Genomic DNA, 112462 nt, shown 5'->3' with positions numbered 1-112462 from the left:
TGGCGTTCGTGTTCATCGCGCACGACCTGGCCGTGATCCGGCACTTCTGCCAGCGGGTCGCGGTGATGTACCTGGGTCGGATCGTGGAGATCGGCGACCGCGCCGACATCTACGAACGCCCGCAGCACCCGTACACCAGGGCGTTGCTCTCGGCGATCCCGGACGTCACCCAGCTCGGCCCGGCGGGCCGGATCCGGCTGAGCGGCGACGTGCCGACGCCGCTCGACCCGCCGTCGGGCTGCCGGTTCCGGACCCGGTGCTGGAAGGCGCAGGACATCTGCGCCACCGAGGAGCCCGCGTTGGTGCCGCGCGACGGCGGTCGGCAGGCCACCGCGTGTCACTTCCCCGAAGGGGGAGCGGTCAGCACGAGCCCCGAAGGGGAAGCGGTCAGCACGAGCCCCGAAGGGGAAGCGGTCGGCACGAGCCCGGAAGGGGAAGCGGTCGGCACGAGCCCGGAGTCGGCGGGTGCCGGCCCGGTGACGGATGCGGCCGTGCTCGGGGCCGAGCCGGCCGGCCGCGGGGCCGAAGCGAACGTCGAGGAGGTGCCGTCATGAGCCTGTCCCCGGTGGAGGGTGTGGCGCTTGCCGAGATCGAGTCCGGCCCGGACGTGGGCGGGCCGGCGACGAAGGGTGTCGTCGGGCGCTCGCCCGGTCAGCTCGCCTGGCTGCGGCTGCGCCGTGACCGCACGGCCGTGGCCAGCGGCGTGGTCCTGGTTTTCCTCATGGTGTTGGGGCTGGCGGCCCCGCTTGTCGAGATGGCCTACGGCGTCGGTCCGCGGGAGCAGTTCCAGCAACTGCTGGACGGCTTCGGCATGCCGCTGGGTTACGCCGGTGGCGTCAGCGGGGACCACTGGTTCGGCCTGGAGCCGAACCTGGGTCGGGACGTCTTCATCCGGCTGATCTACGGGTTGCGCACGTCGTTGTTCGTCGCCCTCGCCGCCGCGCTGATCACCGCGACGATCGGCGTCGTGCTCGGCACGCTCGCCGGCTACCTCGGCGGCTGGCTCGACGCGGTGCTCAACTGGATCACCGACCTGACCCTGGCCATGCCCTTCCTGATCATCGCGCTGGCGCTCACCCCCGCCATCACGCTGCGCTTCTACGGCGAGCGGGGGCAGGTGTCGTCCGCCTTCGGCGTGGGCGTACTGATCGCCGTGTTCGCCATCTTCGGCTGGACCAGCACCGCCCGCCTGGTGCGGGGGCAGGTGATCGCGCTGCGCGAGCGGGAGTTCGTGGAGGCGGCAAGGGCCAGCGGCGCCGGGTTGGGGCACATGCTCTTCCGGCAACTGCTGCCGAACATCTGGGCGCCGATCCTGGTCTCGTTCTCCCTGGCGGTGCCGCAGTTCATCACGAGCGAGGCCGCGCTGTCGTTCATCGGTGTCGGCCTCAGCGACGAGACGCCGAGTTTCGGCCGGATGATCTACGACAGTCTGGACTTCCTCCAGACCGACCCGGCGTACGTGTTCTTCCCGGGCATCACGATCTTCGCGCTGGTGTTCGCCTTCAACCTCTTCGGCGACGCGTTGCGGGACGCGCTCGACCCGAAGTCGTCCCGGTAGGGGTGGACTCATGTCACGGTTTCTGATCAAGCGGCTGTTCTCCGCCACGCTCACCCTGTTCGCGGTGAGCGTGCTGACCTTCCTGATGTTCTTCGCCCTGCCGCGTGACCCGGTCACCAGCATCTGCTCGAAGAACTGCAACCCGGAGCGGTTGGAGCGGGTCCGCGACGACCTGGGTCTGAACGACCCGCTGGTCAGCCAGTACGCCGGTTACATGAAGGGCATCGTGACCGGTCGCGACCTGGGCAGCGCCCAGGGTGGCCGGTGCGACGCGCCCTGCCTGGGCTGGTCGTACGTCACCAACGAGGCCGTCTCGGACACCCTCGCCCGGGTGCTGCCGGTGACGCTGAGCATCGTGATCCCGGCAGCCATCCTCTGGTTGCTGCTGGGGGTGGGGCTGGGCATGGTCTCCGCGTTGCGGCGCGGCACCTGGCTGGACCGGGCCGCCATCGGTTTCTCACTCACCGGCGCCTCGTTGCAGCTCTACTTCGTGGGCGCGGTGCTGCTGATGGTGTTCGTCTACAACCTGCGGCTGCTGCCGGTGCCCAGCTACACGTCACTGTTCGACAACCCGGCGAAGTGGGCCAGCGGGCTGGTGCTCGCCTGGGTGGCGCTGGCCTTCCTCTTCTCGGCGATCTACGCCCGGTTGTCCCGGGCACAGATGTTGGAGACGCTCTCGGAGGACTTCGTCCGGACCGCGCGGGCCAAGGGCCTGGCCAAACCCACTGTGTACGGGCGGCACGCGCTGCGCGCGGCGATCACCCCGGTGGTGACGATCGCCGGGCTGGACGTGGGTGGGGCGCTGGGCGGCACGGTGATCACCGAGACGACGTTCGGCATCCAGGGGCTGGGGCGTACCGCGGTGGACGCGGTGCGCTCGGGTGACCTGCCCACCATCATGGCCACCGTGCTGATCGCGGCCGTCTTCGTGGTGCTGGCGAACGTGCTTGTGGACCTGCTCTACGCGGCCATCGACCCGCGGGTCCGGCTGCGCTGACGTGTTTGATGGTCACCGCACGGCTGGTGGCGAAATTTATCGACAACTGTTACACAACTCGTAGGTTTTCTTCCTTACGATCCTCGGGACGTCGGCGGTTCTCGCCCCGGCGAAACCGCACGGCACATGGGTGAAGGGGGTACTTCATGAGACCACGCGTGGTGGCTGCCGCAGGCGGCGCGATCGCTCTGGTGGTGGCATTGGGTGCGTGCTCGAAGAACACGGGCGAGGGCACCACCGTGAACACCGAGCGGCAGCAGACCGGGGTCATCGCTACCGATCCCAAGGACTCGCAGGGCCCGGCCGCCGAGGTGAGTGGGGCGCAGAAGGGCGGCACCTTCACCGTCATCCGGGAGTCGCCGATCTCCCACCTCGACCCGCAGCGGACGTACTCGTTCGCCGGTCTGATGGCCAACCCCCTCTGGTCCCGCTACCTGACCACCTGGAAGGACGACGGCAAGGGCGGACTGGTCCTCGTCGGCGACCTGGCCGAAACGCCGGGCAAGAACGTCAACAACGACTGCAAGGTCTGGGAATTCACAGTCAAGGACGGCGTGAAGTTCGAGGACGGCCGGCCGATCACCTCGAAGGAGATCGCGTACGGCATCGCGCGGTCCTTCGACCCCGACCTCTCCGGCGGCCCCACCTACATCCAGGAGTGGCTGGCCGACACCGCGCAGTTCGACACCAAGTGGGACTTCAAGAAGAACAAGACGTCGCTCCCGCCCGGCCTCTCCACGCCGGACGCGAAGACGCTGCGCTTCGAGTTCGCCAAGCCCCGCTGTGACCTGCCGTTCGCGGTCTCGCTGCCGACCACCGCGCCGCTGCCGGCGGACAAGGACACCGGCATCGACGTGGACAAGCAGCCGTTCTCGTCCGGCCCGTACAAGGTCGCCAAGAACCAGGTAGGCGTGTCGCTCACCCTGGACCGCAACCCCAACTGGGACCCGAGCACCGACCCGGTCCGGCACCAGTACCCGGACCAGTTCGTCTGGACCTTCGGCCCGACCGCGGACGCCGCCAACAACCGGGTGATCGCCGACAACGGCGCCGACCAGAGCGCGCTCGCCTTCAACGCCGTGCCCGCCTCGCTTGTCGCCAAGGTCGCCGGGGACGCCACGCTCAAGTCGCGGACGCTCCTCTCCCCGACCCCGAGTGCCAACCAGCTCGTCATCAACAACCAGCGGGTCACCGACCTGAAGGTCCGCCAGGCGCTCAACTACGCAATCGACCGCGAGGGCATGATCAAGGCGCTCGGCGGCCAAACCGTCGCCGCGCCGCTGACCACGCTGATGCCGCCGGCAACCATCGGCTACAAGGCGTACGAGGCGTACCCGGCCGGGCCCAACGGCAACGTCGACAAGGCCAAGGAGCTGCTCGGCGGCAAGACGCCGGAACTGGTTCTCGGTGTCGCCGACAACTCCACCGAGCAGCAGCAGGGTGCGCAGCTCAAGGCCAACCTGGAGCGGGCCGGCTTCAAGATCACCGTCCGGAACATCTCGGACGACGCGAAGCTCGACGAGATCAAGAAGAAGAACAACCCCTGGGACCTGTACATCGGTAACTGGGCTGCGGACTGGCCCAGCGGGGCGTCGATCCTGCCGGTGCTCTACGACGGCCGCACCATCAAGGCCGAGGGCAACAGCGACCAGTCCTACTTCAACGACCCGGCGATCAACGCCGAGATGGACCGCATCCTGGCACTGGCCCCGGCCGACCAGGGCCCCGAGTGGGCCAAGCTCGACGAGCGGATCATGAAGGAGTTCGCACCTGTGGTGCCGCTCTACGTGGACGTGGCCTACAACGTGCACGGGTCCAAGGCTGGCGGGGTCTTCATCTCCAGCGTCTTCGGCTATCCGTCATTCGTGAACGCGCACGTGAAGCCGTAAGTCACACCGCAGACCAGCAGGGTCCTCTCCCGACAACGCCGTCGGGCGGGGACCCTGCTGTTTTCGTTGACGGGTGGAGGTCGACGGCCCGGTCGATCCGGACGGCTGGAGTTCCGACGCCGGAGCGCCCGGCTGGAAGGAACGCTGGGGGATGCTCAGGCCGAGATGCCGGCAGATTAGGATCGGCTGATGTCCAACTTGATCAGGCTCGGCGTGACGACGGTCAATGCGCCGGACGCGCTCGCGCTCGCGCGGTTCTACGCTGAGATCACCGGCGGGGTCGCGAAGGGTGACGAGAGCTGGGCGGTCGTAGAAGGACCGAACGGTGACCTCGGGTTCCAGGGGGTCGACGACCACCGGCCGCCCACCTGGCCGGATGGAGAGGTGGGGATGCAGATGCACCTGGATTTCCTCGTCGACGATCTGGAGGCGACCGGAGCGCGTGTGCTGGCGGCCGGCGCTACCCGATTCGAGCATCAGCCCAACGCGGACCACTGCGTCGTGTACGCCGACCCGGCCGGGCATCCGTTCTGCCTGTCCCTGTGGGGAGCCCCGAGAGTCGGCGACTGACTCAGCTGCGGATACCGCAGAGTCATCTCGCTGCCTCCGCGCCCACCGTGGCGGATCGGTGCGACGGGCCGACAGTTCCACGAGGATGGGCACATGGCGGAGATCTACCCAGATGGCGGCGACGGGGAAGCCCGCACCGAGGCCGTGCCCGGTCTGCGCCCCGAGAGTGAGGACGCCGCCGATGCCACGGCGCGCACGCTCGACGTCGATGGAGAGACGTTCGCTCTCCGTCGAAACGAGTGCGATGGCACCGACTACACGTGGCTCAGCGGGCCGAACCCCGGCTATGGCTTCGGGATGAGCCCGACCGCCGGCCTGTCGCTCGACGAGCACCGGGAGAACATCCGCGGTTTCCTGGCCATGGTTGACCCCACGACCGGACGCATCGAAGACGACTGAACACCACAGCGGCGTCGGCGGCTGGCAGGTCGGGTTCGGCTCGCGCTGCGTCCGAGCGCCATGTGGATCGCCGAGGCGCTCTCCCAACGAAAGCGGGTGATGATGACGCCAACGCTGTTTCTGACAGTGGGCTTGCCGTGCACCGGGAAGACCACTGCTGCTCGCCGTCTGGAGATCGAGCGCAACGCCCTCCGGCTGACGAAGGACGAGTGGGTGAAGGCGCTCTACGGGCCCGAGAATCCGGCGGCGGCCCAGGACGTGATCGAGGGACGGCTCATCGCGATCGGGCTGCGCGCCCTCGAACTCGGCACCAACGTCGTGATCGACTACGGCCTGTGGAGCCGGGACGAGCGCTCCGCCCTCCGGCAGGCGGCAGCGGACCTCGGCGCGGCAGTGGAGCTGCGCTACTTCGAAGTCACCCCTGCTGAGCAGCGCAAACGAGTTGATCAGCGGCAGGCCGAAGCGCCACACACGACGTGGCCGATGTCCGACGAGGAACTTGCCGAGTGGGCCGCCGGCTTCGACATCCCGACCCCTGGCGAACTCGACGGCACCGAACCCATCGACGAGCCACCGGCCGGATTCGCGACGTGGCGCGAGTGGCGTACGCACCGCTGGCCGCCGTCGATCTCCTGACACCTGCGCCGTACCGGCAGTCGCGGACGCTCACCGGCCTGTTTGACGTCCACGCCCCGCCGAAACCGCCGGCATGGGTGCCAGCAGCTCGCGGCCACGCCGTCTGGCTCGCCGGCGGGAGGGCCGGCGAGCCAGACGCTGATCAGTTGAGGATCCGGACGGGACCGACCGCCAGCTGGCCTGACTGACCGCGCTCACCGCCGCGGATCAGGGGACGATCACCACGCCGCCGCGCACGCCACCTCGGGCCAGCCGATCATGGGCGGCCGCCACGTCGGCGAAGGGGTACACGTCGGCGACCCGGAGCGGGATGTCGCCGCTGGTGACGAGCTTTACCAGCTCGCCCAGCCGGGCTCCGTCCGGTAGCACCTCCAGCGCGAAGGTCCGGATTCCCCGCACCGGCTCCGGACGAAGAGGGGGTGACGCGGCCACGTAGCCGCCGCCGTCGCGGATGACGTCCAGCAGCGGGGGGCCGATCACCGCCAGGTCGATGACCGCGTCGAACGGCCCCGTCGGATCGTCGGCGCGCGACAGGAACGCCGCACCGAGCGACTCGACGAACTCGCGGTCGCCGGCCCCGGCGAGGCCCGTGGCGTGCAGACCGGACACCCGGGCCAGCGCCAGAACGAACCCACCGACCTGCCCGGCGGCACCGGTGACGAGCACCGTCGAACCCGCCGGGAGCGCGAGCAGGTCGAGGGCCTGCGCGGCGGCGAGGCCATTGGCCGGCAGGGTCGCCGCCTCGGTGGCGGGGACGCCGGTGGGCGCGGAGGTCAGCCAGGCGGCGTCGAGGACCACGTACTCCGCGTGGGTGCCGACAGTGGTTTGTAGCCACGGCGAGAAGCCGATGACCTCGTCGCCGATCGTGAGCTCCTCGACCGACGGGCCGACCGCGTCGACGCTGCCGGCAACGTCCCAGCCGGGCGTGTAGGGCAGGCCGGTCGGCAACGGGGCCGGGAACCGACCGGAGCGGACCACCAGATCAACCGGATGGACAACTGACGCCGCGACCCGCACCCGCACCTGCCCGGGCCCGGGCTCGGGCACCGGCACGTCGGCCACCTGCAGGACCTCCGGCTCTCCGAACCTTGCATAACTGACTGCGCGCATCGTCGTCTCCTTCACGGCATCTCGTGACCACCAGAACCGTATGAATGATCGGCACTGTGAGAAAGTAGGTACCGTAAAGTGCCTAGGGCACCAAAGGAGGGAAAGATGGCGACGACTACCGCCGCGCAACGCCGTGAAAAGGCCAAACGCGACTACGACGCGTTCCTGGAACAGTGCCCGACCCGCGAGCTGCTGAGCAGGCTCACCGACAAGTGGGTTGCCCTGGTGATCCCCGCACTCGTCGACGGCCCGCAGCGGCACGGCGAGCTCGCCCACCGCATCGCCGGCGTCAGTCAGAAGATGCTCACCCAGACCCTGCGGACGCTGGAGCGCGACGGCCTGGTCACCCGCACGGTCACCGCCTCGGTACCGGTCCGCGTCGACTACGAGCTCACCCCACTCGGCCATGAACTGTTCCCGGTCATGATCGCGATCAAGAACTGGGCGGAGACGCACATGGATCGCGTCTTCGAAGCCCGTACCCAATACGACGCCCGCCCCTGAAGGCATCCGCCGCCGACCGCACAGACCGCGCGACGTATCGCTCATCAGCTAGGTCCAGCTTGGTGAAGACGGCCGTCACGTGCTTCTCCACGCTGCCTGCGGCGAGACGCAGCGACTCGCAGATGGCCGCCTTGGACCGGCCCTCGGCCACCCGGCGTGCCGGAATCACCTATCGAGGATTGGCCCTACAGCAGATGGGTACGGAGGAAGTCGAGTTCCAGCGGAAGCAGTCGCTCGGCGGTGCCGTTCGCTGCCATGTGGGTGGCCCCGGTCAGCGGCAGCACGGCGTGCGGGCGGCCGGTGCTCAGCAGGGCCGCCGAGAGCCGGAGCGTGTGCGCGGCCACCACGTTGTCGTCGGCCATGCCGTGCACAAGCAGCAACGGGCGGGCCTGGTCCGGGCCGGTGACCGGCTCGGCGGCCAACTCGATGAGCGAGTGGTGCGCGTACACGTCCATGCCGTCCTCCGGCAGGCCGAGATAACGCTCGGTGTACGCGGTGTCGTACAGCGTCCAGTCGGTCACCGGCGCACCCGCGATCCCGCACTTGAACAGCTCCGGGTGGCGCAGCACCGCCAACCCGGCCAGCCACCCGCCGAACGACCAGCCCCGCACCCCCACCCGCGCCATGTCCAGGTCGGGATGTTTCCCGGCGAGCGCGGTCAGGGCGTCGATCTGGTCGGTCAGGGCCACGTCGGCCATCCGTCGGTGGACGGCCTTCTCGAACGAGGGGGCCACGCCCGGCGTACCCCGGTTGTCGATGGCGACCACCGCGAACCCGGCGTCGGCCCACCACTGCCGCTCCAACCACGCGGCCCGCGCCGCCACGACCTCCTGGTGCCCCGGCCCGCCGTAGATGTCGAGCAGCACCGGCAGTCGGCGGCCGGTCACGTGGTTGTCCGGGTAGAGCACCGCCGCCGGCAACCGCCGGTCGGTCACCCGTTCCAGCAACGGCAGCGGAGAATATGGCGGGACGGCGGCAAACGACCGCAGCTCGGCGAGCTCCTGGTCGCCGCGCCGGACCGTCCACCGCACCCCGGCATGATCAAGTGACGCGACCCCGACGGCCAGCACGTCACCGCCCACGGCGGCGGTGTGCCAACCCGAGTCGGTGGTGATCCGGCGCGCGTCCACCCCACCGCCGATGGTGGTCCGGACCCGGAACAGGTGCCGCTCGCTCGGCTCGCCGTCGCTCGCCTCGACGAGCAGGTCGGCCGGACCGGAACTGGCCGGCAGTCGACCCACGACCCGCCGCACGTACAGCGACGGCGGGGTGAGCAGGGTGCCGTCCGCGAACAGGCACCGCGCGTCGTACCCGTCGTGGGCCAACTCCCCGCCGACCAACACCCGACCGTCCGCCAGGTGTGCCGGGGTGCCGGCGATCGGCTCGACCCAACGCGGATCCGCCAGCTCCGCGTGCACCTGCGTCTCACCCGTCCGGGGGTCCACAGCGAGCACCAGCCCATGCTGCTGCGAACGGCGCAACACGGTGATCAACGGGCTGCCCTCGCCCCAGCTCACCGCCGTCAGGTACGGGTAGGTCTCCCGGTCCCAGTGCACGTCCACCCAGCCGTCGTCGAGGTCCAGCAGGTGTAGGCTGACCTCCGCGTTCGGCCCCCCGGCCCGGGGGTACGCCACGGCGGTCGGCGGGCTGGCTGGCTGGGCCGGGTCGTGCAGGTGCCACCGCTCCAGGCGGGACTCGTCCACCCTCGCTGCGAGCACCATCCGGCCGTCCGGTGCCCACCAGTAGCCCCGGTACCTGCCGAACTCCTCCGCCGCGATGTGCTCGGCCAACCCCCAGCTCACCCCGGCGTCCTCGCCGGCCAGCAGGGTGTCGGTGCCGTCCGACTCGATCACCCGCAACTCGCCCCGGCGCACCCCCGGCCCGGCGTCGGTCACGTACGCCACCCGCTGCCCGGTCGGGTCCGGACGTGGGTCGAGCACCGGACCGTCGGTGGCCACCTCCACCACGTCACCGTGCACCAGATCGGCCCGGAACAGCCGTCCGGCCAGCGCGAACACCGCGATCCGGCCGGCCGCGTCAAGCGCGTACGAGCCGATGCCGGCGGCGCTGAGCCGTAACCGCTCACGCAGTGCGCGTTCGCCGGGGGAGAGCGACCGGACGTCCCCGCCCTCGCCCAGCAGGGTCGTCGGGTCGGCGACCAGGCGCTCCTCGGCGGTAGCCACGTCCAGCAGCCAGAGCGCGTCCGCCGGGTCCTCCGGCCCCGCCGAGCGCAGGAAGATCACCCGGGAGCCGTCATCAGCTACGGAGACAGCGCGCGGCGCACCGTGGCTGAACCGGCGGGTGCGGGCGGCCAGCTCCGGAAAGTCCACAGACCGAATCGTAGAGCGGTACCGCAGGTGATGTGGCCGACCTGGGCGGACGCGTCAGCGCCGGCGGGCCCTGACCGCCGGTTAGAGTGACAGCCGTGACGATGCTGCCCGACCGCCGCCTGCTGCTGGTCCATGCGCACCCCGACGACGAGTCGATCGGCACCGGCTCGACGATGGCCCACTACGCCGCCGACGGCGCCCACGTCACGCTTGTGACCTGCACCCTCGGTGAGGAGGGCGAGATCCACGTGCCGGCGCTGGCCCAGCTCGCCGCCGCCGAGGCCGACCAGCTCGGCGGGTACCGGATCGCCGAGCTGGCCGCCGCGTGCGCCGCGCTCGGTGTCAGCGACCACCGCTTCCTGGGCGGGGCCGGGCGCTACCGCGACTCGGGAATGATGGGGCTCGCCACCAACGAACACCCCCGCGCCTTCTGGCAGGCGGACCTGGACGAGGCCGCCGGGCACCTGGTGGAGATCATGCGGGAGGTCCGCCCGCAGGTGCTGGTCACGTACGACCCGAACGGCTTCTACGGCCACCCGGACCACATCCAGGCGCACCGGGTCGCGATGCGCGCTGTCGAGCTGGCCGCCGCCGAGGGCTGCGCCCCGCTGAAGGTCTACTGGACCGCCATGCCGCTCAGCGTCCTGGAGGCCGGCCTGGCGCACTTCGCCGAGTCCTCCGACAACCCGTTCGCCGGCATCGAGGACATTGCGGAGCTGCCCTTCGGCACGCCGGACGCCCGGATCGCCGCCCGGATCGACGGCACCGACCAGCACCTGGCCAAGGAAAACGCGATGCGGGCGCACGCCACCCAGATCCCGGCCACCTCCTGGCTCTACTCGATCGCCGGCAACTTCGGCGGCGAGTTCATGGGCGTGGAGTTCTTCACCCTGGCGGTCGGCGAGAAGGGTCCGGGCTCCGGGCCGTACGGCTGGGAGGACGACCTCTTCGCCGGGCTCCCCGCGGAGACCGCCGCGGACCGGTCTCCGGTCACGGCGGCTGGTCTCCGGTGACCCTGCCCGCGCCGATGACGGTTCTGGACGAGCAGGATGCCCCGCCCCCGGTGGGGCCACCGCCGCGACTGCTCGACCTGGGCCTGCGGGTGGCCGGCGCGATCGTCGTGGTGGTCGCCGGGGTGCTGAGCGGGGTGCTGGAGTTGCTGCTCGCCACGGTCCGCGTCGGCGGGCAGTTGATCGGTGTGTCGGCAGTCCTGGCCGTCGGTGCCAACATCGTGCTGAGCTGGTTCGCCTACGCGGCGGTCGGCCGCAGGTGGGCGGTGGCGCTGCCGGCGGTGCCCTGGTTCGCGCTGATGGCGGTGGCCGCCATCCGGACCAGCGAGGGTGACCTGTTGCTGGCCGGCGACAACTGGGTCGGCCTGGCCATGATCGTGGCCGGCGCGATGACCTTCGCGGTGATGGGCTTCCGGCAGATCCTCGCTCCGCCAACGACGCTCGGGCTGGTGACGCCACCCAGGTAGGGATGGTAGATATTCCAGCCAGGGATGTGAGCCCGCGACGGGGCGTACGGCAGGAGGTCCGGCGATGGACAGACGGTGGCGTGACATCACGGTGCTCGTGGCGGCACTGTTCGCGGTCAACGTGGTCGCCCGGCTGGTCATCCGGTTCGGCTTCGAGGAGGACGACACGGCCGCTGACCGGGTGTCGTTGGCGATGTTCGCGGTGATCGGGCTGACCCTGGCCGTTGTCGCCTTCCGCTGGGGCCGTCGTCGGCCGCTTGCCGACTGGGCGGCCGACATGGCCGTCGTGGTGCCGGCGGCGATGGTGTTGACAGTCCTGGTCGGGCCGCTGCTGATCGGCCACAACCCGTTCGCCGGTGGTCCGGAGACGTTCTTCGCCCAGCTCTGGCTGTACCTGCTCGCCGCCGGCGCCGGGGTGCTGATCGGCTACCTGGTGCTCACCGCACTGGGGCGTGACTACCGCTCGTGGCAGCTCAAGCGGTACGCCGAGGTCAAGGCCGCCAAGCCCCGCCGCGTCGTCCGCCGCTGACCCGGGTGCCGGGCGCTGCGCGCCTTGATCAACTCGGCTTCCAGAAAGTCGCGGTGTCCGGGCGGTGTGGATGCCGCGACTTCCTGAAAGTCGAGTGGATCAGCGCGAGGTCGAGCCGATCAGCGCGACCGGGCCGTGCCGGTAGGCGTCGCGTCGAGCCGACGAGTGGCCGGGTCAGTGCGGGGCCACCCGGGTCAGGTAGGTGTGGTGGGTGGTGAAGCCGAGCCGCCGGTAGAGCGTGACCGCCGCCGTGTTGTGCTGCTCGACCTGGAGAAACGTGTGTGTCGCACCGACCGTCACGCCCCAGGTGGCCAGCTCGTGGATCACCCGACGGGCCAGCCCTTGGCGGCGGGCCGCCGGCACCACCTCGATCAGGCTCAGGCCCAACCAGCGCCCCTGGCCGGTCACCGTGCCCCGGCCGACAGCGACCAGCGCGTCGTCGACGTACACGTGGGCGAAGCGGACCTGGTCCACGGCGGTGAGCACGTGGCGGGCGGCCTCCGGTAGGCCGCCCTTGCGGCCGGCGGCGATCGCCAGCCACGGCTCGCTCGGGGCGGTGGCCAGCTCGACGACCACACCGCGCCGCCGGCCACCGGTGCCGGCGCCCACCTCGCCGGGGACCGTGTCCACCTCGCCGGGGACCGTGTCCACCTGGCGCGGGGCGGACCGATCCTCGGGCGGCAGGGGGAGCGGCGCGGTCTGCACCAGGACCGGCGGGCGGGCGGCCCAGCCACGGGCGTCCAGCTCGGCACCGACCGGCGCGGCGAGCGGCAGCGGCGTGTTGATGATCGGGGTCTGTCCCTGGTCGGCGTACCAGCGTTCGACAGCGTCTACGGCGGCGGGCAGCGGCCGGTCGGGATCGCCGAGCGGCAGCGCCGAGTTGGCCCGCCCGGTCCAACCGTCCGCCGCACGCAGCAGCCAGTCGCCGAGCTGGCCCCGCGTCGGTGCCGGCCAGGCCTCGTCGGCGGCCCGCTCCAGCGCCACCACCGCCGCGGCGGTGGGCCGGCGGGTCGGGGGCACCCGCTTGGCGCGGTGCACCTGCGTCACCGGGACGCGAAGCTGGCCCTGTGCCGTGGCGAGGGTGAGATGAGTCTCGCTCAGCTCGACCAGCTCGCCGAGGGCGTCCGAGAAGAGCGGTCGGCCTTCGCGAATCCCCACAATCCGGCGGACTACGATTCGGTGTCCCACATCCTGCTGTCGGAGCACGATCGACCCCCTCCCCGGCGAGATACTAGGCTCTTACCGTCGCGGGTGATCGCGGCGTGTCTTGCGGAGGAGAAGACCGGTGACCTACATCATCGCCGAGCCGTGCGTGGATGTGCTCGACAAGGCATGCATCGAGGAGTGCCCGGTCGACTGCATTTACGAGGGCAACCGGATGCTCTACATCCACCCCGACGAGTGCGTCGACTGTGGTGCCTGTGAGCCCGTCTGCCCGGTGGAGGCGATCTTCTACGAAGACGACGTCCCCGAGCAGTGGAAGGACTACACCGGCGCCAACTACGAGTTCTTCGAGGACCTGGGCTCGCCCGGTGGTGCCTCGAAGATCGGCAAGGTGGAGAAGGACGCCACCTTCGTCGCCGCGCAGCCGCCGCGCGGCGAGGGCCACTGAACCGGCCCGCGCCGGTCTCGTCGCGGCTGCCCGAGTTCACCTGGGACACCCTGGACGCCGCGGCCACCCTGGCCGCGGCGCATCCGGATGGCCTGATCAACCTCTCCATGGGTACGCCGGTCGACCCGGTGCCCGAGGTGATCCGCCGGGCGTTGGCTGACGCGTCCGATGCTCCCGGTTACCCGCTGACCGCCGGCACCCCGGCGTTGCGGGCCGCGATCGCGGCGTGGGTGTCCCGGGCCTGTGGCGCCGGGGTCGACGGGCTCGGCGTGCTGCCGACCATCGGCTCGAAGGAGCTTGTCGCCTGGCTGCCGACCCTGCTCGGCATCGGCCCGGGTGACGTGGTGGTGGTGCCGTCGATCGCGTACCCCACGTACGAGGACGGTGCCCGCCTGGCCGGCGCCACGGTTGTCCGCACCGACTCGCTCACCTCGGTCGGGCCGACCCCGCGCGTCCGGCTGGTCTGGGTCAACTCGCCCGGCAACCCGACCGGCCGGGTGCTGCCCGCGGCGCACCTGCGCAAGGTGGTCGACTGGGCTCGGGAGCGCGGCGCGGTGGTCGCCAGCGACGAGTGCTATCTGCCGCTGGGCTGGTCGGCCGAGCCGGTTTCGGTGCTGTCCCCGCAGGTAAGCGGTGGCAGCTATGCCGGGATCCTCGCCGTGCACTCGCTGTCCAAGCGATCAAATCTCGCCGGCTACCGGGCCGGGTTCGTCGCCGGTGACCCGGCGCTCGTCGCCGAGCTGCTCAAGGTGCGCAAGCACGCGGGCATGATCGTGCCCGCGCCGGTGCAGGCGGCCATGGTGTCCGCACTCGAGGACGAGCGGCACGCCGAGGAACAGCGGGAGCGCTACCGCGCCCGGCGGGAGGTGCTGGCCGCCGCGTTCACCGGTGCCGGGTTCACCGTCGAGCACTCCGAGGCGGGTCTCTACCTCTGGCTCACCCGGGGTGAAGACTGCTGGCAGACGGTCGACTGGCTGGCGCGGCGGGGCATCCTGGTCGCGGCCGGCGTCTTCTACGGTCCCGGCGGCCAGCAGCACGTACGGGCGGCGCTCACCGAGTCCGACGAGCACATCGCCGCAGTCGCGGCCCGCCTCGCCCAGGTCTGAGCGCGGGTTCGGGCGGTCGGGCCGGTGGCCCGACCGCCCGAACGGCGTCAGTCGCTGATCTGGCCGAACACCCGCAGCAGCGTGTTCCGGCTCTGCTTCTCCAGCAGTTCGCTGGAGTAAAGCTCCTGCATGGCGATGACCCGCCCGTCGTGCACTGTCACCTCCGCCTTCAGCGGCACCTCCCGCTTGACGTCCACGGACACGATCTCCTCGTACGGCAGGAACGTGTGCCTGGCCGACAGTTCCGCCATCGACACCGAGCCGACCAGCGTGCGCAGCCGATCCTCGCCCTGGCTGGCCTTACCCGGGTTGGCGATCAGGACCAGCCCTCGGTCGAGGACGAGCACGTCGTGCTCCGTACCGTCGATCTTGATGTTGGCCAGCGCGCCGATCAGGTCGGCGTTGCGCGCGGAGGCCCGCTCCTGCACCACAGTCGCGCCGGACGGGTCGATGCCCAGCTCGGCCAGGCGGGCCAGCGCCACGTCCAGGGTCTGCGCTACGACGGCCAACTTGGCGATCTCGGCGAGGTCCAACGGCTGCCCCTGCGGGCCGACGAGCTGCGCCGGGCCGGACCAGGAGAGCTGCCAGTGGGCCTGACCGGAGCGGACGGCCGCGTTGTCGAGCAGGGTCTCCATCGGTCCGGCGAATCGGGCCGCGGCCTCCTTGCGGGTGGCGTCGTCGAAGAACTGCTCGGCGAACTCGCCGAGCCGGCCGGAGCGCACCAGGTCCAACACTGTGGTGAGGCCGGGCTGGGAGGTGCCGGTGAACCGTCCGGCGGCCCGGTAGATGCTGTCCGCCTGCTCTTGCACGCCGGCCGCGACCGCCGCGGCGATGAACTGCGCCCAGGGCAGCGCGGTGCGCTGGCCGTGGTCGACCACGATCCGCTGCAACTGCCGCCCGGCCGCGTCGATGTCGGCGAGCAGCAGCGCGGCAGGCCGTTCGTCAGGTGTGACGGTCCCGGCCGGCAGGGCCGCCATCGCGGCGACCCGGACGCCGATCGGCGGGTGGGTGTCCCACGGCGAGGGATCCCGGTCGGGGGCGTTCTCCCGTAGCGCGGCGAGCTCGTCCCGTCGGGCGTGCAGGAGCTGGCCGAAGCCACCGAAGAGGTCGTCCGGCGCCAGCCCGGCCGACCAGCCCGACTCGACGTAGCGACGCATGAAGAACCCCCAGGCCGCGTCGAGCGCCGGCAGGGTGCGCAGCGCGGAGGCTGCGGCGTCGTGCCCGGCCAGCAGCACCGAGGAGCGGTCGGCCTCCAACTCCTGCCGCCGGGACGCGGCGTTGTCGACAATCAGGTAGAGCCTCGAGTAGCCCTTGAAGACCCAACCGACCGGGTTACGCGGGCTGATCCGGTCAAGCGTCTCCGCGATGGCGAGCCGACCCCGGTACGCCACCCCGCCGAGTCGGGTGTGCTTGCCGGAGTAGTGGCCCAGCTCGTGCGCGAGGACCGAGCGCAGCTGGTCGGTCCGCATCGCCTGGAGCAGCGGCAGTCCGACGTACAGGGTGCGCCGCCCGCCGACCAGGCCGAGCAGTTTGCTCTGCTCGGCGACCGCCGCGTTCACCTCGGGCACCAGCCGGATCTCGTCCGGGGCGCGGGTGCCCACCGCGCTGGCCAGCTCGCGCACGGTGGCCCACAGGCCCGGTGCCTCGTGGTCGGTGAGCACCAGGCCGGGTTCCGGCTCGTTCTTCGTACGGATCGCGCGCCACAGCCCGACGGCCACCGCGCCCAGCGCGATGACCAGGGGCAGCAGCAGCTTCCCGGTGACGACCCCGTTTGTGTGATCGAACAGCCAGACCCCGAGTGCGACGACGGCGGCGAGCTGGAGGAGCGCGACGACGTAGAAGCCGATCAACATGACCACCGAGGCGAGCGCCCGGTATGTCGCGGACATTGGGTTTCCTTCCCGCTGTAGCCCGCATCGACGTGGCGGGCGGCGCAGCGGACCGTACGACGCTGATCTGACGCGGACAACCCCCTTCCGGGCGGCCTCGCCAAGACTTACGATCTTGCGGATTCGTCACGGGGTGAGAGGCAGCGCGTCATGTGGCCGTTCCGGCGTAGCAACAGGCAGGTGGCGGTGCCCACGTTGACCGTGGACCCGACCGAGGGCGACCCGACCGCGCGGGCGTTGCGGGAGGCCGCCGCACGGCGGGACTGGGCCGCCATCCGCGATCTACTCGCCCCGGTGACCGACCCCGACGACCACGCCTTCTACGTCACGGCCGTCGCCGATACCGACGGCGTGCAGGACTGGATCGGTGCGTGGATCGAGGCCGAACCCGGCTCGACGCTGCCGGTGCTGGTGCGCGGGGCGCACGCCGTCTACTGGGCCTGGGAGGCCCGCAGCAGCGCACGGGCCTCGCAGGTGAGCCAGGATCAGTTCAAGGAGTTCTGGCGGCGACTGCGGCTGGCCGAGAACTGCCTCGACGAGGTGGTCGACCGCGATCCGGACGACACCACGGCGCGTACCTTCCTGGTGACCTCGGCCCGGGGCCGGCAGGTGGACCGGGACGAGGCGAACCGGCGGTTCGGCGAGGTGGTCGCCCGGCACCCGTGGCACCGGATCGCGCACGAGCAGATGCTGCAGTACCGCTGCCGCAAGTGGTACGGCAGCCACGAGGAGATGTTCGCGTTCGCCCGCGAGGCGGTGGCAAAGTCGCCGGCCGGCTCGCCGCTCGGGCACCTCGTCGTCGTCGCGCACCTGGAACAGTGGTTGGACCTGCCCGTCGGCGAGGACGACGAGTACCTGGACGACGACGCGATCCGCGCCGAACTCGCCGCCGCCGCCGACCACTCGGTGCGGCACCCCGACTACCGGCGCCGACCGGGCTGGGCGAGCGTGCACAACACCTTCGCAATGGGCTTTTCGAAGGTGGGGGACCTGCGCTCCGCCGCCGGCCAGTTCGAGGTGATCGGCGACCAGGTGACCTCCTGGCCCTGGCAGTACATCAACAACGACCCGGTGATCCCGTTCGTCGCCTGGCGCGACGACGCGATGGCCGTCGAGGACTGACCGGCGTCCGGACCGGCCCCGGACGATATCCTCGGCCCGACCCGGTCGGGGCCGTGTCGGCCCCACACCCCAGCAGGATCGTCGAGGTGTGCGGATGGTGGACAGGCCCGGTGTGCGGGCGGCGGTGGTCGGCACCGGCCTGATCGGTGGTTCGGTATTGCTCCGGCTGCACGCCGCAGGCGTCGACGTGACCGGGTGGGATCCGGACGAGGACACCCGGCGGGAGGCCCGCCGGGTGGGCGTACCCACTCCGGACCGGCTGGCCGACGCGGTGGCCGACCGGGACGTGGTCTTCCTCTGCGGGCCGCTGCCCACCCTGCCGGCGACGCTTGTCGAGGTGGCCGCGATGACCGGTGAGCGTTGTGTGCTCACCGACGTGGGCAGCACCAAGGCGGAGGTGGCGGCGTTCGCCGCCGCGCACGGGCTGACGCACCGGTTCGTGCCCGGCCACCCGATGGCCGGCACCGACCGGGCGGGCTTGACGGCGGCGGGGCCGGAGCTGCTCGCCGACGCCGCCTGGGTGCTCTGTCCCGCGGCCGGGCCGGCCACCGCCGCGTTCCGTTGGCTGGCCGCGCTGCTGACGGACCTGTTCGGGGCGCGGGTGGTGCCGATGTCCGCGGCGGAGCACGACTCGGCCGTCGCGCTCGCCTCACACGTGCCGCACCTGCTGGCCGGCGCGCTCGCCGGTGCGGTGCAGCGCGCCCCGCTGCGCGACGCGATTCTCGCGCTCGCCGCCGGCAGCTTCTCCGACGGCACCCGGGTCGCCGGCACCCCCGCCGGTCGGACCGCGAACATGCTGCTCGGCAACCGGGACCGGGTGCTACGCGAGCTGGCCGAGGTCACCGCGTTCCTGGACGACCTGACCGCCGCGCTGCGCGACGGCGACGCACCGGCGCTCACCGCCCGGTACGACGAGGCCCGGACCGCCCGCGCGGCGCTGCGGGAACGCCGGTTCGACGCGGAGCACCGGCAGTTCCCACTCGACGGTGACCACGCCGCGGAGGTGTCCTGGCTGCGTGGGTTGGGGGTGGCCGGCGGTCACCTGACGGGTCTGCGCGTCGGCGTCGACACTGTCTCCTACGCGGCGCGGCGGCCCGCGGCTGACTAGGCTGAGGGGCATGGCGGCGGACAGTCCGGTGGTGCAGGTACGCGGCGAGGCGTACCGGGAGGTGCCGCCGGAGCTGGCCCGGTTCGCGGTCACCGCGACCGCGCGGGACCGCGATCGGGAGACCACCCTGACCCGGCTGGCCGAGCGTGCCGCGGCCGTCCGGGTGCTGCTTGACGGTTCCGGGCCGGCGGTGGCGCGGCGGGAGACCGGCGATCTGCGGGTGCGACCGGAGACCCGTCGCTCGGGCGAGCGGGTGGTCGCCTGGCACGGCAGCGTGACCACCACTGTCACGGTCACCGACTTCACCGCCCTCGGCGAGCTGATGCTCCGGTTGGCCGACCAGGATCAGGTCGAGGTGGCCGGGCCCTGGTGGGAGCTTCGCCCGGACAGCCCCGCGCACCGCGAGGCCCGACACGCCGCGATCCGTGACGCGCTGGTCCGGGCCCGGGAGTACGCCGAGGCGCTCGGCGCCCAGGTCACCTCGCTGCTCGAGCTGGCCGATGCCGGGCCGGCCGACCGGCCGATGTTCGCCCGCGCGGCGTTCGCCGGGAGTGGCGGCGCGGGTGGCGGGCCGCCGGAGCTTGAGCTGGACCCGCAGCCGCAAACCGTCCAGGCGGCCGTGCAGGCGCGGTTCACGATCAGCGCGCCGGTCCTCGACTGATGCCACCGCCGCGGGTGCTGTCGGTCGACGAGTTGGTGCGGCGGGCGTCGGCGCTTGCCGAGGCCGGTCCGCGGCAGCTGCTGGGCATCGCCGGCGCCCCGGGCGCGGGCAAGTCCACGCTTGCCGAGCAGGTAGTGGCCGCCGTCGGGTCGGCCGCCCGGTTGGTGCCGATGGACGGCTTCCACCTGGCGCAGTCCCAGTTGGTCCGGTTGGGCCGCGCGGACCGCAAGGGCGCGGTGGACACCTTCGACGCCAACGGGTTCGTGTCGTTGCTGCGCCGGCTGCGTCGGCTGGAGCCCACCTCGGTGTACGCGCCGGAGTTCCGCCGGGAGCTGGAGGAGCCGGTGGCCGGGGCGATCGAGGTGCCGCCGTCGGTCCGGCTGGTGGTGACCGAGGGCAACTACCTGCTGCTGCCGGATTTTCCGTGGCAGGAGGTGCGTGCGCTGCTGCACGAGACGTGGTTCCTCGATCTGGACGCCGATCTGCGCCAGCGTCGGTTGACCGCCCGGCACGAGGCGTTCGGGCGGTCGCCGGAGCAGGCCCGCGCGTGGGCGTTGGGCACTGACGAGGCGAACGCGGCCCTGATCACTCCGACCGCCGACCGAGCCGACCTGGTGGTCCGGCTGCTCGAACCCCCGGCGGCCTGACCGGCCGGGCCCGGCCTGGCGGTCTTCAGTCCAGGTCGCGGATCGGCCGGGCGGGGTTGCCGACGGCGACCACGTTGGCGGGCAGGTCCCGGGTCACCACAGCGCCCGCGCCGACGACGGTGTTCGCGCCAATCGACACTCCGGCCAGCACTATCGCACCGCCGCCGAGCCAGACGTTGTCGCCGATGGTGATCGGTTTGGCGGCCTCCCACTTGTCCCGGCGTGGACCGGGTTCCACCGGGTGGGTCGGCGTGAGCAGTTGCACGTTCGGTCCGATCTGGACGTCGGCGCCGATGGTGATCGGGGCGACGTCGAGGAAGACCGTTTGGTAGTTGACGAAGCTGCGTGGCCCGATCCGGATCTGCCAGCCGTAGTCGCAGTAGAACGGTGGGCGGATCCAGGCGTCCTCGCCCAGGTCGCCGAGCAGTTCGCGCAGCGCCGCCAGCCGCCCCTGCAGGTCCGCCGCGGCGCTGGTGTTGAAGCGTTCCATCAGCCGGGCGGCCCGGTCCAGGTCGGCGATGAGCTCTGGGTCGTCGGCGAGGTAGGGCTCGCCGGCCAGCATCCGGTCCTTCATGGAGGTCACCCGGTCGATGATGCCCGCCAGCAGCGGTGCCGGTTGGCGGGTTTCGTCATATTTCCCGGGGACACCACAGGCAGCACTGTCACCGAGCGGATCATCCAGGCGTACCCCCGTGGGGTCCGTGGCCGAGCGCCGCGGACCCGGCGGGTGCGTCAGTCGTTGGCGTGCAGGGCGGCGTTCAGCTCGATGCCCCGGCCGGTGCGTGGCCGGGCCTCCAGCGCGCCGGTCACCGAGTTACGCCAGAACAGCAGGCCGTTGACGCCGGACAGCTCCCGAGCCTTGACCACCCGGCCGTCCGGCAGGGTGACCTTCGAACCGGCCGTGACGTAGCAGCCGGCCTCGACCACGCAGTCGTCGCCGAGGGAGATGCCGATGCCGGCGTTCGCGCCGACCAGGCTCCGCTCGCCGATGCGGACCTTGTCGGTGCCGCCGCCGGAGAGGGTGCCCATGATCGACGCCCCGGCGCCCACGTCGGAACCGTCGCCGACCACCACACCCTGCACGATCCGCCCCTCGACCATCGAGGTGCCGAGCGTGCCGGCGTTGAAGTTGCAGAAGCCCTCGTGCATCACAGTGGTGCCGGCGGCCAGGTGCGCGCCGAGGCGGACCCGGTCGGCGTCGGCGATGCGCACCCCGGCGGGGACGACGTAGTCGGTCATCCGGGGGAACTTGTCCACCCCGTACACCGCCAGGTGGCGGCCGGCCGCCCGCTCGATCACCCGCAGCTCGTCCACCCGCTCCGGTGGGCACGGCCCGGCCGACGTCCAGGCCACGTTCGCCAGCTTGCCGAAGATGCCGTCGAGGTTGAGCTGGTTGGGTCGGACCAGGCGGTGCGAGAGCAGGTGCAGCCGCAGGTACGCGTCCGGGGCGTCCTTGATCGGGTCGTCGAGCGAGCCGATCACGGTGACCACCTGGACGGTACGCAGACCGGGCAGGGACCGGTCACCGAGCGCCGCCGGCGGCAGGTCGAGCACGTCCGACTTGTCCTCCCCGGCGACAAGCGGCAGCTCACCCAGGCCCAGCTTGCCGGTCGGGTACCAGGTGTCGAGCACCTGCTCGTCGGCCGTGACAGTGGCCAGGCCAATGCCCCAGGCGGATTCTGCGGACGTCACTGATACACCTCTCCGTCGCGGCCGGGCCGACCTCAGCTCACTCCTCGCGCTGACAGACCTGACGGTACCGTGCGAACCATGGAGAACCCGCTGACCCCCGAGGTCCTCGCCGATCCGGTGCAGCTGACCCGCGCTCTGGTCGACATAGAGTCCGTGTCCCTCAACGAGAAGGCGATCGCCGACTGTGTCGAAGAGGTGCTGCGGGGCGTACCGCACCTGACCACCCACCGGCACGGCAACACGGTGATGGCGCGTACCGACCTCGGTCGGGCGCAGCGCGTCGTGTTGGCCGGGCACCTCGACACGGTGCCGCTCAACAACAACTTCCCGTCGACCATGCGCGGCGATCTGATGTACGGCTGCGGCACCTCGGACATGAAGTCCGGCACCGCGTACGCGCTGCACCTGGCGGTGACGCTGCCCGAGCCGCGCTACGACGTGACGTACTTCTTCTACGAGGCGGAGGAGATCGAGTCGCGGTACAACGGGCTCAACCTGGTCGCCCAGGCGTACCCGGAGTGGCTGGAGGCGGACTTCGCGGTGCTGCTGGAGCCGACGTACGGCATCGTCGAGGCGGGCTGCCAGGGCACCATGCGGGCCCTCGTGACGACGACTGGTGAGCGGGCGCACGCGGCGCGCTCCTGGCACGGGGTGAACGCCATCCACGCGGCCACCGAGGTGCTGCGGCGTCTGCAGACGTACGAGGCCCGGCGGGTCACCATCGAGGGGTGCGACTACCGCGAGGGCATGAACGCGGTACGGATCATCGGTGGGGTCGCCGGCAACGTGATCCCGGATCGCTGCGAGATCGAGGTCAACTACCGGTACGCGCCGGATCGCGACCCGGCGGCTGCCGAGGCACACCTACGGGAGGTGTTCGCCGGCTTCGAGGTGGTGGTGACGGACGCGGCGGCCGGTGCGGCTCCCGGCCTGCAGGCGGCCCCGGCGCAGGAGTTCCTGGCGGCGGTGGGCGCGGCACCGATCGGCAAGCTGGGCTGGACGGACGTGGCCCGGTTCGCGGCCATGGGTATTCCCGCGCTGAACTTCGGGCCGGGTGACCCCAACCTCGCCCACCACCGGGACGAGCACGTCGAGATCAGCAAGATCCGCGACGGCGCGGCGACCCTGCACCGCTGGCTGGCTCCGGCCTGACCGATCGCCCGGTGATCAAGAGGTTTGCGTCACCCTGGCCCGTTGTCGGCGACGCAAACCTCTTGATCGGCTCCTGCGGGCGTGGCGGCGGTGGGGGAGATGAGGGTCGGGTCCTGCAGTCGCGTGCGGCGGCGTTCGGCCACCACGTCTTGGATCCGTCGCTGCATCTGGCGACGGATCCGGATCATCTCGCTGTTACTGATCACGCTGTCTCCTCCCCCGAAGGCGCGCGCCCGGGCATACCGGGTATGTGAATAGTAAGACGTACGGGGGAGCGAATTAGTTGCCCATGATCCCGAACTATTTCCCGGCGACCGCGCCCCGCGCCCCGGCGAGGTGCCGCTCCACTACGGTTGCTCCATGAGCCAGAGCAACGGGCGGGAGGCCGGTCGCGGTCCAGGGCAGGAGCGGCACCGGGGTGCGGTCACACTACGCAGAGGGGCGATCCCGAGCAGCACCGCCGACCAGCGGCTGCTGGATTCGCGCGGACGGGGTGACTGGAAGACCAAGGACGCCTGGCGCGCCCTGCGCATCCTCTCCGAGTTCGTCGAAGGGTTCGACACCCTCGCCGACCTGCCGCCGGCGGTGAGCGTGTTCGGCTCCGCGCGCAGCGGACCGGACAGCGCCGAGTGCCGGCTGGCCGAGCAGCTGGGTGGCGCCCTGGCCCGAGCCGGCTACGCGGTGATCACCGGAGGGGGGCCGGGGGTGATGGAGGCCGCCAACCGCGGTGCCAGCGAGGCCGGTGGGCTTTCCGTCGGGCTCGGCATCGAGCTGCCGTTCGAGCAGGGGCTCAACGAGTGGGTCGACCTGGCGATCGACTTCCGTTACTTCTTCGCCCGCAAGACGATGTTCGTCAAGTACGCCCAGGCGTTCGTCGTGCTGCCCGGCGGGTTCGGCACCATGGACGAGCTGTTCGAGGCGCTCACCCTGGTGCAGACCGGCAAGGTCACCCGCTTCCCGGTGGTGCTGATGGGGCTCTCCTACTGGCAGGGCCTGCTCGACTGGCTGCGCGACACCATGGCCGCCGACGGCAAGGTCGGTCCGGTCGACCTCGACCTGATCTGCCTCACCGACGACGTGAACGCGGCGGTCCGGCACATCGTCGAGGCGGAGGCCGCGCTCTCCGCGGAGCAGGAGGCGGTCCGGGACGAGGCCGTCGCGCGTACCGGCGCGGACCAGCAGGCCGCCGCCGCGCAGGCCGCCGAGCAGCCGCGGGACAAGTGATGGCCGCGATCTGCGTCTTCTGCGCCTCCTCCCGCACGCTCGACCAGCGCTGGTTGGACCTGGCCACCGAGGCCGGCGAGCAGTTGGCCCGGCGCGGTCACACGCTGGTGAGCGGCGGTGGCTGCGTCGGGATGATGGGTGCGGTGGCCGACGGCGCCCGATCCGCCGGCGGGCGCACCCTGGGGGTGATTCCGCAGTCGCTCGTCGACCTGGAGGTCGCCGACCTGGCCTCGGACGAGCTGCTGGTGACCGACTCGATGGCCGGTCGCAAGACCCTGATGATCGACAAGTCGGACGCGTTCCTCACCCTGCCCGGCGGACTGGGCACCCTGGACGAGTTGTTCGAGGTCTGGACGACGGCGACTCTCGCCCTGCACGCCAAGCCGATGGTGCTCATCGACACCGACGGGTTCTACCGCCCACTGCTGGACTGGCTGGACGGCCTGGCCGACAATCGCTTCCTGAAGCCCGCCGGTCGCGCCCTCCTGACGGTGGCCACCTCGGTCCCCGAAGCCCTGGACGCCCTGGAGTCCCAGCTCACCTAACCCCACCCCACCCCACCCCACCCCACCCCACCCACCCCGGCCCACCCCACCCACCCGGCCCACCCCGGCCCCGCGCGCTCCGGCCGCGTTGATCATGAAGTTATTGCCCTCGATGTCGGCGTGTCTTGGCTATAACTTCATGATCAACCACGTGAATGGGGGGTTCGGTGGGGTGGTGGGGTTCGGAGGGGTTTGGTGGGGGTGTCGTACTGGTCTGATGGGATGAGCTGATGCAGGCGTACCGGTTGGTGCGGCCCTCCGTTGGGCCGGCGCGGGAGGACGCGGCGGCGCCGACCGACGCTTCCGCGCCCGCCGCCGGCGGTTGGCGGGCCGATCCGGTGCAGGCCGAGGTGATCGGGCACACCGCCGGGCCGATGCTCGTGCTCGGCGGCCCCGGCACCGGAAAGACCAGCACGCTTGTCGAGGCGGTCGCCGCCCGGGTGCGCGAGGGGGTCGACCCCGAACGGATCCTGGTGCTGACCTTCGGTCGTCGCGGGGCCACCGCCCTGCGGCAGCGCATCGAGGCCCGGGTCGCGCAGGACGGCCACCGGGTGCTGCGTGAGCCCCTGGTGCGCACCTTCGCGGCGTACGCCTTCGGGCTGCTGCGCCGCGCCGCCGCCGAACGAGGCGAGCCGTCGCCCCGGCTGCTCACCGGCCCGGAGCAGGATCTGATCATCCGTGAGCTGCTCGACGTGGTGGGCGAGGAGCCCGAGGACGACCCGGTCGGCTGGCCGGACGACCTGCGCCCCGCCCTGCGTACCCGGGCCTTCGCCGGTCAGCTGCGCGACTTGCTCATGCGCGCCGCCGAGCGGGGCGTCGGCCCGGTCGACCTGGCCCGGCTGGGCGAGAAGCTCGGCCGCGCCGACTGGCCGGCCGCCGCACGCTTCCTGCGGGAGTACGTCTCCGTGCTCGCGCTGCGCGACGTCAGCAACCGGGGCTCCATCGCGTACGACCCGGCGGAGCTGGTCCGGGCGGCCACCGGGTTGCTGCGTGACGACGAGGAGTTGCTGGCCGCCGAGCGCCGCCGGATCGCCCACGTGTATCTCGACGAGTTGGCCGACACCGACCCCGCCCAACTGGAGCTGCTCTCGGTGATCGCGGGCGGCGGCACCCCGCTTGTCGCGTTCGCCGATCCGGATTCCTCCACGTACGCGTTCCGCGGCGCCGACCCGGCCGGCGTGAGCACGTTCACGCACCGCTTCCGGACCGCCTCCGGAGCGCCCGCCGCGCAGGTGCTGCTGACCACGTCGTACCGGGCCGGGCCGGGTCTGCTCGCCGCCGTGGCCCGGCTGGGCCGCCGGCTGCGCGGCCCGGCCGCGCACCGCCGACTACACCCACTGCCCGACGCGCCAGCCGGGACGGTCGAGGTGCACACGTTCCGGTCGGCGACCGGTGAGGCCGCCTGGCTGGCCCACGCGCTGCGCTCGGCCCACCTGCTCGACGGCGTGCCCTGGTCGCGGATGGCGGTGCTGGTGCGGTCCACCGCGTTGCAGCTGCCCACGCTGCGCCGGGCGCTGCACGCCGCCGGCGTCCCCACCGTGGTGCACGGCGAGGACCTGCCCCTGCATCTGCAACCGGCTGTCGCGCCGCTGCTGCTCCTGCTGCGCTGTGCGCTGGAGCCGGATCGACTGGACGAGGAAGCGGCGGTCGCGCTGCTGCACTCGCCACTGGGCGGGGCCGACCCGCTGGCCGAGCGGCGACTGCGCCAGGGCCTGCGTGCCCTCGCGCTGGCCGGCGGTGACCGCCGCCCGTCCGGGGAGCTGATCGTCGAGGCCCTGCGCGACCCGGCCGAGCTGGCCGGCATCGACCGACGCTGGGCGGAGCCGGCGCAGGCGGTGGCGGGCCTGCTGGCCACCGCTCGCGACGCCGCCGCCGGGCCGGGCTCGACCGCCGAGGACGTGCTCTGGGCGGTGTGGAGTGCCAGCGGTCTCGCCGAGCGCTGGGCGGGGGCGATCAACCAGGGGCGGCCAGCCGCCGGGGAGGGGGACCTGGCCCGGCGGCGGCGGGCCGAGGCGGCCGACCGCGACCTGGATGCGGTGCTCGTGCTCTTCGACGCGGCGGCCCGGTTCACCGACCGGCTGCCCGGCGCCCGCACCGAGGTCTTCCTCGACCACGTGCTCGCACAGGACCTGCCGGCCGACACCATCGCGCCGACCGCCGACCGGGGCGCGGCGGTACGCCTGCTCACCGCGCACGCCGCCAAGGGCCTGGAATGGGACCTGGTGGCGGTGGCCGGCGTGCAGGAGGGCATCTGGCCGGATCTGCGCCTGCGGGGCAGCCTGCTCGGGTCCGAGCGGCTTGTCGATGTGCTGACCGGCCGGTCGGTCGACGGCGCCACAGCGGCGAACGTGGTGGGTCAGACCTCGGCGTTGCTCGACGAGGAGCGCCGGCTCTTCCACGTCGCGATCAGCCGGGCCCGGCACCGGCTACTGGTAAGTGCCGTGGCCTCGGCCGCCGTCGGTGGCGACGACCACCAGGAGCAGCCGAGCCGGTTCCTGCACGAGCTGGGCCCGACTGTGCCACCCACCCCGCCGAGCGCCGGACCGCCCACGCCGCCCACGCCACCGGGCCCGCGCACCGGCCCCCAGGCCGGGTCGCCAGCCTCCAGCCCACCAGAGGCCACGCCCGCCGCCGACCGGTCCGCCGGCGACCCGGCCACCGCCGGGACGTCCGGCGTCGGCCCGAGCGGCGTCGGCCCGAGCGGCGTCGGCCCGAGCGGCGTCGGCCCGAGCGGCGTCGGCCCGAGCGGCGTCGGCCCGAGCGGCGGCGACCCGTCCGCCGCCGACCCGAACAGCGTCGGCCCGAGCGGCGGCGACCCGACCGCCGCCGACCCGAACGGCGGCGGGACGAACGGCAGGACGAGCGGCGCGACCGAAGCCGGGACGACCGGCGCGGCCGGCGATGACGGCGAGCCGGACCTTCCGGGGGCGCTGCCGGTGACCCGGCCACCTCGGGCGCTCACCCTGCCGGCGCTGGTGGCCGAACTGCGTACCGCCATCACCGACCCGGCCGCCCCGGCGGGCCGGCGGCGCGCGGCGGCGGCCGAGTTGGCCCGGCTGGCCGCCGCCGGGGTTCCCGGTGCGCACCCCGACGACTGGTGGGGATTGCGCGCGCTCTCCGACGATCGCCCGCTCGTCGACGACGGGGACCCGGTGCGGGTCACCCCGTCGGCGATGGAGAGCGCCCTGCGGTGCAGCCTGCGGTGGCTGCTGGAACGGCACGGTGGCAGTGGCCCGACAAGCACCGCACAGGGGGTGGGCAATCTGGTGCACGCCGCCGCGATGCTCGCCGAGGACGCCAGCGCCGACCGGGGCGCGCTACTCGACTACGTGGCCGCCCGGTTCGACGCGATCGAGCTGGCCGCCCGGTGGATGGCCGGGCCGGAGCGGGAACGCGCCGAGGCGATGGTCGACAAGCTGCTGCGCTGGCTGGCCACCAACCCGCGGCGGTTGCTCGCCATCGAGCACGAGTTCGCGGTCCGGCTGGACGACCCGCACCGGCCGATCGACCTGACCGGCCGGGTCGACCGGCTTGAGGTCGATGAGTCCGGGCGGCTCGTGGTGATCGACCTGAAGACCGGCAAATCCACAGCTGTCACGGGCACCGACCTGGCCGAGCATCCGCAGCTCGGCGCGTACCAGGCGGCGGTGGAGGCGGGGGCGTTCGCCGAGTTCGGTGACGAGTCCGGCGGCGCGGCCCTGGTGCAACTCGGCACCTCCGCGAAGGATGCCCGGGAGCAGAACCAGCCGGCGGCCGGCGAGGGACCGGCGGCCGGTTGGGCGACCGCGCTGGTCCGGCGGACCGCCGATACGATGGCAGCCGCCACGTTCGCCGCGGTGGCCAACTCGAAGTGCCGGGTCTGCCCGGTCCGCACCAGCTGCCCGGTCTCCGGGCAGGGGCGTCAGGTCGTCGAACCGCCGACCGTGCGACGCAACCGTGAGGGCGAGGAGTGAGCGGGTGTCGCAGCCTGAGACAGCACCGTGAGCCAACCCACCCTGTTCGGTGCGGGCCCCACGCCGGCGCCCCGGCTGGCGGACTCCGGCCCCCGCTACACGCCCGTGGAGCTGGCCAAGCTGCTGCGGCTGCCGGCACCCACCCGGGAGCAGGCCGCGATCATCGCCGCCCCGGTGGAACCGCTGCTTGTGGTCGCGGGAGCCGGGTCGGGCAAGACCGAGACGATGGCCGCGCGGGTGGTCTGGCTGGTGGCCAACTCGTACGTACGCCCGGAGCAGATCCTCGGGCTGACCTTCACCCGGAAGGCGGCCGGTGAGCTGGCCCACCGGGTCCGCACCCGGCTCGACCAGCTGATCCGCAGACTCGGCAGGCAGGGCCGCGACCCGCTTGACGACCCGCTCGCCGGGGAACCCACCATCTCCACCTACCACTCCTACGCGGGGCGGATCGTCACCGAGCACGGGCTGCGGTCCGGCTACGAGCCGACGACCCGGCTGCTCACCGAGGCGTCCCGCTGGCAGTTGGTCGACCTGCTGGTGCGCAACTACGACGGCGACATGTCCGAGGTGGACCGGATGCCGAGCACCATCACCGACGCGGTGCTGGCGCTGGCCGGAGAGTTGGACGAGCACCTGGTCGGGCCGGACCAACTGGCGGCCTGGACCGGTCGGTTCTTCGCCGAGGTGCAGTCCCGGCCGGGTCGGGTGTACGCCGACGTTCGCAAGGCCCTCACCCTGCAACAGACCAGGCTGCGTCTGCTGCCCCTGGTGCGGGCGTACGCCCGGCGCAAGCTGGACTTCGAGGCGATGGACTTCGCCGACCAGCTCGCCCGGGCGGCCCGGGTCGCCCGGGACCACCCGGGGGTCGGCGAGATCGAGCGGGGCCGCTTCCGGGTGGTGCTGCTCGACGAATACCAGGACACCAGCCACGCGCAGGTGGTGCTGCTCAACGCGCTGTTCGGTGGCGGGCATCCGGTGACCGCGGTCGGCGACCCCTGCCAGTCCATCTACGGCTGGCGGGGGGCCAGCGCCGGCACCCTGGACCGGTTCCCGACCGAGTTCGCCCGCGCTGACGGCCGGCCCGCCCCGGCGCTCGGGCTCACCACGAGCTGGCGTAACCGCCCGGAGATCCTGCGGGTGGCGAACGCGCTGTCGGCTCCGCTGCGGGCTGCGGGTGCCCGGGTGCCGGAGCTGCGCTCCGCGCTCACCGTCCTGGACCCGATCCCGCACCGCAGTCCCGGCGGTGCGGCCGGCGGCACTGTGCACTGCGCGCTGCTGCCCACGTACGCCGACGAGGCGGACTGGATCGCCGACAGTGTGCTGGCCGCCTGGCGGGGGGCCGCGCGGATGCCGGGCGCGGCTCCCGAGCACATCCCGGTGGCGCAGCGTCCGAGCACCGCAGTGCTGGTTCGGGTACGCAGCCAGATCCCGGCGATCGAGTCGGCGTTGCGTGAGCGTGGCCTCCCGGTCGAGGTGGTGGGGCTCGGCGGCCTGCTGGACACCCCCGAGGTACGCGACGTGGTCTGCACGTTGCGGGTGCTTGCCGACCCGACCGACGGGGCCGCGCTGCTGCGGTTGCTCACCGGCGCCCGCTGGCGGATCGGGCCGCGGGACCTGGTGGCGTTGCACCGGCGGGCCCGCGCCATCGCCAACGCCCGGCGCCAACTGGCCGCCGACGACGCCGCGGAGATCAGCCCCGATCTGCTCGACGAGGCGACCCTGGTGGAGGCGCTCGCCGATCTCGGCCCGGCGCAGGCGTACTCGGCGGAGGGTTTCGCGCGGCTGCGCGCGTACGGCATGGAGTTGGCGTTGTTGCGCTACCGGTTGGATCAGGCGTTGCCGGATCTGATCGCGGACATCGAGCGGACCATCGGCCTGGACGTGGAGGTCGCGGTGCGGGCCGGTCGGGACGGTGCCGGCGACGCCGGCCTGGCCCGGGGTCATCTGGACGCCCTGGGTGACGTGGCGGCCCGCTTCAGCGGGGAGACGCCGGGCGCGACGCTGTCCGGGTTCCTGTCCTACCTGGCCGCCGCCGAGGACGAGGAGCGTGGTCTGGCGCCGGGCGAGGTGGAGGTGGTGGAGGGCGCGGTGCAGGTGGTCACCGCGCACGCCGCCAAGGGTCTGGAATGGGACGTGGTGGCGGTGGCCGGCCTGTGCCGTGGGTCGTGGCCGGGGCCGGTGCGTAACTCCGATCACTGGTTGGGCGGGCTGGGGGTGCTGCCGTTCCCGCTGCGCGGCGACGCCGACGGGTTGCCCGAGCTGGCGCTCGACGAGGCGGCCGACCAGCGGGCGGTGGCGCGGGCGGTTACCGACTTCACCGACGCCTGGCGGGCGCACGACGAGCGGGAGGAGCGCCGCCTGACCTACGTGGCGGTCACCCGGCCACGCCGGCTGCTGTTGTGTTCCGGCTACTGGTGGGGGGAGGGCACGAAGCGTCCGCGAGGTCCGTCGGTCTTCCTGCGCGAGATGTACGACGCCTGCCTCGACGGTGGGCCGGGGCACCTGATCGACACCTGGGCACCGGAGCCGACCCCGGACGCGACGAACCCCACCGCCGAGGTGGTGCTCCGCGCGGAGTGGCCGGCTGACCCGCTCGGTGGTCGTCGACCGGAGTTGGCCGAGGCGGCCGGGTTGGTACGCCGCCTGATGACCGACGGGCCGACGTCGGGGGCTGTCGGTCCGGTGGGACCGGTGGTCGCCGGGCCGCTGGTGTCGGTCGAGCCGGCGGTGGACCCGGAGGTGGCGCGTTGGCAGCGCGAGGCGGATCTGCTGCTGGCCGAGCGGGCCGAGCTGACCCGGCTCTCCGGTGCGGTGGAGGTGGCCCTGCCGGGGCAGTTGAGCGTCACCCAGCTGGTGGCGTTGCGACGCGACCCGGCGGCGCTGGCCCGTACGCTGCGCCGCCCGGTGCCGGCCGAGCCCAACCCGTACGCCCGCCGAGGCACCGCCTTCCACGCCTGGTTGGAGCAGCGCTTCGGTGCTGACCGTCTGCTGGACCTGGACGAGTTGCCCGGCGCGGCCGACGCGGATGCCGCGCCCGACGAGGCGCTTGTGGAGCTTCAGGAGCGGTTCCTGGCCAGCGAGTGGGCCGACCGGTCACCGATGGAGGTGGAGGTCCCGTTCGCCACGGTGATCGGTGGCGTCGTGGTGCGGGGGCGGATGGACGCGGTCTTCGCCCGGCCGGGTGGGCGGTTCGACGTGGTCGACTGGAAGACCGGCGCGCAGCCCGCCGGGCCGGCGGCGGAGGTGGCCGCGGTGCAGCTGGCCGTGTACCGGTTGGCCTGGGCGGAGCTGGCCGGTGTGCCGGTGGACCGGGTGGGCGCTGCGTTCCACTACGTCCGGCACGGGGTGACGGTTCGGCCCGCTGACCTGCTGGATGTGACAGGGCTCACCGCCATGATCACCCAGTTACCCGAAGATTCCGCCCGACATTGACCGCTCGCGGGAAAACCATGATAGGTTGACCGGGTTGCAGTTTTGGTTACCAGAGACTCTGTGTGCGCCTGGCGGGATTGTGGCCCCAGGCGCTCTTTGTTGTGTCCGGAGTTCTCCGGGCGGGGCGACCAGAAGCGACAGGCGATTCGCGCATCCCCGCGCGGAGCGCTCCTCTTCGGGCCCGCAACAAGTGCGGGTCCGACGTTCCGTCAAGGAGACGAAACACATGGCTATTGGCACCGTGAAGTGGTTCAACGCTGACAAGGGCTTCGGCTTCATCACCCCCGACGGCGGCGGCGCTGACGTCTTCGCCCACTTCTCGGCGATCCAGTCCTCCGGCTACCGGAGCCTGGACGAGAACCAGCGGGTCGAGTTCGAGGTGACCCAGGGCCAGAAGGGCCCGCAGGCGGAGAACATCCGCCCGCTCTGATCTTCGGATCGGTCAGCATTACCTGTCGCGCCCTCCGGGTGTGACGGTGACGGGACCGGCCCGCCTCGCCATCTCCTGCACCCGCAGGCGGTGGCCCGGCGGCGGGCCGGCCCGTACTCCAATCGGTTCGTGCTTGTGAGTCCTGGCTGCCGTGCGCAGCCGGTTGACAGCGCCGACTTCGGCGCCCTCCCTCGACACGTGCCGCGTCGAGGAAGGCTTCCGCATGACCACAGTTATTCCTTCTTTCGCTCATACCGGTCTGGCGCCGGCGCTGCTCACCGCGCTTACCGCGCAGGGCATCACGGAGCCGTTCCCGATCCAGTCGGCGACGCTGCCCGACTCGCTCGCCGGCCGGGACGTGCTGGGCCGGGGTCGTACCGGCTCCGGTAAGACCCTCGCCTTCGGGCTCCCGCTGCTGTCCCGCACCGCCGGCCGCAAGGCCCGGCCGGGCCGCCCACTGGCCCTGGTGCTCGTGCCGACCCGTGAGCTGGCCCAGCAGGTCACCACGGCGTTGGCCCCGTACGCCCGCGCCGTCGGGCTGCGCTGCGCCACCGTCGTCGGCGGGCTGTCGTTGCAGCGGCAGGCGGACGCCCTGCGTGCCGGTGCCGAGGTGGTCGTCGCCACCCCCGGCCGGCTGCACGACCTGATCAACCGCGGCGACGCCCGGCTGGACCAGGTCGAGATCACCGTGCTGGACGAGGCCGACCAGATGGCCGACATGGGCTTCCTGCCGCAGGTCACCAAGCTGCTTGAGCAGGTCGCCCCGCAGGGGCAGCGGATGCTCTTCTCGGCCACCCTGGACGGTGGCGTGGACCGGCTGGTCCGCCGCTTCCTGAGCAACCCGGTCACCCACTCGGTCGACCCGGGCACCGCCACGGTGACCGCGATGACCCACCACGTGCTGCACGTCGACGCTCTGGACAAGCCCGACACGCTGACCCGGATCGCCGCCCGCGAGGGCCGCACCATCCTGTTCATGGGCACCAAGCACCGCGCCGACCGGCTGGCCCGCCAGTTGCTCGCCAAGGGCGTACGCGCGGCCGCGCTGCACGGCGGCAAGTCCCAGCCGCAGCGCACCCGCATCCTTGAGCAGTTCCGCAACGGCCAGGTGACCGCTCTGGTGGCCACCGACGTGGCGGCCCGGGGCATCCACGTGGACGGCCTGGACATGGTGGTCAACGTGGACCCGCCGGCCGAGGCGAAGGACTACCTGCACCGGGGCGGCCGCACGGCGCGGGCCGGCGAGTCCGGTTCCGTGGTCACCCTGGTCCTGCCCGAGCAGCGCCGGGACGTGTCGCGGCTGATGGCGGTGGCCGGCATCCGACCCGAGTCGGTGCAGGTGCGCCCGGGTGACGCTGCGTTGGCCCGGGTGACCGGTGCCCGCGAGCCGTCCGGCGTGCCGGTGACCATCGTCGCCCCGCCGGCGCCCGCCGTCCGGGGACGCGGTGCCGGTGGCACGGCTACCGACGGTGCCGCCCGTCCGGCGCACCGCGCGTCTGGTCGGTCGCGTCGCCCGCGCCGCCCGCGTACCGTCTGATCTGCTGCGCTTCCATCGACCCGCACCGCTTCGGCGGTGCGGGTCGATTGTTTCTCCAGGTGCTCCGGGCGGTCGGCTGTCCGTGTGGCCCGCCCGGCGCACCGACCGGTCGGTCCGCCCCGCCGCACGGCCCGCCCCGCCCGGTCGGTAATCAGCCTCGGGTGGGTCGGCTGGCCGACTGCGCGCCCGCCGACCGTGGTCGAAGCTAGCCGACGGGGGGACGTCGGGCGGGGGGCTCGACGCGGGAGGGGTGACCATGGCGGGCGAGGTCGGCTCGGGCGCGGTGCGCGAACTGATCCTGGTGGTCGCGCTCGCGCTCGCCGGTCTGTTGCTCGCCATGGTTGCGGCCTTCGTGCCCTGGCACGCCACCCCGACGGGTAACGCTCCCGCCGGGCTGGTGGAGCTGCGCGGCCCCGACGACCCGGGACCTGGCCCGGCGGTCGCACACGTGGGCTGAGCAGTCGCCGGTGTGGTTGGGTCGGCGGGGCGCCGATCCGACCACACCGCCTCCGCCGCTTCAGGTGGTGGGGGCGCGGTCGGTCGGGTGGTGGGTGAGCAGGTTGGCCAGTGTGGTGCTGTCGACCACGGTGGCGATCGCCCCGTGCACCGCCAGCCAGACGTCGGTAAGCCCGGCGGCCACTCCGTGGTAGCCGGCACGCTCGGCCGGTAGGCCACGCACAGTGGTGAGTGAACCGCCGACCGCGCGCAACACGTCGCCGACGGTGATCTCGTCGGCGGGGCGGGTCAGGGCGTACCCGCCGTCCGCGCCGCGATGACTGTCCAGCAGGCCGGCCCGGCGCAGGTCGAGCAGGATGCCCTGGAGGAAGCTGAGCGGGATGTCCTGCACCTCGGCCAGGCTGGCCGCCTTCACCAACTCGCCGCCGCCACCAGCGGCGGCGACGGCGAGCATCGCCCGGAGCGCGTAGTCACTGCGCGCGGAGACGTACACCGCTCAGTTGCCCGCCTGGTCGAGCACGCCCCAGCGGCGCCGGATCGCCTTGTCCGCAGCGCCGAAGGCGGCGTCCACGCCGAGACCGAGCACCAGAATGACGATCATGGTGGAGAGCAGCCAGGGTGCGTCGGACAGCTCCCGCGAGTAGGTAAGTTGGGCGCCGAGCGACGTCTGCGAGATACCGACCACGATCAGTTCACCGGCCATCAGGCTGCGCCAGGAGAACGCCCAGCCCTGCTTGAGGCCGGCGACGATCGCCGGCAGGGCGGCCGGTGCGATGACGTACCGGTAGAGGTTGAACCCACGGGCGCCCAGGTTGCGGCCGGCGCGCAGCAGCAGCGGCGGCACGTAGTCCACACCGGAGATCACCCCGTTGGCGATGGACGGCGCGGCACCGAGCACGACCACGAAGAAGATCGCCTTCTCGCTCAGCTCGAACAGCAGGATCGCAAGCGGGAACCAGGCGATCGACGGCATTGTCTGCAACGCGGTGATCATCGAGCCGATGGCCGCGCGCAGCACCTTCGACCGGGCCACCGCCAGGCCCAGCAGCAGGCCGACAGCGACCGAGAAGACGTACCCGACGGCGGCCCGGCGCAACGTGGTGGCCAGACCTTCCCAGAGCTGTGGGGCCTGGACCTGGCTGGTCAGCTCGCGGCCGACCTCCATAGGCCCCGGTAACGAGTACGGCGGCTTCCACCCCGACCAGACCACCAGCTGCCAGACCGCGATGGCGATGGCCAGCGCCGCCAGCTTGGGCCAGGTGGCCGCCCAGAACCGGGCACCCCGGGAGACCTCCTTGTCCCGGCCGGCGATGTCCAGGGCGTCCAGGCCGGAGATCTGCGCGTCGGTACGCGCCGCGCTGGTCAGCGTGTCATTGGCCATGGCGGCCCACCTCCGTACGGAGCCGCTCGGTGACCTCGGCGGCGATGGCGGCGACCTCGGGGGAGTCGATCCGGCGGGGGCGCGGGATGTCCACAGCGGTGGAGTAGATGATCCGGCCGGGGCGGCTGGAGAGCAGGATGATCCGGTCGGCCAGCCGGGCGGCCTCGCGGACGTTGTGCGTCACGAAGAGCACCGACAGGTTGCGCTCGGACCAGATCCGTTCCAGCTCGTCGTGCAGGATGTCGCGGGTCATCGCGTCCAGCGCGCCGAAGGGTTCGTCCATCAGCAGCACCGGGGTGTCCAGGGCGAGCGTGCGGGCCAGGGCGACCCGCTGCCGCATGCCCCCGGAGAGTTCGTGTGGGCGCTTGCGGCCGAAGTCGGCAAGGTGCACAGTGCGCAGCAACTCGGCCACCCGCTCGCGGCGTTCCGCCCGGGGGAGCCGGCGCAACTTGAGCGGCACCTCCACGTTGCCCTCGACGGTCAGCCAGGGAAACAGCGCCGGTTCCTGGAACATCAACCCCGGGTTGGCGTCGCCGGCCAGCCCGATCTGGCCGCCGCTGGGCCGGTCCAGTCCGGCGACCAGGTTGAGCAGGGTGCTCTTGCCGCAGCCGGAGGCGCCGACCAGGCAGACGAACTCGCCGGGTGCGACGTCGAGTGACACGCCGTCGAGGGCCAGCACGGCGCTCGGCCCGCGGCCGTACACCTTTGTCACGCCGGAGAGCGCGACGGCTGTCGTCGCGCTCTGCGGCGTCGTCGTTGTCGACGTCATGGCTGGACGACCTCGGGCTTGCCCTGCGCCTTGAGGGACTTGTTGAGGTACGTCAGGTCGTACAGGCCCTTGAGGTCGACCGGGTCGGTCAGCTTGACCTCGACAGCGTGGTCGAGACCGGCCTTGAGCGAGGTCGCGATCGGGTCGTTGGTGAACTCCAACGTCGGCCACGCCTGCTTGATGAGCTTCAGGTCCAGCGGCTTTCCGGTGATCTTGCCGATCGCGTCGGAGATGGCCTGCTGGGCCTCCTCGGGCCTGCTGTTGACGAACTCGTTGGCGGCCACCTGGCCGTCGACCAGCTTCTGCACCACGTCCGGGTGCGCCTTGAGGAACTTCGTGCTGACCAGCAGGTTGGTGATGACGAACTTCTTGTCCGGCCACAGGTCACGCTCGTCGACGAGCACCTTGCCGCCGGCGTTGATGAGCTGGGAGACGAATGGTTCAGGGACCCAAGCGCCGTCGATCGCGCCGCTTCGGAAGGTTTCCAGGGTCTGTGCGTTCTGCTGCGGGACGATCTTGACGTCGCCGCCACCCTCCTTGGTGGTGGTGAGGCCCTGCTGCTTGAGCCAGTACCGGATCGCCACGTCCTGGGTGTTGCCCAGCTGCGGGGTGGCGACCTTCTTGCCCTTCAGGTCCTGCACGCCGCTGATCGCGGGCTTGACCACCAGGGCCACGCCGCCGGAGGCCGCGCCGGAGACGACCCGGACGGCCTCCCCCTTGGACTTGGAGAAGGCGTTCACCGTCGGGTTCGGCCCGATGTAGGTGGCGTCCAGCGCGCCGGAGAAGACCGCCTCGATGGCCTCCGGGCCGGCGTTGAAGGTCTTCGGGTCGAGCTTGACGTCGGCGCCGAGCTTCTCGGCGAAGATGCCCTTCTCCACGCCGACTACCGCCGGCGCGTGGGTGATGTTGGGAAAGTAGCCGAGGCGCAGCGTCACCGGGCCGCCGGAGCCGCCACCCGAGCCGTCGCTGTCGTCGCCGCACCCGGCGGTGCTGCCCACAGTCGCCGCCCCGAGGGCGGCAAGGGTGGCCAGGGTGACCAACCGACGCAGGGGGAGCCGTCTCATCGTCCATCCAATCCGCAGTATTCCTACTTAGTTGGTAGGAAGAGTGGGTCAGGGCCTGGCCAGCGTCAAGACCCATCCACATGTCGGGATGGCGTGTCTCGCTTATGTCGGTATTTCCTATCAACTTGATAGGCCGGTCGACGGCCGCGAGGCGACCACGCGATGCCTGCCGAACTCGTTGCTGTCCCGCCGCACCGCCCCGGTTTCGGCGGCTCCGCTGAGGTCGCGGGTGGTGGGGGTGCCGACGCGCTAGGGTCGACTCCGTGCCTGCGCGGAGATCCAGAATTCCAGCGACGAAGTATCCGATCGAGCGGTTCACCCTCGACAACGGCCTGCGGGTGGTGCTCACCCCCGATCGCAGCGCCCCGGTAATCGGGGTTGCGGTGGTCTACGACGTCGGCATCCGCTCCGAGCCGGAAGGACGCTCTGGCTTCGCGCACCTCTTCGAACACCTGATGTTCCAGGGCTCGGAGAACCTGGAGAAGCTTGCCCACTTCCGGCACGTACAGGGGGCGGGTGGCACGTTCAACGGCTCCACCCACCTGGACTACACCGACTACTTCGAGACGCTGCCGAGCAACGCGCTCGAACGTGCGCTGTTCCTGGAGGCGGACCGGATGCGCGGCCCCCGGCTCACCGAGGAGAACCTGCGCAACCAGGTCGACGTGGTCAAGGAGGAGATCCGGGTCAACGTGCTCAACCGGCCGTACGGCGGTTTCCCCTGGTTGACCCTGCCGCCGGTCATGTTCGACACCTTCCCGAACGCGCACGACGGCTACGGTTCCTTCGACGACCTGGAGTCGGCGACCGTCGCCGATGCCGCTGACTTCTTCCGCCGCTACTACGCCAGCGGCAACGCGGTCCTCGCCGTCAGCGGTGACATCGACGTGGCCGAGGCGACCGAGTTGGTGAACCGCCACTTCGGCGACGTGCCGGCCCGGCCGGCACCGGTGCGGCCCGACTTCACCGAGCCCGACCTGACCGCCGAGCGGCGCACCTCGTACACCGATGCCCTGGCGCCGCTGCCGGCGGTCGCCGGTGCCTGGCGGGTGCCCGACCCGGTCAGCGATTTCGCCGGCTACCTGCCCTACGTCGTGCTGGCCGAGGTGCTCACCGACGGTGACGCGTCGCGGCTCGTCGAGCGGATGGTGCAACGGGACCACACTGTGACAAGCCTCGGCGGTTACCTCGGCTTCATGGGTGACCCCTTCGACGTCCGCGACCCCACCGCGCTGCTGTTGCAGGCGCACCTGCCACCCGGCGGCGACGTGGACAAGGTGCTGCGCACCATCGACGAGGAGTTGGACCGGCTGGCCACCGACGGGCTGACCGACGGTGAGCTGGCCCGCACCCAGGCCCGGATGGCGACCCACCTGCTGCGCGACACCGACGCGGTGCTCGGCCGGGCGCTGCGGATGGCAGTGCTGGAGCAGCAGCGCGGCGAACCGGGCCTGCTCAACGAGCTGCCCCGGCTGGTCGGCGAGGTCACCGAGGAGCAGGTCCGGGCCGCCGCGGCCACCCTGCGGCCGGAACGCCGTGCCGCGATCGAGGTCATCGCCGGAGGTGCCCGATGAGCACGACCACCGCTCCCGCCGGGCCGCGTACGCTGCCCCCGCTCGGCCCGACCCGCAAGCTCAAGGTGCCGAAGCAGGCCGAGCGCACACTGCGCAACGGGCTCACCGTGATCGCCGTACGCCGGCCCGCCGTGCCGCTTGTCGAGCTGCGGCTCTGGGTGCCGTTCGGCCGGGTCCACCTGGCCCGCGGCGCGATGCTCTCGCAGACCATGCTGTCCGGCACCGAGTCGATGACAAGTGTGCAGCTCGCCGCCGAGTTGCAGAAGGTCGGCGGCGGGCTCTCCGCGGGCGTCGACCCGGACCGGCTGATGCTCTCCGGCGCTGGCCTGGTCACCGGCCTGGACCGGATGCTGGAGCTGCTGGCCGAGGTGCTGACCAGCGCCAGTTACCCGAGCGACGAGGTGGCCACCGAGCGGGACCGGCTCGTCGACCGGATCCAGGTGGCGCAGAGCCAGCCGGCCCACCTGGCCCGGGAGGCGCTGCTGAAGCGGATCTACGGCCGGCACCCGTACGCGACGCAGACCCCGGAGCCTGGCCAGATCCGCGCCGTTCGACCGGCGGCGCTGCGCACCCTGCACGCGGCGCGGGTGCACCCGGCCGGCGCGCAGCTGGTGCTGGTCGGCGACGTGCAGCCGGAGAAGGCACTGGACGCGGCCGAGCGGGCGCTCGGCGGCTGGGCCGGTGCCGGGCGCGTCGCGGAGCTGCCGGCGACGCCGCCGCTGGAGCCGGGGCCGCTGCTGCTTGTCGACAGGCCCGGATCGGTGCAGTCGTCGCTGCGGATCGCGCTCCCGGCGGTGTCCCGCACCGACCCGGACCATGCTCCACTGCAACTCGCCAATCTGATCTTCGGCGGCTACTTCTCCTCTCGTTGGGTGGAGAACATCCGCGAGGACAAGGGCTACACGTACGGCCCGCACTCGGGGATCGAACACTCCGTGGCCGGGTCGGTGCTTGTCGCCTCCGCCGAGGTGGCCACCGAGGTCACCGGTCCGGCGTTGCTGGAGACGACGTACGAGCTGGGTCGGCTGGCGTCGTTGCCGCCGAAGCCGGAGGAGTTGGAGCAGGCCCGCCAGTACGCCCTGGGCACCCTCCAGCTCGGCATGTCCACCCAGGCCGGGCTGGCCGCGTTGACGAGCGCGTACGCGGGCAACGGGCTGCGGCTGGACTTCCTCGCCGAGTACGCCGCGAGGTTGGCGAAGGCGAGCACCGACGACGTCGCGCGGGTGGCGGCCCGGTATCTGGCACCGGCTCGGGCGGCGATCGTGGTGCTCGGCGACGCCGAACGGGTCACGCCAGGGCTGGCCGCGCTCACCGAGATCCGTACCGAGCCGCTGTCATGAGCGAGCGCAGCGGGCGGGCCGTCCGGCGCAGCCGCGAGGCGCGGGCGTGAGCGGGGAGGCCGCGCCGCCGTTGGCCCGGTCCACCCTGGATCGCTCGGCCCACCTGCGGGGCGACTCGCAGTGGTTGACCGAGGCGTGGCTGCGGGCCCGGGTGTTGGTGCTCGACTCGTCCGACGAGGGCCGGACGCTGGCCCGCGCCGACGCGTCACCGCCGGCGCTGGTGCTGCTCACCGCTGCCGATGTGCCGGCCGGGTCGGCGTCGACGGCGATGTTCCTCGGTGTCGAGCCGGACGGGGTGCCGGTCTTCGCTGTCGACGCACCGCTGCCGGACCTGCCGGGGACCCGGGCGGTCAACCTGCGCGAGGTGGGTCATCTGCTCGCCGACCGGGAGGCCGGCATCTTCACCACCGCGTTGGCCCTTGTCAACTGGCACACCCGGCACGGCTACTCGTCGGGCACCGGGGCGCCGACCGCCATGGACGAGGCCGGCTGGTCCCGGGTGGACCGCAACGGTGGGCGGATCTGGCCGCGTACCGACCCGGCGATGATCGTGCTGGTGCACGACGGTGTGGACGGTCCGGACGGGCGCTGTCTGCTCGGCAACAACGCCAGCTGGGCGGGCACCCCGGACGGCCGGCGCTACTCGTGCCTGGCGGGCTATGTCGAGCCCGGGGAGTCGGCGGAGGCCGCCGTGCTGCGCGAGGTCCGCGAGGAGGTGGGCATCGGGATCGAGCGCATCAGGTACGTGAGCAGCCAGGCCTGGCCGTTCCCCGGCTCGCTGATGTTGGGTTTCCTGGCCACCGCGGACCCGACCGATCCGGTGCGGGTCGACCCGTCCGAGATCGCGGACGCCCGGTGGTTCGCGCGCCACGAGATCGGGGCGGCGCTGGCCGGGCGGACTGTCGATGTGGGTGGCGGCGCTCGGCTGATCCTGCCCCCACCGTCGTCGATCGCGTTGTTTCTCATCCACCGCTGGCTCGACGGTTGGGTGGACGCCGACCGGTGAGCACGGTCCCGGCCCGTGGCCGCCGTTGCCGCGACGGTCACAGGCCGGGAACACGGGCCGTCGTGGTCGGCGGGTGCGCGAACGCGGCGGGGGAGCCGGTCCGACCACGACGGACGTCTGGTGTGGTCAGGTGCTTGTGCGATTGGTTCTGCTCCGGAAGGCCGGCCGGGGCTCGTTCAGCGGCAGGACCTTGACCCGTTGTCGGCCGGCCCGGACCGCGCCGACCGCGGCCAGGGCGCGGGCCAGCAGCAGTGCGGCGTCCCGGTCCTCGGCGTGCACGATCTGCCGTCGCGGCTCGGGCGCGGTCGTCTCGTCGCGTAGTCGGTGGCCGTCCGCCCAGGCGGCGGCGATGTCCCCGTCGGCGACGGCGCGGATGTCGGTGCGAACGATCAGGAACCGCATGAGGGTCTCCGGATGAACCGCGACGGATGAGCCAGTGTGGAAGTTCCACGTTTCGACGGTCATGTTACGCCGCGTGAACATCGCAGCAACGCAAACGCGCCTATCGGTTCTGAGCCTCGTCCGATCATCCGATGCCTGCTCAGCGGGCTTGCGCCCGGGACGAGACGGGGCCGCCGGCAGGATGCCGACGGCCCCGTTCCGCTCACCGGGTCAGTTCAGATCGAACTGGCCGCCCTTCGCTCCGGCGATGAAGCCGAGCCAGCCGGCCCGATTGAACAGCAGCACCGGGCCGCCTCGGTCCTTGCTGTCGCGCAGCGCGACAGCGGACGGGCCGGCGGCCAAGGGGGCGACCTCGACGCAGTTGGAGGTCTGGCTGCGTGTGCTGGTACGCCACGGGGCGTCCGCCAACGAGTGGGCGGAGTCGGACGGCGTGTTGCGGATGTCGTTCATGGTTCTGCTCCTGGTGTGAACCGATCCGATGGGACGAGTGGCGTCGCACGTCCGGACGGATGGGCCCCCGTGGATCACCGTTCCGTCAGTCGCCCCGCATCCCGGCGGCGTTGGGTCGGCGCCGTTGCCGGCCCGAACGCCACTGTGGATGGGGGCACCGCCTCGGTCAGCCGTCCCGTCGACTCGATCAGCCAGGAGAGGGTTTCCGACTCGGTAAGTGCCGCCGTGCATAGCCACTCGAACACCACTTTATAGCTATTTAGTGGGATTACCTCGGTCGACATGACGTCGGTGAACCCCCCTTCGATGGCCAATGTCTCCGGGTCGAGCGGATCGGCGAACCGGTAGACGGAGAACGCGGTCGGCGGAAGGTACCAATTACCGACCGGGGTGTCCCGCAACAGCACGTGCAGCGTCACGTTGGGCAGCAGGGCCAGCTCGCACAGCTGCACCAACTGCTCGTGCAGCACCTCGGGCGGTCCGGCCCGATTGCCGAGGGCCGCCTCCTCCAGGACCGCCGTGTAGCGCGGCGCGTGCGGCTCCCGGGTCAGCAGCGACTGGCGGGCCATCCGGGCCTGCACCTCGGTGTCGAGATCGTCGCCGGGTTCGGGTTCACCGGCACCCGCGCCCACCTCGCGGGCCGAGAGCAGCCGGACCTTGGCGTACCCGGGGGTCTGCAACAGGCCCGGTACCAGCACCGGGTTGTACTCGGAGATCTCCGCGCAGCCCGCCTCCAGCTCGGCCCAACTACGCTGCTGTTGCGTCATCACTGGGAAGTTCTTCAACCAGCCCCGCATGTCGCCGGCGTCGCCGGCGATCCCGAGCAGCTCCGTGTGCAGTGCCTCGTCGGCCCCGTAGAGGGCCAGCAGAACGCCGACGTCCTGCGGGTCGGGTCGGCTGCGGCCGTTCTCCAGGCGGGACAGTTTGGACGCAGACGCCCAACCGATCCTCTCGATTACCTGATCGCCCGTGAGGCCCGCGGCCTCGCGCAGGCGGCGCAGTTCTAAGCCCAACCGTCGGCGACGCATGATCGGGCTGGGTGCGGCAGGAGGCACAGTGTCCTCTTTCCCGTCGACCGCCGCAGACGCGACGGTAACTGTATGAAATTCGCCCCCCACGGCCAGTATGGACGGCGCGACCGGCGTCGGAGCTTCCGACGGGGGCGTGTCTTACAAAAATGGACCACAGGACTGCCCGATGACGACGGACCTGCGGTCGCAGCCCCGTCGACCACGCCCACCCGGGCGCGCCATCCCCGCCGGAGGGACACATGCGCACCGTCCTGCGCCGACCCGACTTCCGCCTGCTCTTCGGCGGTCTGCTGGCCAGCATGACCGCCGAGTCGATTCTGCTGCTCGCACTCGCCATCTGGGTCAAGGATCTGACCGGTTCCAACGGGCTCGCCGGCGGCACCATCTTCGCCGTCGTCGCGCCGATGACGCTGGCACCGGTAATCGGCTGGTTCGTCGACCGCTATCCCCGCCGGCCGTTCTTCGTCGCCGCCAACGTGGTCACCGCGGCACTGCTCACCCCCCTGTTCACCGTCGCGGACGCGGGTGACGTCTGGGTCGTCTACCTGGTGGCGGCCCTGTACGGGCTGTCGTCGATCACGCTCGGGGCGGCGCTCAGCGGGCTCATCCGGGAGTTGGTGCCTGTCGAGTTGCTCGCGGAGGCGAACGGCGTGCTGCAAACCGTACGCCAGGGGATGCGGCTGGTGGGCCCACTGGCCGGCGCGGCGCTCTACGCGGCGCTCGGCGGGTGGGCGCTGGCCGCGATCGGCATGGTCGGATTTCTGACCGCGGCGGCGGTGGTGACCGCGCTGCCCACGCCGCAACAGCCGCCCTCGACCACCCGACTGGGCTGGCCGGCCGAGTTGGGTGCCGGCCTGCGGCACCTGGCCGGTGAGCCGGCCCTGCGTCGGGCCCTGCTCGGCTACGGGCTCGGCTCACTGGTGATGGGCTTCAGCGAGTCGCTCATCTTCGCCTACGTCGACCAGGGGCTCGACCGTGACGCCGCGTTCGTCGGTGTGCTGGTCACCGTGCAGGGCGTCGGCGGGCTGCTCGGCGGGCTCTGCTCACCGGCCCTGGTCCGCCGGCTCGGAGAACTCGGCACACTGGCCGCCGGGGTCGCCTTCTTCTCCCCAGCCGCGCTCGTGCTCGCGTACCCGGACCTCCGGCTCGCCTTCGCCGCGGTGCTGCTGGCCGGCGTCTCGCTCCCGCTGACGATGGTCGGGCTGCACACGCTGATCCAGCGCCGGACCCCGCCGACGCTCGTCGGCCGGGTCGCCGCGGCCACCCAGGCGGTGGTCAGCGGGCCGCAGGCGCTCTCCATCGGGACGGGCGCGTTGCTTGTCGGTTTCCTGGACTACCGGATGCTGTTCGCGCTGGTCGGGATGGCCACCCTGGCGGCCGGCGGTTACCTCTGGCGGGGGCGGCACCTGAGCGCCCCGCCCGGCGCCCGCCCGCCCACGCCGCCGACCCGGCCGACCGGCCCGAGGATCCCGGCCCCCCGACGCCCGGTCGAGGACGCCGAGCGGCAGGTGTCGACCGGCACCCACCGACGACCGCCCGGGTGACGGCTGCCGAAACACGACGAGCGGCCGCCCCGGGTGGGGCGACCGCTCGTGCGCAGGGGCACCGGCCGATCAGGCGCTGAGGGTCTCCAGGTGTTGCTTGACCTGGGTGATCGAGGGGTTCGTCAGGGCGCTGCCGTCGGCGAAGCGCAGCGTCGGCACCGTCTGGTTGCCGCCGTTGACGCTCATCACGAAGTCCGCGGCGTTCGGGTCCTGCTCGATGTCGACCACCTCGTACCCGATGCCCTCCCGGTCGAGCTGCGACTTCAGGCGGTGGCAGTAGCCGCACCAGGGGGTGGAATACATCGTCAGCATCCTCGGATCCTCCAACTCCTCCGGCCGCGGCTTGCGGATCAAGCCGAGGCTGTTCGCTGCAACGCTGGGAGGAGCTGAGATGATTCCTGGTTGTGGCGGTTCACTCAGCGTCGGAACAGGTGCTCGCCGGGCTGGACCCGGAGCAGCGCTCCGCGGTGACCGCACCCGCCGGCCCGGTCTGCATCCTGGCCGGCGCCGGCACCGGCAAGACCCGGGCGATCACCTCGCGGATCGCCCATCGGGTGCTCTCCGGTGAGATCTCCCCCCGGCATGTGCTCGCCGTCACCTTCACCGCCCGCGCCGCCGCCGAGATGCGACACCGTCTCACTCTGCTCGGGTCGCAGGGTGTGCAGGCGCGCACGTTCCATGCCGCCGCTTTGCGCCAGGTGCGGTACTTCGCACCCCGGCTGCTGGCCGGACGGGCCATGCCCGAACTGCTGGACAGCAAGGTGCGGCTGGTCACCCTCGCCGCCGCCCGGGTCGGCCTGCGCACCGACCGGGCCGCCGCCCGCGACCTGGCCGGTGAGATCGAGTGGGCCAAGTCGTCGCTCGTCGAGCCGGGGGACTACGTGGTGTCCGCGGCGCGGGCGCTGCGCGACACACCGCACGAGCCGGCGAAGGTCGCCGACGTGTTCACCGCGTACGAGCAGCTCAAGCGCTCGAACGGCGTGATCGACTTCGAGGACATGCTGCGGGCCGCGGTGTGGGGCATCGAGGAGCACCCGGACGTCGGCGAGCAGGTCCGCGGCCAGTACCGGCACTTCGTGGTCGACGAGTACCAGGACGTCAACCCGCTCCAGCAGCGGTTGCTCGACGCCTGGCTGGGTGGCCGCAACGACCTCACAGTGGTCGGCGACGCCAGCCAGACGATCTACTCGTTCACCGGGGCGACCTCGGCGTACCTTGTCGACTTCCCCCGCCGCCACCGGGGTGCCACGGTGGTCCGGCTGGTCCGCGACTACCGGTCCACCCCGCAGGTGGTCGGGCTGGCCAACGCGGTGATCGCCCAGGCCCGGGGCACCGAGGCGCGGCTGCGCCTGGAGTTGAGCGGGCAACGCCCACCGGGACCGGAACCCGACCTGCGGATCTTCACCGACGAGCCGGCCGAGGCGAACGCGGTGGCCGCGCGCTGCCGGTCACTCATCGACACGGGTACGCCGGCGAAGGAGATCGCCGTGCTGTTCCGGGTCAACGCGCAGTCCGAGGCGTACGAGAAGGCGCTCACCGAGGCCGGCGTGCCGTACGTCGTGCAGGGCGCGGAGCGGTTCTTCGAGCGGACCGAGGTGCGCCAGGCGATGGTCGCGCTGCGCGCCGCCACCCGGTCGATCCCCGGGGAGACACCGCTGCCGGCCGCCGTCGTCGAGGCGCTCACCGCGGTCGGTTGGGCTCCGGACGCGCCCCCGGCCGGCGGCGCCGCCCGGGAGCGCTGGGAGGCGCTGTCCGCGCTGGTCCAGCTCGCCGAGGAGTACGCGGCCACCCCCGAGGTGGTGCCGATCGGCGAGGCCGCGTCGGTGGAACGCCCCGTCACCCTCGCCGACTTCACCGAGGAACTGGCCCGCCGGGCCGCCCAGCAGCACGTACCGACAGTGGACGGGGTGACCCTCGCCTCGCTGCACTCCGCCAAGGGGTTGGAGTGGGACGCGGTCTTCCTGGTCGGTCTCGCCGAGGGCACCCTGCCGACCACGTACGCCAAGACCGTCGAGCAGGTCGAGGAGGAACGCCGACTGCTCTACGTCGGCATCACCCGGGCGAGGCAGTGGCTCTGGTTGTCGTACGCCGCCGCGCGCTCGCCGGGCGGGCGAGCCCGGCGACCGTCGCGGTTCCTGCCCCAACTGGACCGCTCCGGCGGCACCGAACGGGCAACCGGCACCGGTCCGGCGGCCAAACGCCCCGAGCGACGGCGTACCCAGATCGTCTCCTGCCGGATCTGCGGCGCGACCCTGCTCGCCGGCCCGGACCGCAAGCTCGGTCGGTGCCCCACCTGCCCGTCCGACATCGACGATGAGCTGCACGAACGGCTGCGTGAGTGGCGGCAGCGGGTGGCCGGGGCGCAGAAGGTCCCGGCGTACGTGGTCTTCACCGACGCGACGCTTGTCGCGTTGGCCGAGCGGCGGCCCGGCCGGCCCGAGGAGTTGATCGCCATCGCCGGTATCGGCCCCCGCAAGCTGGGCCTCTACGGGGAGTCGGTGCTGGCACTCGTGGACGGCGCGGGGGTGGACGACGTCTGCCCTGAGAAAACTTTCGAAATCCAGTCGTAAATTCGTTTGCCCTCGCCCCAGCGCGAGGAATAGCCTCAGGACACACCACGCGAGCGGCGCCATTCCGGCTGCTCACGAGGGTTGGTCCAGTCGATTCTGAGGAACGTGAGGGAGGTGGCACCCGTGAAGATCTTCACCTATGAGCGTCTGGCGGCGATGCCGTCTGTCGACGCTCCGATGTCGGCTGTCCGGGTGGCCCTTACGGCCGCACGACCGTCGGTTCCGCAGGTGCACCAGGTTCAGGCCGAGCTGACCCTGACCGTCGCACCAGTCGGAGTCGAGGGGACCAGTGGATCCATGGGCAATGGCATCCAGGTCGCCAAGAAGCGCACGGATGTCCGCGGCGTTCCACCTCGAGGTAAACCGGTCTGATCCATCAGACACCGGCTCACCTCGAGGCCGCGGAACCCGCTTACCGGGATCCGCGGCCTCAGTTTTTTGCCCGTCGTCAGTACGTCGGAATGCGATCCATGAGATCGAAGTGAGAGAGAGGTGACCGGGAGATGAGTCTGGCGTTGGCCCCCATCGACGTGAGCGTCGAGCTGGAGGCGAACCTGCCCTGCCGGAAGTTCGACCCCGACCTGTGGTTCTCCGACTCGCCCGCCGAGCTCGAGCTGGCCAAGTCGCTCTGCGGGGACTGCCCGCTGCGCGTCGAGTGCCTGGCCGGGGCGGTGGAGCGGGCGGAGCCGTGGGGCGTCTGGGGCGGCGAGATCTTCGAGCGTGGCGCGGTCGTTCCGCGTAAGCGGCCCCGTGGCCGTCCGCGCAAGGAGGACGTCGCCCGCGACGCCGAGCTTCGGGTCGAGGCCGAGGCGCGCCTGGCGGCCAGTGGGCTGTCCGAGGCGCGTGGCGCGGTCCGGCTGGCAGCCTGACATGTTCCCGACCCGTACCAACTACGCCGGTGGCACACCGGCAGTGAGCGAGAAGACGATGTTCAACTTTCCGACTGGAGCCTTCGAGATGCAACTACTCCACGAAGCGTTGTCCCGGGCTCGAATGCGTCGGCCTCAGGCCGGTCGTACCACCACGAGCACTGAGGCAACCCGTTCCGCCCGTACCGTCGCTATGAACAGCCGCCACCAGGCGGCTCGTGACCTGGGCGTCCTCTAATACCACCCCGATCTGGAAGGGCGGGTGCCGACCGGCACCCGCCCTTTCGTACGTATTCAGGCGACCGGCGCGAAACCGGGCAGCCAGCGTTCCAGGATGCTGCGGTACGGGGCCTTCGCCTCCAGTTGGCAGAGCACCCCGATCGACCCGAGCGTCACCCGGTGGATCAGCAGGTACGACGGCGGCAGATTGAGCTGCCGACTCAGCTGGTAGGTGGGGGAGCGAGGGCTGGCCAGCCGCCCCGCCTCGCCCCGCAGCCAGGCCCGGGTGAACCGGAACCCGTCTGCCGCGATGGGCTCCAGCATCGGACGGATGAAGTCGAGCACCCCCTCGGCGTCGATCTCATCGGTGGACCCGATGAAGCCCTCGGACCGCAGCCCGGCCACCACCTCGTCGGCATCGCCGCGCAGGGCCATCGCGGCGATGCGACCGATCGGCTCCGGAGTGCCCTCCGGCATCCGGGCCACCGCACCGAAGTCGATCACACCGAGTCGGCCGTCGGGCAGCAGCCGGAAGTTTCCCGGATGCGGGTCGGCGTGCAGCAGCCCGGCGCGCTGCGGGGCGGAGAGGTGCAGCGTGGCCATCAACCGGCCCGCCTCGTCCCGCTCCTCCTCGGTGCCCTCGCGGATGATGTCGGCAAGCGGAGTGCCGTTCACCCACTCGGTGACGAGCACCCGGGGCGCCGCATTTATCACCTTCGGAATGTAGATCTCCGGGTCGTCGGCGTACGCCTCCGCGAAGGCGCGCTGCGACTCGGCCTCCAACTCGTAGTCCAGCTCCTCGGTGATCCGCTCCCGCAACTCGACGAGGAGGGGCTTGACGTCCAGGCCGGGCTGGATGGCCCGGAACATCCCGCCCAGGCGGGAGAGCTGCTTCAGGTCGGTGAGCAGCGCCTCTCCGGCGCCGGGGTACTGGATTTTGACAGCCACGTCCCGGCCGTTCGGCGCACCCGACTCGTCCAACCCCGGCTCACGCCACCGGGCCCGGTGCACCTGGCCGATGCTTGCCGCAGCCGCCGGGACGTCGTCGAACTCGACGAATCGGTCCCGCCAGTCCGGGCCGAGCTGCTCGGCCAGCACCTTGTGCACGCTGGCGACCGGCAGCGGGGGCGCCGCCTCCTGGAGCTTGGTGAGCGCCTGGCGGTAGGGCGCGGCGATCTCCTCCGGCAACGCGGCCTCGAAGACCGACAACGCCTGGCCGAACTTCATCGCCCCGCCCTTGAGCTGGCCCAACACGCTGAACAACTGCTCGGCGGTGCGCTGTTGGATCTCCGCGGAGATCACGTCGGAGGCGAGCCCGGTGACGCGCTTTCCCATGCCGAGGACGGTCCGACCGGCGAAGCCGAGCGGCAGGGCGGCGAGCTTGGCGGTGCGGGACACGGCGCGGCGCGGGATGTCGGTCACCCGGTCATTGTTACCGACCGGAGGGCCCCGCTGCTGCTCTGCGGCCGGGCTGGTGCGGTGACTCGCCCCCGCGAGCACTCACAGGCCGGGTGCGGCGGCCAGCCTCGACGGCGGAAACGGCCCGCGCCGGTGATCTCCACAGCCGCGCCGAGCGTCTCCGGCTGCCCGCCGTCGAGCTGGGTCAGCGCCTCGGCCAGCGCGTACCCGATGGCTGCGAGCAGCGTCCCGGTCGCCCCGGCGGCCACCGGGTCGGCGGCGACGAGTTGGGCGGCGAGCCGCGGCCAGTCCGGGTCGCGGTCGGCCCGGTGCAGCTCGACGCAGTGCAGGCAGGGGCCGGCGGGTGGGCAGACCAACGGCCCGATGACCGGTACGCCCTCGCGCAGGATGACCAGCAGGTGTGGCTGCCGGCGCTGAGCGAAAGCGGCGGCGAGCAACGCGGGCGGCCGGTCCGCCCCGAGTTGGATCACCAGGTCCACCCGGCCGGCCCGCACCGGCTGGGTGTTGGTACCCGGTGCGCCACTGTCGACCGCGGCCCGCACCGCCGGCGCCAGCGGATGGCCCAGCTCGCTGGCGGGGATGCCGGTGCCGACCAGGTCGACGGGGCGTACCGGGCCGGTGAGCAGGGGGACCACCTGCCCGACCCCGGCCTGCGCCAACCCGACAGTCAGCGGCCCGCCGAGCGCGCCGCTCCCGGTGAGCACGACCCGGCCGGCCCGCCGGCGACGCAGGACCTGGGCAGGGGTGCCGGGCAGCCGGGCGGCGGCCAGGGCCAGCGCGCCGGCTTCCGCGGTGAGCCGGACGCGGGCGGGGCCGGCCAGGTCTCGGGGGAGCAGACTGTGCGCGGGCACCAGCAGGCCGGCCGCACGCAGGGCGTCGAGCAGGCTACGCGCATCGTCACCGGTGACCTGGTCGGCGGCGGCCCGAGCCAGCACCGCGCGCTCGCTGTGCCTGCCGTCGAGCAGGTCGAGCAGGTGGGCGGCCCGCGGGTTGGCCAGCTCCAGCAGCACCGCCGGCCCGGGGCTGACGCCGAGCTGGAGGGTGTGCCGGTCTCGCCAGAGCCGGTTGAGGCCGGGCAGCAACGTGGGGCGGGGTACGACGGTGCGGCTCATGGTCACCAATCGTGACCGTGTCCTCGCGTTCGGTCGATCGTTATCCACAGGCGCTCGGGCCGCTGTCCAGCGTTGTCCACAGGGTTTGCTGACTTATCCACAGCCCGCCGACGAGGCTGTCGGTCACCCGACAGGGCGTCGCCGACCGGTCGCCCTTCGCCTTCCGCCCTCGGCCTTCGACCCCTCGGTCCCTCGCTGGAGATGGCGCGGGGGCGGGGTGGCCGCTGGCCGCCCCGCCCCCGTCACTCGTACAGGTCAGACCTTGGCCTTACCCAGGATGCGGTTCACTGTTGTTCCGCATACCGGACACTTGCCCTTGGCCATGTTCATCCCGGTCTTCGAGACCTCAACGTGCCCCTCGAAGTCCCGCTTCTCCTTGCACTTCACGCAGTAACCGTTGTAGGTCGTCTGGGCCTGGTCGGCCACGGTGCCCTCCTCGTCTCGTCCGCCGGTCGATGCCGTCCCGGCGGGGGTGCCCGGCGGCGGGCCACGCGGGGCGCCGGCGCTGGGTCTCACTCCACGGTCACCTTCGTAACCGCTGGTCCGCGGACCCTACCCAGGTCTGGGCGGTTCCATGTCAGCTGTGCATCGACACTGTGAGCTAGTCGACGTCGAGAGTGTGCATGGCGAAATAGGTCGGATAAGTCAGTTTGGCGGGGACACGCCGACCAAACCCCCACAGACACCCGTGCGAGTGCCCCTGCGGCGGCGTCCGGCGCCGTGATCACCTACGGTGGGGAGGTGCCGCGTGCCGGTGCCATCGGTGTTCACGAAGGGTGACGAGATGGTGCGGCGGTGTGGCGGTCAAGAAATTTTCAGGACGCCAGGCGACCAATCACCACTTTCCGGGCGCGTGTCGAGTGGTTGACTCTTGCGGACCCCTGGTCAGTACGCATTAGCTTTCCTTCGTGACACGTAGCCGAGGCTGCGCGGGCCAGTGATGGCGGGGACGCGTAAGCCGGTCGTCGAGGTGCGGCGCAGTCAGCGCCGGCGACGTACGGTGTCCGCGTACCGTGACGGTGAGCGAGTCGTCGTTCTCATCCCGGACCAGTTCTCCCGGGCCGAGGAGAGCGAGTGGGTCGACCGGATGCTCGCCCGGCTCGCCGCCCGGGAGGGGCGCCTGGCCCGCTCCGACGCGGAGCTGCTGGCCCGCGCCACCCGGCTCATCGACCTCTACCTCTCCGGGTACGCCACGAAGGCGGTGCCGGCCAGCGTCCGATGGGTCACCAACCAGAACGGCCGATGGGGCTCGTGCACACCTGCGGACCGCAGCATCCGGATCTCGCACCGCGTTCAGGAAATGCCCGAGTGGGTGATCGACTACGTGCTGCTGCACGAGCTGGCGCACCTGATCGTGCCCAGCCACAACACCCGGTTCTGGGCGTTGGTCGGCCGCTACCCCAAAGCCGAACGCGCCCGGGGCTACCTCGAAGGTGTCGCCGCCGCCTCCGGCGCACCTCTCCCGACCTGATCCAGCTCCCCCAGCCCAACGCCCCGCGCCCCCCGCGCCACGCAGTGCCCCGCGCCCCCGGGCGCCACGCAGTGCCCCGCGCCCCCGGGCGCCACGCAGTGCCCCGCGCCCCCGGGCGCCACGCAGTGCCCCGCGCTCCCGCGCGCACGCAGCGCCCGCGCGCCACGCAGCGCCCCGCACCCCATCCAGCGCGCGTCCGGCCAAGATCGACTCGTCTTTCTGGAAGCCGTGCTGTCGACGGCCCTTCGACACCGCAGTTTCGCGGAAGCCGAGTCGATCGTGGTGGCTGGGTCGGGCGGGGCGGCCGTGCGAGGTGTCCGGGCCCACACGGCGGCGCGGGGGGCGGCGGGACGGAGACGAGTAGGCCGGACGGAGACGAGTAGGTCGGGCGGGGCGGGTAGGTCGGGCGGGGCGACCAGGCCGGGCGGGCGCTAGGCTCGGGGGATGGCGCGACGGGTGGTGGTGGCGTTGCTCGGGCCGGTGCAGTGGTCGCCGCCCGGTGTCGACCGGGCCGAGTGGCGAGCGGCTCTCGCGGAAGACGTCATCGACCTGCTCGCCACGCTCAACGAGGTGGAGGTCGCGGTCGCGGTGACCCCCGCCGATCGGCCCCTGGCGGACGCGTTGGTGTGGCCCGGCACGACCGTGTACGAGGTGGCCGAGCCGACCCCGAACGCCGTGTTCGCCGCTCTGGAAGGTTACGACCAGGCGGCGGTGCTGGTCAGTGACGTACCCGATCTGCCTGCGCTCACCGTCGGCAAGCTGCTGCGCCCACTCACCACCCGGCCGGTCGCGGTGGCCCCGGTCGAGGGCGGCGGCCCGGGTCTGCTCGGGGTGGCGGTGCGATTGCCCGCGCCGGACTGGCTACCGATGATCGACCTGGACACGGCGACGCCTGCGGACGCGCGCTGCGGCGCTCCGCGACCAGGTGACGTGGCGGTCACGGCCGGCTGGCGCCGGCTGCGCGGCCCGGCTGACCTGGCCACCCTGGACCCGGCCTTCGAGGGCTGGGAAACGACCCGCGCCCTTCTCTCGGGCGCGCGCCGCGTCTGACCAGCCGGCCTCCCGGGCGCGCGGCGCCCCGTCTGACCAGCCAGCCAGTCCTTCCCGCCTGCCGTACCCGTCGGTCAGCAGACCAAGCCCGCCCGCCTGCCGGACGCCCACCAGCAGGCCCAGTCGGCGCGCGGCCAGCCGCAGCCAGCCCGGCTGACCTGCTATCCGGTGCGCACAGACCGTGGGTGCCCGCCGTCGATCAGGCGGGCACCCGTGGCTCAAGCCGTCGAGGTGCGGACGTCAGGGCTTGCCGTCGCCCTCACCCTCGGTCTCGTCGGGCTGGCCCGGGGCCTTCTCCTCGGCCCCACCAGGAGCGGTGAAGTCGAAGGTGTCCAGCTCGCTCAGCTCCATGTCGTTCATCGCGAAGGCGACCGGGTCGGCGAAGTCGTCGTCCGAGGGCAGCAGGTCCGGGTGGCCCCAGACGGCGTCGCGACCTTCGATGCCGCGGTGCTCGGTGAGCGCGGCCCAGAGCGCCGCGGCCTCGCGGAGGCGGCGCGGGCGCAGCTCCAGGCCGACGAGTGCGGCGAAGGTCTGCTCGGCGGGCCCGCCGGCGGCCCGGCGGCGGCGGAACGCCTCACCCAACCGGACGACGTTGGGCAGCCGGTCGCTGGCGGCGCTGTCCACGACGTGGCAGACCCAGCCCTCGACCAGGGCGAGTGCGGTCTCCAGCCGGGCCAGGGAGGCCTTCTGCGCCGGGGTGTCCTCCGGCGTGAAGATGCCCTCCAGGGCGATCGCCTGCATCGACTCCGGGTCGGTCGGGTCGACCCGGCCCATCGCCTCCTCGATCGCGTCCCGGTTGACCCGGATGCCCGAGGCGTACATCTCGACCGCGCTGAGCACGTGCCCGCGCAGCCACGGCACGTGCTGGAACAGCCGCTGGTGGGCGGCCTCGCGCAGCGCCACGTAGAGGCGGACCTCGTCCTCGGGAAGTTCCAGGCCCTCGCCGTACGCCCGGATGTTGGCCGGGATCAGGGCGGCCGTGCCGGCCGGGCCGAGTGGCAGCCCGATGTCGCCGGCGGAGAGCACCTCCGCGGCGAGCGAGCCGAGCGCCTGCCCGAGCTGGCCGCCGAAGAGCGCGCCGCCGAGGGTGGCCACCATCGACTGCATCGGCCCGAGCTGGGCGCGTGCCTCCGGTGGCACCAGGTCGCCCATCGCGCCGACCATCCGGCTGGCGACCGGGTCGCAGAGCTTGCGCCACACGTCGAGCGTCTTGAAGATCCACTCGTTGCGGTTCCAGGCAACCGGTGACTGGATGCCCGACGGCCACGCCGAGGCCGGCTCCAACCACAGGTCGGCCAGGCGCAGCGCCTCCTCGACGGCGTTGCGCTCGAACGGTGACACCGCCGGGTCGCCGGCGGCTGCGAGTTGGCTGGCCGCTACCTGCCGGGCCAGGTCCCAGTTGACCGGCCCGCTGCCCGGCGCGGAGAGCAGGTGCTGCAACTGTGACATGAACTGCTGCATCTGCGCGGGATCGTTGGGGTCTGGTGGTTGCCCACCCGGGAGCGCGAAACCGAACGGAATATCAGGCACGACGTCTACGGTACGCGGACCGCGCCCCAGGTAGCCGCCGCTGGCGTTGCGCTGAGGGCGAAGTCGCGTGGCGCATCCGGCAGGTGGCGTCCGGTCGGTCGGTACGCTCTGCGGCATGAGACGTCGTGGCCTGACGGTCCTGCTCGGTGCCCTGTTCACCGCCCTGCTGAGCATCGGGGTGCTGCGGGTGCCGATCCCGTACGTGGTGCTCGGCCCCGGCCCGACGGTCAACACCCTCGGCACGGCCGACGGTAAGGAGGTCATCCAGGTCTCCGGGCGGGAAACCTCGACCTCGGCCGGCCAGCTGCGGCTGACCACTGTGGGAGTGCAGCCCACGGTGCGGTTGCGGGGCGCGATCGCGGGTTGGTTCTCCGACGACGAGGCGGTGGTGCCGCGCGAGCTTGTCTACCCGCCGGGGGAGTCGACCGAGCAGGTCGAGCAGCGCAACGCGGAGGACTTCAAGGCGTCGCAGACCAGCGCGGAGACCGCCGCGCTGCGGGAGCTGGGTTTTCCGGTGCAGGTGGTGATCAAGACGGTGGCCGGGGACGGCCCGGCGGCCGGGGCGCTGAAGGCCGGCGACGTGATCACTTCCGTCGACGGTCAGCCGGTGCCGGTGGCCGCGAAGGTCACCGAACTGATCCGGGCCAAGCCGGCGGGCACGGCGTTGACGATCGCCTACACCCGCGATGGCGCGCCGGCCACCGCGACGGTCACCAGTCGTGAGCAGGATGGCCGGCCGCGGATCGGTGTGGAGATCGATCAGCAGCAGCCGCACCCGTTCACCCTCGGCATCGACCTGGGGGACATCGGCGGGCCGAGCGCCGGTCTGATGTTCGCCCTGGGGATCGTCGACAAGCTGACTCCGGCCGATCTCACCGGCGGCCAGATCATCGCCGGCACCGGCACCATCGACGACGAGGGCACCGTCGGCCCGATCGGCGGGATCGCCCAGAAGCTGGTCGGCGCGAAGCGCGCCGGTGCCAAGGTGTTTCTGGTGCCGGCGGACAACTGCGCCGAGGCGGTCCGCAATCCGCAGCCCGATCTGCCGCTGTTGCGGGTGGGCTCTCTGGACGACGCGATGACCGCTCTGGAGACGTTGCGCGCAGGGGGTCAGCCGACCCGTTGTTGACCGGTGTGACCGTGCCCCGACACGCTCAGGAACACCCCGTACTCTGGGTGCCTGGTCGGAGCCGATCACATCGAGCGTGCGGAGCCAACAGTGGTCATGCGTAGTAGCAGCCCCCTGCCGAGGATGAGCCGGCGCGGGCGCGTCACCATCGCTGTCCTGGTCGGGGTGTTCGTGCTCTTCACCCTGCTCGGCTGGGGTGTCCAGGCGTGGACGGACTGGCTCTGGTTCGACGAGGTCCGTTACACCGAGGTCTTCACCGGTGTCCTGCTCACCCGGCTGGTGCTCTTCCTGGCTGTCGGTCTCGGCATGGCGCTGATCGTCGGTGGCAACCTGTGGCTGGCCTACCGGCTGCGCCCGCGGCTGCGTCCGCACTCGGTGGAGCAGGCGACCCTGGAGCGCTACCGGATGGTGCTCAGCCCGCGGCTGGGCACCTGGATCGCGCTGACCGCCGCGGTGGTCGGCCTCTTCGCCGGCCTCTCCGCGCAGAACCGGTGGAGCCAGTGGCTGCTCTTCCGCAACGGCGGTGACTTCGGGGTCAAGGACCCGGAGTTCGGCGTGGACATCGGCTTCTACGTCTTTCAACTGCCCTTCTGGCGTTACCTGCTCGGGGTCGCCTTCACCGCTGTGGTGCTGGCTGTGATCGGCGCGCTGGCGGTGCACTACCTCTTCGGCGGGGTCCGTCTGCAGGGCGTCGGGGACCGGATGAGCAACGCGGCCCGCGCGCACCTGAGCAGCCTGGTCGCGGTCTTCGTGCTGTTGAAGGCCGTCGCGTACGTGCTGGACCGGCGGGCGATGTTGCTTGAGTACAACGAGGGCGCCAAGTTGTACGGCGCCGGCTACGCCGACGTCAACGCGCTGCTGCCGGCGAAGGAGATCCTGGCGTACATCTCGATCGTGGTGGCGATCGCGATCATCGTGTTCTCCAACGCCTGGATGCGGAACCTGGTCTGGCCGGGGATCTCGCTGGCACTGCTCGGTGTGTCCGCGGTGGCCATCGGCGGCATCTACCCCTGGGCGGTGCAGACCTTCGAGGTCAAGCCGAGCGCCAAGGACAAGGAAGCGCCGTACATCCAACGCAGCATCGACGCGACACGGGCGGCGTTCGGGCTGGCAGCCACCGAGACGACCCCGTATGCGGCGAACAACCTCACCCCACCGGCGAACCTGGCCACCGACACCTCTGTGGTGTCGAACGTGCGGCTGCTCGACCCACAGTTGGTAAGTGAGACGTACACCCAGCTCCAGCAGGTGCGTGGCTTCTACGACTTCGGCCCCAAGCTGGACATCGACAGGTACGGGGTGAACGGCAAGACCTCCGACTACGTCGTCGGCGTCCGGGAGATCAACTACGGTGAGCTGACCGACCAGCAGAACACCTGGATCAACCGGCACACCGTCTACACGCACGGGTACGGCCTGGTGGCCGCCCCGGCGAACCAGGTGGTGTGCGGCGGGCAGCCGTTCTTCGTCTCCGGCTTCCTCGGGGAGAAGACCCAGGAGGCGTGCTCCTCGCAGACCGAGCAGATCCCGGCCACGCAGCCGCGCATCTACTACGGCGAGCGGATGGCGGCCGACGACTACGCGATCGTCGGCCAGTCCGACCCGAACAAGAAGGCCGAGTTCGACAGGCCGGTCGGTGAGGGTGGCGGCGAGTCCTACACCTACACCGGCGAGGGTGGCGTCAAGATCGGCTCGTTCACCCGGCGGCTGCTGTACGCGATCAAGGAGCAGGAGTCGAACTTCCTGCTCTCCGAGGCGGTGAACAAGGACTCCCGGCTGCTGTACGTGCGTAACCCGCGGGACCGGGTGGAGAAGGTCGCGCCGTTCCTCACCCTCGACGGTGACCCGTACCCGGCGGTTGTCGGCGGTCGGGTGCAGTGGATCGTCGACGGCTACACCACGGCGGCGACCTACCCGTACGCCGAGCGGGTCAACCTGCAGACCGAGACCACCGACGAGTTGACCAACCGGGGCACCTTCCAGCTGGCCCGGGAGAACGTCAACTACATGCGGAACTCGGTGAAGGCCACCGTCGACGCGTACGACGGGACCGTGACGCTCTACGAGTACGACGACAGCGACCCGGTGCTCAAGGCCTGGAACAAGGCGTTCGGCGGCGACCTGATCAAGCCGAAGACGGACATCCCGGTCGAGCTGACCGAGCACCTGCGCTACCCGGCGGACATGTTCAAGGTGCAGCGCAACCTGCTCACCAAGTTCCACGTGACGAACCCGGGTGACTTCTACTCCGCACAGGACTTCTGGCAGGTGCCCAACGTGCCGGACGCGCCGGACAGCGGCCAGAAGCAGCCCCCGTACTACCTGTTCACGCAGTTCCCGGGCCAGGAGGGCCCGCGGTTCCAGCTCACCTCCGCGGTCACCCCGAACGGCCGGCAGAACCTCGCCGCGCTGATCTCCGGGTCGTACGTCGACGGGAAGCCTCGGCTGGAGGTGCTGGAGTTGCCGGACCAGACCCGGATCTCGGGCCCGGTGCAGGTGCACCAGCAGATGACGAACAACGCGAACATCCGTCAGCAGCTCAACCTGCTCTCCAGCAACCAGGCGCAGGTGCAGTACGGCAACCTGCTGTCGTTGCCCTTCGCCGACGGCATGCTCTACGTCGAGCCGGTCTACGTGAAGAGCAACCAGCAGGACGCGTACCCGCTGTTGCAGAAGGTGCTGCTCTCCTACGGTGACGGTGGCTCCTTCGTGGCGCTGGCCGACAACATCAACGACGGCATCAAGCAGTTGGTCGAGCAGGGGAAGAAGGCCGGGCAGGGCACGTCGCCGCCGCCGAGCACCGGGGGCAACCCGACGACGCCGACCCCCAGCGGGAGCCCCACGCCGACGCCGAGCGGGAGCGCCACCCCGACGCCACCGCCGCCGAGCGGAGACCTGGCCGATGCCGCCGACCGGGTGCAGACCGCGATCACCGAGGTCCGGGCCGCGCAGACCTCTGGTGACTTCGAGCGGTACGGCCGTGCGCTCAAGGCGCTCGACGAGGCACTCACCGCGTTCCAGCAGGCACAGCAGGCCGCCGGAACGCCAAGCGGCAGCGCCGCACCGTCGGCGAGTGGCAGCCCGAGCGCGGGTGGCTGACCGCACTCGCCTGGCGTACCTCACGCAGCCCCCGTCGTCGGACCGTCCCGGTTCCGGCGGCGGGGGCTCTGGCGTGACGGGTCCGTGCGGCACCGCGAGCTGGCGGATTCGGATGTCGTTTTGCGGGGCCCGGGGGTCGTGCGCTACGGTTATCGAGCCGACGCGGGGTGGAGCAGCTCGGTAGCTCGCTGGGCTCATAACCCAGAGGTCGCAGGTTCAAATCCTGTCCCCGCTACGAGAAACATCGAAAGCCCGTTTCCGGTTCGCCGGAGGCGGGCTTTCGACTTTCCCCAGGGTGGCCGTTGCTCGGAAGCTTTCCCGATGTCGGTCGCTGTTCGGAGGGTCGACGGTTTGTCTGCTCGTTGGCGTCGGCACCGACCCCACTGATCATCGCCAAACGGGATGGGTTAAGGTTAACCAGTCGACGCGGGGTGGAGCAGCTCGGTAGCTCGCTGGGCTCATAACCCAGAGGTCGCAGGTTCAAATCCTGTCCCCGCTACTACACAGGCAAAGGCCCGTCCCAGAGTCTTCTGGAGACGGGCCTTTCCCGTTAGCTGGTGGGCCCCGGCCCGTGGTTCGGCGCGACCGACGTGCCGAGGTTGCGTCCTTCGGCGAGGATGGGCACATGTCTTCCTTCGGTAAGTGGTGGGGCCGGCTCAGCGCGGTCCTCGGTGCGGCCGTACTGGCGGTCTTCGTGCCTGTCGCGGCCTGGGCGTCCACGGGCACCGGCGAGGTGGTGGTGGAGGCCGCGCGGCGGCGACGTGGCGGCGGCGGCTTCGGCGTCCTCAGCCTGCTCTGCTGCCTGGTGGTGGTGGCCGTCATCGTGTTCCTGGTGCTGCGCCTGACCCGCAACCGGCGCGGCGGCCCGCCGCGCTGACCCGGTGGCCCGCGCCGGTCGGTTGGCCGACGGCGGCGGGGCGTTGGCCCGGCCGCCGGTCGGTCAGGCCGCCAGTGCGGCGTTGGCCTGGGAGAGGAAACGCGTGGTGGCCGCCCGGGTGCCGGCCCGCTTGACGCGGACGCTCTCCGCGGCGGCGACAAGCAGCGTACGCACCTTGACGTTCCCCTTCGGCGGTGGTGCCGGCGCCGGTCCGAGTTGGTCGGCGAGGGTGGCATCGAGCGCGGCGGCGCGCTTCTCGGTCGGGTCGGTGATGCTGCCCTCGGTGTAGCGGCGGACGGCGAGGCTGGCGTTCAGGCCACGTTCGTGGCCGAGGACGGTGCCGGCCTCGCCGTTCGTGGTCAAGAAGTTGATCAGGTCGGTGACGATGTCCGGGTGGCGGGTGCCCCGGAACGCGGCCCAGGACATCGAGGCGCGTGCCCACTGCGCGGCGGGCGGCCCCGGAAAGCCGACCACGCCCAACTCGGCCCGGGTCAGCCGTTGCAACTCCGGTAGCTGGTGCGACAAGGCGAAGGAGGCGGCGGTCAATCCGGTCACCACAGGTTGCCGGGTCAGCTCCCGGCCGTCGGTCTGCTCGACGAGCGCGGCACCCGGGGTGGCCCGCGCCTTGCGGGCGCGCTGCCACAGCTCGAACCAGGCGACCAACTCGTCCGCGCCGAAACCGAGCTGGTTGCCCCGGTAGAACTCGCCACCCTGCGACCGCAGCCACAGCCACAGCGCCCGCTGGTCACCTGACGCGTCCATGGTGCCGGCCACCTGACCGTCGCCGGCCGCGGTTACCTGTTCCGCCCAGGAGATGTAGTCGGCCCAGGTCATGCCGCCCCGCGGCTCGGGCACTCGCAGCTCGCGCAGCAGCTCCCGGTTGAAGACCACTGCGGCGTGGGTCTGCCCGCTGGCCACCGCCATCGTCCGCCCCTCCACCGTGCCGGAGCGGATCAGACCCTCCGGCAGGCCCCGCAGATCGAGGCGGTTGTCGCTGACCCGGTCGGTGAGGTCGAGGATGATCTGGCGTTGCGTGTACTCGGTGAGCATCGTGTCGTCGATCTGGATCAGGTCCGGTACGTTCCCACCGGCCGCCTGGGTGGCCAGTCGGTCGTAGTAGCCGTCGGTGCCCTGCCAGGTGACCCGGAAGGTCACCCGGGGGTTGCGCTCCGAGTAGAGCCGCAGCACCTTCTCGGTGCGCTCGGCACGCCTGGTGTTCCCCCACCAGAAGACCGACAGCTCGACCGGGCCGTCCTGGGTGGACGTGGCGGCGCCGTCGCTGCATCCGGCCAGCCCGCCGGACACGAGCAGGGGTGCGCCGAGCAGCGCGGTGAGCAGTCGGCGCCGGCCCGGGTCGGCGCTGAGGCGGTCGATCGGGGGTGGAGCAACGGGCACGGGGGTCTCCTGGACCTGCGGGGGCGCGGTGCGATCATTCACGCAGCAAGCACACGAAGGTGTCAACGTCCGTCCGGTCACCCCCCGGGCGCGGGTGGTCGAATCAGGCCTTCCGACGTCGCGTGGTGTACTAGGGCGCGTGGAACTTCTGCACTCGGGCAAGGTTCGGGACGTGTACGCCGACGGCGACGACCTCATCCTGGTCGCCTCGGACCGGATCTCGATCTACGACGTGGCGCTGCCGACGCCGATCCCGGACAAGGGTCGCCTGCTCACCGCACTCTCGTTGTGGTGGTTCGAGCAGCTCGCCGACCTGGTGCCGAACCATGTCATCTCGGCCACCGACGTGCCCGCCGAGTTCGCCGGGCGGGCGATCCGCTGCCAGCGCCTGGAGATGCTCCCGGTCGAGTGCGTCGCCCGCGGCTACCTCACCGGCGGCGGCCTGCGAGAGTACGAGCGGACCGGGGCAGTCTCCGGCGTGCCGCTGCCCCGAGGGCTCGGCGAGGCGTCGATCCTGCCCGAGCCGATCTTCACGCCGTCGAGCAAGGCGCCGGCGGGTGAGCACGACGAGCCGATCACGTACGCCGACGTGGTGGACAAGGTGGGCGCGGAGACCGCGGAGCGGCTGCGGCAGATCACCATCGACGTCTACCGGCGCGGCGCGGAGTTGGCCGCCGACCGGGGCATCCTGATCGCCGACACCAAGATCGAGTTGGGCTGGGCGCCGGACGGCACCCTGATCCTCGCCGACGAGCTGCTCACCTCCGACTCGTCGCGGTTCTGGCCGGCCGAGTCGTACCAGCCGGGTCGGGTGCAGTTCTCCTACGACAAGCAGTACGTGCGGGACTGGGCCACCGGTGCCGGCTGGAACAAGCTGCCTCCCGCGCCGGACGTGCCGGCCGAGGTCGTCGAGGCGACCCGCGCCCGCTACGTCGAGGTCTACGAGAAGCTCACCGGCAACCGCTGGACGTGACCCGTCGCCCAGCGGATCACGGGGCAATCGGTTTGCTCACCAACTGTTAGCCTGCGACCCATGGCAACCAGGCGGACCATCTCGCCGCCACCCGAGGACTACGTCACCCGGATGGCCCGCCGGCCGCGCTGGCAACGGATTCTGATCCCGATCCTCATGCTCCTGGCGGTCCTGGTGATGCCGGTCGACATCGGCAGGAATCTGATCGGTGCCGAGCGGGTGAGCATCCAGGTCGAGTCCTGCGACCGCGGCGGGCCCAAGGGGACCCAACGCTGCCGGGGCACCTGGACCACGCCCGACGGGCGTGTGGTCACCGGCGGGGTGGGCGGCGGCTCGCTGCGGGTCGGCGAGCGGGTCGACGGCTGGGCCAACGGGAAGCAGGCCACGGTCAGCCTGATGGCCTGGCTCATCGCCCCGCTGATGGTGGGCTCGGCCCTGTTGGCGGCGATGGTGGCGCTCGCCGTCGTCTTCGCGCGGATCGGCGTGCAGCGGCTGCGCGGCGTCCGCTGACCCGTGGCAGGCCAGCTCCCGTCAGCACGATGGGTGACAGGCCACTGTGGAAGAACGGTTCAGGTCAGCCGCTCAACGGCCACGATGCCAGTGACCAGCACGACGACGCTGACGATCAGCAACGAGACGAACGGGACGAGCACCGAGGACCTACCCTTGATAATCGGTGACTCGACGAGGATCCGGCGCGGGCGGTCGGGTTCGTACACGACGGTGACCGGCCCGGGGGCAGCCGACAGGGGAGTCTGCCGCCAGCGCCCCGGTGTGGTGGTCACCGTGGCACCGTCGGCCGTTCGGTACCGCACGATGGGGTAGTAGGTGCGGGCACCGTTGCCCCTGTTGATCGGACGTAGTTCCACCACCTCGCCCGGCGTGCGTACGCCCCGGCGCAGCAGGCCGAGGTCGCGCCAGAACCGGACGACCGCGTACGCCATCCCGGCCAGGCCGAGGCCCGCCGTGATCGTCAGGACCAACTCCGGCACGGCTCACTCCATCCAGTCGAGGGTGCGTTGCACGGCCTTGCGCCACTGACGCAGCTCCCGCTCGCGCACCTGCGGGGCCATCGCCGGCTCCCACTGCGCGTCGGAGCGCCACTGCGCCCGCAGGGTGGCCAGGTCCGGCCAGAAGCCGACCGCCAGACCGGCCGCGTACGCGGCACCCAGGCAGGTGGTCTCGGTGATCCGGGAACGCACCACCGGCACGTCGAGGACGTCCGCGAGGAACTGCATGAGCAGCCCGTTGGCGGTCATCCCACCGTCCACCCGGAGTCGGCGCAGCGCCACGTCGGAGTCGGCGTCCATCGCGTCGACCACCTCGCGGGTCTGCCACGCCGACGCCTCCAGCACCGCCCGGGCCAGGTGCCCCTTGGTGATGTAGCCGGTCAGGCCGGCGATGACGCCCCGCGCATCGCTGCGCCAGTGCGGGGCGAACAGCCCGGAGAACGCCGGCACCACGTAACAGCCGCCGTTGTCGTCAACGGTGCGCGCCAGGTCCTCCACCTCGGCGGCCGTGGAGATCAACCCGAGGTTGTCCCGCAGCCACTGCACCAGCGAGCCGGTGACCGCTATCGCGCCCTCCAGGGCGTACGCCGGAGGTTGGCCCTTGATCCGGTACGCGACGGTGGTGAGCAGGCCGTGCGTCGACGGGACAGCTGTGGCGCCGGTGTTGAGCAGCAGGAAACTGCCGGTGCCGTAGGTGCACTTCGCCTCGCCCGGCTGGAAGCAGGTCTGCCCGAACAGGGCGGCCTGCTGGTCGCCGAGCGCACTGGCCACCGGCACCCCGGCGAGCACCCCACCGGCCGTGCCGTACACCTCGGCGGAGCAGCGGATCTCCGGCAGCATCGCCGCCGGGACGCCCAGCGCGTCCAGTAGCTCCGGGGCCCAGTCCAGGGTGGTGAGGTCCATCAGCATGGTCCGGCTGGCGTTTGTCACGTCGGTGACGTGCTCGCCGGTCAGCTTCCAGATCAGCCAGCTGTCCATGGTCCCGAAGAGCACCTCGCCGCGCTCCGCGCGCTCGCGCAGGCCGTCGACCTCGTCGAGCAGCCAGCGCAGCTTCGGGCCGGCGAAGTAGGTGGCCAGCGGCAGGCCGGTGCGGGCCCGGAACCGCTCCTCGCCGTACGCCGAGGCCAGCTCGCGCAGCAGCGGCCCGGTGCGGGTGTCCTGCCAGACGATGGCGTTGGCCACCGGGCGGCCGGTCGCCCGGTCCCAGACGACAGTGGTCTCCCGCTGGTTGGTGATCCCGACGGCGGCCAGCCCGGTCGCGTCGGTGCCGGCGGCCCGCAGTGCCTCGACGACGACCTGCTGGACGTTGTCCCAGATCTCCTCGGCGTCGTGTTCCACCCAGCCGGGTCGGGGGAAGTTCTGCCGGTGCTCGCGCTGGGCCACGGCGACGATGTCCCCGGCGGAGTCGAAGACGATGCACCGCGAGGAGGTGGTGCCCTGGTCGATGGCGGCGACGTACTGGGGGGTCACCGCAGCACCGTACCCAAAGCGGCAGCGTGGTGCGACAGGCGTCACGTCGGCCGGGGCTTCGCCTACGATGTGCGAACGTGCGCGACATCGCCGTTTTCAGTGGAACCGCCCATCCCGACCTGGCCGCCGAGATCTGTGCCCACCTGGGGGTGCCGCTGCATCCGGTGCGGGTCTCCCGGTTCGCCAACGACTGCCTGGAAGTGCAGTTGCAGGCGAACTGCCGGGAGCGGGACGTCTTCCTGATCCAGCCGCTGGTCCCCCCGGTGCAGGAGAACCTCGTCGAGCTGCTGCTGATGATCGACGCGGCGCGGGGCGCGTCGGCCGGCCGGATCACAGTGGTGCTGCCGCACTACGCGTACGCCCGCTCGGACAAGAAGGACGCGCCACGGATCTCGATCGGCGCCCGGCTCGTCGCCGACCTGCTCACCTCGGCCGGGGCGGACCGGGTGCTCGCGATGACCCTGCACTCGCCGCAGGTGCACGGCTTCTTCAGCGTTCCCGTGGATCACCTGCACGCGTTGCGGGAGCTGGCCACCCACTTCCGGCGCTACGACCTGAGTGACGCAGTGGTGGTCTCACCCGACCTGGGTAACGCCAAGGAGGCGGCGGCCTTCGCCCGGCTGCTCGGTACGCCGGTCGCGGCCGGGGCGAAGCAGCGGTTCAGCGACGACCTGGTCAAGATCAGCGCGGTGATCGGCGAGGTGACCGACCGGGACGTCATTGTGCTGGACGACGAGATCGCCAAGGGCAGCACGGTGATCGAGTTGATGGAGCACCTACGCGGCCTGAAGGTCCGCTCGATCCGGCTCGCCTGCACGCACGGGCTCTTCTCCGGCGACGCGTTGCAGCGGCTCAGCGGCCAGGACGGCGTCCTGGAGATCGTCTGCACGAACACGGTGCCCATCCCGGCCGCGAAGCGCGTTCCCGCCCTACAGGTGCTGTCGGTGGCCCCGGCCCTGGCCGAGGCCATGCGCCGAATCCACAACGGCGAATCCGTCTCCGCCCTCTTCGCCTGACCCCGCCGAAGCCCCGGCTCGACCCCCGTCGATCATGGAGTTGTGGTGCCGTACACAAGGGGCAGATGTGGAGCTGTCGCCCACCACGACTCCATGATCCCCCGCAGGGGCGGGGCGGGGAGGGGGGTCAGCGCTTGGTGCGGTCGTGGTTGAGGCTTGCGGTGATGCGGACCAGGGTGCCGCCGGAGCTGGTGACGACCTCCATGGCGTCGGTCAGCTCGCGGGCCAGCCAGAGGCCCCAGCCGCCGGCGGTGTCCGGGGCTGGCCGACTGCGGTCGCCCAACCGCTGCGGACTGATTCCGGTGCCGTGATCGGCGACCTCGCAGACAAGCAGGTCCGACTCGCACCAGAGCCGCAGCCAGCCGCGTCCGCCGCCGTGCCGCACCGCGTTGGTGATCAACTCGTTGATCGCGAGCACGAAATCGTCAAGGCGTTGGCCGCCGAGCCCGCAGGCGTGCGCGCAGGAGGTGACCGAGTGGCGGATGTCGGTCACCTGGGCCTGGTCAAAGGCCTCGGCGATCAGGACGGCGGGTTCGATGGGCACCACCGTACGCGGTGCGTGCGGCTCGGCGTTCGTCATGGGCCCGTCCAAGCGGCGGATCTCGGAGTGGTTCGCGGCTTTTCCACCGTACGTCAGGGTTTCCTGAACCGCACTCGCTGCTCGCCGTGCTACCTGCGGCATATGGCATCGTGACGGCCATGCCGTCGCCGCCAGGTGGATTCGAGGTGCCGCTGTGGCGTGCGCTGGCGGTGTTCAGGCTGGCATCCCTGGCGTACGTCTGCCTGCTCGCGGTGCGCGACGCCGACCGGTACGCCCACCCGTACGCCGTCGGCGCCCTGGTCCTGGTGATGGCGGCCTGGACCGGGGCGACCGCCATCGGCTACGCCCGGCCGGCCTGGCGGCGCTGGCCGCTGCTGCTTGCCGATCTCGGAGTGGTGCTGGCCGTGGTGCTGGCCACCCCGTGGGTGGTCGGTCGGGCGGCGCTCGCCAGCGGCGTACCCACAATGGGGGTCGCCTGGATGGCCGGCCCGGTGCTGGCCTGGGCCGTCTCCGGCGGCCGGCGGCGGGGCATGATCGCCGCGCTGCTGGTCTCCGGCGCGGACCTGACCACCCGGGAGCGGATCGGCCAGTCCTCGTTCACCGGGGTGATCCTCATGCTGCTCGCCGGGGTGGTGGTCGGGCACGTGGCCCGTCTCGCGGCGGGCGCCGAGGAGCGGCTGCAACGTGCTGTGGAGTTGGAGGCGGCCACCCGGGAGCGGGAACGACTGGCCCGGGGCATCCACGACTCGGTGCTCCAGGTACTGGCGTTGGTGCAGCGGCGTGGCGCACACCTGCCCGGTGAGGCCGGCGAGCTGGCCCGGCTGGCGGGCGAGCAGGAGGCCGCGTTGCGGGCGCTGATCGCCGGCGCCGGCCCGGCCGCCGACGTGGCGTTGGACGGGCCCGACGCCAGCGCGGTTGACCTGCGGACCCTCCTCGGCCGGTACGCCTCACCGGCGGTGGAGCTCGCCGCGCCGGCCACCCCGGTGCCGCTGCCCCGCCGGGTGGCCGCAGAGTTGGCAGCGGCGACCGGCGCGGCCCTGGACAACGTGGGGCGGCACGCCGGTGGACGGGCCTGGGTGTTGATCGAGGACGAGGGGGAGACGGTGACGGTGTCGATCCGCGACGAGGGGCCGGGCATCCCGGACGGCCGGCTGGCCGAGGCCGCGGCCCAGGGCCGGCTCGGGGTGACCCAGTCGATCAGGGGTCGGGTGGTCGAGCTGGGCGGGACCGTGCGGATCGCGTCCGCCCCCGACGCGGGCACCGAGATCGAGCTGACAGTGCCGAGGGCGCGGCGATGAACCCGACCCGGGTGATGGTGGTTGACGACCATCCGATGTGGCGCGAGGGCGTGGCCCGCGACCTGACCGAGGCCGGATTCCTGGTGGTGGCGACAAGCGGCGAGGGGCGACAGGCCATCCGGGTGGCCGCCGCCGCCCGGCCCGACGTCGTCGTACTCGACCTGCAACTGCCGGACATCTCCGGCGTCGAGGTGATCCTGGGGCTGCGCGCGGCACTGCCCGACGTGCGGGTGCTGATGCTCAGCGCCAGCGGCGAACAGCAGAGCGTGCTGGACGCGGTAAAGGCGGGAGCGACCGGCTACCTGGTGAAGTCGACAGCGCCCGCGGAGTTCCTCGACGCGGTCCGCCGGACCGCGGCCGGCAACGCGGTCTTCACCCCCGGCCTCGCCGGGCTCGTCCTCGGCGAGTTCCGCCGGCTGGCCGCCGGGTCGGGGCCGGGCCCCGACCCGGCCGGCGGCGCGGAACCGGCGACGCCCCGGCTCACCGACCGGGAGACCGAGGTGTTGCGGCTGGTGGCGAAGGGGATGTCGTACAAGCAGATCGCGCAGCGACTCGGACTGTCGCACCGCACGGTGCAGAACCACGTCCAGAACACCCTGGGCAAACTGCAACTGCACAACCGCGTCGAGCTGACCCGGTACGCCATCGAACGCGGCCTGGACGACTGAGGCGGGTCAGACCGAGCGCGGCGGCTCCGTCTCGTGGATGGCCAACTCCTCGGCGGTCGCCCCGCCGCCGGCCGAACCCGCGTCGTACGCCACCGAGTCGGTCTCCTGGTCGGTGTGCGCCCCCTCGTCCGGCTCGACCAGCCGACCCACTGTGGCGTCGGCGACAGTGCCGAGCTGACCGTGGTCGTAGAGGGAGACCGGCGAGTTCGGATCCGAGGTGGGCCCGGGATCCATCACGTCGGCGTCCAGCTGTGCCTCCGCCGCGGCTTCCAGGTTGTCCGCCTCGAAGGCGATCTTCGGGTCGATCGTGCCGGCCAACGGGTCGTCCGCCGGGCGCTCGTAGACCTCGCGGTCGAGCTTGTAGTCGAGCGACTCGCCGTCCAGCTGCTCCTCGGCGGTCGTGCCGAACCGGTCCACCGCCACCGGCGTCCGGTCGCCGGGGAGTTGGGCCGGGTCCGGGCCGTCCGCCTCGCGCCCGGTGAGCACGTCGTCGTTGGCGGTCGAGTCGTCATCTGCGGTGTCGGGCAGACCTTGCGCCTCGGTGTCGGACACGGGGGTCGGGTACTCGTTGTCGCGCATGTCTGATCACTACCCGCTGCCCTCCCGCCGTAACCGGAGCAGCGCAGGCTGTGCGGTGGTCGAAAGCGGCAGCGGAGGCGAAACGCCGCATCAGCTGAGGTGCGCGACCTCGTCGTCCGGGGACAGCACGCACCACACGACCTTGCCGTCCGGTAGGGCACTGCTGCCCCACCGGCGGGCCACCGTGTCGATCAACAGCAGGCCCCGGCCGCCGACCCGGTTCGGCGGGGACAGCCCGGCGAACGTGGGGTGGCGCGCGGAGTAGTCGCGAACCGCCAGGTGCAGGGTGTCGTCCCGGGCGGCCAGCCGGACCGTCATCGGGGTCCGCGCGTGCGCCACCACGTTGTTCACCATTTCGGTGATCGCGATGGTGGCCGGGTCGACAAGCGTCGGCATGCCCCACCGTCGGCAGCCGATGGTGACCAGCTCACGGGCCTGCCGGGCGGCTCCCACCGCCGGGGCCAGTTCGGCGCTGAGCACCGCCCCCGGCGGCGTCACCGCGACCGAAGCCAACGCGTCGTCCACCGTCGGCCAGGCCGGTACGCCTGCCACCAGGACCGGACGGGTCGGTGCCCCGACGTCCACCCCCTCGGGCCGGTCGACGGTCGGGTCACAGAGCAGCAGATCCACAGCGGGCCAGTCGGCGACCTCGCGACGGACCTCGGCGAAGACGGCCCGCCCGGCCGGGTCCACCATCCGCAGTCCGGTCACGTCCGCCACCACCGGACCCGGTCGGTCCCAGAGACAGGCAAGCAGCGCGTCGCGGACCGCCTCGACTCCGGCGGCGTCGAGCGTCCCGGTCAGCCGGACCACCGCCGACGAATCGTCGACCTCCACCAGACAGCTCGGCATGATCGCCCCATTGTGCGCGCCGGCGACGGTTCGCGCATTCGGGCGCTCGACGCCGGTCATCAAGGCGCCAACCGGGATCGGCGGTTGATCGCCGCCAGGGTGCCGACGGCGGTGCCGGCGGCGGCGAGACCGAACGCGGCGGTCATCCGCACCAACTGGCGCCGCCGACCGTGCCAGCCGCCGTCCCGGTGGGCCTGGCCGTCGGCGTCGAAGACGTTGCCGCTGCTGTCCGCCCGCGCTCCCGGACCGAACTGTGCGCGGTGGGCGTACCAGCCGAGGGTGCGCTCCACGAGTGCGGGCGCCAGCCGCCACTGCAGGCCGATCAGGCGGGCCGCGCCGCCGGCGTACGCCTCGCGGCGGGGCCGGCGCAGCACCCGCACGATGGTCTCGGCGACCACCTCCGGCGGGTATATCGGGGGCGGTGGCATCAGTTCCCGCCCGCTGTGGTTGGCCGCGTGCCGGAAGAACGGGGTGTCGATGGTGGCCGGCAGCACTGTGCAGACGGAGATCTGGCCGCGACCGGTGACCCGAAGCTCCTGCCGGACCGTGTCGGCCAACCCACGGATGCCGTGCTTCGTGGCGTTGTACGCCGACTGGTACGGCATGGCCACCTCGGCCAGCACCGAGGCGTTGTTGACGAGCACGCCGCCACCGGCCGCGCTGAGGTGCGGCAGAGCGGCCTTGATGCCGTACACCGCGCCGAGCAGGTTGACCTCGAGCACCCGACGGAACTCGGCGACCGGAATCTCGTCGAACAGACCCACAGCGCTCACTCCGGCGTTGTTCACCCAGGCGTCGATCCGGCCGAACTCGGCGGCGGCCCGATCGGCGAGCCGTCGCACCGACTCCGGATCGGTCACGTCGGTCGGCACGACGAGCGCCCGGCCGCCCAGCTCCAGGCAGCGCAGCGCGACCTGGCGGAGGGCCGCCTCGCTGCGGGCGGCCAGCACGACGGCAGTGCCACGGCGGGCCAGCGCGTACGCGGTGGCAGTACCGATCCCGCTGGACGCACCAGTGATCACCACGGTCGAATCGTCGAGGCTGCGGGTCAGTGGCATTTCTGAGCGGTACCCCCGCCCAGGCCAGGTCATGCCAGACACCGATTGTCGATCTTTAGAAGGGGCGGTCCGGGTGGTCGATGTGGTTGCCGTGGCGCAAGCATCGGTGGCACTCGCGGGCACTGTTCCCGATCTGCCAGGTTTCGACTCCCGCTCCCGAGGTTAATGGGACGCTCTGAACGGGAGGACCACCGCCGAGGAAAGATCGCAGGGAGGTGACCCATGCGCGTTGGCCTCGTCTGCGCGCACGCCAGCTCGTACCGCCACGCCGACGGTCCACCCGTTGGCACCCGGCAGCACATCGCCCGGGTCGCCGCCGAGTTGGCGGAGCGAGGCCACGACGTACGGCTCTACGAGCGCCGGGACGACCCCGGCCTGCTGGCGACGGTCGACGTCGACGGCTACCAGGTGTACCAGGTGCCAGCCGGCCCACCCACCCCGCTGTCCACCGCAGAGCTCATCCCGTACGTGACGGAGTTCGGCCGCTGGCTGGCCGACGCGTGGTCCGGCGCCTGGCGGCCCGAGGTGGTGCACGGGCACTACTGGGTCGGTGGCCTGGCCGCCGCGCACGCCGTGCGGGAGACCGACATCCCGGTGGTGCAGACGTTCCACTCGCTCGGCGTCGAGCAGGCACGCCACCTGGGCGGCCACTACGCCGGGCCGGGGGAGCGGATCACCCTGGAACGCGCCCTGACCCGGGCGGTCGACATCGCCGTCGCCCAGTCGAACGACGAGGTGGACGAGCTGACCCGGATGGGCCTGCAACGCAGCTCGGTGGCGCTGGTGCCGGCCGGGGTGGACATCGAGCAGTTCCAACCCGACGGCGAGGCGGCGCCGCGCGAACAGCGGGCCCGCATCCTCTCGGTCGGCTCGCTGGACCCCGGGCACGGCCAGGAGGACCTGATCCGGGCGATGCGACTCGTCGGCGACGCCGAGCTGGTCATCGCCGGTGGGCCGCCGGCCGACCAGTTGGCCAACCACACCGAGGCGCGACGACTGCGCGAGCTGGCTGAGCAGGTCGGCGTCGTCGACCAGGTACGGCTCGTCGGAGCGGTGCCGCACGATCAGATGGCCACCTGGTACCGCTCGGCGGACGTGGTCGCCTGCACGCCGCACTACTCCTCCGCCGGCCGGGTCTCGCTGGAGGCGATGGCCTGCGGGGTGCCGGTGATCGGTTACGCGATGGGCGGCCTGGCGGACGCGGTTGTCGACGAGGTCACCGGACGCCTGGTGCCGCCCGGCGACGTGCGGGCGCTCGGCGTCTCGCTGCGGCGGCTGCTCGCCGACAACGCCGGCCGGTTCGCCTACGGGCACGCCGCGGTGGACCGGGTGCGCAGCAGCTACACCTGGGAGCGCACCGCCGGCGCACTGGAGCGGCTCTACGAGCGGGTGGTGAGCCGCCGCAAGCCGGTCGAGGCCTGACCCGGCCACGGGTGCGCGACGGCGGAAGGCAGTCGCCGGGCACGGCGACGGCCCCACCACCATGCCCCGTGGGTCACCGTGCGGTTCGTCAGCCGGGCCGGCCGACGACGACCATCGCCTGGTCGCGCCGGCGGGCCAGCGCGCGTTGCTGCTGCGGCTCGGCGTACCGGGTCAGCCCGATCACCGCGGCCAGGGTGACCAGGAAACCGGCCGCGGCCAGCCACTCCCGGCCCGGCCAGATCTTGTCGTTCAGCAGCAGCAGGCCGACGACCGCGGCCGGCACCGCGCCGGCGGCGTCCATCGCGGCGACCGCGGCGGTCGTCGAACCGCGCTGCATGGCCAACCCCAGCAGCAGTTGACCGACGATCGAGTGGGCGATCAGCAGGTAGAACAGCGGGTGGGAGAGGAACGCCTCGGCGGACCCGACGGACGCCAGGGGCCGGGCGGCGACCGCCGCCGAGCTGAACGCCAACCCGGCCAGCGAGCCGAGAGCCACCGAGCCGGGTGCCCCGCGCAGTCGGACGGCGAAGACACCGAGCACCGCGATGACGCCGAGCGCCACCAGCAGGGCGATCGAGCCGGCGGTGCCGAGCTGCTTCGACGGGGCCGGCCGGGCGGACAGCACCAGCCCGGTGATCCCGGCGAAGAGCAGGGCCAGCAGCACCACCTCCGCCACCGGCAGCCGCCACTTCAGCACCAGCACGCCGAGGATGGCGGTCACCCCGAGCCCGGCCGCGACGCTCGCCTGCACCAGGAACAGCGGCAGGTCCCGGCGGGCCAGGAAGGCGAGCACGAATCCGCCGATCTGGCAGCCCAGGCCGACCAGGTACGTCCGGTGCCCGGCGAGCCGCAACAGCAGCCCCGGGTCGAAGGTGTGGTGGACCGTGGTGCGGGCCGCGGCCACCGACTGCAGGAGGTTGGCGAAGCCGTACGCGACGATCATCGCCGCGAGAAAACACCAACCGGAGGAGACCACCTGGCGAGGATAGAGGTTGGCGGGGGTCAGCGCTCGGCTGGTCGATCGAGCCGGCGGAGGATGTCGGCGTGCAGCGCACCGTTGGTGGCCACCACGCTGCTGTCGGTGCCCGGCGCGCCGGCCGGAGCCGGTCGACCCCACAGATCCGTGACAGTGCCACCCGCCTCGGTGATGATCGGCACCAGCGCCGCCACGTCCCACAGGGACAGCTCCGGTTCGACCATCACCTCGAGTGCGCCCTCGGCCAGCAGCATGTAGCCGTAGAAGTCGCCGTACGCGCGACTGCGCCAGGTGGCCCGCATCAGGTCGAGCATCGCGTCCAGCCGCCCGGCACGCTCCCACCCGTCGAGCGACGAGTAGCAGAAGCTGGCAGCCGCGACCTCGTGCACCGCGGACACCCCGATCCGCTCGCCGTCGGCGGGTCCGGGGCCGGCGTACGCCCCTGCGCCCGCGCTGGCCCACCAGCGTCGGCCCAGCGCCGGTGCGGACACCACGCCGACCGCCGGCCGGTCACCGTCGTAGAGCGCGATCAGGCTGGCCCAGACCGGCACCCCCCGGACGAAGTTCTTGGTGCCGTCGATCGGGTCGACGATCCACCGACGGCCGTGCGGGGCGTTGGCCGCCTGTGCGCCGTACTCCTCGCCGAGCAGCCCGTCGGTCGGCCGGTGCTCGGCCAGCAGGGCGCGGATCTCCCGCTCCACAGCGGTGTCCGCGTCCGAGACCGGGGTCAGGTCGGGCTTCGCCTCCACCCGCAGGTCGAGCGCGCGGAACCGGGCCATGGCGATGGTGTCGGCTCGGTCGGCGAGCAGGTGGGCGAGGGCGAGGTCGTCGGCGTACCCGGTCATGCCGGCAACCTAGCCGACGCCCGTCGGCTCACTCGTCGGGGCCGCGCCGGTCGCCCTCGCCGGGCCCGCGGTTGTCGCTCTCGCCGCGCGGGTCGCCGTCGCCGGCCCGGGAGGCGAGCAACCGGCGGTACGAGGCCAGCCGGCGCGGGTCGGCCTTGCCGGCGGCCACCCAGGCGTCCAGCCCGCAGGCGGCCTCGTCGGCCGTGTGCTGGCAGTTGGGCGGGCAGTCGACGGTGCCCTCGACCAGGTCCGGGAAGCCGTGCAGCAGGCTGTCGGCCGAGACGTGCGCCAGCCCGAAGCTGCGGATGCCGGGGGTGTCGATGATCCAGCCGGGATCGGTGTCGACGCCGGGCACCGGCGGCAACCGCAGCGCCACCGCGCTGGTGGAGGTGTGCCGGCCACGACCGATCGCGCTGACCACGCCGACAGCGCGCAGCGCGTCCGGGACGAGGCGGTTGACGAGTGTCGACTTGCCCACCCCGGAGTGCCCGACCAGCACCGACACCTTGCCGCTGAGCAGCGCGCGCAGCGCGCCCAGGTCGGCGTCGGGACGGTTGAGCACGTACGGCAGCTCCAGCTCGGTGTAGTAACCGAGCACCTCCTCCGGGCCGGCCAGGTCGGCTTTGGTGAGGCAGAGCAGCGGCTCGACGTCCGCGTCGTACGCGGCCACCAGGCAGCGATCGATGAACCCGGTGCGCGGCGGCGGGTCGGCAAGCGCGCTGACGATCACCAACTGGTCGGCGTTGGCCACCACCACCCGTTCCAGCCGGCCCTCGGCGGTGGTCTCGTCGTCGTCGGCGGTGCGGCGCAGCACCGAGCGACGCTCGGCGATCCGGACGATCCGGGCGAGCGCGCCCTCCGCCCCGGACGTGTCCCCGACCAGGCTGACCCGGTCGCCCACCACCACCGACTTGCGGCCCAGCTCGCGGGCGCGCATCGCGGTCACCGTGGGCAGTTCGGCCCCCACCACGCCGCGCTCGGCCCCGGCCAGCACGCACTGGTAGCGCCCCCGGTCGACGGCGATGACGAAACCGTCCACCGCGTCGTTGTGCTGGGGCCGGGTGCGGGTACGCGGGCGCGACGACTTTCCGGGCCGGACCCGTACGTCGTCCTCGTCGTACTCCCGCCGCTTGGTCGCCAGGGCCTGTCCTCTTCTCAGCTCTTTCCGGTCACCATTGCTGACCATAGTGCCGGGAACTCGGGCATGGTCTTGGAGGTGCACCCCACGTCGTCCACCTCGATGCCGGGGACGGCGAGGCCGGCCACCGCGGCGGCGTGCGCCATCCGGTGGTCGTGGTAGGTGCGGAAGATCCCGCCGCGCACCGGGCGGGGCCGGATCTCCAGCCCGTCCGGCAACTCGGTGATGTCCGCCCCGAGCGCGGTGAACTCCCGCGCGAGCGCGGCGAGCCGGTCGGTCTCGTGGCCCCGGATGTGCCCGACGCCGGTGAACACCGACGGCGAGTCGGCAAGCATGGCCAGCGCGGTCAGCGCCGGGGTCAGCTCGCTGACGTCGGAGAGGTCGGCGGTCAGGCCGTGCACCACGCCGGTGCCCCGCACGGTCAGCCCGGCGGTGGTGAGCGTGACCTCACCGCCCATCCGTTGCAGCAACGAGCGGAGTTGTTCGACAGGTTGGGCGCTTCTGTGCGGCCAGCCCTGCAGGGTGACCTCACCACCGGTGACCAGGGCGGCGGCGAAGAACGGCACGGCTCCGGAGAGGTCCGGTTCGATCTCCCAGCCGCGCCCGGTGAGCGGGCCGGGCTCGACGGTCCACACGTCGGGGGTGCTGTCGTCGACGGCCGCGCCGGCGGCCCGCAACATCCGTACCGTCATCCGCAGGTGCGGCGCGGAGGGCACCGGCGGGCCGACGTGACGCACCACGACGCCCCTGTCGAAGCGCGGGGCGGCCAGCAACAACGCGGAGACGAACTGGCTGGACACGGACGCGTCGAGCACCACCTCGCCGCCGGTGACCCGGCCGGAGCCGAACACGGTGAGCGGCAGGCTGCCGGTGCCGGTGACGTCGATCCGGACGCCGAGCGAGCGCAGTGCGCCGACCAGCGGGCCGAGCGGCCGGGTGCGGACGTACGGGTCGCCGTCGAAGGTGACCGGCCCGTCGGCCAGCCCGGCCACCGGCGGCACGAACCGCATCACGGTGCCGGCCAGGCCCACGTCGACGTGGGCGGGGCCGACCAGCGGGTGCGGCCGGACCAGCCAGCGCTCGTCGTCGCTTATCGAGACGTGTGCGCCCATCGCCCGCAGGCCGGCGGCCATCAACTCGGTGTCGCGGGCCCGCAGCGGCTCGGCCAGCGTTGACGGCCCGGCGGCCAGCGCACTGAGCACCAGGGCGCGCGCGGTCATCGATTTGGACCCGGGCAGGCGCAACGTCGCCGTCACCGGGTTGGACGCGGTCGGTGCGCTCCACGGCTGCGGCGGCCGGGTCGCGGTCAGATTCCCCACGGTTACATTCTGCCGCGTTGGCCGGCCGGCGACGGGCAGCGGTAGTCGTACTCCCGGTTGGCGGGACAGCCGACGGGGCCGCGACGCGTTAGCGTGTCGTCCATGTGCGGCAGGTACGCGACGACCCGGAGCGCCGGTGAGCTGAGCGCGCTGTTCGAGTCGTCCGACGACACCGGCGGCCTGCTCCGACCGGATCACAACGTCGCGCCCACCGACCCGGTGCCGCTGGTCCGGGTCAGCCCCGAGGGGCACCGCAGCCTCTGTGTCGGTCGCTGGGGTCTGCTGCCGCACTGGTCCCGGTCGCCCGCCGGGGCGGCCCGCATGATCAACGCGCGGGCGGAGACGGTGGCCACCAGCCGGGCGTACGCCGGGTCGTTCGCCCGTCGCCGCTGCCTGGTGCCGGCGGACGGTTGGTACGAGTGGGCCCGGCGGCCCGACGGTGGGCGACAGGCCTACTACCTGACGCCGAGCGACGGTTCGGTGCTCGCCCTGGCCGGCATCTGGTCGGTCTGGCAGTCCGAGGCCGAGACCCGGCTCACCTTCAGCGTGCTGACCACCGCGGCGCTCGGCGAGTTGGCCGAGGTGCACGACCGGATGCCGGTGCTGCTGTCGCCCGAGCACTGGTCGTCGTGGCTGGCACCGACCGACGAGCCGGAGCGGCTGCTCGTCCCGGCGTCGGCGGAGCGGCTCGCCGGGTTGGAAATCCGGCCGGTCGGGGCGGCGGTGGGCGACGTCCGTAATGACGGGCCGCAATTGACCGCCCGGGTTTCGGTGGAGCCAACGGTGCGGCCACAGGAGCTGACCCTGTTCTGATACCAACCGGTCCACATCGTCAGGCGCCGATTTGCCAGGGTTGCGCGTGATTCGTCGCCTGGCCGTTCAGTCATGTTCCCGGCAGACCCTTGTCCCGGTGTTGTGAAGTGCGATAGAACACAGCGCCGGTAGTGGCTGTCGATTCGCACGGGGCGGACGACGTCCACCGATCTTGCCGGTCCCACGGGGGAGGTGGGTGGATGACACGGGCGCGTATGCCTCGCCCGCACGAGGTGGCTGCGGCGCGGCGAGATCCGCGACTGCTGCGGGCAGTGCGGGAACGGCGACAGGACGACGCGTGGCGCACCAGAGGCACATGCCAGAGCGTTGATCCGGAGACATTCTTTCCGGCACCAAACGAACCGGCGGACGCCGCCGTCGCGCTGTGCCGCAGTTGCGACGTGCAGGGGTCCTGCCTGGCCTGGGCCCTCGACGTCGGTGACTGCCACGGCGTGTGGGGGGCCACCACACCCCGCGAACGGCGGGCGATGCTTGTCGCCTGGCGTGGCGAGGTCGATCCGGATCCGGACGCCGTCGACGACGCCGGCCCTCCGGTGCGGGATCGTCTGCTCACCCTGGTCCCGTTGAGCTGACCGGCGCACCCGACCCGCACCCGCCGCCGGTCAGGCGGCGCAGAATGGGTCGGTGCTGACCAGCGACGAGATCGACACCCCGCGTGGTTCGGCGCGGATCGACACCGACCTGCCGTCCCGCCCGGCCACCGCTCTGCTCGTGCTCGGGCACGGCGCGGGCGGCAGCGTGGACGCCCCGGACCTGCTCGCGGTCCGGGACGCGGCGGTCGCGGCCGGCCTGGTCGTGGTGCGGGTGACCCAGCCCTACCGGGTCGCGGGTCGACGTGCGCCGGCACCGGCAGGCCATCTCGACGAGGCCTGGACGGCGGTGCTCGCCGTGCTGCGGGAGCGGCACGGCGACGCGTCGACCGTGCTTGTCGGCGGCCGTTCCAGTGGCGCTCGGGTGGCCTGCCGCACGGCCCGTGCGGTGGGTGCGGCCGGGGTGCTCACGTTGGCCTTTCCGCTGCACCCACCCGGGCGGCCGGAGCGTTCCCGCGCCGCCGAGTTGGACACCGGGCTGCCGACGCTCGTCGTCAACGGTGACCGGGACCCGTTCGGGACACCGGAGCCGGGGCCGACCGTGCAGGTGGTGACCCGTCCCGGGGAGACGCACGACCTGCGCCGGGATCCGGTCGGCACCGCTGCCGTCGTCGTGGCCTGGTTGCGCGCCCAGGGCTGGGCACCCGCCTGATCCGGTCGGGCCCCGGCGCGCCCGGGCGACCGTTTCCGGTGCCGGGCGCGGGTCGTTGCATCCGATGGTGCCGCCGGCCCGGTTCGGACCGGCGACACCAGTCCTCCCAGGCCCTTCCTGGTCCCAGCGCCGGCCGCCGTCGGGGCCGGGACCAGGAACGGGGGAGGGGCAGCCGGAATGTCCCAGTGGTCATCTCGCGTTACTAACCCCGGACGACTTTTCTGCGAGGGGGGCGACCGGTGCCGACCGAGACACGAAGCCTGAAACGGGACGAGCGTGACGTCCGGCAGCTGAAGCGGCTGCTGGATGGTCCGGAGTGGCCCGCGACGGCGGGGCCGGGCGGGGCGGGTGCGGTGAGCACTGGCACACCGGCCGGAAGTGAATCTGCGGGCAGGTCCGTGCGCGTATCCTCGGCGGGAAAGCATCCGACGCGAGGGGATGTGCGGTTGACCACCGAGAAGACGGACGAGCGCAGGGCCCGGTTCGAGCGGGACGCGATGCCATTCGTCGATCAGCTCTACGCTGCTGGGCTGCGGATGACCCGCAACCCGGCGGATGCCGAGGACCTGGTTCAGGAGACGTACCTGAAGGCGTACGCGGCCTTCCACCAGTTCGAGCAGGGCACGAACCTGAAGGCCTGGCTCTACCGGATCCTGACCAACACCTACATCAATTCCTACCGCAAGCGGCAGCGCCAGCCGATTCAGGCGCCCACCGAGGAGATCACCGACTGGCAGTTGGCCGAGGCCGAGTCGCACACCTCCAGTGGGCTGCGCTCGGCCGAGACCGAGGCGCTGGACCGGCTGCCGGACAGCGACGTCAAGGAGGCCCTCCAGCAGTTGCCGGAGGAGTTCCGCCTGGCCGTCTACCTCACCGATGTCGAGGGCTTCTCCTACAAGGAGGTCGCGGACATCATGGGCACGCCGATCGGCACGGTGATGTCGCGTCTGCACCGGGGTCGTCGTAATCTGCGCAAGTTGCTAGAGCGCTATGCCGGTGAGCGGGGCTTCAGTGCGGCCCGCTCGGCCAAGGGCTCGACCGCTGCCGCCGGCCGGGAGGTGTGACGTGAGCTGTGGACAGCCGCACGAGACGGACTGCCGTGAAGTGCTCGCGGAGGTTTACCTCTACCTGGATCTGGAGTGCGCCGACGAGCGGCGCTCACTGATCCGGCACCACCTGGACGAGTGCGGGCCCTGCCTGCGTGAGTACGGGCTCGAGCAGGAGGTGCGGGCGTTGGTGGCTCGGTGCTGCGGCAACGAGACCGCGCCGGACGAGCTGCGCGAGCGACTGCGGGTCAAGCTCACCGAGCTGGTGGTCTTCGAGACAAGTGATTCCCGCGAGCTGGCCGACTGAGCGTCGGCGCCGCTGACGGAGCAAAACCGGTGGCCCGGGTCGTTGTCGACCCGGGCCACCGGTGCACCCGGCGTCGGCCGGGTCGAGCTGATCGGTGACGGGCCGCCGGCCCGTCGATCCGTTCAGGAGTTGGGACGCTTGCCGTGGTTCGCGGCGCTCTTCTTACGAGCCTTCTTCTTCCGGGACTTCTTCGCCATGCTGACCTCCTCGTGATTGGGGCGGATCCGTGCTGCCCACGACCTCGGCGTCGGTGCTCCACCGGCGGCCCGGCAGCGGGTCCGACCCGCTGATGGTAGTGCGGTCGGCACCTGCCGCTTCTCCCCGGGGCGGGTGCCCCATCCCGGCGGTGCCGCTGCGCGCCCACCGACGAACGTCGCATGATTGGATACGTCGGCAGGCATATCGCGAAAAGGGAGGGCCCGGACATGGCCGAGGAGATCCGCGCCGAGATGGTGGCGAACGTCTGGAAGGTCGTCGCCACGGCAGGTGACACAGTGGCCGAGGGCGACACCCTGGTGATCCTGGAGTCGATGAAGATGGAGATCCCCGTCGTCGCCGAGTCCGATGGTGTGCTGGAGCAGCTCGCGGTGCACGAGGGCGACGTGGTGCAGGACGGCGACCTGATCGCGGTGATTGCTTGACCGGGGTGCGGGTCCGTCCGGCCGAACCTGCCGACTTCCCGGCGGTGGCCCGGTTGACGGTGGCCGCGTACGAGGCGGACGGCCAGCTCAAGGGCGGACACGGCTACGGCGAGGTGCTTGCCGATGTGTCGACCCGGGCCGCCAGCGGCGCGGTGCTGGTCGCGGTCGACGAGGTGACCGGGGCGGTGCTCGGGTCGGTGACCTTCGTGCTGTCGGGCACCCCGTTCGCCGAGCTGTCCGGGCCGGGCGAGGCGGAGTTCCGGATGCTCGCGGTCGACCCGGGCGCTCAGGGTCGGGGGGTCGGCGCGGCACTGGCGCAGGCGTGCGTGACGCGCGCCGTCGAGCTGGGTTGCACGGCAGTGGTGATCTGCGTCCGGGCCGGGATGGCCGCACCGGCGCACCGGCTCTACGCGCGGCTCGGGTTCGTCCGGGCGCCGGAGAAGGACTGGGCCCCTGCGGCGGGTGTGGACCTGCTCGGCCTGCGACTGGACCTCACAGCCGGCTGAGCCGCCGACGATCAGCCGCGCGGGCTCCCCGACGTGGCCGCCGCACTCTCGTCGGGCTTCGCGGCGGCACCAGCGCCGATCGCGCCCAGCAGTTCGTCGGCCACCTCCAGCGCGAGCCGGCGACGCTCCTCGTTGGTGATGTCCGGTGCCCGTACGGCGAACCAACTCGTGTGCACGGCGAACAGTGACAGCGCGGCGCGCAGTTGGGCGGCGGGGGAGTCGTCGCCCCGGCAGAGGGCGTCGACGAGCTGCATCATCCGGCCGCGCATCTGCTGGCCGGAGGCGAGGCTCTTGAGCACTGTCTGGTTCTGCTCGAAGAAGCGCATCACGGACGGCTGCTCGCCGCCGAACATCGTGTCGGCGTAGCGGGTGATCAGCTCGCGCCGGGTGGCCAGGGTGGCTGGCTGCGTCGCGGCCCAGGCGTTGAGGGCGTCCATCTTCTCCAGCCGGTCCTCGACGAAGCTGGCGACGATGTCGTCCTTGCTCTTGAAGTGGTAGTAGAGCGCGGCCTTCGTGACGTTGAGTCGCTCGGCGATCTCCCGGAGCGAGGTCTTCTCGTACCCCTGCTCGGTGAAGAGCTCGAGCGCGACGGCCTTGATCCGCTCCCGCGTCCCGCCTGTGCTCTCCCTCACCCAAACCCCCCAATTGACTTGACCGTGGCTTCCTACCCAACTTACCGTGCGGCTAGTAAGGTGACTAGCCGGGCGGCAAGTAAGTGTGGCAAACCTCGGGGGGAGCTTACCCATGACTCAGGCAACCCAGGCCGGCGTACGACCCAACAACATCAGGGTCGTGCTGTTCGGGCTGATGATCGCGATGATGCTCGCGATGCTCGACAATATGATCGTCAGCACCGCGCTACCGCGGATCGTCGGCGAGTTCGGCGGCCTCAACCACTTCACCTGGGTGGTCACCGCGTACGTCCTGGGCACCACAGTGTCCACCCCGATCTGGGGCAAGCTCGGCGACCTCTACGGTCGCAAGTCGGTCTTCCTGACCTCGGTCATCATCTTCCTCGTCGGCTCCGCCCTCTGTGGCATGGCCGGCTCCGGGATGCTCGGCGGCCCGCAGGACGGCATGGTCCAGCTCATCGCCTTCCGTGCCGTGCAGGGCCTCGGCGCCGGTGGGCTCATGGTCGGCGTGATGGCGATCATCGGTGACCTCGTCCCGCCCCGCGAGCGTGGGCGCTACCAGGGCATGATCGCCGGCATCATGGCCATCGCCATGGTCGCCGGTCCGCTGGCCGGTGGCTTCATCACCGACCACCTCTCCTGGCGGTGGGCGTTCTACGTGAACCTGCCGCTGGGCGGGATCGCGCTGCTCGTGTTGATCAGCACGATGCACCTGCCGAAGTACCGCACCGAGCACCGGATCGACTGGCTCGGGGCCGGGCTGCTCTCGGTCGGCATCACCGCGATCGTGCTCATCACCACCTGGGGCGGCAACGAGTACGACTGGACGTCACCGCAGATCCTCGGCCTGGCCGTGCTCGGCGCGCTCGCGCTTGTGGCGTTCGGCCTGGTGGAGCGCCGGGTTCAGGAGCCCATCCTGCCGTTGGCGCTCTTCGCGAACCGCAACTTCGCGCTGATCTCGGTGATCGGCTTCCTGCTCGGTTTCGCGATGTTCGGCGCGATGAACTTCCTGCCGCTCTACCAGCAGACCGTGCAGGGGGCGTCGGCGACGAACAGTGGTCTGCTGCTGCTGCCCCTGATGTTCGGCATGCTTGTGGTCTCGCTTGTCATCGGCCGGGCGATCACCAGGAACGGTAGGTACCGGGCGTACCCGATCATCGGTGGCGTGGTGATGACGGCGGGCATGGCGCTGCTGTCCATGCTCGACACCGACACCAGCAAGCTGATGTCGTCGCTGTACATGATCGTGCTCGGCGTCGGCATGGGCTTCCTGATGCAGACGTCGATGCTCATCGCCCAGAACAGCGTGGAGCAGAAGGACCTCGGCGCGGCCAGCGGCGCGGCGACCTTCTTCCGGTCGATCGGCGGCTCGTTCGGCATCTCGCTGTTCGGCGCGATCTTCGCCAACCGGCTGGCCAGCTCCGAGGGCGGTCGAGCCTTCGGGGGCGGCGAGGCCGGCGCCGGCATGGACCTGGCGAAGCTCAAGGACCTGCCGGCCCAGGCCCGCGAGATGGTGCTCGGTGGCCTCTCCGACGCGATCTCGCACGTGTTCCTCTGGGCGGTGGTGTTCACCATCGCGATCCCGGTGCTCGCCTGGTTCATCAAGGAGATCCCGCTGCGCACCGCCAACGAGGCACCGCCGCAGGCCACTCCGGAGGAGGAGGCCGAGATCGCTCTCGGCAAGGCAGCTCCGGTCGCCTGACCCACAACCGCACCGCACGCCGCGTCGTCCCGTCCGGGTCGGCGCGGCGTGCCCGTTCCCGCGACCCGGCTACCTAGCGGGCGCCACGCAGGCGCTGCCAGAGGCGGCGTAGCGGGTTGCGGGGGCGGGGGACTCGGGGCGAGAGCGTGCCGAGCAGTTCGGTGGCCAGGGCCGCGGTGGCCCGGTCCAGTTCCGGCACGGCGAGCGCCAGGTGGGCCAGCGAGACGGCGATCGGGACCGGCCGGGCCCGAGCCACGGCCGCCACGTCGGCGAGCCGTTCCGCCGCCACCGCGGCCACGTCCGACCGTACCGACGGATCCACCCAGGCGGCCGTGACCAGGGCGAACAGCGCCGCCTCGGTGACCCAGTCCTCCACGTCCCAGACCAGATCGAGCAGCACCCGACGCCGGGTCGAACCCTCCCACGGCTCGTCGGTCCGGTGGTGCAGCAGCCCCAGGCAGGCCCACACCTGCACCCCACGAACCCACATCGACGGGTCGTGGGCGGCCAGCAGCCGACCCACCGCGTTCGCCGGTGCCGCCGGCGGGTGCACCAGCAGGCCGAGCAGGTCCGCCACGTCGAGGCCGGCCAGGCCCACCGCCGCGTCGTACGCCGCCGGCGGGTGCGGCCAGGCCGGGTGGGCGAGCTGACCGATCCGTTCGACAGCCGTCGCCGAGGGCGCCGGTAGTGCGGGGGTGGGAACGTTGTCCGTGTAGTGCCACAACCGTTGGGCGGACGCCCGCCGGGGCTCGCGCGGGTCCGGATCCGACGTGCCGACGACGTCGATCCGCAGCCCGGGGGCGGTGGACGTGGCCGTCCGGACGGCGCTCGGCGGGGCGGCGGCGGACAGTTGTACGGCGCTGCCGGAACCGTTGTCGTCATCGGCCACGGCCTGGCGCAGCGCGTCGACGAGTGGGCCGCCGGCCGGGGTCAGCTGGCCGAGCCAGGGTCGGCCTCGGCAGCACTGCGCCAGGTCACCGTGCTCGTGGCTGTCGTCGGGGTGGTCGCGGACGAAGTCGGCGAGCGCGACCAGGTGGGCCAGGTCGCCGTCGCGCAGGTGCCGGAGCCGGTGCGCGGTGTGCACAGCGCAGTCGAAGGACGGGTCGCGGGCCAGCGCCCGCTCGGTCCACTCCAGTGCCTCGTCCAGCCGGCCGATCTCGGCCAGGGTGCCGGCGATGTCCGCGTAGATCGCCAGGTCGTCCGGGTCCAGCTCGACGGCCCGAGTGAGGGCCGCGAGGCCGTCGCGGGTCCGGCCCGCGCTGCGGTACGCGTACCCGAGCCAGACCTCGCCCATCTTCGAGCGTTGTGCGCGTACCCCTCGGGTGGCCCAGCGCACCGCAAGCGCCGCCTCGCCGAGACGCCGGGCCAGCGCGGACGCCGCACCCAGCAACAGGCCGTGCTCGGGATGGACGGTGGCCGCGTTGCGGGCCAGCGTGAGGTACGGCGTGAGGGCACCCCGGTCGACCCGCGGCACCGGGTCGGGCAGCGCGGCGCAGATCTGCATGAGGGTGCGGGCGATGTGCTCCGGGTCCAACCGTTCGGCCAGCTCGGGCGCGGTGACCCAGGGCACGCCGGCCCACTCGGTGCCGGGCGCGTACGCGGTCGCCGCGGCCAGCAGCTCCAGCCCCTCGGCCGGACGGCCGGCGGTGGCGAGCAGGTGGGCGCGGGCGACGACCGAGCCCACGAAGGCGTGGTGGTTGAGCGGGAAGAGGCCGAGGCCACCGCCGCTGGCCGCGGCGAGCCGGGCCAGCGTCTCGTGTACCTCCGGGAGGGTCGGGGCCTGCGCCAGTGCGCCGGCGAGGTGGCCGGCGGCGTGGTGCAGGTCGCCCTCGTCGAGTGCCAGCCGGGCCAGCGCCAGCTCCTCCGTCGCGGAGAGCGCGGGGTCGTCCGTTCCCTCGGGCACGTCGTCCTCTCATCGCTGGGCTTGGCCGGGTGCGGCCCCGCCCAGCTTAGTTGATATTGAGATCAATTGGTGATCATCTGCGCACTCCTGCTCGTTCGATTGCCGAGATAGGCTTAAAAGTGCAAGACTGAGCAAGAACCGCGCGGCAATCGCGCAGGGGAGGGGTTTCCGTGACACGTGCAGGGGCCGGGATGGCCGCCGACATCGACGAGCAGCCGGCTGGCTACGCCCGTCTGCTCTCGGCCGCCAACGCCGCGGAGATCGCGCGAGTGGCGGCGGTCATCGCCGAACGTCGCCCCCGGCACGTGGTCTTCACCGCCCGGGGCACCTCCGACCACGCGGCCCTCTACGGGGCGTACCTGACCGAGATCCGGCTCGGCCTGCCCGCCGGGCTCGCCTCGCCCAGCGCGGTAACCCTGTTCGGGGCCCGACCCGATCTGTCGGACGCGCTTGTCGTCGGGGTCAGCCAGAGCGGGGGTTCACCCGACCTGGCCGAGGTGCTACGCGCCGCCCGCGCCTCCGGAGCGCTGACCCTCGCGGTGACGAACGCGCCGGAGTCGCCGCTTGTGGAGGTGGCCGAGCTGAGCGTCGACATCGCCGCCGGGCACGAGCGGGCGGTGGCCGCCACCAAGACGTACACCGCCGAGCTGCTCGCCCTGCTGATGCTCGTGGAGGGGATCCGGGCCGGCGACGGCGTGCTCCCGGCGGACGAACGGGAGGCGCTCGACGCGCTGCCCGAGTTGGCCGCCCGCACCCTGGCCGACGACACCCCGACCCGGCTCGCGCCGCGCTACCGGTTCGCCCGCCAGTTGGTCACCACCGGCCGGGGGTACGCCTACCCGACCGCCCGGGAGGCGGCGTTGAAGCTGATGGAGACCTCGTACCTGCCGGCGCTCGCCTTCTCCGGCGCCGATCTGCTGCACGGCCCACTCGCGATGACCGACCCGGAGGTTCCGGTGCTCGCGGTGGTCGGCTCCGGCCCCGGTGGCCGGTCGATGGGCGAGGTGCTGCCCCGCCTCGGCGAACGCCGCGCCGACGTCGTTGTGGTCGGCTCCGCCGACGTGCCGGGCGCCACCCGGCTGGCCGTGCCCGAGGTCGACGAGCGGTACGCCCCACTGCTGGACATCCTGCCGTTGCAGCGGTTGGCGCTGGCCCTGGCGCTCACCCGAGGTGAGGATCCAGACGCGCCGCGCGGGTTGAAGAAGGTCACCGCGACGATGTGAGGGGCGGCGTGGCACCCTGGTCACCGTGTCCACGCTGCGCGACCTCGCCGAGGAGCACACCCATCTCCGTCCGGCCGACATCGACCACCTGCACCGCATCGCCGGCGACTGGCAACTGCTCTCCGATCTCTCCTTCGCCGACCTGTTGCTCTGGGTGCCGGTCGACACCGAGGGCACGTTCCTCTGCGTCGCCCAGGTCCGCCCGACCACCGCACCCACCGCCTACCAGGACGACCAGGTGGGGCGGATCGTCGGCGGTTCCGAGGTGGCCCACCTCGGGGTGGCGTACTCCCAGGGCCGGATCTGGCGGGAGGGCGACCCGGTCTGGTACGGCGACGTGCCGGCCCGGCACGAGGCGATCCCGGTCCGGTTGCGGACCGCCGAGGGGGAGGCCGGCGAGGTGATCGCCGTGGTGGGGCGGGACACCAACCTCTCCACCGCGCGCACCCCGAGCCAACTGGAGCTCAACTACCTGACCACCGCCGACGACCTGGCGCAGATGATCGCGGACGGCACCTTCCCGCCACCACGGCACCCGGGCGAGACCACCTCCGCACCCCGGGTCGGCGACGGCCTGGTCCGGCTCGATGCCGGCGGCAAGGTCACCTACGCCAGCCCGAACGCGCAGTCCGCGTACCGCCGGTTGGGCTACGCCGCACACCTGGTGGGCGAGGATCTGGCCGCGCTGCACCGCCGGCTGGCCGGGGATCCGCTGGACGGCACCGAGGCGGCGAACGGCATCCTGGCCGCCCTGCGCGGCGAGGCGCCACCCCGACGGGAGATCGACGCGCGGGGTGCCACGATGCTCACCCGGGCGCTGCCACTGATGCCCGCCGGAGTGCCGATCGGCGCGCTCGTGCTGGTCCGCGACATCACCGAGGTTCGCCGTCGGGATCGGGCACTGATCACCAAGGACGCCACGATCCGGGAGATCCACCACCGGGTGAAGAACAATCTCCAGACCGTTGCCGCGCTGCTGCGGTTGCAGGCCCGCCGGGTGGCCATGCCGGAGGCCCGCGTCGCGCTTGAGGAATCGGTGCGCCGGGTCGCCTCGATCGCCCTGGTGCACGAGACGCTCTCGATGTCCAGCGACGAGGCTGTCGAGTTCGACGGCATCGTGGACCGGGTGGCCAGCGCGGCGACCGAGGTCGCGGCGACCGAGGTGAGCGTCGGCATGCGTCGACGGGGCAGCTTCGGCGTGCTGCCGGCGGAGATCGCCACCTCGCTGGTGATGGTCCTCAACGAGTTGCTGCTCAACGCCGTCGAGCACGGCTTCCCGCCGGCCGACGAGGTGGACGACGCCCCCGCGCCCGTCGCCGGTCCGGGTCTGGTGCCGGCGGTCGCCCCCGAGGTTGATGACGCGATCAGGCCGGAGGTGGTGGTCTCGGCGCACCGGTTCCGCAAGATGCTGCACGTCTCGGTGACCGACAACGGACGAGGGCTGCCGCCGGGCTTCGACGCGGAGCAGGCCAGCCGGCTCGGCCTCCAGATCGTCCGGGCCCTGGTCACCGGGGAGTTGCGCGGCACCATCGAGCTGCGGGCCGGCGCCACCGGCGGCACCGAGGCGGTCCTTGTCGTCCCACTGGCCCGCAACAGCCACGAAGGCCGCTCACCGGCCTGATCGCCGCCGTCAGCGGGTCAACAGGGCGACGGTCAGGCCGGGGCGCGGCCAGACCTGGGCGACAGCGAAGTCGGCGCGCAGGGCGTCGCCCTTGGCACCGGTCACGGCGGCCAGCGGATCGGCGTGCCGGCCGGAGATCACCAGCCACACCCGGGTCGTGCCGGCCAGGCACTGTGCCGGTTGGGGGCACTCGGCCGCCCACAGGTCGCCCCGGCGGACCTCGTCCTCGGTGACCAGCACGTCCCGTGGGGGGTCGTCGAGGTGGTACTCGATGCCGAGGTCGAGGAAGAGCCAGCTCTGCCGGGGCGAGTAGACCACCGCGTCGCCCGGCCGCTGACCCTCGGCGATCACCCGAGCCACACCCGCGTAGTCCACCGGCGCGCTGCGCGGCCATTCGTGGGTACGCCGCAGCGCCGCCTGGTCGGGAAGGCCGAGCAACCCGGCCAGGAGCACCACGGCGAGCGCGGCCGGCGCGGCCACCGCGGCCAGCGCCGCGCCCGCCAGCAGGCAGGCGAAGGGCACCACGAAGACCAGGTACCGGGGCACCCACAGTGGTACGACCTCACCGGCGGCGAAGAGCAGCAGCACGGGCAGCAGCACCGCGCTCACCGGTAGCAGGGCCCGCCGCCCGAGCCGGGCCGCCCCCAGCGCGGCGACCCCGACCAGCAGTCCGCCCACCACGCTGCTCTGTGCCACGCCGCCGGGCAGCGCGGTCAGGTCGTCCAACCTGACCAGGCTCACCCAGTTCAGCTGGCGGGAGCGTTGGGCCCGGGCCTTGAGCAGCAGGGGAGCGACAAGCAGAGCAACCGGAACCACGGCGACCACCCACCGCCACACCCGCCGGTCCCGCTCGCCGGCGCGACGGTCCCGGCCGGCGGTGGTTCGGCCCTGGGCGCCGGTGGGCCGGTCCCGGCCGGCGGTGGTTTGGCCCTGGTGGGCGGTGGGTTGGTCCGGGGTGGCGACGCCGGCTGCGGCTGGGCCGCGCCACCAGGCCAGCAGGACTACCAGAGCGTGCGCCGCGAGCAGGCTGAGCGCGATCAGGTGGATGAGCCCGAGGGCGGCCACCGCGGCGGCGTAACCGGCCCACCGGGTCCAGCTCGGCCGGCGCAGTGCGGCCACCAGCAGCAGGGTGGCGAGCACCGCGAGCATGGTGGCCAACGCGTACGGGCGGGCCTCCTGCCCGTAGCGGGACGTGCCGGGGAGGACCGCGAACAGCAGCCCGGCGAACAGCCCGGTGCGCCGGTCGACAAGCCGCGCGCCGAGCACGGCGAGCAACCCGGCCGCCACCGTCATCGCCAGCACGGCCGGAGTGCGCAGGGCGATCGTGGAGTCGCCGAAGATCGCGGTCCAGCCGTGCATCAGCAGGTAGTACGGCCCGGTGGCGGCGTCGATGGTGCCGGCCAACCGGGCCAGCTCGTCGGGCGACCGGCTGGCCGCGCTCCAGGTCGCCAACTCGTCGCGCCAGAGCTGGGCCGAACCCAGTCCGGTCAGGGTCACCACCAGGGTCAGCAGCGCCGGGGAGAGCCAGACCGGTACGCGGCGCAGGTGGTCCCACGCCGCACCGGTCGACTCGGACAATCTGCCCACGGTTCGAGCCTGCCACGCCTGGCCCGCCGTTGGGTGTCAGCCGGGCGCAGGCGGTCGGCGCCAGGCCGGCATCACGTCGTTCGGTCGGGCGGTCTTCGCCGGATCACGCTCGACCAGATCGCCGAGCACGGCATCGATCCGCTCGATCAGTTCGTCGTCCAGCCGTACCGTGGCCGCACCGGCCGTCTCGGCGAGCTGCTCGGGTCGGGACGCGCCGACGATCGCGCTGGCCACTGTTGGTCGGTGCAACACCCACGCCACCGCCAGCTGGGCCATCGTGCAGCCGGCGGCATCGGCGACCGACCGGAGCTGGCGGACCCGGGAGAGCAGGAGATCCGACGAGTAGCGGGCGATGAACGACCCGCCGAAGTCGTCGGTGGCCCGGGAGTCGGCGGGCGGGCGTTGGCCGGGTTGGTACTTGCCGGTCAGCACGCCCATCGCCAGCGGCGCCCAGGCGAGCTGGCCCAACCCGAGTTCCGCGCTGGTCGGCACCACCTCGGCCTCCACCACCCGCCACAGCATCGAGTACTGCGGCTGGTTGGCGATGAACGGGACCCGCAGTTCGGCGGCGAGCCGCAGGCCCGCCCGCAGCTGCGGGGCGGTCCACTCGGAGGCGCCGACGTAGAGCACCTTGCCCTGGCGGACCAGGTCGGCGAAGGCGAGCATCGTCTCCTCCAACGGCACCGTGTCGTCGTACCGGTGGGCCTGGTAGAGGTCGACGTAGTCGGTGCCCAGCCGGCCCAGCGAGGCGTGGCAGCTCTCGATGATGTGCTTGCGGGACAGCCCGGCGTCGTTGGCTCCCGGCCCGACCGGCAGGAACACCTTCGTGCACAGCTCGACCGAGCTGCGCCGGACGCCGCGCAGCGCCTTGCCCAGCGCCTCCTCGGCCCGACCTTGGGCGTACCGGTCGGCGGTGTCGAAGGTGGTGATGCCCGCGTCCAGGGCGGCGCCCACGCAGGCGGCCGCCGCGTCGTCGTCGAGCTGATTGCCGTGGGTGACCCAGTTGCCGTACGCGACCGCGCTGACGCGCAGGCCCGACCGGCCCAGTTGTCTGTACTCCATGTGAGGATCCTCGGGCCGTCCCGAGCTGTCGCCGAAGCGTTCGAGCGTGATCGAATCCGTCGGTGATCGAGATTCGGTTCTCGCCTGACGACCTGAGCCGGGTGCGGTTCGTGCACTCGCCCCTGGCCGAGCTGGTGGCCAGCTCCTGGGCTTTGCGTAAGCCGGCGAAGTACTGGATGCACCGGCCGTGGCGGGAGCGCGCCGAGCGGCTGCTGCCGGATGCCGGCCTCGAGCCGCTGCTGGCGGTGCTCAGATCGGCAAACGGCTACGTGCCGGACTTCCTCACCCCGATCGGGGTGACACCGAACCTGGCCGCCGAGTTACGGGCGGTCGCCGACACCGACCCGTCCCGGGTGCGACGGCAACTGGAACGCGCCGGTGCTCCCCGGCTGTCCCCTGACGAACTGGTCGCGCAGCTCCACAGGTACTTCACACTGCTGATCGCACCGGACTGGCCCCGGCTGCGGGCGCTCGCGCTGGCCGACATCCGGCGCCGGATGCTGCTCGCCGCCGAGCAGGGTGGGCGCACCCTGCTCCGCGAGGTGCACCCGTTGATCCGGTGGGACGGCGCGGCGCTGCGGGTCGCCGTCGGCACGAAAGTGCCTGCCGGCCTGGACGGACGCCCGTGGACGTTGCTGCCCACCGCGTTCTCCGGACCGACTGTCCATGCGATCATGGAGGGCGACGCCGGGCCCGCCCTCTGCTATCCGCCGGCCGGGCTGGGCGGGCTGTGGGATTCGCCGCCGCCCAGCGCGGCGCTGGGCGCTCTGCTGGGCAGTACCCGGGCGGCGGCGCTGTCCCTGCTCGACACCCCGCTGAGCACCGGTGAGCTGGCCGCGATGTTGGGGCTCGCGCCGGCGACCGCGTCGCACCACCTCACCACCCTGCGAGACAACGGCCTGATCACCGGCGTACGGCAGGGGAGAGTGGTGCGTTATGCCCGAACTATCCTTGGTGACCAACTGGTCGGCTGACCGTCGGCCCGTGATGTGGGATCCAGCACGCGGACATTGGCCGACCCCCTTCAGGTGTGGGAGCATGGGCGCATGACCGCCGCAGTCGTCCGCCGCTTCGTGGCACGTCGCCACGTCGATTACGGCCGCGTGCGCAGCGCGATCTGTCCGGCTTACTGACGACGCCCGACCAATCTGTCTCGGGCGCGCTCCGCGCCGGCTGTCTGAAGACACCGTTGTCCCGCCCGCTTCGCCGGGCCGGCCGTCGCGCCCCGCGTACCCCCGAGGCACAGCAGACAACGGAGGACGCCGCGATGGCGGTCAGCAGCAGCCCTGCCCGTTCCGAGGACCCGACGACCCGCCCGACCCGGGCGCCGCGCCGGCCCCGGGGTGAGGGTCAGTGGGCGCTCGGCCACCGTGAGCCGCTCAACCCCAATGAGCGGATCAAGAAGGACGACGACCCGCTCAACGTCCGGGCCCGGATCGAGACAATCTACGCGCACCGTGGCTTCGCCTCCATCGACCCGCAGGATCTGCGCGGCCGGTTCCGCTGGTGGGGCCTCTACACCCAGCGCAAGGCGGGCATCGACGGCGGGCGCACCGCCGTGCTGGAGCCGCACGAGCTGGAGGACGAGTTCTTCATGCTGCGGGTCCGCATCGACGGCGGCCAGCTCAGCCTGGCCCAGCTGCGGGTGATCGCGGACATCTCCCGGGAGTTCGCCAGGGACACCGCCGACATCACCGACCGGCAGAACATCCAGTACCACTGGATCCGGGTCGAGGACATGCCGGAGATCTGGCGTCGGCTGGAGTCGGTAGGCCTGCAGACCACCGAGGCGTGCGGCGACTGCCCGCGCATCGTGCTGGGCAGCCCGGTCGCCGGGGTGGCCCGCGACGAGCTGCTCGACCCGACGCCGGCGATCGACGAGATCGTCGCCCGGTACGTCGGCGACAAGCAGTTCTCCAACCTGCCCCGCAAGTTCAAGACATCGATCTCCTGGCTTGTCGACACCCCGTACGAGTCGAACGACATCGCCCTGCTCGGCGTCGACCACCCCGAGCACGGGCCGGGCTTCGACCTCTGGGTCGGTGGCGGGCTCTCCACCAACCCGATGCTGGCCCAGCGGCTCGGCGTCTGGGTGCCGCTGGCCGAGATCCCCGACGTGTGGGCCGGGGTGGTCGGGATCTTCCGCGACTACGGCTACCGCCGGCTGCGCAACCGGGCCCGGCTGAAGTTCCTGGTGGCCGACTGGGGTGTGGCGCGCTTCCGGGAGGTGCTGGAGAAGGAATACCTGGGGCGTACGTTGCTCGACGGCCCCGCCCCGGAGCTGCCGGCGAAGCCGATCGACCACGTGGGCGTGCACGAGCAGGCCGACGGGCGGCACTACGTGGGCGCCGCGCCGGTGGTCGGGCGGGTCTCCGGTGGGCAGCTCGCCGAGCTGGCCGACGTGGTCGAGGCGCACGGCAGCGACCGGGTGCGACTCACCCCGTACCAGAAGCTGCTGGTGCTCGACGTGCCGTCGGAGCGGACGGAGTCGCTCGTCGACGCGCTGCGTGGCATCGGCCTGGAGGCCCGGCCGTCGGCCTGGCGGCGCGGCACCATGGCGTGCACCGGCATCGAGTACTGCAAGTTGGCGATCGTCGAGACCAAGGCCCGCGGCGAGGAGTTGGTGGCCCGGCTGGAGCAGCGGCTGCGCGACTTCGACGCGGACATCTCGATCCACATCAACGGCTGCCCCAACGCGTGTGCCCGCACCCAGGTGGCCGACATCGGCCTCAAGGGTCAACTGGTGGTCGGTCCGGACGGCCGGCAGGTGGAGGGCTTCCAGGTGCACCTGGGCGGCGGCCTGGGCATGGCCCAGGGCCAGACCGCCGGCTTCGGCCGCAAGCTGCGCGGCCTGAAGACAACCGCCGACGAGCTTCCGGAGTACGTGGAACGGCTGGCCCGCCGCTACCTGGCCGGGCGGAGCGAGGGCGAGACGTTCGCCAACTGGGTGATCAGAGTCGACGAGGAGGAACTGCGGTGAGCAGCGAAAACCGAGCGGCACCTCTGTACTGCCCCTACTGCGGCGAGGAGGACCTGCGGCCGCACGAGGCGGGGCACGGCGCCTGGGAGTGCCACGCCTGCGCACGGGTCTTCTCGGTGAAGTTCACCGGGCTGCTCTCCCGGGCGGTGACCCGATGAGTCTCGTCTCCGCCGCGAGCCTGCGCCTGGTCGGGCCGGGCGCTGTCACCTCGACCGAGTCGGTCGGGCGTAACCCGGACGAGCTGCGGACGCTTGCCGAGCAGGCGGCCCGGGATCTGGAGGGCGCCCCGGCGCTGGAGATCGCCAGGTGGGCGGCGCAGACCTTCGGCGACCGGTTCTGCGTCACCAGCTCGATGGCCGACGCCGTGCTGGCGCACCTGGTGTCCCGGGTCGCCCCCGGGGTGGACGTGGTATTCCTCGACACCGGTCTGCACTTCCCGGAGACGCTGCGCGTGCGCGACGAGGTGGCCCGCACGCTGCCGGTGAACGTCCGGTCGATCCGGCCCCGGCTCACCGTGGGGCAGCAGGACGGCCAGTACGGTCCGCGGCTGTTCAACAAGTCGCCGGACGACTGCTGCCAGCTGCGCAAGGTGGAGCCGTTGGAGCGGGCCCTGTCCGGGTACGACGCCTGGGCCGCGGGCCTGCGCCGGGACGAGTCGCCGACCCGGGCCAACACGCCGGTGGTGACCTTCGACGCGCGGCGCGGCAAGGTCAAGGTCAATCCGATCGCGGCCTGGACGCAGGCGGATGTGGACGCCTACATCGCCCGCTTCAACGTGCCGGTGAACGAGCTGTTCAAGCAGGGGTACGGGTCGATCGGCTGCTGGCCGTGCACCCGCCGGACCAAGGCCGGCGAGGATGCGCGGGCCGGCCGGTGGGCCATGTTCGAGAAGACCGAGTGCGGGCTGCACGTCTGACCTCGCCGGCGACCACCCCGACCGGCCCTGGTGCGGCCGGAGGGGCGGACCCGGTGGTGCTTGTCGCACACGGCAGCCGGGATCCACGAGCGGCCGATGCCACCCGGGCGCTCGCCCGTGCCGTGTCGGCCGCCCGGCCCGGTACCCCGGTCCTCGCGAGTTGGCTTGACCACACCGAGCCGGGGCCGACCGAGGTGCTGCGTGGCCTGGCGGCGGCCGGGCACCGTCAGGCGGTGCTGGTGCCGCTGCTGCTGACTGCCGCGTACCACAATCGGGTGGACATTCCGGCTGCGGTGAGCGCGGCGGTGCGGGCCGAGCCGGCACTTGCGGTGCGGGTGACCGACGTGCTCGGCCCGGCGGACGGCACCGTCGACCCGGGGCTGCTGGGTGGGCTGCGTCGACGCCTCGCCGAGGCGCGGCCGGGCCGCTTCGACGCGCTGGTGTTGGCCGCGGCGGGCACCCGGGACGCGCGGGCCCGCCGGTCGGTGGGTCAGGCCGCGGACGCGCTCGGCGCGGAGTTCGGGGTGCGCTGTCGGGTGGCGTACGCCTCGGCGGCTCCCCCGGCGGCCGGGGTTGCGGTGTCCCGGCTACGTGCGGCCGGTGCCCGGCGGGTAGCGGTGTGCGCGTACTTCCTGGCGCCGGGCCTGTTCCACGACGCGGTGACCGAGGCGGCTCGAGCGGCCGGCGCGGTGGCGGTGTCCGCCCCGTTGACCGATGCGCCGGAACTGGCCGAGGTGGTGCTGCGCCGGGTCGATGACGGGTCGTGCGGCCACGTCGTGGCACCTGCCGGTTGAGGCCGGAGCGGACAGCGGAACGCCCCGGTGGGCGGACCCACCGGGGCGTACAGCTGTGTCGTTGGGATCAGGCGGAGTGAGCGCGCAGCACGCGGAGGCCGCCGCGCCGCTTGACGGCACGCCGTTCCTCTTCGCTCATCCCGCCCCAGACGCCGGCGTCCTGACCCGACTCGAGCGCCCACTGCAGGCACTGGTCGGTCACGGAGCAGCGCCTGCAGACGGCCTTGGCCTGCTCGACCTGCAGGAGAGCCGGCCCGGACGTCCCGATCGGGAAGAACAGTTCCGGGTCCTCGTCGCGGCAGACAGCATGGTGACGCCAGTCCATGGCGGCAACACTCCTCATTCTGGATGGGTGGCAACAATTGCTTGGTCGTGCTTTTCCTATATGCATCCGCAGTGCCGATGGTGACGGTTAGCGTCCGTCTATTCGGCAGTGCGTGAGCAGGCTGTTAGCGCCGGGGACCTGCTGGAACAGCTCAACCTGACGAGCATATCCAGGCAATGTCCCGGTAACTCAAGTTCGCTTGTGAATACTTTCACGAACAGTCGTGATGTCAAGGGTGACGCTCGGAAAAACTCCGGGCGGTGAGCAAGCCCACAGCCCGTTTGCCCGGTTTTCGGGGCTTTCCCGATTACCCGCCGTGCCACAGTCGAGGATCAATATAGTACAGTCCGCGTGACATTGCTGACATTTCCGGCACCTGCCCCTCGGCGTGGCGGTGGCCTGTCGGCGCGGTTGCGGCCACCGTGTCGACCTAGGGCAGTACCCGAGACCTAGCAGATTACTCTCAGTGCGGCGGGAACGGAGGTGAATCTGACTTTCTCCCGCTCGCCGAGATAGTCGCCGTCCAGCTGGAACGCCTGCGGACGGGCGGAGAGCAGGGTGAACTCCGCAGTGTCGTGGATTCGTAACACCTGTCGACCGCGCGGATCCGGCTGCCGGGACAGGAACTGCGTCACTGTCCGTGTTGTGCTAGCCACCCGGAGCTGACGCAGGGCCAGCACATCGAGCCCGAGATCGAACGATGCCGACGGGTTCGGGTTGACCTCCCGGTCGCCCAGGTACGTCCACGGTGCCGTGTTCTGGATGATGACGGTGGCCAACTCGGCCTCGGCCAGCTCGCCCGGACGTTCCAGCACGATCGCCGGGTGCCGCCGGTCCGAGGCGAAGAAGTACTGGTTCATGATCGAGCGCAGGTAGAGCGTCGGCGTGGACACCCGGCCCTTGCGCCGGGCCTGCTCCACCCGGTGGATGACCGCGGCGTCCAGCCCGAAGCCGGCGCAGAAGGTGAAGTAGCGGTCGTCCGCGCGGCCCAGCCCGACAGTGCGGCTCCGGCCCAGCCGTAACCCTTCGAGGATCATGCTGGTCGCCTCCGGCCACTCCCGGGGCAGGCCCAACGCGCGGGCGAACACGTTCGTCGAGCCGCCCGGCACTGTCGCCAGCGCGGGCAGTCGTTCGGCCATCGGCACGCCGACGGCGCCGGGCGGCGGGTCGGCCGTCATCAGGCCGTTCACCACCTCGTTCACTGTGCCGTCGCCACCCAGGGTGACGACCAGGTCGACGCCCTCCGCCGCGGCCTCCCGCGCCAGCGCCATCGCGTGCCCGCGCCGCCGGGTGTAGCGCACGCTGAGGTCGACTTCGCTGCGCAGCGCCCGGACGAGCACGTCCCGGCTGCGTTCGCTGGTGGTGGTGGCCTTTGGATTGACCACCAGGACGGCGTGCATGGGCGGCACTGTACCTCCCGGTAGCCCGGGTATCGTGGCGCGCGTGACCATCGACTCGGCCCCGTTTCCCGTCACGCTCCGCTGGGCGGTCCGGCTGTTGTGGGCGGAGGCGGCCGCCGTCGGGCTGGTCGCGGCATGGCTGGTCTGGGCCGATCTCACGGCCACCACCACCCATCTGGCCTCGGCGTTGCTGGTTACCGCGTTCGCCATCGGGGCCGCGGTCGCGCTCTGGGCGCTGGGCCGGGCCCTGTCACAGCGCAAAGCGGGCACCCGCGCGCCTGCGATAGTGCTTCAGCTGATGCTGCTACCGATCGGATGGTTCATGATCCAGGGCGGGTTGGGCTGGCTGGGCGTGCCGCTGATGGTGCTCGGGCTGGGCGTGGGCTGGCTGCTGGTCTGCCCCCCGACGACCCGGGCACTCGGCTTCGAGTGACCGACCTGGCCCGTCGAGCCGGTCAGTAGCCGCCGGAGCGGCGGGTGAGCAGCGCGATGGTGGCCCGACCGTCGACGGCCGTGGCGGATGCCGACGTCGTCAACGCGGTAAGCACCTTCCAGGCGAAGGACGACTCGGCCGGCAGCGTGGCACCCCGCACTGTCGGCACTGTCACCTCGACTGTCAGCGCGTCCTCGGTGACCGCGAAGCGGCACTCCAACTCGGCGTCGCGGGTGGCGATGGCGAGCAGCATGGCGCACGCCTCGTCGACAGCGATTCGCAGATCCTCGATCTCGTCGAGCGCGAACTGCAACCGGGCCGCGAGACCGGCGGTGGCGGTGCGGAGCACGCCAAGGTAACCGCCGTCGGCAGGCACAGTGAGGTGCACCACGTCGTCGTCGGTCGCTGGCTGGCCAGTCAGTTGAGTCACGCCTCATCCCCCCGGTCGGGGACTCTACCCGGTCGGTCGTCCGTACGCGTGCCAGCGGTGGCGGCCTGGCCGGCGAGCGCCCGCAGCGCCTCGCCACTGAGCCGGTAGGGGACCCACTCGCTCATCTGCTCCGCACCGATCGAGGCGTAGAACCCGGCGGCCGGGTTCCAGTCGATCATCCACCACTCCAGCCGCCGGTAGCCACGTCGTACGCAGATCTCGGCGAGCGTGGCGAGCAGCGACCGACCCGCCCCGGAACCCCGGGCGGTCGGTCGGACGTACAGGTCCTCCAGGTAGATGCCGTGTACGCCGGCCCAGGTGGAGAAGTTGAGGAACCACAGGGCGAAGCCGATCGGCTCGTCCCGCTCGTCCACCGCGACGTGACCGAAGAGCGCCGGTGCGGGACCGAAGAGGGCCGAGGAGAGCTGTTCGGCCGTGAGGTGACACTGGTCGGGGGCGCGTTCGTACTCCGCCAGCTCGTGCACCATGGCGACGACGGCCGGCACGTCCTCGGGACGTGCCGGCCGGATCGTCGGGATGACCGGTACGGTCACGCCTTCTTGGTCTCCCAGAAGATCTTGGCGATCTCGTCGATCTTCGAGAGCAGCTTGTCGGCGGTGGCCGGGTCGAGGCTGCCCTTGACGCCACCGGCGCCGGCGAGCTTGGTGGCCTCGTTGAACAGGCTGTGCAGGTTCGGGTACTTCTCGAAGTGCGGCGGCTTGAAGTAGTCGGTCCACAGCACCCAGAGGTGGTGCTTGACCAGCTCGGCGCGCTGCTCCTTGATGATGACGGCCCGGGTGCGGAACTCCGGGTCGGTGTTCGCCTGGTACTTCTCGCAGATCATTTTGACCGATTCGGCCTCGATCCGAGCCTGAGCCGGATCGTAGACACCACACGGCAGGTCGCAGTGTGCGCTCGCGGTGACGCGGGGCGCGAGGATGCGCGGAAATCGCATCAGGATCCTCCATGGGAAGTTTGCGATGATCAAAGGCGACATTACTCCTGGGGATGCTTTCCGAACGGACGGAGGTGAAACCAGTGGAGGCCGATCACCCGCCTGAGGTGGCCCGGTTGCGCGGGCCGCTGACCGCCGTCCTTGTCGTCGGCCCGTCCATGGCACCGACATTGCGGCACGGCGACGCGGTGCTGGTACGCCCCGGCGGTCGGCGGATCCGACCCGGGGACGTGGTGGTCGCGGTCTTCCGGACCCGTCCCGACCTGCTGGTGGTGAAGCGGGCGGTCCGCAAACAGGACGGCGGCTGGTGGCTGCGCGGCGACAACGAGCTGGTCACCGACGACTCGCGGGCGTACGGGGTGGCCGACGTACGAGGGCGGGTGGTGGTCCGCTACTGGCCGCGCCCCGGGCGGGTACGTCGTCACGGGTTATGACCCCGCTCACATCCGGGAGGGGGTGTCGACACTATGCTCGGAAGTGTCCGGGTGACCCCCCGCACCGCGTGCCACCGCTCGCCGCCCACCTCGCGGCCAGGCCCGGCCGCCTCACATCTGCTCGACAGATCCTGGAGTCACCGCCATGTCTTCGTCCACCGTGGACCCCGCTGATCCCGTCTTCCTGCTGCACCGCGGCGGCAAGATGGCCGTCACCTCGACAGTGCCACTGACCAGCCGGGATGACCTCTCCCTGGCGTACACCCCGGGGGTGGCCCGGGTGTGTGAGGCGATTGCCGCCGACCCCGCCCTGGTGGACGACTACACCTGGGTGTCGCACACCGTCGCGGTGGTCACCGACGGCTCGGCGGTGCTCGGGCTCGGCAACATCGGCCCACGTGCCGCGCTGCCGGTGATGGAGGGCAAGGCGGTGTTGTTCAAGCAGTTCGGTGGGGTCGACGCCGTGCCGGTCTGCCTGGACACCCAGGACGCTGATGAGATCGTCGCGGTGGTCCGGGCGCTGGCGTCCTCGTTCGGTGGTATCAACCTGGAGGACATCAGCGCCCCGCGCTGCTTCGAGATCGAGCGCCGCCTCGACGAGGCCCTCGACATCCCGGTCTTCCACGACGACCAGCACGGCACCGCGATCGTGGTGCTCGCCGCGCTGCGCAACGCCGCCGCCCTGCTCGACCGCAAGCTCGGCGACCTGCGGGTCGCGGTCAGCGGCGCGGGTGCGGCCGGGGTGGCAGTGACGAAGATGCTCATCGCCGGGGGTGTCGACCCCGACCAGGTGGTGGTCGTGGACTCCAAGGGCATCATCGGCCGGCACCGCACCGAGCTGACCGGCACCAAGGCCGAGTTGGCGGCGACCACTAACGCGGACGGCCGGCACGGCGACATCACCGAGGCGCTGCGCGACGCCGACGTGCTGATCGGGGTGTCCGGCGGGCAGATCCCCGAGGCCGCGGTGGCGGGGATGGCCCCCGGCGGGATCGTCTTCGCGCTGGCCAACCCGACCCCGGAGGTGCACCCCGAGGTGGCCGCCCGGCACGTCGCGGTGGTCGCCACCGGGCGCAGTGACTACCCCAACCAGATCAACAACGTGCTGGCCTTCCCCGGGGTGTTCCGTGGGGCGCTGGATGCCGGCGCGACCCGGATCACCGAGGCGATGAAGGTCGCCGCCGCGGACGCCATCGCCGGCGTGGTGGCCGAGTCGCTGACCGCCGACGCGATCGTCCCCTCGCCACTCGACCCGCGCGTCGCGCCGGCCGTCGCCGAGGCGGTCGCCGAAGCCGCCCGCCGCGACGGCGTCGCCCGCCGGTAGGGCAGGGCGCCTTCTTAACGGACGCCCAGCTTGTTACCGTGCCGATCATGCGTGCTGCCTTCGCCTCCCGTTTCGACGACGCCGACCCGCTCGCCGCGCTCACCGTCGGTGAGCGGCCCGAGCCGACCCCTCCGGCTGACGACTGGGTGACAGTTCAGTTGCGCGCCACCTCGCTCAACCACCACGACCTCTGGTCGCTGCGCGGAGTGGGGCTCGCCGAGGCCCAGCTGCCGATGATCCTCGGCTGCGACGCGGTGGGGCTGGACCCGGAGGGCCGCCCGGTGGTCGTCTACCCGGTGGTGGTCACTCCGGGCGACCCGCGCGGGGTCTCCATCCTCTCCGAGCACTTCGCCGGGACCCTCGCCGAGCGGGTGGTCGTACCCCGATCGAACCTGATCCCGCTGCCCGAGGGCATGGCGGCGACCGACGCGGCGTGCCTGCCCACGGCCTGGCTGACCGCGTGGCGGATGCTCACCACGAAGGGCCGGGTCGCGGACGCCGACAGCGTGCTGGTCCAGGGCGCGGGTGGTGGCGTCGCCACCGCGGCCGTCGCGCTCGCCATCGCGATGGGCAAGCGGGTGTACGCGACCAGCCGCGACGCCGCCAAACGGGACCGGATCTCGGCCCTCGGCGCGACCGCCGTGGAGCCCGGTGCCCGGCTGCCGGAACGGGTGGACGTGGTGATCGAGACGGTCGGCGCGGCCACCTTCGACCACTCGCTGAAGTCGGCAGCGCCGATGGCCCGGATCGTGGTCTCCGGCGCGACCGCCGGGCATGAGCCGTCGGTCAACCTGCGCCGGGTCTTCGCGATGCAGCTGGAGATCCTGGGCTCCTCGATGGGCACGCCGGGTGAGCTGTACGAGCTGCTGGCGTTCTGCTCGGACAACGAGGTGCGCCCGGTGGTGGACAGCGTGGTGCCGTTCAGTCGGGTCGAGGACGCCTTCGCCCGCCTGCACTCCGGCGACGCCTTCGGCAAGGTCGTCATCGACCACACCGCCTGACCCGTCCCGCGCTGCCCGCCCGTCCCCGCGCTGCCCGCCCGTCCCCGCGCTGCCCGCCCGCAAGATCACACAACATCGTGGAAATAGTGGCCTCAGGCGACGTTGAGGCCACTATTTCCTGGTTACTGCGCGATCTTGCGGGGCGGGGCGTGGTGGGTGGGGCGGGGCGGGGCGTGGGCGGGGCGTGGGCGGGGCCTCAGAGGTGGTCGTCGAAGGTGGCGATGTCGCCGCGGGTCGCGCCGGTGGGGATGCGCTGCTTGGCAGCCGCGTCGCCGTAGAGCGACCAGCGGAGGAAGTCGATGGACGTGTCCGAGACCACCCGCAGTGCGGCCTTGTCCTTGAGCATCGTCTGCCCGTGGTCGCCCTTCGGCAGGCTCAGCATCGCCTTGGGCCAGGGCACCTTGTCGTACGCGGCCTTGCCCGCCGCGTACTCGACGACCTTGTCCAGCTGACCGTGCACGAACAGTTGCGGCGCGGCCGTGCCGGCGAACGCGGTGCCCACCCCGAGCGCGGTGCCCGCGAACACCACCCCCGCGTCCAGCCGCTCGTCCCGGTTGGCGGTGAACAGCCCGATCGTGGTCACCCCGCCGGCCGAGTGCCCGGCTGCGGCGACCCGGTCGGCGTCCAGCCGGCCCTGCAACTGGTCGTCGGCCTTGGCGTCCAGCGCGAGCACCTGGTCCAACGCGTACGACACGTCGGCGGGTTGGTTGAGCACGTCGAGGACGTTGTTGTCGGCGCCCCGGGAGGTGTGCGGGAACGTCGGCGCGGCCACCACGAAACCCGCCGCCGCCCAGCGGGTCAACAGCGTGGCGTAGTCGTCCGGCCGACCACCCAGACCGTGGCTGAACATCACCACCGGGAACCGGCCCTTCGCCGCCGCCGCCCCCGACCTGGCCGGGTCGCCGATCTCCCCGGCGGCCGGGTACCAGATCTTCACAGGTAGCGCCCGGCCGGTGCGGTTCAGCTTCAGGTTGCGTACCCCGACGGGGTAGGGATTCACCGGCGCGTGCCCGGCGGCGACCTGCGGCGTCGCCACGGCGGTGGGCTCCGGCGCGGCCGGCGCGGCCGGCGTGCGCCGAGCCGGCGCGCCCGTGGAGCAGCCGGCCAGAACGGCCAGCAGCAGGACGGTGACCAGCATTGCGGGGGTGGCGCGACGGTGCATGAACCCGATTGTGCCCTGCCCGCCGGAACCGCCCGGCGGGCTTCGACGTGCTGCGCCCACCCGATCACCGTCCGCTGCGTCCGGGCGTCCGACTCGGTCAGGCCGCAGCCCGGTCGGCCAGAGGGCGTCGCCGCAGTGCCGGGTCGGTGAGTGAACGCGGTGGGAAGGCCGCGTTCGGGTTGTACCGGTTGGTGCCGGGCGGCACTATCTCGTCGATCCGGTCGAGGGTCGCGTCGTCCAGGGTGAGCGCGGCCCCCTTCAGCAGGTCCTCCAGCTGCGAGCTGGTGCGCGGTCCGATGATCGCCGAGGTGACGGCCGGGTGGGCCACGGTGAAGGCGATGGCGAGCTGGGGCAGCGTGCAGTCGATGCTGTTCGCGAGGTCGACGAGCTGTTCGACGGCGTCGAGCTTGGCCGCGTTCTCGGCGATCGTGGGATCGAACTGCGCTGGCCGCAGGGCGGCCCGCCCGGTTGACAGGTCGACGGGCTGGTCCCGGCGGTACTTTCCGCTGAGAAACCCGAAGGCGAGCGGGCTCCAGACCAACGCCCCCATGCCGTAACGCCGGCAGACCGGCAGGGTGGAGGCTTCGACGCCGCGGGCCAGGATCGAGTACGGCGGCTGCTCGCTGCGCAGGCGTCCGAGGCCGCGGCGCTCGGCTACCTGGTGCGCCTCGACGATCTCCTCGGCGGGGAACGTCGAGCAGCCGAAGGCGCGGATCTTGCCAGCGCGGACCAGGTCGGTGAGCACCGAGAGCGTCTCCTCGATGTCGGTCGAGGGGTCGGGACGGTGCACCTGGTAGAGGTCGATCCAGTCGGTGCCCAACCGCCGTAGGCTCCCCTCGACCGCCTGGAGGATCCACCGCCGCGAGTTGCCACCCCGGTTGGGCCCCTCGCCCATCGGGAAGTGCACCTTGGTGGCGAGCACGACGTCGTCGCGGCGCCCACGCAGCGCCTTGCCCACGATCTGTTCGGACTCACCCTGGCCGTACATGTCGGCGGTGTCGATCATGTTGATGCCCTGGTCCAGGGCGGTGTGGATGATGCGGGCACAGTCGTCGTGGTCGGGATTGCCGACGGCACCGAACATCATGGTCCCGAGGCAGTGGGTGCTCACCTCGATACCGGTGCCGCCGAGGGTGCGATAGCGCATGCCGATGCTCTCCTAGCTGATTCGGTGTGATCAACCGGCACCGTAGGAGCTTGAGTCGGCTCTAGGTCAACCCCGTTACCCTGCTCGGCATGGCTGAGGTCACCGCGGCGCTGAGCATCGGACAGGTCGCTGAACGCACCGGCTTGAGCGTGCACACTCTCCGCTTCTACGAACAGCAAGGAATCTTCGTCAGCGCCGTACGCCGTGCGTCCACCGGACGTCGCGTCTACAGCCAGGACGACGTGGACTGGTTGGGGGTCTGCGTCATCCTCCGCGCCTCCGGCATGCCACTGCCCGCGCTGCGCCGCTACACCGAACTCGTTCGCGAAGGCGCGGGCAACGAGGAGGAACGACTCGCGCTCCTCCGCGAGCACCACGGGCGCGTCCGGGACCAGCTCGGCCGGCTCACCCAGTGCCTCGACCTGATCACCTTCAAGGTCGGGGTGTACGAGGACATCCTCGACCAGGAAGGGCCAGCAGCCGGGTCAGGTCGTCCGCGTCCTTCGGTCGGCGGGGACGTTCCGGCATCCAGACCGGGTACATCTGCTTGAACTCGATCTGGGCCGCCACCGAGATCGTCGGCACGGTGAGCGGACCGAACCGGCCGGGTGGGGCGTCCAGCATCCCGGCCGGCAGCAGGGTGCCGGCCCAGGGCCCGGCACCCACAGTGGGTCGGCCGGTGCTGTCCCGACCCAGATACGCGAAGCTGACCTCCACGTCGGCGGTGAACAGGTCGAGCTGCGACTCCACAGGCATTCGCGGGTCGGACCGCCAGGCCCGACCCAGCAGCAGGTCGGCCAGCCGGCCCGCGTCGTCGCGCCAGCAGTACCAGTCGACGTCGACGTGCGGGCGGGTCACCACGCCAAGCTGGAAGTCCATCGCCCAGCCGCCGCGCAGCCACACCGGGATGTCGGCAGCCCCGGCCACCGCGACCACCTCGGCGATGCTCGCCAACTGTCGGCGCGCCAACTCGTCCACGGCATGACCGTACCGTCGGCGGCGGGCCAGTGGGCAGGACGCCGTGGGCCAGGGACGGTGCGACCTGAGCAGCTTCGCTAGGGTCACAGGCATGCCTGAGAACTACACGGACCCCAGCGGCAACACGGAGGCGTTCCGCGCCTTCAACCAGACGCCGGAGGCTGCGGCGCCGACGGAGGCCCCGTCCCGCCTGCCGCTGATCATCGGCGCGGCGGTCGTCGTTGTCGTGCTGGTCGCCCTCGTCGCCTGGCTCGCGACGAGCTGAGCGTGCCGGAGCGGGCAGACGCGCCCAGCCGGCGGCCGGCGGACGACCCGTCGGCGTCCCTGCTGACCAGGCTCCGGAGGATCCGCCGCGGTCCGGCCGTCATGGGTGCCCTGCTCCTGCTCACCAGCCTCGCGTACGCGACAAGCGTCGCCGGTTACAAGTGGCACCTGCACACCAAGGCTGAGCGGTTACGGGCCGAGGGTGTGCCGGTTCTGGCTGACGTGATCGACCGCCGGGACACCGTCGGACGTGGCGGCGGCACCGACACCATCGAGGTCGGATACCACTACGAGGGTGTCCGGTACTCCGAGCGGATCCTCTGTGGTTCCGCTGGCGGCTGCACCGAGGAACGGCCGGCGGTGCTGCGGGTGTGGGTCGACCCGGTGCACCCCGAGGAGTTCCTCGCCGAGAACGGCAACACCGATGATTCGGTGTTCGTCCTCAACGCCTGGGGTGGCGTCCCCTTCGGTCTGGCCTTCGCCGTGATCGGTGGGGGCATGGTCTGGGCGGCCACCCTGCCGGGCCAGGCTTCAGGCCCGACGCGGGCCAGACGTGGGCCCGGCCGGGACCAGGTGCGCCGTACCGTCAGTGCCCGGCGTCGGCGCAACGCCCGCCGCTGACGCGTCGTCAGCCGCGCGCGACCACGTCCCGAGTCTGCCGGGCGATCTCCCGTTCCTCGTCGGTGCGGATGACACAGACACTCACCTCGGCATCGTCGGGTGAGATCACCCGGTCGCCCGTGCCATCGTTGCGGGTCTCGTCCACCGCGATGCCGAGCCGGCCCAGGCCGGCAAGCGACGCGGCCCGGACGGGCGCGGCGTGCTCGCCGACCCCGGCGGTGAAGGCGATCGCGTCGACCCGGCCGAGCAGCGCGTAGTACGCCCCGACGTACTCGGTGATCCGCCGGCAGTACACGTCGAAGGCCAGCCCCGCCGCCCGGTCACCGGAGGCCCGACGGCTGAGCACCTCGCGCATGTCGTTGACGCCGGTCAACCCGAGCAGGCCGCTGCGGTGGTTGAGCAGGTCGTCGATCTCGTCGACCGACAGCCCACCCTCGCGGCGCAGGTGGAAGATCACGGTGGGATCGAGGTCGCCGCTGCGGGTGCCCATCACCAGCCCTTCGAGGGGCGACATGCCCATCGAGGTGGCGACGCTGCGTCCGTTCTGCACCGCGCAGGCGCTCGCCCCGTTGCCCAGGTGCAGGGTGATCGTGTTGAGCTGCTCGTACGGGCGGCCGAGCAGTTCGGCAGTGCGCCGGGACACGTACGCGTGCGAGGTGCCGTGGAAGCCGTACCGGCGGATGCCGTACCGCTCGGCGGTGTCCCGGTCGACCGCGTACGTCGCGGCGGCCTCCGGCAGGGTGTGGTGGAACGCGGTGTCGAAGACGGCCACCTGCGGGACGTCCGGCAGCGCCGCGCGGGCCACCTCGATGCCGGCCAGGTTCGCCGGGTTGTGCAGTGGGGCGAGCGGCACCAGGTCCCTGATCGCGGCCAGCACCGCGTCGTCGACGAGCACCGGTGCGCTGAACGTCCGGCCACCGTGCACCACCCGGTGCCCGACCGCGGCCAGCCCGCTCAGGTCGAGTCCGGCCAGGATCTGCCGTACCGCGCTGGTGTGGTCCGCCGGACCGCCACCGGGCTCACCGACCCGCTCGACGGTGCCGTGGTCGAGCACCCGGTCGTCGTCGTAGTGGCGCCACTTCACCGACGACGACCCGCAGTTGAGCACCAGCACCCGACTCATGAGGACTCCTCGGTGGCCGCCTGGATGGCGGTGATCGCCACCGTGTTGACGATGTCCGGCACGCTCGCGCCGCGGGACAGGTCGTTCACCGGCCGGCGCAGACCCTGCATGACCGGGCCGACGGCGACCGCCCCGGCGGAGCGCTGCACCGCCTTGTACGTGTTGTTGCCGGTGTTCAGGTCCGGGAAGATGAAGACAGTGGCCTGCCCGGCGACCGGGCTGCCGGGCAGCTTCGTCGCCGCCACCGCCGGGTCGATCGCCGCGTCGTACTGGATCGGCCCCTCGACCAGCAGGTCGGGCCGGCGCTCCCGGACCAGGGCGGTGGCCGTGGCGACCTTCTCCACGTCCGCGCCCGCTCCGGAACTGCCGGTGGAGTACGACAGCATTGCCACCCGGGGTTCGATGCCGAACCGGGCGGCGGTGTCGGCCGACGAGATCGCGATGTCGGCGAGCTGCGCGGCGTCCGGGTCGCGGTTGACAGCGCAGTCGCCGTAGACCAGCACCCGGTCGGCGAGCAGCATGAAGAAGACGCTGGAGGCCACCGAGACCTCCGGCACGGTACGGATGATCTCGAACGCCGGTCGGATGGTAGCGGCGGTGGTGTGCGTGGCACCGGAGATCATGCCGTCGGCCCGTCCGGTCGACACCATGAGCGTGCCGAAGTAGTTGGGTTGGGCCACGATGTCGTGCGCCAACTCGGCGGTCATGCCCCGGTGGGCGCGCAGCCGCGCGTACTCGGCGGCGAAGTCGTCCCGCCAGTCGCTGGTGGCCGGGTCGACCACCGTCGCGTCGCCGAGGTCGATGCCCAGCTCGCGGGTCCGCCGGGCGATGTCGTCCGGCCGGCCCAGCAGCGTCAGGTCAGCCACCCCGCGGCGGAGCAGGATCTCCGCCGCGCGCAGGATCCGTTCCTCGGTGCCCTCGGGCAGCACCAGGTGCCGGCGCTGCGAACGGGCCCTGTCGATCAGCTCGTTCTCGAACATCAGCGGGGTGACCCGGGTCGACCTGCTGACGCGCAGCCGGCGAGCCAGGTCGTCGGTGTCCACGCAGCGCTCGAACGCGCCAAGCGCCGCCTCCACCTTGCGCGGGTTGGCCGTGCTGGGTCGGCCCTCGATCCGGCTGGACGCGGCCACCGTGTCGTAGCTGTCGCTGCGCACGGAGAGCACCGCCAGGCCGGTGTTCAGGCCCTGCACCAGCCGCATGACCCGGGGGTCGGGCTGCTCGCCGAGGGTGAGTACCAGCCCGGCCACCGACGCCTGCCCGGCCACGTGCGCGGCGCTCGCGGCCACCAGCAGGTCGGCCCGGTCCCCGGGGGTGATCACCAGGGCGCCCTCGGTGAGGTGGTCCAGCAGCGTCGGCACGTGCGCCGCGCCGACCACGAAGTCGAGTACGTCCCGGCTGAGCGCGGCGTCGTCGCCGGCCAGCAGGGTGGCGCCGAGCGCCGCCGCCACCTCGGCCACCGTCGGCGCGGACACGCTCGGCACCTCCGGGATGACGTACGCCGGCACGGGCAGCTCCGACAGCGTCATCGGCGCGCACACCCGGTTGGCGATCACCGCGAGCACCGTCGCGCCCAGGTCGGCCAGATCGTGGTACGCCCCTCGCATGGCCGCCGCGACGGCCGCCGGCTCCTGTTCGTAGCCGTCCACCACCGGCACCACCACGCTGCCGAACTCGGTGGCCAGCCGGGCGTTGAAGGCCAGCTCGCGAGGATGGGCCGGATCGCCGGGGTCGTCGAAATCGCTGCCCACCACGACCACGGCCGAGCACTGACGTTCCACCGCCCGGTACCGCTCGACGACCGTGGAGATCAGTTGCTCACGCCGGCCGTCGGCGACCAGCCGGGCCGCCTCGGCGTAGGTGGAGCCGGCCAGGTCGGCGAGCGGCACCTCGACCCGGTACCGCTCGCTCAGCAGCGCGAGGATCGGGTCCGACCCGGTGTCGGCGACCAACGGCCGGAACACGCCGATCCGCCCCACCTGGCGGGACAGCAACTCCGCCAACCCGAGGGCGACAGTCGACTTGCCCCCGCCCGAACCGACGCTGGTCAGATACACGCTGCGAGCCACAGTCCCCACCCTAGAAGATCGCGAGACTCCCCACCCGGGCCCTACGGCCCCCATCACCGCGGCCCTCGGTCCGGGCTCGTGCGGGCGGCGGCTGTGCCGCGGGTGGTCAGGTCGAGCGCAGGGCTGCGATGCCGGTCAGGAAGATGTCGATGCCGGCGAGGAACTGCTCGCGGTCGTCGTGGTCGCGCAGCTGGGTCACTGTCGCGTGCACGAACGGGTACCTGTCGGGGTCCAGTTGCGCCCACTTCGCGGCCGTGGTGTCCAGGAACGCCCCGCGGTCCGTGTCGCGGCCGGTGAGGTGCCGGGCGTTGGCGGCGTTCTGGACAGCGACACCGAGGACGTAGTTCACGAGCGTTCCGGCCGCGTCGAAGCGCGCCCGCTCGGGGACGGCGAGTGCGTCCAGCAGCCTGCCGATGCTCTCGTAGAAGTCCAGCAGCGCGGGCCGCCACGGTTGCCGGGAGAGTTCCGCGCCGACCCAGGGGTGGGCGTCGATCGCGTCGAACAGGCCCAGGGTGAGCAGGCGCAGGATCTCGCGGGGGCTCCCGGTGGTGGCCGTGCGGGACAGCACACCGGTGATGACGTCGTCGGTGGCCGCCGCGAGCAGGTCGCTCTTGTCCGCGACGTGGTGGTAGATCGCGCCGTAGCCGGTCTTCAGGCGAACCGTGAGCGCGCGCAGCGTCAGGGCGTTCTCGCCGCCGCCGTCCAGGATCTCGGTAGCGGTCTGGATGATCAGGTCCCTGGACAGGCTGTCCGTGCGGCGCGGGGTCTGCCCGGATCCGTTGGCGGTTCGGTGTGCCATGAGCCCAGTGTCGCACGTTGGATTGTTGATCCAAAGCCGTGCTAGCGTCTTTGGAGCGACGATCCAACACGGGTCGTCCAGTAGTAGGCCTGGGGGAACACCATGACGACACCGGTCACGATCATCGGGGCGGGCCTCGGCGGACTGATGCTGGCCCGCGTGCTGCACGTGCACGGCATCCCGTCCACCGTGTACGAGGCGGAGGCGTCCTCGGCGACGCGTACGCAGGGGGGACTACTCGACATCCGCTACTACAACGGCCAGCCCGCGCTGGAGACGGCCGGCCTGATCGAGGAGTTCCGCACGCTCGTCCTCGACGGGCGTCAGGCGATGCGGCTCCTGGACCGGCACAGGAACATCCTGCTCAACGTGCCCGACGACGGCACCGGTGGCAGCCCGGAGGTGCAGCGCGGTGAACTACGGCAGATGCTGCTCGACTCACTCCCCGCCGGCACCGTCCGGTGGGGCCACAAGGTCAGCGGCGTCCGCTCTCTCGGCGAGGGCCGCCACGAAGTGGCCTTCACCAACGACACCGCAGTCGTCACCAGCCTGCTGGTCGGCGCGGACGGCGCCTGGTCCCGGGTCCGACCGCTGCTCTCCGACGCCACGCCCCGGTACACCGGCTTCTCGTTCATCGAGACGCACCTGTTCGATGGCGACACCCGGCACCCGACCAGCGCGGAGACCGTGGGCGGCGGAGCGATGATGGTGCTGGAGCCGGGCAAGGGGATCCTGGCCCACCGGGAGCGCGGCGGAAACCTCCACACCTGGGTGATGCTCGCCCGGCCGCAGGACTGGTTCGCCACCATCGACTTCACCGACCCCGACGCGGCCACCGCACGGATCGTGCGGGAGTTCGAGGGCTGGGCGCCGGAACTCACCGCGCTGGTCACCGACGGCGAGACCCCGCCGGTCCTGCGCCACATCTTCACCCTGCCCGCCGAACACGTGTGGGACCGGACGCCCGGGGTCACGCTGCTCGGTGACGCCGCACACCTCGCGGCACCCAACGGCGAAGGCGCCAACCTGGCCCTTCTCGACGGTGCCGAACTCGGCACCGCCGTCGCCGCGCACCCCGGCGACATCGAGACCGCGCTCACCGCGTACGAGCGGGCGATGTTCGTGCGTAGTGCCGAGGCCAACGCCGAGGGCCCCGACCTTCAGGACATGCTCGGCGACGGCACACCCGACACGCTGATCAGGGCGTTCACCGGCAGTTGAGGGTCAGGCGTCCTCGTCGTCGGGGTCGCCTAGGCGGGCCAGGCGGGTGGTCAGGCGCTCGATCGGCGGTGCGGTAGGCGTCTCACCTGCTAGGCGTCGCAAAAGCCGAAAAGAATTCACGCCTACACTCGCTTCCCATGACCACCCGGCGCCTGAGCAGCGACGATACGTCGACAAGGAGGTCGACGGCCGCAGGCATGCCCGGTGACGCTCCTACCCAACCTGACGCACCAGTCGACGAGCGGACGATGGTGATCGGACGCTCCGACGCCCCCACCGAGCTGATCGCCGCCGCACCCCAGCCACCGCCGGTGTTCGTCGACCCCAGCGGCCGACGTCGCTCCCGCCTGCGCTGGCTCGCATACGCCGTCGGCCTGCTGGGTCTGCTCTACACCGGGCTGGTGGCTGTCAGCTTCGCCGGCGGCGTGGTGGACCCGCGCACGGTGCTTCCCTTCGTGGACGAGGTCGAGCAGCCCCAACGGCAGCGGTCGCCGCAGGCCGAGGCGATCACCGTGGTCCCTGAGCCGTCAACGGCCACCCCCCGTACGCCGGCGGCCACGGTGACCCCCACCCCCGCCCCGGCGGCCCCCCGCCCGGTCACCCCCAGCCGCTCGCCGAGCGCCACCCGCTCGCCGAGCGGCCGCCCGGCCGGAACGCCAGCCCCCCCCCCCCCCCCCCCCCCCCCCCCCCCCCCCCCCCGCCCCCCCCCCCCCCCCCCCCCCCCCCCCCCCCCCCCCCCCCCCCCCCCCCCC

Annotated in this window: 112 protein-coding genes and 2 tRNA genes (1 of these 114 cut by a window edge); 69 read left to right on the top strand and 45 right to left on the bottom strand. The window is 71.9% G+C overall.

The window, feature by feature from the left end:
* The 7 genes from AB0B86_RS27275 to AB0B86_RS27245 all read left to right on the top strand — a co-directional run.
* Window positions 1-554: the 3' portion of a dipeptide ABC transporter ATP-binding protein gene (locus AB0B86_RS27275; protein ID WP_357420084.1), read on the top strand. 616 nt of this gene lie to the left of the window's left edge; only the last 554 of its 1170 coding nucleotides appear in the window; its start codon lies off the left edge, out of view; its stop codon occupies window positions 552-554.
* The gene (locus AB0B86_RS27270; RefSeq protein WP_357403124.1) at window positions 551-1558 is read left to right on the top strand and encodes an ABC transporter permease; all 1008 of its coding nucleotides are present in this window, start codon (window positions 551-553) and stop codon (window positions 1556-1558) included. The genes AB0B86_RS27275 and AB0B86_RS27270 overlap by 4 nt, the downstream gene beginning before the upstream one ends.
* 10 nt (window positions 1559-1568) lie before the next feature.
* A complete protein-coding gene (locus AB0B86_RS27265; RefSeq protein WP_357403127.1) occupies window positions 1569-2555 on the top strand; it encodes an ABC transporter permease in 987 nt (328 codons plus the stop codon).
* A 146-nt stretch (window positions 2556-2701) separates the two neighbouring features.
* Window positions 2702-4444, top strand: a complete 1743-nt coding sequence (locus tag AB0B86_RS27260) for an ABC transporter substrate-binding protein (protein WP_357403129.1) — start codon at window positions 2702-2704, stop codon at window positions 4442-4444.
* A 189-nt stretch (window positions 4445-4633) separates the two neighbouring features.
* Window positions 4634-5014 carry a VOC family protein gene (locus tag AB0B86_RS27255; RefSeq protein WP_357403131.1) on the top strand — a complete coding sequence of 127 codons (381 nt, stop codon included), beginning with the start codon at window positions 4634-4636 and terminating at the stop codon, window positions 5012-5014.
* 93 nt (window positions 5015-5107) lie between these two features.
* Window positions 5108-5413, top strand: coding sequence for a hypothetical protein (locus AB0B86_RS27250; protein WP_357403133.1), 306 nt, complete (start codon window positions 5108-5110; stop codon window positions 5411-5413).
* Between the two features lie 60 nt (window positions 5414-5473).
* On the top strand, window positions 5474-6049 hold the full coding sequence (locus AB0B86_RS27245; RefSeq protein ID WP_357420083.1) for an ATP-binding protein: 576 nt from the start codon (window positions 5474-5476) through the stop codon (window positions 6047-6049).
* Window positions 6050-6256: 207 nt separating this feature from the next.
* Here the strand turns inward: AB0B86_RS27245 and AB0B86_RS27240 are convergent, their stop codons facing one another.
* Window positions 6257-7159, bottom strand: a complete 903-nt coding sequence (locus AB0B86_RS27240) for an NADP-dependent oxidoreductase (protein WP_357403135.1) — start codon at window positions 7157-7159, stop codon at window positions 6257-6259.
* Between the two features lie 105 nt (window positions 7160-7264).
* Between AB0B86_RS27240 and AB0B86_RS27235 the strand changes: the two genes are divergently transcribed.
* Complete coding sequence (locus tag AB0B86_RS27235; protein WP_357403137.1) at window positions 7265-7663, top strand: helix-turn-helix domain-containing protein; 399 nt, start codon at window positions 7265-7267, stop codon at window positions 7661-7663.
* Window positions 7664-7848: 185 nt separating this feature from the next.
* On the opposite strand, the gene AB0B86_RS27230 is transcribed toward AB0B86_RS27235, so the two are convergent.
* Window positions 7849-9993, bottom strand: coding sequence for a prolyl oligopeptidase family serine peptidase (locus tag AB0B86_RS27230; RefSeq protein ID WP_357403139.1), 2145 nt, complete (start codon window positions 9991-9993; stop codon window positions 7849-7851).
* A gap of 86 nt (window positions 9994-10079) precedes the next feature.
* Between AB0B86_RS27230 and mshB the strand changes: the two genes are divergently transcribed.
* The 3 genes from mshB to AB0B86_RS27215 all read left to right on the top strand — a co-directional run bounded on the left by mshB (window position 10080) and on the right by AB0B86_RS27215 (window position 11999).
* Window positions 10080-11006, top strand: coding sequence for an N-acetyl-1-D-myo-inositol-2-amino-2-deoxy-alpha-D-glucopyranoside deacetylase (gene mshB, locus AB0B86_RS27225; protein WP_357403141.1), 927 nt, complete (start codon window positions 10080-10082; stop codon window positions 11004-11006).
* Between the two features lie 14 nt (window positions 11007-11020).
* Window positions 11021-11470: a hypothetical protein gene (locus AB0B86_RS27220; RefSeq protein ID WP_357403329.1), complete on the top strand. Its 450-nt coding sequence runs from the start codon at window positions 11021-11023 to the stop codon at window positions 11468-11470.
* A 64-nt stretch (window positions 11471-11534) separates the two neighbouring features.
* Window positions 11535-11999, top strand: a complete 465-nt coding sequence (locus AB0B86_RS27215; RefSeq protein ID WP_357403143.1) for a hypothetical protein — start codon at window positions 11535-11537, stop codon at window positions 11997-11999.
* Between the two features lie 174 nt (window positions 12000-12173).
* On the opposite strand, the gene AB0B86_RS27210 is transcribed toward AB0B86_RS27215, so the two are convergent.
* On the bottom strand, window positions 12174-13205 hold the full coding sequence (locus tag AB0B86_RS27210; RefSeq protein ID WP_357403145.1) for a GNAT family N-acetyltransferase: 1032 nt from the start codon (window positions 13203-13205) through the stop codon (window positions 12174-12176).
* 79 nt (window positions 13206-13284) lie between these two features.
* Between AB0B86_RS27210 and fdxA the strand changes: the two genes are divergently transcribed.
* Complete coding sequence (gene fdxA / locus AB0B86_RS27205) at window positions 13285-13611, top strand: ferredoxin (protein WP_007464872.1); 327 nt, start codon at window positions 13285-13287, stop codon at window positions 13609-13611.
* Complete coding sequence (dapC, locus tag AB0B86_RS27200; RefSeq protein WP_357403331.1) at window positions 13608-14717, top strand: succinyldiaminopimelate transaminase; 1110 nt, start codon at window positions 13608-13610, stop codon at window positions 14715-14717. Before fdxA ends, dapC begins: the two co-directional genes overlap by 4 nt.
* 47 nt (window positions 14718-14764) lie before the next feature.
* Here the strand turns inward: dapC and AB0B86_RS27195 are convergent, their stop codons facing one another.
* Window positions 14765-16606 (bottom strand): M48 family metallopeptidase, encoded by a 1842-nt coding sequence (locus AB0B86_RS27195; RefSeq protein WP_357403147.1) that lies wholly within the window; start codon window positions 16604-16606, stop codon window positions 14765-14767.
* 186 nt (window positions 16607-16792) lie between these two features.
* Here AB0B86_RS27195 and AB0B86_RS27190 point away from each other — a divergent pair, with 186 nt between their 5' ends.
* From AB0B86_RS27190 to AB0B86_RS27175, 4 genes are all read left to right on the top strand, one after another.
* Entirely contained in the window at window positions 16793-17728 is a 936-nt protein-coding gene (locus tag AB0B86_RS27190) for a DUF4034 domain-containing protein (RefSeq protein ID WP_357403150.1), read from the top strand.
* Between the two features lie 94 nt (window positions 17729-17822).
* Window positions 17823-18836 (top strand): prephenate dehydrogenase/arogenate dehydrogenase family protein, encoded by a 1014-nt coding sequence (locus tag AB0B86_RS27185; protein WP_357403152.1) that lies wholly within the window; start codon window positions 17823-17825, stop codon window positions 18834-18836.
* Between the two features lie 10 nt (window positions 18837-18846).
* A complete protein-coding gene (locus AB0B86_RS27180) occupies window positions 18847-19497 on the top strand; it encodes an SIMPL domain-containing protein (RefSeq protein WP_357403154.1) in 651 nt (216 codons plus the stop codon).
* A complete protein-coding gene (locus AB0B86_RS27175) occupies window positions 19497-20144 on the top strand; it encodes a nucleoside/nucleotide kinase family protein (RefSeq protein WP_357403156.1) in 648 nt (215 codons plus the stop codon). Before AB0B86_RS27180 ends, AB0B86_RS27175 begins: the two co-directional genes overlap by 1 nt.
* Before the next feature lie 25 nt (window positions 20145-20169).
* Here the strand turns inward: AB0B86_RS27175 and AB0B86_RS27170 are convergent, their stop codons facing one another.
* Window positions 20170-20727, bottom strand: a complete 558-nt coding sequence (locus tag AB0B86_RS27170) for a sugar O-acetyltransferase (RefSeq protein WP_357420082.1) — start codon at window positions 20725-20727, stop codon at window positions 20170-20172.
* 149 nt (window positions 20728-20876) lie between these two features.
* Entirely contained in the window at window positions 20877-21836 is a 960-nt protein-coding gene (gene dapD, locus AB0B86_RS27165; RefSeq protein ID WP_357403160.1) for a 2,3,4,5-tetrahydropyridine-2,6-dicarboxylate N-succinyltransferase, read from the bottom strand.
* A 78-nt stretch (window positions 21837-21914) separates the two neighbouring features.
* Between dapD and dapE the strand changes: the two genes are divergently transcribed.
* Window positions 21915-22988 (top strand): succinyl-diaminopimelate desuccinylase, encoded by a 1074-nt coding sequence (gene dapE / locus AB0B86_RS27160; RefSeq protein WP_357403162.1) that lies wholly within the window; start codon window positions 21915-21917, stop codon window positions 22986-22988.
* Between the two features lie 29 nt (window positions 22989-23017).
* On the opposite strand, the gene AB0B86_RS27155 is transcribed toward dapE, so the two are convergent.
* A complete protein-coding gene (locus tag AB0B86_RS27155; RefSeq protein ID WP_357420081.1) occupies window positions 23018-23194 on the bottom strand; it encodes a hypothetical protein in 177 nt (58 codons plus the stop codon).
* Window positions 23195-23348: 154 nt separating this feature from the next.
* On the opposite strand from AB0B86_RS27155, the gene AB0B86_RS27150 reads away from it, so the two are divergent.
* The 7 genes from AB0B86_RS27150 (at window position 23349) to AB0B86_RS27120 (ending at window position 34566) form a co-directional block, all read left to right on the top strand.
* Window positions 23349-24212 carry a TIGR00730 family Rossman fold protein gene (locus AB0B86_RS27150; RefSeq protein ID WP_357403164.1) on the top strand — a complete coding sequence of 288 codons (864 nt, stop codon included), beginning with the start codon at window positions 23349-23351 and terminating at the stop codon, window positions 24210-24212.
* Window positions 24212-24757 (top strand): TIGR00730 family Rossman fold protein, encoded by a 546-nt coding sequence (locus AB0B86_RS27145; RefSeq protein ID WP_357403166.1) that lies wholly within the window; start codon window positions 24212-24214, stop codon window positions 24755-24757. The genes AB0B86_RS27150 and AB0B86_RS27145 overlap by 1 nt, the downstream gene beginning before the upstream one ends.
* 230 nt (window positions 24758-24987) lie before the next feature.
* The gene (locus tag AB0B86_RS27140) at window positions 24988-28710 is read left to right on the top strand and encodes an ATP-dependent DNA helicase (RefSeq protein ID WP_357420080.1); all 3723 of its coding nucleotides are present in this window, start codon (window positions 24988-24990) and stop codon (window positions 28708-28710) included.
* Window positions 28711-28737: 27 nt separating this feature from the next.
* A complete protein-coding gene (locus tag AB0B86_RS27135; RefSeq protein ID WP_357403170.1) occupies window positions 28738-32142 on the top strand; it encodes an ATP-dependent DNA helicase in 3405 nt (1134 codons plus the stop codon).
* A 226-nt stretch (window positions 32143-32368) separates the two neighbouring features.
* Window positions 32369-32572 carry a cold-shock protein gene (locus AB0B86_RS27130; protein WP_007464836.1) on the top strand — a complete coding sequence of 68 codons (204 nt, stop codon included), beginning with the start codon at window positions 32369-32371 and terminating at the stop codon, window positions 32570-32572.
* A gap of 223 nt (window positions 32573-32795) precedes the next feature.
* Window positions 32796-34109, top strand: a complete 1314-nt coding sequence (locus tag AB0B86_RS27125) for a DEAD/DEAH box helicase (RefSeq protein WP_357403172.1) — start codon at window positions 32796-32798, stop codon at window positions 34107-34109.
* 256 nt (window positions 34110-34365) lie between these two features.
* On the top strand, window positions 34366-34566 hold the full coding sequence (locus AB0B86_RS27120; RefSeq protein WP_357403174.1) for a hypothetical protein: 201 nt from the start codon (window positions 34366-34368) through the stop codon (window positions 34564-34566).
* A 60-nt stretch (window positions 34567-34626) separates the two neighbouring features.
* Here AB0B86_RS27120 and AB0B86_RS27115 read toward each other — a convergent pair whose 3' ends face one another.
* From AB0B86_RS27115 to AB0B86_RS27100, 4 genes are read right to left on the bottom strand one after another with little or no spacing between them, the layout of a single operon-like run.
* Window positions 34627-35058, bottom strand: a complete 432-nt coding sequence (locus AB0B86_RS27115) for an Rrf2 family transcriptional regulator (RefSeq protein ID WP_357403176.1) — start codon at window positions 35056-35058, stop codon at window positions 34627-34629.
* A 3-nt stretch (window positions 35059-35061) separates the two neighbouring features.
* Complete coding sequence (locus AB0B86_RS27110) at window positions 35062-35946, bottom strand: ABC transporter permease (RefSeq protein WP_357420079.1); 885 nt, start codon at window positions 35944-35946, stop codon at window positions 35062-35064.
* Window positions 35936-36715 (bottom strand): ABC transporter ATP-binding protein, encoded by a 780-nt coding sequence (locus AB0B86_RS27105; RefSeq protein ID WP_357420078.1) that lies wholly within the window; start codon window positions 36713-36715, stop codon window positions 35936-35938. Before AB0B86_RS27105 ends, AB0B86_RS27110 begins: the two co-directional genes overlap by 11 nt.
* A complete protein-coding gene (locus tag AB0B86_RS27100) occupies window positions 36712-37779 on the bottom strand; it encodes an ABC transporter substrate-binding protein (RefSeq protein WP_357403182.1) in 1068 nt (355 codons plus the stop codon). Before AB0B86_RS27100 ends, AB0B86_RS27105 begins: the two co-directional genes overlap by 4 nt.
* Window positions 37780-38042: 263 nt before the next feature.
* Here AB0B86_RS27100 and AB0B86_RS27095 point away from each other — a divergent pair, with 263 nt between their 5' ends.
* From AB0B86_RS27095 to nudC, 3 genes are read left to right on the top strand one after another with little or no spacing between them, the layout of a single operon-like run.
* A complete protein-coding gene (locus AB0B86_RS27095) occupies window positions 38043-39353 on the top strand; it encodes a pitrilysin family protein (protein ID WP_357403184.1) in 1311 nt (436 codons plus the stop codon).
* The gene (locus AB0B86_RS27090; protein ID WP_357403186.1) at window positions 39350-40693 is read left to right on the top strand and encodes a pitrilysin family protein; all 1344 of its coding nucleotides are present in this window, start codon (window positions 39350-39352) and stop codon (window positions 40691-40693) included. Before AB0B86_RS27095 ends, AB0B86_RS27090 begins: the two co-directional genes overlap by 4 nt.
* A gap of 46 nt (window positions 40694-40739) precedes the next feature.
* A complete protein-coding gene (gene nudC, locus AB0B86_RS27085; RefSeq protein ID WP_357403188.1) occupies window positions 40740-41699 on the top strand; it encodes an NAD(+) diphosphatase in 960 nt (319 codons plus the stop codon).
* 126 nt (window positions 41700-41825) lie between these two features.
* Here nudC and AB0B86_RS27080 read toward each other — a convergent pair whose 3' ends face one another.
* The 3 genes from AB0B86_RS27080 to AB0B86_RS27070 form a co-directional block, all read right to left on the bottom strand.
* A complete protein-coding gene (locus AB0B86_RS27080) occupies window positions 41826-42101 on the bottom strand; it encodes a hypothetical protein (protein ID WP_357403190.1) in 276 nt (91 codons plus the stop codon).
* 210 nt (window positions 42102-42311) lie between these two features.
* Window positions 42312-42551 carry a DUF397 domain-containing protein gene (locus AB0B86_RS27075; RefSeq protein WP_357403192.1) on the bottom strand — a complete coding sequence of 80 codons (240 nt, stop codon included), beginning with the start codon at window positions 42549-42551 and terminating at the stop codon, window positions 42312-42314.
* 74 nt (window positions 42552-42625) lie between these two features.
* On the bottom strand, window positions 42626-43606 hold the full coding sequence (locus AB0B86_RS27070) for a helix-turn-helix transcriptional regulator (protein WP_357403194.1): 981 nt from the start codon (window positions 43604-43606) through the stop codon (window positions 42626-42628).
* A 215-nt stretch (window positions 43607-43821) separates the two neighbouring features.
* On the opposite strand from AB0B86_RS27070, the gene AB0B86_RS27065 reads away from it, so the two are divergent.
* Window positions 43822-45126: an MFS transporter gene (locus tag AB0B86_RS27065; RefSeq protein WP_357403196.1), complete on the top strand. Its 1305-nt coding sequence runs from the start codon at window positions 43822-43824 to the stop codon at window positions 45124-45126.
* Between the two features lie 69 nt (window positions 45127-45195).
* Here the strand turns inward: AB0B86_RS27065 and AB0B86_RS27060 are convergent, their stop codons facing one another.
* Window positions 45196-45438 (bottom strand): mycoredoxin, encoded by a 243-nt coding sequence (locus AB0B86_RS27060; protein ID WP_357403198.1) that lies wholly within the window; start codon window positions 45436-45438, stop codon window positions 45196-45198.
* Between the two features lie 92 nt (window positions 45439-45530).
* Between AB0B86_RS27060 and AB0B86_RS27055 the strand changes: the two genes are divergently transcribed.
* From AB0B86_RS27055 to AB0B86_RS27045, 3 genes are all read left to right on the top strand, one after another.
* Window positions 45531-47696: an ATP-dependent DNA helicase UvrD2 gene (locus tag AB0B86_RS27055; RefSeq protein ID WP_357403200.1), complete on the top strand. Its 2166-nt coding sequence runs from the start codon at window positions 45531-45533 to the stop codon at window positions 47694-47696.
* Between the two features lie 123 nt (window positions 47697-47819).
* Complete coding sequence (locus AB0B86_RS27050) at window positions 47820-48068, top strand: hypothetical protein (RefSeq protein ID WP_357403202.1); 249 nt, start codon at window positions 47820-47822, stop codon at window positions 48066-48068.
* Between the two features lie 131 nt (window positions 48069-48199).
* Entirely contained in the window at window positions 48200-48565 is a 366-nt protein-coding gene (locus AB0B86_RS27045; RefSeq protein WP_357403204.1) for a WhiB family transcriptional regulator, read from the top strand.
* 294 nt (window positions 48566-48859) lie between these two features.
* Here AB0B86_RS27045 and AB0B86_RS27040 read toward each other — a convergent pair whose 3' ends face one another.
* The 3 genes from AB0B86_RS27040 to AB0B86_RS27030 all read right to left on the bottom strand — a co-directional run bounded on the left by AB0B86_RS27040 (window position 48860) and on the right by AB0B86_RS27030 (window position 51741).
* Window positions 48860-50206, bottom strand: a complete 1347-nt coding sequence (locus tag AB0B86_RS27040) for an AarF/ABC1/UbiB kinase family protein (protein WP_357403206.1) — start codon at window positions 50204-50206, stop codon at window positions 48860-48862.
* Complete coding sequence (locus tag AB0B86_RS27035; protein ID WP_357403208.1) at window positions 50203-51315, bottom strand: hypothetical protein; 1113 nt, start codon at window positions 51313-51315, stop codon at window positions 50203-50205. Before AB0B86_RS27035 ends, AB0B86_RS27040 begins: the two co-directional genes overlap by 4 nt.
* Window positions 51316-51570: 255 nt before the next feature.
* Complete coding sequence (locus AB0B86_RS27030) at window positions 51571-51741, bottom strand: DUF5679 domain-containing protein (protein ID WP_167457767.1); 171 nt, start codon at window positions 51739-51741, stop codon at window positions 51571-51573.
* Window positions 51742-52255: 514 nt separating this feature from the next.
* On the opposite strand from AB0B86_RS27030, the gene AB0B86_RS27025 reads away from it, so the two are divergent.
* Together AB0B86_RS27025 and AB0B86_RS27020 are read left to right on the top strand one after the other, a co-directional pair.
* Entirely contained in the window at window positions 52256-52786 is a 531-nt protein-coding gene (locus AB0B86_RS27025; protein ID WP_357403210.1) for a M48 family metallopeptidase, read from the top strand.
* A 444-nt stretch (window positions 52787-53230) separates the two neighbouring features.
* A complete protein-coding gene (locus AB0B86_RS27020) occupies window positions 53231-53836 on the top strand; it encodes a hypothetical protein (RefSeq protein ID WP_357420077.1) in 606 nt (201 codons plus the stop codon).
* 240 nt (window positions 53837-54076) lie between these two features.
* Here the strand turns inward: AB0B86_RS27020 and AB0B86_RS27015 are convergent, their stop codons facing one another.
* Window positions 54077-55366 (bottom strand): zinc-dependent metalloprotease, encoded by a 1290-nt coding sequence (locus AB0B86_RS27015; RefSeq protein WP_357420076.1) that lies wholly within the window; start codon window positions 55364-55366, stop codon window positions 54077-54079.
* Window positions 55367-55481: 115 nt separating this feature from the next.
* Between AB0B86_RS27015 and AB0B86_RS27010 the strand changes: the two genes are divergently transcribed.
* The 5 genes from AB0B86_RS27010 (at window position 55482) to AB0B86_RS26990 (ending at window position 60471) form a co-directional block, all read left to right on the top strand.
* Window positions 55482-56495: a PDZ domain-containing protein gene (locus tag AB0B86_RS27010; RefSeq protein ID WP_357403216.1), complete on the top strand. Its 1014-nt coding sequence runs from the start codon at window positions 55482-55484 to the stop codon at window positions 56493-56495.
* A 96-nt stretch (window positions 56496-56591) separates the two neighbouring features.
* Window positions 56592-59594 (top strand): UPF0182 family protein, encoded by a 3003-nt coding sequence (locus tag AB0B86_RS27005; protein WP_357420075.1) that lies wholly within the window; start codon window positions 56592-56594, stop codon window positions 59592-59594.
* Between the two features lie 161 nt (window positions 59595-59755).
* Window positions 59756-59829: transfer RNA gene (locus AB0B86_RS27000), tRNA-Met, on the top strand.
* A gap of 190 nt (window positions 59830-60019) precedes the next feature.
* Window positions 60020-60093 (top strand) — tRNA-Met (locus AB0B86_RS26995).
* Window positions 60094-60219: 126 nt separating this feature from the next.
* On the top strand, window positions 60220-60471 hold the full coding sequence (locus AB0B86_RS26990) for a hypothetical protein (RefSeq protein WP_357403220.1): 252 nt from the start codon (window positions 60220-60222) through the stop codon (window positions 60469-60471).
* A 63-nt stretch (window positions 60472-60534) separates the two neighbouring features.
* Here the strand turns inward: AB0B86_RS26990 and AB0B86_RS26985 are convergent, their stop codons facing one another.
* Window positions 60535-61866 carry an extracellular solute-binding protein gene (locus AB0B86_RS26985; protein WP_357420074.1) on the bottom strand — a complete coding sequence of 444 codons (1332 nt, stop codon included), beginning with the start codon at window positions 61864-61866 and terminating at the stop codon, window positions 60535-60537.
* 139 nt (window positions 61867-62005) lie between these two features.
* Here AB0B86_RS26985 and AB0B86_RS26980 point away from each other — a divergent pair, with 139 nt between their 5' ends.
* A complete protein-coding gene (locus tag AB0B86_RS26980) occupies window positions 62006-62839 on the top strand; it encodes a phosphoribosylaminoimidazolesuccinocarboxamide synthase (protein WP_357403224.1) in 834 nt (277 codons plus the stop codon).
* A 60-nt stretch (window positions 62840-62899) separates the two neighbouring features.
* A complete protein-coding gene (locus AB0B86_RS26975; RefSeq protein ID WP_357403226.1) occupies window positions 62900-63349 on the top strand; it encodes a hypothetical protein in 450 nt (149 codons plus the stop codon).
* Window positions 63350-63408: 59 nt separating this feature from the next.
* On the opposite strand, the gene AB0B86_RS26970 is transcribed toward AB0B86_RS26975, so the two are convergent.
* Complete coding sequence (locus AB0B86_RS26970) at window positions 63409-63831, bottom strand: DUF3592 domain-containing protein (RefSeq protein ID WP_357403228.1); 423 nt, start codon at window positions 63829-63831, stop codon at window positions 63409-63411.
* A gap of 3 nt (window positions 63832-63834) precedes the next feature.
* A complete protein-coding gene (glpK, locus tag AB0B86_RS26965) occupies window positions 63835-65319 on the bottom strand; it encodes a glycerol kinase GlpK (protein WP_357403230.1) in 1485 nt (494 codons plus the stop codon).
* 77 nt (window positions 65320-65396) lie between these two features.
* On the opposite strand from glpK, the gene AB0B86_RS26960 reads away from it, so the two are divergent.
* A complete protein-coding gene (locus AB0B86_RS26960) occupies window positions 65397-66335 on the top strand; it encodes a ribose-phosphate pyrophosphokinase (protein ID WP_357403232.1) in 939 nt (312 codons plus the stop codon).
* Between the two features lie 127 nt (window positions 66336-66462).
* On the opposite strand, the gene AB0B86_RS26955 is transcribed toward AB0B86_RS26960, so the two are convergent.
* Complete coding sequence (locus tag AB0B86_RS26955) at window positions 66463-66915, bottom strand: ATP-binding protein (RefSeq protein ID WP_357403234.1); 453 nt, start codon at window positions 66913-66915, stop codon at window positions 66463-66465.
* A 119-nt stretch (window positions 66916-67034) separates the two neighbouring features.
* On the opposite strand from AB0B86_RS26955, the gene AB0B86_RS26950 reads away from it, so the two are divergent.
* Together AB0B86_RS26950 and AB0B86_RS26945 are read left to right on the top strand one after the other, a co-directional pair.
* Window positions 67035-68174, top strand: coding sequence for a DUF5931 domain-containing protein (locus AB0B86_RS26950; protein ID WP_357403236.1), 1140 nt, complete (start codon window positions 67035-67037; stop codon window positions 68172-68174).
* Window positions 68171-68842: a response regulator transcription factor gene (locus tag AB0B86_RS26945; RefSeq protein ID WP_357403238.1), complete on the top strand. Its 672-nt coding sequence runs from the start codon at window positions 68171-68173 to the stop codon at window positions 68840-68842. Before AB0B86_RS26950 ends, AB0B86_RS26945 begins: the two co-directional genes overlap by 4 nt.
* A 6-nt stretch (window positions 68843-68848) precedes the next feature.
* Here the strand turns inward: AB0B86_RS26945 and AB0B86_RS26940 are convergent, their stop codons facing one another.
* The 3 genes from AB0B86_RS26940 to AB0B86_RS26930 all read right to left on the bottom strand — a co-directional run bounded on the left by AB0B86_RS26940 (window position 68849) and on the right by AB0B86_RS26930 (window position 71331).
* Window positions 68849-69421: a DUF5709 domain-containing protein gene (locus AB0B86_RS26940; protein WP_099848385.1), complete on the bottom strand. Its 573-nt coding sequence runs from the start codon at window positions 69419-69421 to the stop codon at window positions 68849-68851.
* 90 nt (window positions 69422-69511) lie between these two features.
* Window positions 69512-70273, bottom strand: a complete 762-nt coding sequence (locus AB0B86_RS26935; protein ID WP_357420073.1) for an ATP-binding protein — start codon at window positions 70271-70273, stop codon at window positions 69512-69514.
* 59 nt (window positions 70274-70332) lie between these two features.
* Entirely contained in the window at window positions 70333-71331 is a 999-nt protein-coding gene (locus AB0B86_RS26930; RefSeq protein ID WP_357420072.1) for an SDR family oxidoreductase, read from the bottom strand.
* Window positions 71332-71553: 222 nt separating this feature from the next.
* Here AB0B86_RS26930 and AB0B86_RS26925 point away from each other — a divergent pair, with 222 nt between their 5' ends.
* Window positions 71554-72753 (top strand): glycosyltransferase, encoded by a 1200-nt coding sequence (locus AB0B86_RS26925; protein ID WP_357420071.1) that lies wholly within the window; start codon window positions 71554-71556, stop codon window positions 72751-72753.
* A gap of 88 nt (window positions 72754-72841) precedes the next feature.
* Here the strand turns inward: AB0B86_RS26925 and AB0B86_RS26920 are convergent, their stop codons facing one another.
* Genes AB0B86_RS26920 through aroA form a run of 4 tightly spaced genes read right to left on the bottom strand, consistent with a single transcriptional unit; the run spans window position 72842 to window position 77031 of the window.
* The gene (locus AB0B86_RS26920) at window positions 72842-73696 is read right to left on the bottom strand and encodes a hypothetical protein (RefSeq protein ID WP_357420070.1); all 855 of its coding nucleotides are present in this window, start codon (window positions 73694-73696) and stop codon (window positions 72842-72844) included.
* A gap of 59 nt (window positions 73697-73755) precedes the next feature.
* The gene (hisN, locus tag AB0B86_RS26915; RefSeq protein ID WP_357420069.1) at window positions 73756-74574 is read right to left on the bottom strand and encodes a histidinol-phosphatase; all 819 of its coding nucleotides are present in this window, start codon (window positions 74572-74574) and stop codon (window positions 73756-73758) included.
* 28 nt (window positions 74575-74602) lie between these two features.
* A complete protein-coding gene (gene rsgA, locus AB0B86_RS26910; RefSeq protein WP_357420068.1) occupies window positions 74603-75760 on the bottom strand; it encodes a ribosome small subunit-dependent GTPase A in 1158 nt (385 codons plus the stop codon).
* Entirely contained in the window at window positions 75730-77031 is a 1302-nt protein-coding gene (gene aroA / locus AB0B86_RS26905) for a 3-phosphoshikimate 1-carboxyvinyltransferase (RefSeq protein WP_357420067.1), read from the bottom strand. The genes rsgA and aroA overlap by 31 nt, the downstream gene beginning before the upstream one ends.
* Before the next feature lie 102 nt (window positions 77032-77133).
* Between aroA and AB0B86_RS26900 the strand changes: the two genes are divergently transcribed.
* The 8 genes from AB0B86_RS26900 (at window position 77134) to AB0B86_RS26865 (ending at window position 81607) form a co-directional block, all read left to right on the top strand.
* Window positions 77134-77844: an SOS response-associated peptidase gene (locus tag AB0B86_RS26900; protein WP_357420066.1), complete on the top strand. Its 711-nt coding sequence runs from the start codon at window positions 77134-77136 to the stop codon at window positions 77842-77844.
* A gap of 200 nt (window positions 77845-78044) precedes the next feature.
* Complete coding sequence (locus tag AB0B86_RS26895; protein WP_357403254.1) at window positions 78045-78437, top strand: WhiB family transcriptional regulator; 393 nt, start codon at window positions 78045-78047, stop codon at window positions 78435-78437.
* Window positions 78438-78489: 52 nt separating this feature from the next.
* The gene (locus tag AB0B86_RS26890) at window positions 78490-79107 is read left to right on the top strand and encodes an alpha/beta family hydrolase (RefSeq protein WP_357403256.1); all 618 of its coding nucleotides are present in this window, start codon (window positions 78490-78492) and stop codon (window positions 79105-79107) included.
* 239 nt (window positions 79108-79346) lie between these two features.
* A complete protein-coding gene (locus AB0B86_RS26885) occupies window positions 79347-80171 on the top strand; it encodes a sigma-70 family RNA polymerase sigma factor (protein ID WP_357403258.1) in 825 nt (274 codons plus the stop codon).
* A gap of 1 nt (window position 80172) precedes the next feature.
* Window positions 80173-80460: a mycothiol system anti-sigma-R factor gene (gene rsrA / locus AB0B86_RS26880; RefSeq protein ID WP_357403260.1), complete on the top strand. Its 288-nt coding sequence runs from the start codon at window positions 80173-80175 to the stop codon at window positions 80458-80460.
* A gap of 42 nt (window positions 80461-80502) precedes the next feature.
* Complete coding sequence (locus AB0B86_RS26875; protein WP_357420065.1) at window positions 80503-80673, top strand: hypothetical protein; 171 nt, start codon at window positions 80503-80505, stop codon at window positions 80671-80673.
* 212 nt (window positions 80674-80885) lie between these two features.
* Window positions 80886-81101, top strand: a complete 216-nt coding sequence (locus tag AB0B86_RS26870; protein WP_357403262.1) for a biotin/lipoyl-binding carrier protein — start codon at window positions 80886-80888, stop codon at window positions 81099-81101.
* Window positions 81098-81607, top strand: coding sequence for a GNAT family N-acetyltransferase (locus tag AB0B86_RS26865; protein WP_357403264.1), 510 nt, complete (start codon window positions 81098-81100; stop codon window positions 81605-81607). The genes AB0B86_RS26870 and AB0B86_RS26865 overlap by 4 nt, the downstream gene beginning before the upstream one ends.
* An 11-nt stretch (window positions 81608-81618) precedes the next feature.
* Here the strand turns inward: AB0B86_RS26865 and AB0B86_RS26860 are convergent, their stop codons facing one another.
* On the bottom strand, window positions 81619-82239 hold the full coding sequence (locus AB0B86_RS26860) for a helix-turn-helix domain-containing protein (protein WP_357420064.1): 621 nt from the start codon (window positions 82237-82239) through the stop codon (window positions 81619-81621).
* Between the two features lie 112 nt (window positions 82240-82351).
* Here AB0B86_RS26860 and AB0B86_RS26855 point away from each other — a divergent pair, with 112 nt between their 5' ends.
* A complete protein-coding gene (locus tag AB0B86_RS26855; RefSeq protein ID WP_357420063.1) occupies window positions 82352-83941 on the top strand; it encodes an MDR family MFS transporter in 1590 nt (529 codons plus the stop codon).
* Window positions 83942-84014: 73 nt separating this feature from the next.
* On the opposite strand, the gene AB0B86_RS26850 is transcribed toward AB0B86_RS26855, so the two are convergent.
* Window positions 84015-85844: a tetratricopeptide repeat protein gene (locus AB0B86_RS26850; protein WP_357420062.1), complete on the bottom strand. Its 1830-nt coding sequence runs from the start codon at window positions 85842-85844 to the stop codon at window positions 84015-84017.
* A 191-nt stretch (window positions 85845-86035) separates the two neighbouring features.
* Between AB0B86_RS26850 and AB0B86_RS26845 the strand changes: the two genes are divergently transcribed.
* Both AB0B86_RS26845 and AB0B86_RS26840 read left to right on the top strand, forming a co-directional pair.
* A complete protein-coding gene (locus AB0B86_RS26845) occupies window positions 86036-87067 on the top strand; it encodes an SIS domain-containing protein (RefSeq protein ID WP_357420088.1) in 1032 nt (343 codons plus the stop codon).
* Between the two features lie 25 nt (window positions 87068-87092).
* Window positions 87093-88688, top strand: a complete 1596-nt coding sequence (locus AB0B86_RS26840; protein WP_357403273.1) for a histidine kinase N-terminal domain-containing protein — start codon at window positions 87093-87095, stop codon at window positions 88686-88688.
* Window positions 88689-88697: 9 nt separating this feature from the next.
* Here the strand turns inward: AB0B86_RS26840 and AB0B86_RS26835 are convergent, their stop codons facing one another.
* Window positions 88698-90275, bottom strand: a complete 1578-nt coding sequence (locus AB0B86_RS26835; protein WP_357403276.1) for a glycosyltransferase family 39 protein — start codon at window positions 90273-90275, stop codon at window positions 88698-88700.
* Between the two features lie 36 nt (window positions 90276-90311).
* Window positions 90312-91337 (bottom strand): aldo/keto reductase family protein, encoded by a 1026-nt coding sequence (locus AB0B86_RS26830; protein ID WP_357403278.1) that lies wholly within the window; start codon window positions 91335-91337, stop codon window positions 90312-90314.
* A gap of 62 nt (window positions 91338-91399) precedes the next feature.
* On the opposite strand from AB0B86_RS26830, the gene AB0B86_RS26825 reads away from it, so the two are divergent.
* The 5 genes from AB0B86_RS26825 (at window position 91400) to AB0B86_RS26805 (ending at window position 96027) form a co-directional block, all read left to right on the top strand.
* The gene (locus AB0B86_RS26825) at window positions 91400-92311 is read left to right on the top strand and encodes an ArsR family transcriptional regulator (protein ID WP_357403280.1); all 912 of its coding nucleotides are present in this window, start codon (window positions 91400-91402) and stop codon (window positions 92309-92311) included.
* A gap of 293 nt (window positions 92312-92604) precedes the next feature.
* Window positions 92605-94317: a nitrite/sulfite reductase gene (locus tag AB0B86_RS26820; protein ID WP_357420061.1), complete on the top strand. Its 1713-nt coding sequence runs from the start codon at window positions 92605-92607 to the stop codon at window positions 94315-94317.
* Complete coding sequence (locus AB0B86_RS26815) at window positions 94314-94475, top strand: hypothetical protein (RefSeq protein WP_167517323.1); 162 nt, start codon at window positions 94314-94316, stop codon at window positions 94473-94475. The genes AB0B86_RS26820 and AB0B86_RS26815 overlap by 4 nt, the downstream gene beginning before the upstream one ends.
* Window positions 94472-95233 (top strand): phosphoadenylyl-sulfate reductase, encoded by a 762-nt coding sequence (locus tag AB0B86_RS26810; RefSeq protein ID WP_357420060.1) that lies wholly within the window; start codon window positions 94472-94474, stop codon window positions 95231-95233. The genes AB0B86_RS26815 and AB0B86_RS26810 overlap by 4 nt, the downstream gene beginning before the upstream one ends.
* Complete coding sequence (locus tag AB0B86_RS26805) at window positions 95230-96027, top strand: CbiX/SirB N-terminal domain-containing protein (protein WP_357420087.1); 798 nt, start codon at window positions 95230-95232, stop codon at window positions 96025-96027. Before AB0B86_RS26810 ends, AB0B86_RS26805 begins: the two co-directional genes overlap by 4 nt.
* A 67-nt stretch (window positions 96028-96094) precedes the next feature.
* Here the strand turns inward: AB0B86_RS26805 and AB0B86_RS26800 are convergent, their stop codons facing one another.
* Both AB0B86_RS26800 and AB0B86_RS26795 read right to left on the bottom strand, forming a co-directional pair.
* A complete protein-coding gene (locus AB0B86_RS26800; RefSeq protein ID WP_007072794.1) occupies window positions 96095-96352 on the bottom strand; it encodes a WhiB family transcriptional regulator in 258 nt (85 codons plus the stop codon).
* A 449-nt stretch (window positions 96353-96801) separates the two neighbouring features.
* The gene (locus tag AB0B86_RS26795; RefSeq protein ID WP_357403287.1) at window positions 96802-97752 is read right to left on the bottom strand and encodes a diacylglycerol kinase family protein; all 951 of its coding nucleotides are present in this window, start codon (window positions 97750-97752) and stop codon (window positions 96802-96804) included.
* On the opposite strand from AB0B86_RS26795, the gene AB0B86_RS26790 reads away from it, so the two are divergent.
* Window positions 97751-98185: a hypothetical protein gene (locus AB0B86_RS26790; protein ID WP_357420059.1), complete on the top strand. Its 435-nt coding sequence runs from the start codon at window positions 97751-97753 to the stop codon at window positions 98183-98185. The two genes, AB0B86_RS26795 and AB0B86_RS26790, sit on opposite strands and share 2 nt — an antisense overlap.
* A 22-nt stretch (window positions 98186-98207) precedes the next feature.
* On the opposite strand, the gene AB0B86_RS26785 is transcribed toward AB0B86_RS26790, so the two are convergent.
* From AB0B86_RS26785 to sodN, 3 genes are all read right to left on the bottom strand, one after another.
* Window positions 98208-98615 (bottom strand): ATP-binding protein, encoded by a 408-nt coding sequence (locus AB0B86_RS26785; protein ID WP_355031264.1) that lies wholly within the window; start codon window positions 98613-98615, stop codon window positions 98208-98210.
* Window positions 98612-99103 (bottom strand): GNAT family N-acetyltransferase, encoded by a 492-nt coding sequence (locus tag AB0B86_RS26780; RefSeq protein ID WP_357403339.1) that lies wholly within the window; start codon window positions 99101-99103, stop codon window positions 98612-98614. Before AB0B86_RS26780 ends, AB0B86_RS26785 begins: the two co-directional genes overlap by 4 nt.
* A gap of 62 nt (window positions 99104-99165) precedes the next feature.
* Window positions 99166-99570 (bottom strand): superoxide dismutase, Ni, encoded by a 405-nt coding sequence (sodN, locus tag AB0B86_RS26775; protein WP_357403291.1) that lies wholly within the window; start codon window positions 99568-99570, stop codon window positions 99166-99168.
* Window positions 99571-99653: 83 nt separating this feature from the next.
* On the opposite strand from sodN, the gene AB0B86_RS26770 reads away from it, so the two are divergent.
* The 3 genes from AB0B86_RS26770 (at window position 99654) to AB0B86_RS26760 (ending at window position 102329) form a co-directional block, all read left to right on the top strand.
* Window positions 99654-100004, top strand: coding sequence for a S24 family peptidase (locus AB0B86_RS26770; protein ID WP_357420058.1), 351 nt, complete (start codon window positions 99654-99656; stop codon window positions 100002-100004).
* Window positions 100005-100149: 145 nt separating this feature from the next.
* On the top strand, window positions 100150-101328 hold the full coding sequence (locus tag AB0B86_RS26765) for an NADP-dependent malic enzyme (RefSeq protein ID WP_357420057.1): 1179 nt from the start codon (window positions 100150-100152) through the stop codon (window positions 101326-101328).
* A 38-nt stretch (window positions 101329-101366) separates the two neighbouring features.
* Window positions 101367-102329, top strand: a complete 963-nt coding sequence (locus AB0B86_RS26760) for a zinc-binding dehydrogenase (RefSeq protein ID WP_357403297.1) — start codon at window positions 101367-101369, stop codon at window positions 102327-102329.
* A 196-nt stretch (window positions 102330-102525) separates the two neighbouring features.
* Here AB0B86_RS26760 and AB0B86_RS26755 read toward each other — a convergent pair whose 3' ends face one another.
* Window positions 102526-103491, bottom strand: a complete 966-nt coding sequence (locus AB0B86_RS26755) for a chlorophyllase (protein WP_357403299.1) — start codon at window positions 103489-103491, stop codon at window positions 102526-102528.
* 97 nt (window positions 103492-103588) lie between these two features.
* Window positions 103589-104638, bottom strand: coding sequence for an aldo/keto reductase (locus tag AB0B86_RS26750; protein ID WP_357403301.1), 1050 nt, complete (start codon window positions 104636-104638; stop codon window positions 103589-103591).
* Between the two features lie 89 nt (window positions 104639-104727).
* Here AB0B86_RS26750 and AB0B86_RS26745 point away from each other — a divergent pair, with 89 nt between their 5' ends.
* Window positions 104728-105189: a MerR family transcriptional regulator gene (locus tag AB0B86_RS26745; protein WP_357403303.1), complete on the top strand. Its 462-nt coding sequence runs from the start codon at window positions 104728-104730 to the stop codon at window positions 105187-105189.
* On the opposite strand, the gene AB0B86_RS26740 is transcribed toward AB0B86_RS26745, so the two are convergent.
* Complete coding sequence (locus tag AB0B86_RS26740; protein WP_357403305.1) at window positions 105071-105616, bottom strand: aminoglycoside adenylyltransferase; 546 nt, start codon at window positions 105614-105616, stop codon at window positions 105071-105073. The genes AB0B86_RS26745 and AB0B86_RS26740 overlap by 119 nt on opposite strands.
* A gap of 91 nt (window positions 105617-105707) precedes the next feature.
* Here AB0B86_RS26740 and AB0B86_RS26735 point away from each other — a divergent pair, with 91 nt between their 5' ends.
* A complete protein-coding gene (locus AB0B86_RS26735; RefSeq protein WP_357403307.1) occupies window positions 105708-105881 on the top strand; it encodes a hypothetical protein in 174 nt (57 codons plus the stop codon).
* Between the two features lie 2 nt (window positions 105882-105883).
* Window positions 105884-106501, top strand: coding sequence for a hypothetical protein (locus AB0B86_RS26730; RefSeq protein WP_357403309.1), 618 nt, complete (start codon window positions 105884-105886; stop codon window positions 106499-106501).
* 7 nt (window positions 106502-106508) lie between these two features.
* Here AB0B86_RS26730 and AB0B86_RS26725 read toward each other — a convergent pair whose 3' ends face one another.
* The 3 genes from AB0B86_RS26725 to AB0B86_RS26715 all read right to left on the bottom strand — a co-directional run bounded on the left by AB0B86_RS26725 (window position 106509) and on the right by AB0B86_RS26715 (window position 110489).
* Window positions 106509-107624, bottom strand: a complete 1116-nt coding sequence (locus AB0B86_RS26725) for an acetate kinase (protein ID WP_357403311.1) — start codon at window positions 107622-107624, stop codon at window positions 106509-106511.
* Window positions 107621-109699, bottom strand: a complete 2079-nt coding sequence (gene pta / locus AB0B86_RS26720; protein ID WP_357420056.1) for a phosphate acetyltransferase — start codon at window positions 109697-109699, stop codon at window positions 107621-107623. The genes AB0B86_RS26725 and pta overlap by 4 nt, the downstream gene beginning before the upstream one ends.
* 97 nt (window positions 109700-109796) lie before the next feature.
* Window positions 109797-110489 (bottom strand): TetR/AcrR family transcriptional regulator C-terminal domain-containing protein, encoded by a 693-nt coding sequence (locus tag AB0B86_RS26715; RefSeq protein ID WP_357420055.1) that lies wholly within the window; start codon window positions 110487-110489, stop codon window positions 109797-109799.
* 102 nt (window positions 110490-110591) lie between these two features.
* Here AB0B86_RS26715 and AB0B86_RS26710 point away from each other — a divergent pair, with 102 nt between their 5' ends.
* Entirely contained in the window at window positions 110592-111710 is a 1119-nt protein-coding gene (locus tag AB0B86_RS26710) for an NAD(P)/FAD-dependent oxidoreductase (RefSeq protein WP_357403318.1), read from the top strand.
* Window positions 111711-112462 lie beyond the last annotated feature (752 nt).

The sequence above is a fragment of the Micromonospora sp. NPDC049047 genome (genome assembly GCF_040649135.1).
Taxonomy (GTDB): domain Bacteria; phylum Actinomycetota; class Actinomycetes; order Mycobacteriales; family Micromonosporaceae; genus Micromonospora.
The sequence above is the reverse complement of the archived record's forward strand: the minus strand, read 5'-3'. Positions and strand labels throughout refer to the sequence as shown.

Bases quoted from the DNA above. Each gene is read 5' to 3' on its own strand.
- AB0B86_RS26755 (WP_357403299.1), bottom strand. From the start codon at position 103,491: ATGCACCGTCGCGCCACCCCCGCAATGCTGGTCACCGTCCTGCTGCTG.
- AB0B86_RS26790 (WP_357420059.1), top strand. From the start codon at position 97,751: ATGGGCGGCACTGTACCTCCCGGTAGCCCGGGTATCGTGGCGCGCGTG.
- AB0B86_RS27215 (WP_357403143.1), top strand. From the start codon at position 11,535: ATGGACAGACGGTGGCGTGACATCACGGTGCTCGTGGCGGCACTGTTC.
- AB0B86_RS27090 (WP_357403186.1), top strand. From the start codon at position 39,350: ATGAGCACGACCACCGCTCCCGCCGGGCCGCGTACGCTGCCCCCGCTC.
- AB0B86_RS26800 (WP_007072794.1), bottom strand. From the start codon at position 96,352: ATGGACTGGCGTCACCATGCTGTCTGCCGCGACGAGGACCCGGAACTG.
- AB0B86_RS27060 (WP_357403198.1), bottom strand. From the start codon at position 45,438: ATGCTGACGATGTATTCCACCCCCTGGTGCGGCTACTGCCACCGCCTG.
- AB0B86_RS27120 (WP_357403174.1), top strand. From the start codon at position 34,366: ATGGCGGGCGAGGTCGGCTCGGGCGCGGTGCGCGAACTGATCCTGGTG.
- AB0B86_RS26925 (WP_357420071.1), top strand. From the start codon at position 71,554: ATGCGCGTTGGCCTCGTCTGCGCGCACGCCAGCTCGTACCGCCACGCC.
- AB0B86_RS26990 (WP_357403220.1), top strand. From the start codon at position 60,220: ATGTCTTCCTTCGGTAAGTGGTGGGGCCGGCTCAGCGCGGTCCTCGGT.
- AB0B86_RS26920 (WP_357420070.1), bottom strand. From the start codon at position 73,696: ATGATCGTCGCGTACGGCTTCGCCAACCTCCTGCAGTCGGTGGCCGCG.
- AB0B86_RS26710 (WP_357403318.1), top strand. From the start codon at position 110,592: ATGACGACACCGGTCACGATCATCGGGGCGGGCCTCGGCGGACTGATG.
- AB0B86_RS27005 (WP_357420075.1), top strand. From the start codon at position 56,592: ATGCGTAGTAGCAGCCCCCTGCCGAGGATGAGCCGGCGCGGGCGCGTC.
- AB0B86_RS26900 (WP_357420066.1), top strand. From the start codon at position 77,134: ATGTGCGGCAGGTACGCGACGACCCGGAGCGCCGGTGAGCTGAGCGCG.
- AB0B86_RS26735 (WP_357403307.1), top strand. From the start codon at position 105,708: ATGCCTGAGAACTACACGGACCCCAGCGGCAACACGGAGGCGTTCCGC.
- AB0B86_RS27260 (WP_357403129.1), top strand. From the start codon at position 2,702: ATGAGACCACGCGTGGTGGCTGCCGCAGGCGGCGCGATCGCTCTGGTG.
- AB0B86_RS26810 (WP_357420060.1), top strand. From the start codon at position 94,472: ATGAGTCTCGTCTCCGCCGCGAGCCTGCGCCTGGTCGGGCCGGGCGCT.
- AB0B86_RS26750 (WP_357403301.1), bottom strand. From the start codon at position 104,638: ATGCGCTATCGCACCCTCGGCGGCACCGGTATCGAGGTGAGCACCCAC.
- AB0B86_RS26955 (WP_357403234.1), bottom strand. From the start codon at position 66,915: ATGACGAACGCCGAGCCGCACGCACCGCGTACGGTGGTGCCCATCGAA.
- AB0B86_RS27100 (WP_357403182.1), bottom strand. From the start codon at position 37,779: ATGAGACGGCTCCCCCTGCGTCGGTTGGTCACCCTGGCCACCCTTGCC.
- AB0B86_RS27140 (WP_357420080.1), top strand. From the start codon at position 24,988: ATGCAGGCGTACCGGTTGGTGCGGCCCTCCGTTGGGCCGGCGCGGGAG.
- AB0B86_RS26870 (WP_357403262.1), top strand. From the start codon at position 80,886: ATGGCCGAGGAGATCCGCGCCGAGATGGTGGCGAACGTCTGGAAGGTC.
- AB0B86_RS27180 (WP_357403154.1), top strand. From the start codon at position 18,847: ATGGCGGCGGACAGTCCGGTGGTGCAGGTACGCGGCGAGGCGTACCGG.
- AB0B86_RS27130 (WP_007464836.1), top strand. From the start codon at position 32,369: ATGGCTATTGGCACCGTGAAGTGGTTCAACGCTGACAAGGGCTTCGGC.
- AB0B86_RS27080 (WP_357403190.1), bottom strand. From the start codon at position 42,101: ATGCGGTTCCTGATCGTTCGCACCGACATCCGCGCCGTCGCCGACGGG.
- AB0B86_RS27175 (WP_357403156.1), top strand. From the start codon at position 19,497: ATGCCACCGCCGCGGGTGCTGTCGGTCGACGAGTTGGTGCGGCGGGCG.
- AB0B86_RS26945 (WP_357403238.1), top strand. From the start codon at position 68,171: ATGAACCCGACCCGGGTGATGGTGGTTGACGACCATCCGATGTGGCGC.
- AB0B86_RS27010 (WP_357403216.1), top strand. From the start codon at position 55,482: ATGAGACGTCGTGGCCTGACGGTCCTGCTCGGTGCCCTGTTCACCGCC.
- rsgA (WP_357420068.1), bottom strand. From the start codon at position 75,760: ATGGTCAGCAATGGTGACCGGAAAGAGCTGAGAAGAGGACAGGCCCTG.
- AB0B86_RS27110 (WP_357420079.1), bottom strand. From the start codon at position 35,946: ATGGCCAATGACACGCTGACCAGCGCGGCGCGTACCGACGCGCAGATC.
- AB0B86_RS27255 (WP_357403131.1), top strand. From the start codon at position 4,634: ATGTCCAACTTGATCAGGCTCGGCGTGACGACGGTCAATGCGCCGGAC.
- AB0B86_RS27265 (WP_357403127.1), top strand. From the start codon at position 1,569: ATGTCACGGTTTCTGATCAAGCGGCTGTTCTCCGCCACGCTCACCCTG.
- AB0B86_RS27185 (WP_357403152.1), top strand. From the start codon at position 17,823: ATGGTGGACAGGCCCGGTGTGCGGGCGGCGGTGGTCGGCACCGGCCTG.
- AB0B86_RS26765 (WP_357420057.1), top strand. From the start codon at position 100,150: ATGTCTTCGTCCACCGTGGACCCCGCTGATCCCGTCTTCCTGCTGCAC.
- AB0B86_RS27125 (WP_357403172.1), top strand. From the start codon at position 32,796: ATGACCACAGTTATTCCTTCTTTCGCTCATACCGGTCTGGCGCCGGCG.
- AB0B86_RS26780 (WP_357403339.1), bottom strand. From the start codon at position 99,103: ATGGTGCACGAGCTGGCGGAGTACGAACGCGCCCCCGACCAGTGTCAC.
- AB0B86_RS27150 (WP_357403164.1), top strand. From the start codon at position 23,349: ATGAGCCAGAGCAACGGGCGGGAGGCCGGTCGCGGTCCAGGGCAGGAG.
- AB0B86_RS27045 (WP_357403204.1), top strand. From the start codon at position 48,200: ATGAGTCTGGCGTTGGCCCCCATCGACGTGAGCGTCGAGCTGGAGGCG.
- AB0B86_RS27235 (WP_357403137.1), top strand. From the start codon at position 7,265: ATGGCGACGACTACCGCCGCGCAACGCCGTGAAAAGGCCAAACGCGAC.
- AB0B86_RS26895 (WP_357403254.1), top strand. From the start codon at position 78,045: ATGACACGGGCGCGTATGCCTCGCCCGCACGAGGTGGCTGCGGCGCGG.
- hisN (WP_357420069.1), bottom strand. From the start codon at position 74,574: ATGACCGGGTACGCCGACGACCTCGCCCTCGCCCACCTGCTCGCCGAC.
- AB0B86_RS27145 (WP_357403166.1), top strand. From the start codon at position 24,212: ATGGCCGCGATCTGCGTCTTCTGCGCCTCCTCCCGCACGCTCGACCAG.
- AB0B86_RS26975 (WP_357403226.1), top strand. From the start codon at position 62,900: ATGGCAACCAGGCGGACCATCTCGCCGCCACCCGAGGACTACGTCACC.
- AB0B86_RS26725 (WP_357403311.1), bottom strand. From the start codon at position 107,624: ATGAGTCGGGTGCTGGTGCTCAACTGCGGGTCGTCGTCGGTGAAGTGG.
- AB0B86_RS27220 (WP_357403329.1), top strand. From the start codon at position 11,021: ATGACGGTTCTGGACGAGCAGGATGCCCCGCCCCCGGTGGGGCCACCG.
- AB0B86_RS27065 (WP_357403196.1), top strand. From the start codon at position 43,822: ATGCGCACCGTCCTGCGCCGACCCGACTTCCGCCTGCTCTTCGGCGGT.
- AB0B86_RS27035 (WP_357403208.1), bottom strand. From the start codon at position 51,315: ATGAGCCGCACCGTCGTACCCCGCCCCACGTTGCTGCCCGGCCTCAAC.
- AB0B86_RS27270 (WP_357403124.1), top strand. From the start codon at position 551: ATGAGCCTGTCCCCGGTGGAGGGTGTGGCGCTTGCCGAGATCGAGTCC.
- AB0B86_RS27105 (WP_357420078.1), bottom strand. From the start codon at position 36,715: ATGACGTCGACAACGACGACGCCGCAGAGCGCGACGACAGCCGTCGCG.
- AB0B86_RS26935 (WP_357420073.1), bottom strand. From the start codon at position 70,273: ATGCCGAGCTGTCTGGTGGAGGTCGACGATTCGTCGGCGGTGGTCCGG.
- AB0B86_RS26855 (WP_357420063.1), top strand. From the start codon at position 82,352: ATGACTCAGGCAACCCAGGCCGGCGTACGACCCAACAACATCAGGGTC.
- AB0B86_RS26940 (WP_099848385.1), bottom strand. From the start codon at position 69,421: ATGCGCGACAACGAGTACCCGACCCCCGTGTCCGACACCGAGGCGCAA.
- AB0B86_RS26820 (WP_357420061.1), top strand. From the start codon at position 92,605: ATGGCGGTCAGCAGCAGCCCTGCCCGTTCCGAGGACCCGACGACCCGC.
- AB0B86_RS26715 (WP_357420055.1), bottom strand. From the start codon at position 110,489: ATGGCACACCGAACCGCCAACGGATCCGGGCAGACCCCGCGCCGCACG.
- AB0B86_RS27245 (WP_357420083.1), top strand. From the start codon at position 5,474: ATGTGGATCGCCGAGGCGCTCTCCCAACGAAAGCGGGTGATGATGACG.
- AB0B86_RS26745 (WP_357403303.1), top strand. From the start codon at position 104,728: ATGGCTGAGGTCACCGCGGCGCTGAGCATCGGACAGGTCGCTGAACGC.
- AB0B86_RS27240 (WP_357403135.1), bottom strand. From the start codon at position 7,159: ATGCGCGCAGTCAGTTATGCAAGGTTCGGAGAGCCGGAGGTCCTGCAG.
- AB0B86_RS27020 (WP_357420077.1), top strand. From the start codon at position 53,231: ATGGCGCGACGGGTGGTGGTGGCGTTGCTCGGGCCGGTGCAGTGGTCG.
- AB0B86_RS26795 (WP_357403287.1), bottom strand. From the start codon at position 97,752: ATGCACGCCGTCCTGGTGGTCAATCCAAAGGCCACCACCACCAGCGAA.
- dapE (WP_357403162.1), top strand. From the start codon at position 21,915: ATGGAGAACCCGCTGACCCCCGAGGTCCTCGCCGATCCGGTGCAGCTG.
- AB0B86_RS27025 (WP_357403210.1), top strand. From the start codon at position 52,256: ATGGCGGGGACGCGTAAGCCGGTCGTCGAGGTGCGGCGCAGTCAGCGC.
- AB0B86_RS27250 (WP_357403133.1), top strand. From the start codon at position 5,108: ATGGCGGAGATCTACCCAGATGGCGGCGACGGGGAAGCCCGCACCGAG.
- AB0B86_RS26845 (WP_357420088.1), top strand. From the start codon at position 86,036: ATGGCCGCCGACATCGACGAGCAGCCGGCTGGCTACGCCCGTCTGCTC.
- AB0B86_RS26930 (WP_357420072.1), bottom strand. From the start codon at position 71,331: ATGCCACTGACCCGCAGCCTCGACGATTCGACCGTGGTGATCACTGGT.
- AB0B86_RS27075 (WP_357403192.1), bottom strand. From the start codon at position 42,551: ATGAACGACATCCGCAACACGCCGTCCGACTCCGCCCACTCGTTGGCG.
- AB0B86_RS26950 (WP_357403236.1), top strand. From the start codon at position 67,035: ATGCCGTCGCCGCCAGGTGGATTCGAGGTGCCGCTGTGGCGTGCGCTG.
- AB0B86_RS26830 (WP_357403278.1), bottom strand. From the start codon at position 91,337: ATGGAGTACAGACAACTGGGCCGGTCGGGCCTGCGCGTCAGCGCGGTC.
- AB0B86_RS27195 (WP_357403147.1), bottom strand. From the start codon at position 16,606: ATGTCCGCGACATACCGGGCGCTCGCCTCGGTGGTCATGTTGATCGGC.
- sodN (WP_357403291.1), bottom strand. From the start codon at position 99,570: ATGCGATTTCCGCGCATCCTCGCGCCCCGCGTCACCGCGAGCGCACAC.